The sequence below is a fragment of the Octadecabacter temperatus genome (assembly GCF_001187845.1).
Lineage (GTDB): Bacteria > Pseudomonadota > Alphaproteobacteria > Rhodobacterales > Rhodobacteraceae > Octadecabacter > Octadecabacter temperatus.
The window spans coordinates 2564359-2678814 of the sequence record NZ_CP012160.1 but is presented as its reverse complement, the minus strand read 5'-3'; the positions used below and the strand labels follow the sequence as shown (position 1 = coordinate 2678814).

General features: G+C 54.1%; 113 protein-coding genes and 1 pseudogene (2 of these 114 cut by a window edge). 70 read left to right on the top strand and 44 right to left on the bottom strand.

Features of this window, described 5'->3' with window-relative positions:
- The 4 genes from OSB_RS13415 to OSB_RS13400 all read right to left on the bottom strand — a co-directional run.
- Nucleotides 1–1245, bottom strand: the 5' portion of a protein-coding gene (locus tag OSB_RS13415; protein WP_049835472.1) for a vWA domain-containing protein. Its footprint begins 861 nt before the window's first position; only the first 1245 of its 2106 coding nucleotides appear in the window; its start codon is at nucleotides 1243–1245; its stop codon lies off the left edge, out of view.
- On the bottom strand, nucleotides 1242–1778 hold the full coding sequence (locus OSB_RS13410; protein WP_049836174.1) for an RNA polymerase sigma factor: 537 nt from the start codon (nucleotides 1776–1778) through the stop codon (nucleotides 1242–1244). The genes OSB_RS13415 and OSB_RS13410 overlap by 4 nt, the downstream gene beginning before the upstream one ends.
- Before the next feature lie 51 nt (nucleotides 1779–1829).
- Nucleotides 1830–2243: a CopD family protein gene (locus OSB_RS13405; RefSeq protein WP_049835471.1), complete on the bottom strand. Its 414-nt coding sequence runs from the start codon at nucleotides 2241–2243 to the stop codon at nucleotides 1830–1832.
- A 132-nt stretch (nucleotides 2244–2375) separates the two neighbouring features.
- Nucleotides 2376–2699 (bottom strand): ricin-type beta-trefoil lectin domain protein, encoded by a 324-nt coding sequence (locus OSB_RS13400; RefSeq protein WP_049835470.1) that lies wholly within the window; start codon nucleotides 2697–2699, stop codon nucleotides 2376–2378.
- Nucleotides 2700–2724: 25 nt separating this feature from the next.
- Between OSB_RS13400 and OSB_RS13395 the strand changes: the two genes are divergently transcribed.
- Entirely contained in the window at nucleotides 2725–3336 is a 612-nt protein-coding gene (locus OSB_RS13395; RefSeq protein WP_143831356.1) for a hypothetical protein, read from the top strand.
- A gap of 51 nt (nucleotides 3337–3387) precedes the next feature.
- On the opposite strand, the gene OSB_RS13390 is transcribed toward OSB_RS13395, so the two are convergent.
- Nucleotides 3388–4866: an NAD-dependent succinate-semialdehyde dehydrogenase gene (locus OSB_RS13390; RefSeq protein WP_049836173.1), complete on the bottom strand. Its 1479-nt coding sequence runs from the start codon at nucleotides 4864–4866 to the stop codon at nucleotides 3388–3390.
- Between the two features lie 67 nt (nucleotides 4867–4933).
- Between OSB_RS13390 and OSB_RS13385 the strand changes: the two genes are divergently transcribed.
- Complete coding sequence (locus OSB_RS13385; protein WP_049835468.1) at nucleotides 4934–5710, top strand: alpha/beta hydrolase; 777 nt, start codon at nucleotides 4934–4936, stop codon at nucleotides 5708–5710.
- Here OSB_RS13385 and OSB_RS13380 read toward each other — a convergent pair.
- Nucleotides 5703–6197: a hypothetical protein gene (locus OSB_RS13380; protein WP_049835467.1), complete on the bottom strand. Its 495-nt coding sequence runs from the start codon at nucleotides 6195–6197 to the stop codon at nucleotides 5703–5705. The two genes, OSB_RS13385 and OSB_RS13380, sit on opposite strands and share 8 nt — an antisense overlap.
- Nucleotides 6194–6556, bottom strand: coding sequence for a cupin domain-containing protein (locus OSB_RS13375; protein WP_049835466.1), 363 nt, complete (start codon nucleotides 6554–6556; stop codon nucleotides 6194–6196). The genes OSB_RS13380 and OSB_RS13375 overlap by 4 nt, the downstream gene beginning before the upstream one ends.
- Before the next feature lie 225 nt (nucleotides 6557–6781).
- Here OSB_RS13375 and OSB_RS13370 point away from each other — a divergent pair, with 225 nt between their 5' ends.
- A complete protein-coding gene (locus OSB_RS13370; protein WP_082166476.1) occupies nucleotides 6782–7615 on the top strand; it encodes a L,D-transpeptidase in 834 nt (277 codons plus the stop codon).
- Here the strand turns inward: OSB_RS13370 and OSB_RS13365 are convergent.
- Nucleotides 7612–8157, bottom strand: a complete 546-nt coding sequence (locus tag OSB_RS13365; protein ID WP_049835465.1) for a hypothetical protein — start codon at nucleotides 8155–8157, stop codon at nucleotides 7612–7614. The two genes, OSB_RS13370 and OSB_RS13365, sit on opposite strands and share 4 nt — an antisense overlap.
- Before the next feature lie 154 nt (nucleotides 8158–8311).
- Here OSB_RS13365 and OSB_RS13360 point away from each other — a divergent pair, with 154 nt between their 5' ends.
- From OSB_RS13360 to OSB_RS13315, 9 genes are all read left to right on the top strand, one after another.
- Nucleotides 8312–9388, top strand: a complete 1077-nt coding sequence (locus OSB_RS13360; protein ID WP_049835464.1) for a coiled-coil domain-containing protein — start codon at nucleotides 8312–8314, stop codon at nucleotides 9386–9388.
- A 319-nt stretch (nucleotides 9389–9707) separates the two neighbouring features.
- Nucleotides 9708–10826, top strand: a complete 1119-nt coding sequence (locus OSB_RS13350) for a hypothetical protein (protein WP_049835462.1) — start codon at nucleotides 9708–9710, stop codon at nucleotides 10824–10826.
- 16 nt (nucleotides 10827–10842) lie between these two features.
- Nucleotides 10843–12777, top strand: a complete 1935-nt coding sequence (locus OSB_RS13345; protein ID WP_049835461.1) for an ATP-binding protein — start codon at nucleotides 10843–10845, stop codon at nucleotides 12775–12777.
- Nucleotides 12777–13121: a hypothetical protein gene (locus OSB_RS13340; RefSeq protein WP_049835460.1), complete on the top strand. Its 345-nt coding sequence runs from the start codon at nucleotides 12777–12779 to the stop codon at nucleotides 13119–13121. The genes OSB_RS13345 and OSB_RS13340 overlap by 1 nt, the downstream gene beginning before the upstream one ends.
- A complete protein-coding gene (locus OSB_RS13335) occupies nucleotides 13114–13458 on the top strand; it encodes a hypothetical protein (RefSeq protein WP_143831358.1) in 345 nt (114 codons plus the stop codon). The genes OSB_RS13340 and OSB_RS13335 overlap by 8 nt, the downstream gene beginning before the upstream one ends.
- Nucleotide 13459: 1 nt before the next feature.
- Complete coding sequence (locus OSB_RS13330) at nucleotides 13460–13786, top strand: hypothetical protein (RefSeq protein ID WP_049835459.1); 327 nt, start codon at nucleotides 13460–13462, stop codon at nucleotides 13784–13786.
- Complete coding sequence (locus OSB_RS13325; protein WP_049835458.1) at nucleotides 13783–15126, top strand: DUF6638 family protein; 1344 nt, start codon at nucleotides 13783–13785, stop codon at nucleotides 15124–15126. Before OSB_RS13330 ends, OSB_RS13325 begins: the two co-directional genes overlap by 4 nt.
- 1 nt (nucleotide 15127) lies before the next feature.
- On the top strand, nucleotides 15128–15397 hold the full coding sequence (locus OSB_RS13320; protein WP_049835457.1) for a hypothetical protein: 270 nt from the start codon (nucleotides 15128–15130) through the stop codon (nucleotides 15395–15397).
- Nucleotides 15398–15408: 11 nt separating this feature from the next.
- Nucleotides 15409–16083, top strand: a complete 675-nt coding sequence (locus tag OSB_RS13315; RefSeq protein WP_049835456.1) for a DUF1523 family protein — start codon at nucleotides 15409–15411, stop codon at nucleotides 16081–16083.
- Between the two features lie 110 nt (nucleotides 16084–16193).
- Here OSB_RS13315 and OSB_RS13310 read toward each other — a convergent pair whose 3' ends face one another.
- From OSB_RS13310 to OSB_RS13300, 3 genes are all read right to left on the bottom strand, one after another.
- Nucleotides 16194–18512, bottom strand: a complete 2319-nt coding sequence (locus OSB_RS13310) for an aldehyde dehydrogenase family protein (protein ID WP_049835455.1) — start codon at nucleotides 18510–18512, stop codon at nucleotides 16194–16196.
- A 4-nt stretch (nucleotides 18513–18516) separates the two neighbouring features.
- Complete coding sequence (deoC, locus tag OSB_RS13305) at nucleotides 18517–19503, bottom strand: deoxyribose-phosphate aldolase (RefSeq protein ID WP_049836171.1); 987 nt, start codon at nucleotides 19501–19503, stop codon at nucleotides 18517–18519.
- Between the two features lie 81 nt (nucleotides 19504–19584).
- Nucleotides 19585–20451, bottom strand: a complete 867-nt coding sequence (locus tag OSB_RS13300; protein WP_049835454.1) for an AraC family transcriptional regulator — start codon at nucleotides 20449–20451, stop codon at nucleotides 19585–19587.
- Between the two features lie 133 nt (nucleotides 20452–20584).
- On the opposite strand from OSB_RS13300, the gene rpe reads away from it, so the two are divergent.
- From rpe to OSB_RS13285, 4 genes are all read left to right on the top strand, one after another.
- Nucleotides 20585–21274, top strand: a complete 690-nt coding sequence (rpe, locus tag OSB_RS13295) for a ribulose-phosphate 3-epimerase (protein WP_049835453.1) — start codon at nucleotides 20585–20587, stop codon at nucleotides 21272–21274.
- Between the two features lie 89 nt (nucleotides 21275–21363).
- Nucleotides 21364–21492, top strand: a complete 129-nt coding sequence (locus tag OSB_RS16930) for a hypothetical protein (protein WP_268794162.1) — start codon at nucleotides 21364–21366, stop codon at nucleotides 21490–21492.
- Nucleotides 21489–22184, top strand: coding sequence for a response regulator transcription factor (locus tag OSB_RS13290; protein WP_049835452.1), 696 nt, complete (start codon nucleotides 21489–21491; stop codon nucleotides 22182–22184). The genes OSB_RS16930 and OSB_RS13290 overlap by 4 nt, the downstream gene beginning before the upstream one ends.
- On the top strand, nucleotides 22181–23110 hold the full coding sequence (locus OSB_RS13285) for a sensor histidine kinase (protein ID WP_049835451.1): 930 nt from the start codon (nucleotides 22181–22183) through the stop codon (nucleotides 23108–23110). The genes OSB_RS13290 and OSB_RS13285 overlap by 4 nt, the downstream gene beginning before the upstream one ends.
- Here OSB_RS13285 and OSB_RS13280 read toward each other — a convergent pair.
- Entirely contained in the window at nucleotides 23107–24057 is a 951-nt protein-coding gene (locus OSB_RS13280) for an NAD-dependent epimerase/dehydratase family protein (protein ID WP_049835450.1), read from the bottom strand. The two genes, OSB_RS13285 and OSB_RS13280, sit on opposite strands and share 4 nt — an antisense overlap.
- Before the next feature lie 63 nt (nucleotides 24058–24120).
- Nucleotides 24121–25647, bottom strand: coding sequence for a trimethylamine methyltransferase family protein (locus tag OSB_RS13275; RefSeq protein WP_049835449.1), 1527 nt, complete (start codon nucleotides 25645–25647; stop codon nucleotides 24121–24123).
- Nucleotides 25648–25726: 79 nt separating this feature from the next.
- On the opposite strand from OSB_RS13275, the gene OSB_RS13270 reads away from it, so the two are divergent.
- The 5 genes from OSB_RS13270 (at nucleotide 25727) to OSB_RS13250 (ending at nucleotide 33468) form a co-directional block, all read left to right on the top strand.
- The gene (locus tag OSB_RS13270) at nucleotides 25727–26689 is read left to right on the top strand and encodes a LysR family transcriptional regulator (protein ID WP_159435587.1); all 963 of its coding nucleotides are present in this window, start codon (nucleotides 25727–25729) and stop codon (nucleotides 26687–26689) included.
- A 92-nt stretch (nucleotides 26690–26781) separates the two neighbouring features.
- Nucleotides 26782–29217 carry a GcvT family protein gene (locus tag OSB_RS13265; protein ID WP_049835447.1) on the top strand — a complete coding sequence of 812 codons (2436 nt, stop codon included), beginning with the start codon at nucleotides 26782–26784 and terminating at the stop codon, nucleotides 29215–29217.
- A 33-nt stretch (nucleotides 29218–29250) separates the two neighbouring features.
- The gene (gene kynU, locus OSB_RS13260) at nucleotides 29251–30438 is read left to right on the top strand and encodes a kynureninase (protein WP_049835446.1); all 1188 of its coding nucleotides are present in this window, start codon (nucleotides 29251–29253) and stop codon (nucleotides 30436–30438) included.
- Between the two features lie 203 nt (nucleotides 30439–30641).
- A complete protein-coding gene (xylB, locus tag OSB_RS13255) occupies nucleotides 30642–32075 on the top strand; it encodes a xylulokinase (RefSeq protein WP_049835445.1) in 1434 nt (477 codons plus the stop codon).
- Between the two features lie 13 nt (nucleotides 32076–32088).
- On the top strand, nucleotides 32089–33468 hold the full coding sequence (locus tag OSB_RS13250; protein ID WP_049835444.1) for a phosphomannomutase: 1380 nt from the start codon (nucleotides 32089–32091) through the stop codon (nucleotides 33466–33468).
- A gap of 2 nt (nucleotides 33469–33470) precedes the next feature.
- Here the strand turns inward: OSB_RS13250 and OSB_RS13245 are convergent, their stop codons facing one another.
- The 8 genes from OSB_RS13245 to OSB_RS13210 all read right to left on the bottom strand — a co-directional run bounded on the left by OSB_RS13245 (nucleotide 33471) and on the right by OSB_RS13210 (nucleotide 40194).
- Nucleotides 33471–35186, bottom strand: coding sequence for a SulP family inorganic anion transporter (locus tag OSB_RS13245; protein WP_049835443.1), 1716 nt, complete (start codon nucleotides 35184–35186; stop codon nucleotides 33471–33473).
- 54 nt (nucleotides 35187–35240) lie between these two features.
- A complete protein-coding gene (locus OSB_RS13240) occupies nucleotides 35241–36914 on the bottom strand; it encodes a bifunctional protein tyrosine phosphatase family protein/NAD(P)/FAD-dependent oxidoreductase (RefSeq protein ID WP_049835442.1) in 1674 nt (557 codons plus the stop codon).
- Nucleotides 36915–36936: 22 nt separating this feature from the next.
- On the bottom strand, nucleotides 36937–37428 hold the full coding sequence (locus OSB_RS13235; protein ID WP_049835441.1) for a bacterioferritin: 492 nt from the start codon (nucleotides 37426–37428) through the stop codon (nucleotides 36937–36939).
- 24 nt (nucleotides 37429–37452) lie between these two features.
- Entirely contained in the window at nucleotides 37453–38334 is an 882-nt protein-coding gene (locus OSB_RS13230) for an MBL fold metallo-hydrolase (protein WP_049835440.1), read from the bottom strand.
- A gap of 18 nt (nucleotides 38335–38352) precedes the next feature.
- Nucleotides 38353–38790 (bottom strand): DUF6691 family protein, encoded by a 438-nt coding sequence (locus OSB_RS13225; RefSeq protein ID WP_049835439.1) that lies wholly within the window; start codon nucleotides 38788–38790, stop codon nucleotides 38353–38355.
- 2 nt (nucleotides 38791–38792) lie between these two features.
- Nucleotides 38793–39227: a YeeE/YedE family protein gene (locus tag OSB_RS13220; protein ID WP_049835438.1), complete on the bottom strand. Its 435-nt coding sequence runs from the start codon at nucleotides 39225–39227 to the stop codon at nucleotides 38793–38795.
- Nucleotides 39224–39436: a YgaP family membrane protein gene (locus OSB_RS13215; RefSeq protein ID WP_049835437.1), complete on the bottom strand. Its 213-nt coding sequence runs from the start codon at nucleotides 39434–39436 to the stop codon at nucleotides 39224–39226. Before OSB_RS13215 ends, OSB_RS13220 begins: the two co-directional genes overlap by 4 nt.
- Nucleotides 39437–39522: 86 nt before the next feature.
- Entirely contained in the window at nucleotides 39523–40194 is a 672-nt protein-coding gene (locus tag OSB_RS13210; RefSeq protein WP_049835436.1) for a Crp/Fnr family transcriptional regulator, read from the bottom strand.
- A 334-nt stretch (nucleotides 40195–40528) separates the two neighbouring features.
- On the opposite strand from OSB_RS13210, the gene OSB_RS13205 reads away from it, so the two are divergent.
- From OSB_RS13205 to OSB_RS13185, 5 genes are all read left to right on the top strand, one after another.
- Nucleotides 40529–41854, top strand: a complete 1326-nt coding sequence (locus OSB_RS13205) for a 3-deoxy-D-manno-octulosonic acid transferase (protein WP_234967425.1) — start codon at nucleotides 40529–40531, stop codon at nucleotides 41852–41854.
- Complete coding sequence (locus tag OSB_RS13200) at nucleotides 41835–42521, top strand: D-lyxose/D-mannose family sugar isomerase (protein ID WP_049835435.1); 687 nt, start codon at nucleotides 41835–41837, stop codon at nucleotides 42519–42521. Before OSB_RS13205 ends, OSB_RS13200 begins: the two co-directional genes overlap by 20 nt.
- 12 nt (nucleotides 42522–42533) lie before the next feature.
- Nucleotides 42534–43799, top strand: coding sequence for a glycerate kinase type-2 family protein (locus OSB_RS13195; protein ID WP_082166533.1), 1266 nt, complete (start codon nucleotides 42534–42536; stop codon nucleotides 43797–43799).
- Between the two features lie 186 nt (nucleotides 43800–43985).
- Nucleotides 43986–45095: an LLM class flavin-dependent oxidoreductase gene (locus OSB_RS13190; protein ID WP_049835433.1), complete on the top strand. Its 1110-nt coding sequence runs from the start codon at nucleotides 43986–43988 to the stop codon at nucleotides 45093–45095.
- A gap of 101 nt (nucleotides 45096–45196) precedes the next feature.
- Nucleotides 45197–46141 (top strand): p-hydroxyphenylacetate 3-hydroxylase reductase component, encoded by a 945-nt coding sequence (locus OSB_RS13185; protein WP_049835432.1) that lies wholly within the window; start codon nucleotides 45197–45199, stop codon nucleotides 46139–46141.
- 63 nt (nucleotides 46142–46204) lie between these two features.
- On the opposite strand, the gene OSB_RS13180 is transcribed toward OSB_RS13185, so the two are convergent.
- Nucleotides 46205–46981, bottom strand: coding sequence for a beta-keto acid cleavage family enzyme (locus OSB_RS13180; RefSeq protein WP_074202298.1), 777 nt, complete (start codon nucleotides 46979–46981; stop codon nucleotides 46205–46207).
- A 170-nt stretch (nucleotides 46982–47151) separates the two neighbouring features.
- Between OSB_RS13180 and OSB_RS13175 the strand changes: the two genes are divergently transcribed.
- The 12 genes from OSB_RS13175 (at nucleotide 47152) to OSB_RS13120 (ending at nucleotide 58381) form a co-directional block, all read left to right on the top strand.
- Complete coding sequence (locus OSB_RS13175; RefSeq protein WP_049835430.1) at nucleotides 47152–48075, top strand: LysR family transcriptional regulator; 924 nt, start codon at nucleotides 47152–47154, stop codon at nucleotides 48073–48075.
- A gap of 151 nt (nucleotides 48076–48226) precedes the next feature.
- A complete protein-coding gene (locus tag OSB_RS13170) occupies nucleotides 48227–49009 on the top strand; it encodes an alpha/beta fold hydrolase (protein ID WP_049835429.1) in 783 nt (260 codons plus the stop codon).
- A 403-nt stretch (nucleotides 49010–49412) separates the two neighbouring features.
- Nucleotides 49413–49898: an OsmC family protein gene (locus tag OSB_RS13165; protein WP_049835428.1), complete on the top strand. Its 486-nt coding sequence runs from the start codon at nucleotides 49413–49415 to the stop codon at nucleotides 49896–49898.
- A gap of 45 nt (nucleotides 49899–49943) precedes the next feature.
- Nucleotides 49944–50906, top strand: coding sequence for an AEC family transporter (locus OSB_RS13160; protein WP_049835427.1), 963 nt, complete (start codon nucleotides 49944–49946; stop codon nucleotides 50904–50906).
- 40 nt (nucleotides 50907–50946) lie between these two features.
- Nucleotides 50947–51492: a tripartite tricarboxylate transporter TctB family protein gene (locus tag OSB_RS13155; RefSeq protein WP_049835426.1), complete on the top strand. Its 546-nt coding sequence runs from the start codon at nucleotides 50947–50949 to the stop codon at nucleotides 51490–51492.
- A gap of 33 nt (nucleotides 51493–51525) precedes the next feature.
- Nucleotides 51526–53010 carry a tripartite tricarboxylate transporter permease gene (locus OSB_RS13150; RefSeq protein ID WP_049835425.1) on the top strand — a complete coding sequence of 495 codons (1485 nt, stop codon included), beginning with the start codon at nucleotides 51526–51528 and terminating at the stop codon, nucleotides 53008–53010.
- A gap of 60 nt (nucleotides 53011–53070) precedes the next feature.
- Entirely contained in the window at nucleotides 53071–54042 is a 972-nt protein-coding gene (locus OSB_RS13145; protein ID WP_049835424.1) for a Bug family tripartite tricarboxylate transporter substrate binding protein, read from the top strand.
- 124 nt (nucleotides 54043–54166) lie between these two features.
- A complete protein-coding gene (locus OSB_RS13140) occupies nucleotides 54167–54607 on the top strand; it encodes a cupin domain-containing protein (protein ID WP_200802545.1) in 441 nt (146 codons plus the stop codon).
- A gap of 125 nt (nucleotides 54608–54732) precedes the next feature.
- Nucleotides 54733–55803 carry a Gfo/Idh/MocA family protein gene (locus OSB_RS13135; protein WP_049835422.1) on the top strand — a complete coding sequence of 357 codons (1071 nt, stop codon included), beginning with the start codon at nucleotides 54733–54735 and terminating at the stop codon, nucleotides 55801–55803.
- Between the two features lie 48 nt (nucleotides 55804–55851).
- Nucleotides 55852–56721: an NAD(P)-dependent oxidoreductase gene (locus tag OSB_RS13130; protein WP_049835421.1), complete on the top strand. Its 870-nt coding sequence runs from the start codon at nucleotides 55852–55854 to the stop codon at nucleotides 56719–56721.
- A gap of 229 nt (nucleotides 56722–56950) precedes the next feature.
- Nucleotides 56951–57685 carry a hypothetical protein gene (locus OSB_RS13125; protein ID WP_049835420.1) on the top strand — a complete coding sequence of 245 codons (735 nt, stop codon included), beginning with the start codon at nucleotides 56951–56953 and terminating at the stop codon, nucleotides 57683–57685.
- Nucleotides 57686–57724: 39 nt separating this feature from the next.
- Nucleotides 57725–58381: a carboxymuconolactone decarboxylase family protein gene (locus OSB_RS13120; RefSeq protein WP_049835419.1), complete on the top strand. Its 657-nt coding sequence runs from the start codon at nucleotides 57725–57727 to the stop codon at nucleotides 58379–58381.
- A gap of 69 nt (nucleotides 58382–58450) precedes the next feature.
- Here the strand turns inward: OSB_RS13120 and OSB_RS16900 are convergent.
- From OSB_RS16900 to OSB_RS16925, 3 genes and pseudogenes are all read right to left on the bottom strand, one after another.
- Nucleotides 58451–59079 (bottom strand): annotated as a pseudogene (locus tag OSB_RS16900) (Hint domain-containing protein).
- Between the two features lie 226 nt (nucleotides 59080–59305).
- A complete protein-coding gene (locus OSB_RS13105; protein WP_049835416.1) occupies nucleotides 59306–59911 on the bottom strand; it encodes a calcium-binding protein in 606 nt (201 codons plus the stop codon).
- A gap of 332 nt (nucleotides 59912–60243) precedes the next feature.
- Nucleotides 60244–61020 (bottom strand): IclR family transcriptional regulator, encoded by a 777-nt coding sequence (locus OSB_RS16925; RefSeq protein ID WP_049835415.1) that lies wholly within the window; start codon nucleotides 61018–61020, stop codon nucleotides 60244–60246.
- A 220-nt stretch (nucleotides 61021–61240) separates the two neighbouring features.
- On the opposite strand from OSB_RS16925, the gene OSB_RS13095 reads away from it, so the two are divergent.
- The 14 genes from OSB_RS13095 (at nucleotide 61241) to OSB_RS13030 (ending at nucleotide 72961) form a co-directional block, all read left to right on the top strand.
- Nucleotides 61241–62077, top strand: a complete 837-nt coding sequence (locus OSB_RS13095; protein ID WP_049835414.1) for a cyclase family protein — start codon at nucleotides 61241–61243, stop codon at nucleotides 62075–62077.
- 68 nt (nucleotides 62078–62145) lie between these two features.
- Nucleotides 62146–62490 (top strand): cupin domain-containing protein, encoded by a 345-nt coding sequence (locus OSB_RS13090; protein ID WP_049835413.1) that lies wholly within the window; start codon nucleotides 62146–62148, stop codon nucleotides 62488–62490.
- Between the two features lie 10 nt (nucleotides 62491–62500).
- Nucleotides 62501–63289: an SDR family NAD(P)-dependent oxidoreductase gene (locus tag OSB_RS13085; protein ID WP_082166531.1), complete on the top strand. Its 789-nt coding sequence runs from the start codon at nucleotides 62501–62503 to the stop codon at nucleotides 63287–63289.
- 3 nt (nucleotides 63290–63292) lie between these two features.
- Nucleotides 63293–64228: a 3-hydroxyacyl-CoA dehydrogenase family protein gene (locus tag OSB_RS13080; RefSeq protein WP_049835411.1), complete on the top strand. Its 936-nt coding sequence runs from the start codon at nucleotides 63293–63295 to the stop codon at nucleotides 64226–64228.
- A gap of 39 nt (nucleotides 64229–64267) precedes the next feature.
- Nucleotides 64268–65542 carry an ABC transporter substrate-binding protein gene (locus OSB_RS13075; RefSeq protein ID WP_049835410.1) on the top strand — a complete coding sequence of 425 codons (1275 nt, stop codon included), beginning with the start codon at nucleotides 64268–64270 and terminating at the stop codon, nucleotides 65540–65542.
- A gap of 61 nt (nucleotides 65543–65603) precedes the next feature.
- Nucleotides 65604–66332, top strand: a complete 729-nt coding sequence (locus tag OSB_RS13070; RefSeq protein WP_049835409.1) for an ABC transporter ATP-binding protein — start codon at nucleotides 65604–65606, stop codon at nucleotides 66330–66332.
- Nucleotides 66325–67032 (top strand): ABC transporter ATP-binding protein, encoded by a 708-nt coding sequence (locus OSB_RS13065; protein ID WP_049835408.1) that lies wholly within the window; start codon nucleotides 66325–66327, stop codon nucleotides 67030–67032. Before OSB_RS13070 ends, OSB_RS13065 begins: the two co-directional genes overlap by 8 nt.
- Nucleotide 67033: 1 nt before the next feature.
- Nucleotides 67034–67897, top strand: coding sequence for a branched-chain amino acid ABC transporter permease (locus OSB_RS13060; protein WP_049835407.1), 864 nt, complete (start codon nucleotides 67034–67036; stop codon nucleotides 67895–67897).
- The gene (locus OSB_RS13055) at nucleotides 67894–68922 is read left to right on the top strand and encodes a branched-chain amino acid ABC transporter permease (RefSeq protein ID WP_049835406.1); all 1029 of its coding nucleotides are present in this window, start codon (nucleotides 67894–67896) and stop codon (nucleotides 68920–68922) included. The genes OSB_RS13060 and OSB_RS13055 overlap by 4 nt, the downstream gene beginning before the upstream one ends.
- Before the next feature lie 2 nt (nucleotides 68923–68924).
- Nucleotides 68925–69863 carry a 3,5-dioxohexanoate:acetyl-CoA acetone transferase gene (kce, locus tag OSB_RS13050; RefSeq protein ID WP_049835405.1) on the top strand — a complete coding sequence of 313 codons (939 nt, stop codon included), beginning with the start codon at nucleotides 68925–68927 and terminating at the stop codon, nucleotides 69861–69863.
- A gap of 17 nt (nucleotides 69864–69880) precedes the next feature.
- Nucleotides 69881–70684: a glutathione S-transferase family protein gene (locus OSB_RS13045; RefSeq protein ID WP_049835404.1), complete on the top strand. Its 804-nt coding sequence runs from the start codon at nucleotides 69881–69883 to the stop codon at nucleotides 70682–70684.
- A gap of 172 nt (nucleotides 70685–70856) precedes the next feature.
- Nucleotides 70857–71243, top strand: a complete 387-nt coding sequence (locus OSB_RS13040) for a VOC family protein (RefSeq protein WP_049835403.1) — start codon at nucleotides 70857–70859, stop codon at nucleotides 71241–71243.
- Nucleotides 71244–71518: 275 nt separating this feature from the next.
- On the top strand, nucleotides 71519–71701 hold the full coding sequence (locus OSB_RS13035; RefSeq protein WP_049835402.1) for a hypothetical protein: 183 nt from the start codon (nucleotides 71519–71521) through the stop codon (nucleotides 71699–71701).
- Nucleotides 71702–71890: 189 nt separating this feature from the next.
- Entirely contained in the window at nucleotides 71891–72961 is a 1071-nt protein-coding gene (locus OSB_RS13030; protein WP_082166474.1) for a murein L,D-transpeptidase catalytic domain-containing protein, read from the top strand.
- 184 nt (nucleotides 72962–73145) lie between these two features.
- On the opposite strand, the gene iolG is transcribed toward OSB_RS13030, so the two are convergent.
- The 5 genes from iolG to iolD are packed head-to-tail and all read right to left on the bottom strand — an operon-like array spanning nucleotide 73146 to nucleotide 78689.
- A complete protein-coding gene (gene iolG / locus OSB_RS13025) occupies nucleotides 73146–74141 on the bottom strand; it encodes an inositol 2-dehydrogenase (protein ID WP_049835401.1) in 996 nt (331 codons plus the stop codon).
- A 4-nt stretch (nucleotides 74142–74145) separates the two neighbouring features.
- Entirely contained in the window at nucleotides 74146–74973 is an 828-nt protein-coding gene (locus OSB_RS13020) for a class II fructose-bisphosphate aldolase (RefSeq protein ID WP_049835400.1), read from the bottom strand.
- A 9-nt stretch (nucleotides 74974–74982) separates the two neighbouring features.
- Nucleotides 74983–75825 (bottom strand): 5-deoxy-glucuronate isomerase, encoded by an 843-nt coding sequence (locus OSB_RS13015; protein ID WP_049835399.1) that lies wholly within the window; start codon nucleotides 75823–75825, stop codon nucleotides 74983–74985.
- Nucleotides 75826–75835: 10 nt separating this feature from the next.
- Nucleotides 75836–76816, bottom strand: coding sequence for a 5-dehydro-2-deoxygluconokinase (gene iolC, locus OSB_RS13010; RefSeq protein ID WP_049835398.1), 981 nt, complete (start codon nucleotides 76814–76816; stop codon nucleotides 75836–75838).
- Nucleotide 76817: 1 nt separating this feature from the next.
- Nucleotides 76818–78689, bottom strand: a complete 1872-nt coding sequence (iolD, locus tag OSB_RS13005; RefSeq protein ID WP_049835397.1) for a 3D-(3,5/4)-trihydroxycyclohexane-1,2-dione acylhydrolase (decyclizing) — start codon at nucleotides 78687–78689, stop codon at nucleotides 76818–76820.
- A gap of 120 nt (nucleotides 78690–78809) precedes the next feature.
- On the opposite strand from iolD, the gene OSB_RS13000 reads away from it, so the two are divergent.
- The 3 genes from OSB_RS13000 to OSB_RS12990 are packed head-to-tail and all read left to right on the top strand — an operon-like array spanning nucleotide 78810 to nucleotide 81986.
- Nucleotides 78810–79913, top strand: coding sequence for a Gfo/Idh/MocA family protein (locus OSB_RS13000; RefSeq protein WP_049836168.1), 1104 nt, complete (start codon nucleotides 78810–78812; stop codon nucleotides 79911–79913).
- 17 nt (nucleotides 79914–79930) lie between these two features.
- Nucleotides 79931–80827 carry a TIM barrel protein gene (locus tag OSB_RS12995; protein WP_049835396.1) on the top strand — a complete coding sequence of 299 codons (897 nt, stop codon included), beginning with the start codon at nucleotides 79931–79933 and terminating at the stop codon, nucleotides 80825–80827.
- A 4-nt stretch (nucleotides 80828–80831) separates the two neighbouring features.
- Nucleotides 80832–81986 (top strand): Gfo/Idh/MocA family protein, encoded by a 1155-nt coding sequence (locus OSB_RS12990; RefSeq protein WP_049835395.1) that lies wholly within the window; start codon nucleotides 80832–80834, stop codon nucleotides 81984–81986.
- Nucleotides 81987–82015: 29 nt separating this feature from the next.
- Here OSB_RS12990 and OSB_RS12985 read toward each other — a convergent pair whose 3' ends face one another.
- From OSB_RS12985 to OSB_RS12955, 7 genes are all read right to left on the bottom strand, one after another.
- Complete coding sequence (locus OSB_RS12985) at nucleotides 82016–83011, bottom strand: LacI family DNA-binding transcriptional regulator (protein ID WP_049835394.1); 996 nt, start codon at nucleotides 83009–83011, stop codon at nucleotides 82016–82018.
- 6 nt (nucleotides 83012–83017) lie between these two features.
- Complete coding sequence (locus OSB_RS12980; RefSeq protein WP_049835393.1) at nucleotides 83018–83218, bottom strand: hypothetical protein; 201 nt, start codon at nucleotides 83216–83218, stop codon at nucleotides 83018–83020.
- Nucleotides 83215–83994: an ATP-binding cassette domain-containing protein gene (locus OSB_RS12975; protein ID WP_049835392.1), complete on the bottom strand. Its 780-nt coding sequence runs from the start codon at nucleotides 83992–83994 to the stop codon at nucleotides 83215–83217. The genes OSB_RS12980 and OSB_RS12975 overlap by 4 nt, the downstream gene beginning before the upstream one ends.
- Nucleotides 83995–84008: 14 nt before the next feature.
- Nucleotides 84009–85082 carry an ABC transporter permease gene (locus tag OSB_RS12970; protein ID WP_049835391.1) on the bottom strand — a complete coding sequence of 358 codons (1074 nt, stop codon included), beginning with the start codon at nucleotides 85080–85082 and terminating at the stop codon, nucleotides 84009–84011.
- Between the two features lie 91 nt (nucleotides 85083–85173).
- Nucleotides 85174–86112, bottom strand: a complete 939-nt coding sequence (locus OSB_RS12965) for a substrate-binding domain-containing protein (protein ID WP_049836167.1) — start codon at nucleotides 86110–86112, stop codon at nucleotides 85174–85176.
- Between the two features lie 80 nt (nucleotides 86113–86192).
- Nucleotides 86193–87011, bottom strand: a complete 819-nt coding sequence (locus OSB_RS12960; RefSeq protein WP_049835390.1) for a TIM barrel protein — start codon at nucleotides 87009–87011, stop codon at nucleotides 86193–86195.
- A gap of 357 nt (nucleotides 87012–87368) precedes the next feature.
- A complete protein-coding gene (locus OSB_RS12955; RefSeq protein WP_049835389.1) occupies nucleotides 87369–87986 on the bottom strand; it encodes a response regulator in 618 nt (205 codons plus the stop codon).
- A gap of 155 nt (nucleotides 87987–88141) precedes the next feature.
- Between OSB_RS12955 and OSB_RS12950 the strand changes: the two genes are divergently transcribed.
- The 5 genes from OSB_RS12950 (at nucleotide 88142) to OSB_RS12930 (ending at nucleotide 96065) form a co-directional block, all read left to right on the top strand.
- Nucleotides 88142–88636, top strand: a complete 495-nt coding sequence (locus OSB_RS12950) for a putative pterin-binding protein (protein ID WP_049835388.1) — start codon at nucleotides 88142–88144, stop codon at nucleotides 88634–88636.
- Between the two features lie 43 nt (nucleotides 88637–88679).
- Nucleotides 88680–91208, top strand: a complete 2529-nt coding sequence (locus tag OSB_RS12945) for a hybrid sensor histidine kinase/response regulator (RefSeq protein ID WP_049835387.1) — start codon at nucleotides 88680–88682, stop codon at nucleotides 91206–91208.
- A gap of 162 nt (nucleotides 91209–91370) precedes the next feature.
- Complete coding sequence (locus OSB_RS12940; RefSeq protein ID WP_049835386.1) at nucleotides 91371–92591, top strand: NAD-dependent epimerase/dehydratase family protein; 1221 nt, start codon at nucleotides 91371–91373, stop codon at nucleotides 92589–92591.
- Nucleotides 92592–92700: 109 nt separating this feature from the next.
- On the top strand, nucleotides 92701–94233 hold the full coding sequence (locus tag OSB_RS12935) for a hypothetical protein (RefSeq protein WP_049835385.1): 1533 nt from the start codon (nucleotides 92701–92703) through the stop codon (nucleotides 94231–94233).
- On the top strand, nucleotides 94230–96065 hold the full coding sequence (locus tag OSB_RS12930) for a glycosyltransferase family 2 protein (protein WP_049835384.1): 1836 nt from the start codon (nucleotides 94230–94232) through the stop codon (nucleotides 96063–96065). Before OSB_RS12935 ends, OSB_RS12930 begins: the two co-directional genes overlap by 4 nt.
- Nucleotides 96066–96416: 351 nt before the next feature.
- On the opposite strand, the gene OSB_RS12925 is transcribed toward OSB_RS12930, so the two are convergent.
- Both OSB_RS12925 and OSB_RS12920 read right to left on the bottom strand, forming a co-directional pair.
- Entirely contained in the window at nucleotides 96417–96770 is a 354-nt protein-coding gene (locus tag OSB_RS12925) for a sensor histidine kinase (RefSeq protein WP_049835383.1), read from the bottom strand.
- Between the two features lie 199 nt (nucleotides 96771–96969).
- Nucleotides 96970–97635 carry an HAD family hydrolase gene (locus OSB_RS12920; protein WP_049835382.1) on the bottom strand — a complete coding sequence of 222 codons (666 nt, stop codon included), beginning with the start codon at nucleotides 97633–97635 and terminating at the stop codon, nucleotides 96970–96972.
- Between the two features lie 316 nt (nucleotides 97636–97951).
- Between OSB_RS12920 and OSB_RS12915 the strand changes: the two genes are divergently transcribed.
- Genes OSB_RS12915 through OSB_RS12905 form a run of 3 tightly spaced genes read left to right on the top strand, consistent with a single transcriptional unit; the run spans nucleotide 97952 to nucleotide 101784 of the window.
- A complete protein-coding gene (locus OSB_RS12915; RefSeq protein ID WP_049835381.1) occupies nucleotides 97952–98977 on the top strand; it encodes an ABC transporter substrate-binding protein in 1026 nt (341 codons plus the stop codon).
- Between the two features lie 30 nt (nucleotides 98978–99007).
- Complete coding sequence (locus tag OSB_RS12910) at nucleotides 99008–100666, top strand: ABC transporter permease (RefSeq protein WP_049835380.1); 1659 nt, start codon at nucleotides 99008–99010, stop codon at nucleotides 100664–100666.
- Nucleotides 100667–100677: 11 nt separating this feature from the next.
- Entirely contained in the window at nucleotides 100678–101784 is a 1107-nt protein-coding gene (locus OSB_RS12905; RefSeq protein ID WP_049835379.1) for an ABC transporter ATP-binding protein, read from the top strand.
- A 46-nt stretch (nucleotides 101785–101830) separates the two neighbouring features.
- Here the strand turns inward: OSB_RS12905 and OSB_RS12900 are convergent, their stop codons facing one another.
- Together OSB_RS12900 and OSB_RS12895 are read right to left on the bottom strand one after the other, a co-directional pair.
- Nucleotides 101831–102793, bottom strand: a complete 963-nt coding sequence (locus OSB_RS12900; RefSeq protein WP_049835378.1) for a sugar-binding transcriptional regulator — start codon at nucleotides 102791–102793, stop codon at nucleotides 101831–101833.
- Between the two features lie 604 nt (nucleotides 102794–103397).
- Complete coding sequence (locus OSB_RS12895) at nucleotides 103398–104081, bottom strand: TetR/AcrR family transcriptional regulator (RefSeq protein ID WP_049835377.1); 684 nt, start codon at nucleotides 104079–104081, stop codon at nucleotides 103398–103400.
- 157 nt (nucleotides 104082–104238) lie between these two features.
- Here OSB_RS12895 and OSB_RS12890 point away from each other — a divergent pair, with 157 nt between their 5' ends.
- From OSB_RS12890 to OSB_RS12860, 7 genes are read left to right on the top strand one after another with little or no spacing between them, the layout of a single operon-like run.
- Entirely contained in the window at nucleotides 104239–104787 is a 549-nt protein-coding gene (locus OSB_RS12890; RefSeq protein ID WP_049835376.1) for a cupin domain-containing protein, read from the top strand.
- Nucleotides 104788–104809: 22 nt separating this feature from the next.
- Nucleotides 104810–106813 carry an acetoacetate--CoA ligase gene (locus OSB_RS12885; protein WP_049835375.1) on the top strand — a complete coding sequence of 668 codons (2004 nt, stop codon included), beginning with the start codon at nucleotides 104810–104812 and terminating at the stop codon, nucleotides 106811–106813.
- Nucleotides 106813–108054, top strand: a complete 1242-nt coding sequence (locus OSB_RS12880; protein WP_234967426.1) for an acetyl-CoA C-acetyltransferase — start codon at nucleotides 106813–106815, stop codon at nucleotides 108052–108054. The genes OSB_RS12885 and OSB_RS12880 overlap by 1 nt, the downstream gene beginning before the upstream one ends.
- 22 nt (nucleotides 108055–108076) lie before the next feature.
- Entirely contained in the window at nucleotides 108077–109135 is a 1059-nt protein-coding gene (locus tag OSB_RS12875) for a C4-dicarboxylate TRAP transporter substrate-binding protein (RefSeq protein WP_049835373.1), read from the top strand.
- Complete coding sequence (locus OSB_RS12870; protein WP_049835372.1) at nucleotides 109132–109656, top strand: TRAP transporter small permease subunit; 525 nt, start codon at nucleotides 109132–109134, stop codon at nucleotides 109654–109656. Before OSB_RS12875 ends, OSB_RS12870 begins: the two co-directional genes overlap by 4 nt.
- Nucleotides 109657–110958 (top strand): TRAP transporter large permease, encoded by a 1302-nt coding sequence (locus tag OSB_RS12865; protein WP_049835371.1) that lies wholly within the window; start codon nucleotides 109657–109659, stop codon nucleotides 110956–110958.
- A gap of 2 nt (nucleotides 110959–110960) precedes the next feature.
- Nucleotides 110961–111737, top strand: coding sequence for a glutathione S-transferase family protein (locus tag OSB_RS12860; protein ID WP_049835370.1), 777 nt, complete (start codon nucleotides 110961–110963; stop codon nucleotides 111735–111737).
- Nucleotides 111738–112141: 404 nt separating this feature from the next.
- On the opposite strand, the gene OSB_RS12855 is transcribed toward OSB_RS12860, so the two are convergent.
- The 3 genes in view from OSB_RS12855 to OSB_RS12845 are tightly spaced (at most 10 nt apart) and all read right to left on the bottom strand, a layout consistent with a single transcriptional unit that may run on beyond the window.
- Nucleotides 112142–113554, bottom strand: coding sequence for an MATE family efflux transporter (locus tag OSB_RS12855; RefSeq protein ID WP_049835369.1), 1413 nt, complete (start codon nucleotides 113552–113554; stop codon nucleotides 112142–112144).
- A complete protein-coding gene (locus OSB_RS12850; protein ID WP_049836166.1) occupies nucleotides 113551–114285 on the bottom strand; it encodes an amino acid ABC transporter permease in 735 nt (244 codons plus the stop codon). Before OSB_RS12850 ends, OSB_RS12855 begins: the two co-directional genes overlap by 4 nt.
- Nucleotides 114286–114295: 10 nt before the next feature.
- A protein-coding gene (locus OSB_RS12845) for an amino acid ABC transporter ATP-binding protein (RefSeq protein ID WP_049836165.1) crosses the window boundary here: on the bottom strand, nucleotides 114296–114456 show its final stretch. Its footprint extends 580 nt past the window's final position; the window shows 161 of its 741 coding nt (coding positions 581–741); its start codon lies beyond the right edge, outside the window; its stop codon occupies nucleotides 114296–114298.

The window sequence follows — 114456 nt, the reverse complement described above, 5'->3', positions numbered from 1 at the left end:
GTCACTTAGGGCTTTCAAGATTGCCGTACGGTCAGACGCTTGGGTCGGCTCCAGCGCGATTGAGGTTGAGCCCGCATAGGTAACGATTGCGACTTCATCTTCCGGGCGCAGGTTGTCGAGCATCAGGCGGAAGGACTGGCGCAGCAGGGGTAGTTTGTCGGCGGATTCCATTGATCCAGATGTGTCGATTAAGAACACGAGATTCAGCGGCGGGCGGTCTTCTACTGCGGGCATTTCGCCTTGGATGCCAATGTGGACCAATTGCGTGTCGGCGTTCCACGGCGTTTCGAAAACGTTGACAGTCGGTTGGAAGGGGTGCGGGCCTTCGGGTGCAGCGTAACCGTAAGGGAAATAGTTGATCAGTTCTTCGATGCGCACGGCGTCGGCAGGTGGAAGCTGGCCGCGTGTCAGGGAGGACCGGACGAGGGAATAGGCGGCGGTGTCCACGTCAATTGAGAATGTGGAAACTGGCTCGTGTGACGTGATTTTCAGCGGGTTCGGGACATCGTTAGCGAAAGCTTCGGTGGCGGCTTCGGGCTGGAGTTGGGCAGCCAAATCGTCAACCGTAAGACCACCAACGGAAAGGCCGGGCGTTCGGGGTGAAAGTTCGACACTGAGGTCAGAATAGAAGCCGTCTGCAGATTCCGGCATTACGGTATCATTGTAACCCAAAGTGGCTGTGCCAGAGAATGTTATGCCTGAAATGTCTGCATTCTCGACGGGTGAAGGGGAGGCGAGGGCGCTAGGATCGGCAGATTGCTGCTGAAGTGTTTCGGCGCGCACGCGGCTTTGAACCTCGTCGGCCATCACTGTTGGGACGACATCCAAAATCGGTTCCGCCATATTGGCAAGGCCGGCGTCATTGCTTTGCTCTTCAGTTTGGAGTGGCGTAGCCGGTCCGCCTTCGGTGCTACCTAACGCGACAGTATCCGGTGCGGCCACTTTCGCTGTTGTCGGGATGTTCAAAATATCGCGCCCTTGAGGGGTGCCGATCATGAAGCCGCAAGCGACGATGGCGGTGGTGACGGTCAATCCGCCACGAGATGTGAGATGTTTCAGCATGTCTTTTACTCCAGTCCATTTTGTTGGTCTGGTAGTGAGACGGGCGGCGTCGCGCGATCCTTGGAGATCGGCGAAGTTTTTTGTCGCGAGGGCGATATTTTCGGCCTTTCGCGCGGCATTTGGTGTGGGCATTGCGTCGTCCATTGCGGACTTGAGGTCGTCTAGATTGAATTCGTCACTCATGCTGCGCCCTCCTTTTCCTTAAGGGATTTCAAGTGTTTTCGAGCTTCTGAAAGACGCCAGCTAATGGTGCCTTCTGAAACGCCAAGAATTTCGCCAGCTTCGGAATGGGTCATATCATCTAGTACGAGGGCCAGTGTATCGCGCAGGTCTGGCGCGAGTTGGCGCATGGCTTGGGTCAGCCAATCAGCGCGTTCAGCGTTTTCCTCTATCACCGCCTGGCGGTTCAGTTCCCAATCGCCCCAGCCGTCTGCCGCTTTACCATGGGTGGCCTGTTTGCGGCGACGATCATGGGAGGCGTTAACGGCCACGCGGTACAGCCATGTGGTGACTTTCGATTGGCGTTTGTAGCTTGCGAGTTTGGCAGGCAGGGCGGCGCAAATGTCTTGGGTAAGGTCTTCAGCTTCGTGTTTTGAGCCCGTTAGCCGAAAACAAAGGCGAAACAGGCGGTCGTACTGGCGGGCGATCAGGCTAGAAAAAGCCTGTCCGTCGCCATTTGCCGCTGCTTGGGCCAAGTCTTCGTCGCTAACTGTCATACGCATCACTAGGGTATGACGGGGGTGAAACGTCAATCCTTGGAAGAAAAGTTAAAAAGGTTTGGTAACCACGACCCATAGGATCGCGATGACGCCCAGCACGCTGATTTCATTAAAGATACGCAGGTACATGTCGCTTTCGCGGAACTCACCCTTTTTAGCGCGCATGACCATGCCACCTGTCATCATGTAATGGATGAACAACAAAGCCACGAGGCCGAGTTTGACGATCACCCATGTATCGAACGCAAAAACGGCAGCACCGAGGTAGATGCCAGTTAGCAAGGCAATGACCATGAGGCCTGCGGAAAAACGGTACAGACGGAAGGTTAGGTCACCAAGGGGCCCGAACACGCCCGTTTTTGCAAAGTCGCGTTTCCAATAGATGAGCGCACGGGGGACGGCGAAAATGGATGTCATCCAACCCATAACGCTGAGAATATGTATGATCTTGATCCAATCCATAGACCTGTAATGGCGGATGGAGGGGGTACGTGCAAGCTGTGCGAAGCAGAAGCCAAGCTGTGAAAACGCAATAAGGCCGCCTTCGGTAAGAGCACCAAAAGCGGCCCATATTTTTCAATCGTCAGGCGTAAGTTATTCGACCGTGCGGTTGCCCCAAGTTTGGTTCGCAGCGCGATCTTCGCTGCAAGTTTCAAGCGAAAGGACTTTGATCTGGTTGGTGTCGCTGCGCCCCGTCCGTGTGTCATCGGCGAGTGTCAGGCACATGTCTGTAGCTGATGCAGGGGTGATTGTACCCTCGCCAGAAAAAACAATGCTTTGCATCGAGTCGTCGTTACACTCGGCCAAGTCGACTGTTGTGCCGGCTTCGGTAGATGATATTTCGGCGCAAACATCGAATTCCGGCATGTAAAGCTGGCCATCTGCGAAGCGATCCGTATCGAAGCCTTGATCAACCAAAACCTCGCCTAGCGGGCTATAACACGTGTGTCCCTGGAGCCCATCGGCTGGTTTGGGGCTGTCTAACGGGTATCAGGATGCACCGTTCGTTTACTCGGTTTATTATTTGGGCTTCACAATCATTGCGGTGCTTCTGTTCCAGCATCGTCTGCGCAGTTGGCATCCATCGGTTCACGGCGTTGTCCCGATCCTAACTGTGCTTGGCTTGATCGCCGGTTTTACTCTCGTTGTTCTGCCCGCTTTGCCTGAAATTGATCTGACGCTCGCACCCCTCGATCCGCCGGAGTTCATGTTCGCGGATGCGGTGTGTTACATTCCAAAATCGTTCGAAATTCTCTTTCAGCAAGTTTTGATCCTGACAATCGTTCTGATCTTCCATGCATTCAGGTGGCAAACGTTGCAGCTTGGTTTGTTGACGGCAGCCCGGTTTGGACTGTTTCACCTGACGTTGATTTTCAACAATGTCACGGTGTTATACGTCGCGCGGTATACAATCGCTGCGATTTGCTTTGGTGTCGTTGTACCGAACGTTATGCTGGCGATGCGTAACGGAGCGACACTTTCTTATGGGCTTCATTGCGGGTTTTATGTGGCGGACAATATCCTCACACATTTCATAATGGCTGTGCCGCCGTAACATTCATACATGACCTTGCTGCGCATGGTTTCATGCGCAGCAAGGCAGTTTTTAGACGCTCATGCAGATGTATTTCATTTCCATGTAGTCATCCATACCGTGGTGTGACCCTTCGCGGCCCAAGCCGGATTGTTTGACGCCGCCAAATGGGGCGACTTCGGTGGAGATGAGGCCGGAATTCACACCAACCATGCCGTATTCCAGGGCCTCGGCCACTTTGGTGACACGGCGCAGATCATTGGCGTAGAAATAAGCAGCGAGGCCGAAGATCGTGTCGTTGGCCAGTGCAATCACGTCATCTTCGTCCTCAAATTTGAACAGTGGAGCGAAGGGTCCGAAGGTTTCATCGGTACTGACCAGCATGTCTTTGGTGGCATTCGTGATGATGGTCGGCTCAAAGAACGTACCACCCAGATCGTGGGGCTTGCCGCCGGTGGTGATGGTGCCGCCTTTGGAGGTTGCATCATCAAGGTGCTCTTGAACTTTCTTCACCGCGTTGTCGCCGATAAGCGGGCCGAGTTCGGTTCCGCTTCCAAACCCATCCCCGACTTTAAGCGCCTCAACCGCAGTTTTCAGCTTTTCAGCGAATTCATCGTAGACACCCGCCTGAACGTAAATGCGGTTGGCGCAGACGCAGGTTTGCCCGTTGTTGCGGAACTTGGAGATCATCGCGCCTTGGATTGCGGCGTCTATGTCGGCGTCATCAAATACAATAAAGGGTGCGTTGCCACCCAGTTCCATTGAACATTTCATCACCTGATCTGCAGCTTGCCTGAGTAAGATACGCCCGACATTTGTGGATCCCGTGAAGGTCAATTTACGTACGGTGTGGTTCTCGCAAAACTCTTTGCCGATTCCGGATGCATCCGTCGACGTGACGACAGAGAACAAGCCATCAGGCAGGCCCGCTTCTTGGGCGAGTTTAGCCATCGCGAGCGCCGACAGCGGTGTGAGTTCGGATGGCCGCACCACGAAGCCGCAGCCAGCGGCCAATGCAGGCGCAACTTTGCGGGCGATCATGGCGTTGGGGAAATTCCAAGGTGTAATGCCCGCAGCAACGCCAATAGGTTGCTTGATAACGCTGATGCGCAGGTTGGGTTGGTGGGCGGGAATTGTCTCACCATAAACGCGTTTGGCTTCTTCCGCGAACCATTCAACGAAGGACGCGCCATAGGCGACTTCACCGCGTGCTTCGGCGAGTGGTTTCCCTTGTTCTGCGGTCATGATCGTGGCGAGGTCGTCTGCGTTTGCTAACAACAGATCGTTCCATTTGCGCAAGACGCTCCCGCGGTCTTTGGCGGTCCGTTTGGCCCAAGCGTGCCGGGCGTCGTCGGCGGCTTCGATTGCGTCTGCGACTTCTTCGCGGCTGAGGTCGGCAACTTGGGCAATCACATCGCCACGCGCGGGGTTGGTGACGTCAAATGATTTGCCTGACTTGGCTTTTACCCATTTGCCGCCAACAAAAGCTTCGGTGCAGACAAGGTCAGGACGGGTGAGCATCGATTTGAGGTCAGTTTTGGAATCAAGCATGGTTTTCTCCGGCATGGGTTCGGCGTACATTTACGCCAGACTGATACTTTGTCCATGATGAGGTTCCATGATACCTGACCAAGCCTATGCAAACTCGACCTTCATTCCAGATGGTGAGAACTATTATGGCATGTGGGAAGCTAAGGCGGCGGCGTTTCGTGCAGGGCATGAGGCGAAAGTTTTGGGCGTGTCTTATGGTGCGGGGGCACGAAACACGTTTGATATGTTCCACCCCGTATTTGAGCCGCGTGGAACGGTCATTGTGGTACATGGTGGCTACTGGATGGCCGGTTCGCCGACGATGTTTTCGCATCTAGCGGCTGGTGCGGTGGCGCAAGGGTTTTCCTGCGCGATGCCGTCTCACACGCTTGCGCCGAATGCGCGGCTTTCTGAGATCGTGAATGAAGTTGCCATGGCGATTGCTGCAATCGCTGCGCAGACGAGCGGGCGGTTATATTTGGTTGGACATTCGGCGGGTGGGCATTTGGTGGCGCGGATGGCGTGCGCAGACATGGCGGCTGATTGGTCGCCTCGTGTGCGGCGGGTGATGGCGATCTCGCCCCTCAGCGATCTGGCTCCTTTGATGGAAACCTCAATGAATAAGACGTTGCGAATTGATGCGGATGAAGCAAAACGCGAAAGCCCGATCCAGCACAGACCCCAAGGTATTCCCGTCACAGTCTGGGTAGGTGGAGGAGAGCGGCCCGCGTTTTTGGATCAAGCCAAGTGGTTGCGTGACGTATGGGACTGCGATCTGACTGTTGATAGTGATAAGCACCATTTTGATGTGATCGAAGGGCTAGAAGACCCAACAAGCGCAATGATGCGCGCGCTTTTTAAGTAGCTTCGAACGCCCCTGCGTAGCGCAATTTTGGTGTATCGTTCAGGGTATAGGGTAGCCCGTGAAACGCGGCTTCGGCAATCAGGATGAGCGTATTGCTGGTCCCAATTTGGCGAAACAACCCGTAGGGGTGCTGCGTGAGCATCGGAATCGCGGCACCGACCAGTTCGACCCCGAAAACGATTTCGACTTCGTTTGTGTCAATCGTTGCGTCTGGCAGATCTCGGGTCAGGGGTTCGGGTTTGTTGCGCCCCATTGGGGTGATGCAATAGTCGACGGCTTCCAGTTCACTCGCGAAATTGCCGTGAAAGACATGAAGGCGGTTGGCGTTGGCGCTGCTTGCATGCTGGGTTTGTTCCATTGCGCGAGTGTCGCGGCGGGGATTTACCACAGTGAGGTAGGGCAGGATTTTGCCCCACGGTATTAGGCTAAGGATCGGGAAATACATCAGTTTGATCGGATATAGAATGGAGCTGAGTACTTTTTTCATATGGACGGCTTTGCTGCTGGTGGGCGATCACTGTCGCCTGAGTTCGGCTCTCCGGCCGGTTCGATAAGGAGCACTTTGGCCTCGCCCGTCGCACGGGGGCGGTGGACCATGCCTTGCGGGACCACGCAAAGATCTCCGGGGCCGAGGGTCACCGCATCACCATCTTCGCCGTCCAACGTAACTTCGCCTTCAAGGATCAAAAAGAAATCATCCGTACTTTCGTGTTTGTGGAACGAAAATTCACCCGTGAACTTTACGACCATAACGTCATTGCCGTTATAGGTTGCGACGACGTGCGGGTCCCAATGGGTGCTGAACATTGCCAGCTTTTCCGCGAGATTGATCTTCTTGAGGGGCATTTGCCGGTCCTTCGTTACCACTACGCTTTTCGTCTAGCCGCGCATCCAATGACAGATTTGGCATTTTTTGATGCAATTCGCGTGGCCAACATGCTCGGAGTTGCTGCAAAGTTCTAGAAATTTGTGCGCCGGAGCAAAAACTGACGTTGAAGGGGCTAATAGGGGTGGTTTTGGGCCTGATGTGACTGCTAGTGTTTGCGAAAGAATTTTCAACCGAGGACTGAAATGCAGATTGCCAAACGTTATTTTCGCGAAACGCTAGGTGTATTGGGGCTATCGCTTCTCGCCGCTTGCTCCACTGAAGTTGAAATGATTGGCGATGTGCCGGTAACGGAGATCGTTGAAGGCTATGGGCTTCTTGAGGACGGTGAATACACGCTGCCGCCGATCCCACCTGAGTATTTGCAAAGTGTAAATCAACGCGCAATCGTTGAGTATAACGGACCAGAGCGAGCAGGCACGATCGTTATCGATCCGCATGCGAAGCTTTTGTATTTCGTTGAAGACGACGGCATGGCACGGCGTTACCCGATTGCGGTTGGCCGCCAAGGTGCCCGTATGAGCCGCCCGTCTACTATTCAGCTTAAGCGCGAATGGCCGGGTTGGACGCCGACAGCAAATATGTTGCGCAGTCAGCCAGAAGTTTATGGCCCCTTCGCCCAAGGCGTTGAGGGTGGTTTGGCCAGCCCACTGGGTGCGCGGGCGCTGTATTTATTCCAGAACGGGCGTGACACCCACTTCCGTATTCATGGCACCAACGATTTGCCATCTATCGGTAACTCTGGTTCCGCGGGCTGTATCCGTATGTTCAACCACGACATCATCGACCTGTACCCCCGCGTGCCGAACGGCACCCGCGTTGTCGTTCGCTCAAAGACGCAGTCGGTTGAGTTGGAGGGCGAGGAGCTTGCCAATCGTGGTGTAATTCTTGCGCCGAATATCGTTGATCCGGATTTGATTTACGGCACTGGCGAAAATGATGCAGTAGTTGAGTTGGATGAGATCGCGGAAGACGTCGCCGTTGATCCGCTGAGCGCGAGTACTATTTCGGGCGGCTAAAGGACTAGTGTGAACTTCATTACTCCGTTCACCAGCAGGTGGGCGGCGTAAGCAGACCAGAAGCTAAGGCAAAAAAGTCCAAAACGCATCCAGCGGCGGTGATACGTGTGGCGCAAGATCATCGCGGACAAAGGGTAGAGAACCAAAGTGCTACCCAAAATCAAGCCGATGCCCCATAGGGAATCTGCGTTGCCATTCACAACAACCATGAAAGTCAGCACGCCGAGGATCCAAGGAACCTCTGAAAAAACGACAACCGGCGTGACAAACATTAAGCTGAACGCCCCAATTATCCGCCCACGGGTCGGGCGAAAAGTCTCTTTGAATTGACCTTTGGTTTGGCGGATCAGCCACCACAGCATCGCCAGTCCATAACCCAAGACCAGCAAACAAGAGATGGCAACAAAAATCGGTAATGCTTTGCCGCTGGTCGCGTATTCCAAAAGCGCTGGGCGTCGCCCTAAATGGTAAAACACCAAGATCAACGTACCCAGGCAGAGGGCGAGGAAACGAGGTGGAGTGATTGTTTGAACGATGTTCATATGTGATGTATAACGGCTAGTGACGAAAATAGCAAAGGTCCGGAAAACCCGACCTGTTGCTACAAAAAACAACGATATTTCGCTACTCGCGCCATGAAATTGTCGTTAACAATACCTATATAACCCACAACTAATAATTGCAGTGAGGAACACGATGGCCGATTTTGACGCTCAGATCCGTAAATCCCAGACAGAGGTTGCGGAAGCTCAATCCAAGATTTCAGAACTTACCAGCCGGATTGAGACCGCGCGCCAGAAGATGGCCGAAGGTGCCGACATTGCCGTCGATATCGAGAATGCCTCGCTTGAGGACGTACATGCTCATACCGAATTGATGAACGCGAACATCGCGGAACTGATCATGGGCTTGGACGATGTGACGTCCGGCTTCCAACAAGACTTCGACGAGATGCGCTCCAAGACCGGTTGGGAAAGCTTTGTTGGCTTCTTTAGCGGCGCCAAGTCGGATTCCATGCGCGAAGAGCGGATGCGTAGTGCGTCTGTGGACGACAAACTGCAGGACCTGATTTCAAAGTCCGACGTGATTACCAAGCTGCTGGAAAACCAATTGGTGATTTTGGAGGAGCAAAAGACGAAGGTTGAAGGCAATCTTGGCGGAACCCTGACGGAACGTGAAACGGTTGTCGGTGAACTTGAGGCAATCCGCGCTGAGATCCTCGGCATGGACCCTGCGATCATCACGCTTGAGAACAAGATTTCCGTTGAACAGGACGCGGCTGCGCGCACCAAGCTTGAGACTGAACTGGCGAAGATGAACGGCGCTTATAACGAGGCGGTTCAGCAGGAGCAGGTGAAGCTTGCGAAATCCCAAACGTTGGAACGCTACATCGAGAAGGGGAAGACCTGGATCGACAGTCTGCAGAACCAAGCGGCGACGCAGATGGTGCTGATCAACAAGCTGCAAACAGACACCAAGCAGCGGGTCGTTCTGTATGACGCCCTGACGAAATCCTTGAAGACGGCGCAGCAGCAAGACGTTGCCCATCGCATCAACGAGATCGGCGTGAAGACGGACCAAGAAGCACAAACCGCGATGGCGGCGATTGGCTCCGCGACGAACGCACGTATGGCCGAAATGATGGAAGCCCACGAAGACCACATGGTGTTCGCCCGCGAAGTGCTGGAGCAAAAGGCCAAGGCCGATGAGCGTTTCATGCGGCGGTTCGCGAAGATCGTTGAGAAGCACGACAGCAATGAATATGGGGCTTGATCCGAAGGGATGGAGTCTGAAAGCAATATAGGGCAGCCCCCGTCCGCGGGTGGGGGTGAAGCCCCCGCCCAGGGGGGCGGTCGGGGGCTGCCCGCGACGCAAGCGTCACGGGCTCGACAGCCATTTTCCGAGCTGCTCGGGACCTTCGTTGTCTTTGTGTTGCTTTGTGGTTTTATTGTTGTTGCTTCGTCTATTACCGCAATCGCTGATAAATTCGGCCTCGCTTTTGGCTCTGAAACAATTGATGTCTTAGGCGCATTGGCTCTGTTCTACGTTCCAGTAAAATGGTGGTTGCAATGTCCACATGAAGGTCAACGATATGACTGACGCCGCCTACGATCATTTCCAGCTTGAAGACACCCGCGTCACGCGGCGGTATTTTGGCAAGTTTGAGAAGATAATCGGCCATCTTGGCCGTGTTGCGGCGACGCTTGAGGCGGAGAACCGTTTGTCCAAGCGCGATGTTGAGGTGATGACGCGCTATATTGTTGGGCTGAACTACACGTTTCAAGCACTGGCGCATAAGTACCATTTCAGCGGGCGGTTCGCCCATGCGGGTAAGCTGACGTTTGATCGGGTGGAGAGCGGTTTTCCCGTTCACAACGAACTTCTGAGCATGGCGAATGATGCAGCGCAGGCGGACAAGCATCTCGCGGGCATGCGCTCGGTTGAGCAGCTTAAGCAGGACATGGTGCGGGTAATCCTGAACGAACAGGAAATCCCCACGAAGCTGCAATACGCGCTGAGCCAGCGGTTGTATTACGAAGAGCTGCAAAAGGGTGAGCTATTCTGGGCGCGAAATGATCCGACGGCTGTTTGGCTTGGCAACAAGCAGAAAATGCGCCGTGAATTCATGGTCCATTGGGCCGTTTATGACAGCATGATCAATCTGCCGACGATCTACATGATGGAGGTCGAGGATACAGGGCGTATTGGCCTGCCTAAGGATGATCGCCGTTGGCCTGAAGTGCAGGCGCACCTGATGGCGCAATCACTGGGCGGCCTCAAGCTGTTGACCATCGCCAAAGGGTTCGATGAAGATTTTGACGACCTGCACCCCAAACGCCTACGCCGCTTCCACGTGGGGCCAATGTACTCCAACGCGTTCACGCGGCAGGCTGGACCGCTGCGGGAAGTGCTGGAATTGGCACGCGCACCCGTCGGCGAAGATTGGGCGTTGGTTTGGACGGAAGAAGAACTGGTAAGTTCGGAAACGCGCCGCGAAAAGTCCGGCTGGTTTGGCACGGTAGAACGCGAAACCTTTGCGTTGGACCCCTTCGCGGGACATGGCGCCGAGTCCGGTGCAACGAAAGTAGAACGCAGCATCATCTTGCCACAACGCCCGTATCAGGCCCTCGAGGAGCGCAAGCCTGCGGGGTTCAACGACGTGCGCAAATTCGTGGTTTCGCCGAACGGCAGCGTGTTGAGTTACAAATAGATTTGAGGACGTATTTATGAGCCAAACTAGTGACACGATGGAGCTGCGCGAGGAAGATATCGCAAAGCATTACGAAGCTGCGACTGCGATGGTCATGGGCTTTGATCACACGCCCCGTATTGCGGAAACCAAAGAGGTCGCTGCGCCTGAGAAATCCAGCGGGATCGGCACGCGGCGACGGTTTCGCACGACGACGCTCGGTCTGGTAACACGGTCTACGGCGCGCACTGAAGGGGTGCAACTGGCGGCGCGTATTGAGGCGGCTGATGATGGCGATGGACTGACGTCGCCTACGCAGGCCAGCGTACAGCATGGGCTGCGCCGCGCCTTGGCGATTGCACTGGCCGTGGGTGAGCAATTTAGCGACCGCACAGGGTTGGCGGATCTGAAACGCGCTAACCTTGAAGGGTCTTTGGCAGCGGGAAAGAAAACTGAGTTTTCCGAACTGCTCGCGGCAGAGGCCCTCGCGGTGCTGTATGTCTTTGGCAATGCCACGTCCTTCCTATTGGCGTCCCATGCAGGCGAGGAAACGGTTGAAGTTGGTGAAGTCGAAGAGGTGCTGAGCGACAATTCAACGCTCGCCCTGCACGGCGCGTTGTGGGAGCTGGACCAAGACATCGGGCTGTTTTCTGATAGTGACGAGCGGCTTGTACCTACGGTACTTGCTTACGCCGAACAGCTGATGGCGAAAGTCGCGGCGCGCGCGAGCACCGCTGGACGGCTGGCTGCGTTTTCTGATGCGTCTTGGAAGGTTGAATCCGATGATCTGACCATTCGCGGGTTCAGCCCTGCGAGTGCGGCGAAGTCGTCGACCCTTACAATGACGTTCAAGAAACCCAATGAGGTCGTCGGCAACCACATCGCCAAATATCAAGCGATGAAGCTGGCTAAGATGGTCATGGCCTATGATTTTGAACGCAAACTGAACCCGTTTGCTGAACTCGGCGGCTTTATCTTTACCTTCATGGGGGATGGTGCGCCTGGCACGGGTAAAACTACGCTGATCCAGATGATGGCAGGGCTGATCTCCGAGTACTGCAAGGTCGCGGATTATCCTTTCCGGTATCAGAATCTTTCGACGGACAATATCGACAGTTATCAGGGTAAATCAGGCCAGAACGCCAAGGCGTTTATCAACAACGTGATTGATCCGAACGTTATCGGCTTTGGCACGATTGACGATATTGACCAACTAGCGGGGAAGCGTGGCGATCGCCAATCTTCGGCGGGCCAGCTTGAGATTACAGCCGTGCTCATGGAAAGCTTTGCGGGTGCCAACACGGTCGTGCGCGGCAACTGCACGTTCGGGATGTTTTCGAACTATCCTGAAAACGTCGACGATGCGCTGCGCCAGCGGGCAGGGGCGCGGTTCCTTGTCGACGGCCCGCAGACGCGGGATGACTACATCGACATCCTGTATCTGTTGATGGGCAAGAACCACGATATTCCGGTCGGCGAACATGAAGTGTTCAGCGCGCAGGAAATCAAGAAGGCCGTCGCTGCCAGCTTTGAAGGGCATTCCAAACCGCATGAGCCTGGGTTGATGAACGTGTTTGATCGCGTGTCGAGCGACATTGGTGAACTGGACACGATTGCCAAGCTCGGGACCTATCTGAAAGGCATCCAAGAGGCTGACCCACGCTTTACGGGGCGTGCGATCAAGAACATCACGGACGCCGTTAAGGTGCGCGCGATGGACTTTGAATTACCGGACAAATGGATGGAAACGCCTGACCTGTTCATGGCGAAGGACTACGACACCAAGCTGGCGATGATCAACGATATGCGCAAGCCAATCACCGTTGAAATGGTCATTCAGGAAATCAACCGCTACGCGGATTCAGAGTTCCGCTATGCGGATAAATCCGACGAGGTGGCGATCGAAAACATGATGCGCGACTTTGAGCGTTCCGAGGAAGCCAAGCGGCGGTATTTGGAGAGTAAGGGGTAATGGGACACGCTGCTGGGGCAGGTATTTTTGTTGTTGTTCCGTTTCTGGCGGGACTCTATTTGATTGTGCTAGCCTTGATCGGCTGGCGACTAGGGCGCCAGTCTGCGATGAAAGAAATGACCTACCGCACCTGTGCCGTTTATCTGGGCATTGCCTGCATTGGTCCACTTCTATGGGCCTTAATGGGTGGAGCGCTTGGACTGGTTGACTTCGTTGCAGTGGTCGTTCGGGTCTTAGGTGTTGTCGGTGGGTTTGCTGCTGTTTCTTGGGCGATCAATCTGGACGACTATTGGACGCTGCAGCGGGGCATGCGGTTAGAGAAAACGGAGCGCAAGAGTGGGTGAGGTCTTCTCCACAGGGCTAATCCTGCCCGCAATGGCCCTCGCTATGCTGGGCTGGGCCGTGCCGCGCGTGTTGGCGCTGTGGTGGCCTGAGGGGGTGAAGTGGTTGTTGGGGTTGGCGCTGGTTTCTACAGTGGTGATGGCGGTCTGCGGCGCTGGGTTCTTTGCGTTTTTGTATTCCGCGGAGGGCGTGAGTTTGGATGATTTGTATGCGACGGGCGGGCTGTCCGTTCCTGTGCATTTCGCCAAACTGAGTTTGATTTCGGCGTTGCTGTGGGGGCCGTTGATGGTTTTGAGTCTGGCAGGTGTGCCGAAGAATTGGGTGAAGGAGGTATGGTGAGATGATTGCTTTGGCAATTTTTGCCGTTGGGTTTCTTGTCGCTTGGAAAATGTCGCTACAGGTAACTTTGTGGGGCGGCGGGCTCTTGATTATCATGCTTGTGTTGTACGGTCTTTTGATGTGGTCCACCACGATGTCGACACCAGAGGATATCTTTATGGCTAATTTCGTGCCGGAAAGTGAGCAGGACGCCGAATTTAGCGTAAACCTCGTAAACAGAGTCATATTGGGCGCTATCGTGGGGCGCACAGCGTTGGTTGTTTCGTCGTATACGCTCGGCGGATTATTGGGGCGGTTTGCCCTAAGATTTAAGAAAGAACGGGTATGAAGCGCCTCATCTCTCGCGGTCTAATGTTTGGCAACCTCATCCCTGTGATGAGCCCCATTTTGGTGGAGCGCTATAACCGTGCGCTTAAACGCCTGACTGGAAAACAAACCGAACTCAGCGATTTTCATATCGATATTTCGGGATATTCGCCGGAGATCGGGGATGAGTTGGGGGATGATTTGTACCTCAACCATGCGGGGGTGAACCGGCAGTTTATTTTGCTGACGACAGAGCAGAAGACGGCGCCGTTGCTCAATGCGAAGTTCTCAACCAGCCGTGGGATATTGCGCCAGTTTATTGAGACCAATGAGGCGCAGTTGTTTGCGTTGACTGCGCGGGATGGTGTCGCGGGGGAGCTGGTGAATTCGGTTTATGCGCTTGAGACACCCAAGCGGTTGTTTGATGTGCGCCATGTGGACATTGAGGCAGATACGACGGACGGGGCGGTGGCCTCTGCCAAGAAGCTTGGCGGGATGATTGACCGCTTTATGCGCGAGGACGATGCGTGGTGTGATGATGTGTTGATCGGCAATATGATCGGGCTGGCCAAGGACACGGGCGACATTACCCGCAACCCGCTGAAGCTGAACACGATGACGTTTGATCAGGACAATTTCTGGACGGCGCATTTCGGTGGGATCTACGTGTTCCGCGCGCTTGAAGCGCCTGCAGCGATTGTGATGAACGGTAACGATGATCTTGGAGAGCTGCCGATTGAGACGGTTGTTCAAGGGGATGAACGATCCGCGATTGCGCAATTCCTGAAGGTCAACGATCTGGCCGAACCGATCGTGGAAGCACGCGGCATTGATAGCGCGGCTATCCTACGCCAGAAGATGGATTTCATGGTTGCCGATGTGGCGGCTGGATTAGGTGAAGACCTGTCCGGTGCCACGCGACGGGACCTGCGCAATTTGGGACGGCGCTATCATGACAAGCTGCCAGCTGCGTGGCAGGGCCTCGCTGATTTGGTGCGCTGGGCGGAAGACGGTGGACCTTGGCCGCGCATTGATAGCGAGCATCCGGCGTATTTCTATACGCTACGTGCCAAAGACCATGCCGATGCGGACTTGGTGAACATGTTGTTGGCTGAACTGTCGCCAATGGACGTGCGTCAGCTGTTCATTTGCCACAAAGAAGCATTCTACCGCGCCTATATGGGCTGGCCGGATGAAAAGAAGGCTTATGTGGCGGATTTCTTGTCAACGGAGTATCAGGTGGATAAGGCCGGCACGCGGGATGCGTTGTTTGGGCACGAAGCGGCGATGGATGAGCCTGCGCCAAAGAAGGATGACCTGATTGATCGGGTTGGTCCTTGGGGTGCGGTGAGGAGGAGATGAGATGCAATTTGTAAGACTGGTCGTATTCGGCTTCCTGATCCTGTCAGTGCTGTACCTGTGCATCACGCTGTATTCACGTTCTATCCGGCGCGAAAAGCTGGAAGACGAGTGGGACGAGAATCCGCCCGAAGGTGCAACGCCAGACATGCGTGCGACCTTTGTCAAAGATGGCATGACCAAGTATGAGAGCGGTCTTCGCAAGAAGCTGATCCTGCTGGTCTACGTCATTCCGCCAATTGTTGTTGGCACCATCATTTATTTCATCAACTGAAAGCAATAATCATGCGCAACGCTCGTCGTATTCTTCGGATTGCCCTGTTCTTGATCATCGGATTGTGGCTGCACTATGTGATGCCGCACCGCGACGTCGCACGGGTGACCTCCACCGAGATTATTCGCACAGATTTCTCTAACTTTAACCGCATGTTCTATGCGCAGGCTGACAGTGGCACCGTCGAAAACCCGACACGTGATTTGCGGCTGATCAACACCGAGCGCAAGGCGACATACTTTTTCGGACTGATCCGTGGCGGCAACGAAACGATGGTGTATCGAAATGAAGATACAGGTTGGATTTACCCACCGTATTTCAAGTTCGATAGCTCTGACTTGCAGGCGGAATCTGCGGCGCTCATTTCAACGTCCGAGCCGCAGCAATGGGTCGTGATAACGCATTATGGCTGGCGCGTGCGCTGGGCGTCCATTTATCCGAATGCCGTGTCTATTCGCCCAGTCGAGAGCGAGGATTATCGCCCGTTCCCGTGGGTGAATTTGTTGATATTTGCATTGCTTCTTACAGGGTTCTTGTTTTTGCGTGCCATGTGGCGGCAGTTTAGAGAGCGCACGGTTGATCCGTTGGCGGATAAGGTCGGCGATCAGTATGACCATGTGAGTGCGGATCTGTCTGAACGCAAAGGGCGCGTTTCCCGTTGGCTTGGCACCTGGCGCAAAAAGTAAGCGTTTTGCGCGTGCCGCGGGCGTGGAGGGGGGCTAGCCCCCCGTCCTGACGGACTCCCCCCAGGATATTTGAGAAACAGTGACAAATGGGAAGTTCCACTTGTTTGGGTTTACTCGCCGTAAGGAATCCAGATCGTTTTGACTTCGGTGGACTGGGCGCGCCATGTGCTAGAGGGCCATGCACGTTGCGTCGCGTTGTTGACCCAAGTGCGTTTGAGGTTAGCGGCAGATTTTGCTTCGATGACCTTTGAGACATCGGAGGTCGAGAAGGACCAGACGGCGTCGATGTTGGCGTGGGCCGCCATATGGGGCGCGAGGTCTGTGTGACGGCCTGTAAGGATGTTGGCGACACCAGCGGGCACGTCCGAGGTTTCGAGCACTTGGTAGAAATCTGTCGCGGCCAGTGGGAAAGCCTGCGAGGCGACGGCGGTGACGCGGTTTCCCATTGCCAATGCGGGCGCCAGCGGTTCGATCAGGCCCATAAGCGGGCGCGTGTCGTCTGTTAGAACGGCGATGTTTCCGACAGGTTCGTTCATCGCCAAGGCGACACCACGGATCGGTACACCCTTAGCTGCGCCGTCGTATTTGTCGGCCCATGCAGCCCATGTGAACAGATGCTGGATGGCGTCATCGACTTCTTTTGTACCGGACTTGCCGCCCGTCAGTTGGTTGATGCGGGTTGCGAACTCATCCGCGCGGGCGGACAGGTTCTCACCGATGTAATACAGGATCTGCGCGCGCAGGTGGCCTGTGGATTTAGACCAACCTGTTGCAGCGGCATTGGCTTCAACCGCGTTACGTAGGTCTTTGCGGTTCGCAAGGCTTGCGTGGCCCAACAGCTTGCCGGATTTGTTGAAAACGGGCTCAGAGTAGCCACTATCTGGGCGGGCTTGTTTGCCGCCGATGTAGAGTTTTGCGGTGCGATCCAGCGGATCGGCAGGCGTGCCGTCTGTGGTGGTGAAAGCTGTTGGGGCGGTCACCTTTGAGGTCTTGCCTTTGGGTTTGGTGTAGCCTTGCAAGCCTTCCCACCCGCCTTCACGCCCGAAGCCAGACTCGCGCACGCCGCCGAAACCGGCAGCAGCATCCATGAGGTTTGTGGCGTTTAACCAGACGATGCCGCTGACCAACTTGGGCGCGATATCCAGCGCGAGGTTCACGTTTTCCGTCCACACGGATGCTGCCAGCCCGTAGCGGGTGTTGTTAGCGATTTCCACGGCCTCGGCAGGGGTTCGGAAGGTGCAGGCGACCAGAACGGGGCCAAAGATTTCTTCCTGCATCAGCGTGTCGGCGGGCGACATTCCTGTGATCAACGTTGGTGGGTAGAAGCAGCCCTCAGGGGCCGCGCATTGGTACATCTCGCCGGATGTGTTCGCGGCGACGATGGCTTTGATTTGCTCAAGCTGCACAACGTCAGCAATCGCACCCATATCCATGCACTTGTCCATCGGATCGCCAATGCGAAGCCCGTCCATTCGGGCGCGTAGTTTGGCGTAGAAACGATCAGCGATACCTTCTTGGACCAGTAGGCGCGATCCCGCACAGCAAACTTGGCCTTGGTTGAACCAGATGGCGTCGACCAAACCTTCTACGGCGGAATCGATGTCAGCGTCGTCAAACACTATGTAGGGGGACTTGCCGCCCAATTCCAAGGAAAGCGCTTTTCCCGAACCCGCAGTTTGTTCGCGGATAATGCGGCCGACGGCAGTTGAGCCAGTGAAAGCGATTTTGTCGACGTCTGCGTCGACCAGCGCGGCACCTGTTTCGCCGTCACCAGTGACAATGTTGATAACGCCAGGCGGAACACCTGCGGCTGTACAGATTTCACAGAACACCATTGCGGACAGGGAGGTGTATTCGGCGGGTTTAAGAACAACAGTGTTGCCCATCGCCAGTGCGGGCGCGATTTTCCAAGCGAGCATCAGCAGCGGGAAGTTCCACGGAATAATTTGCCCACACACGCCGAGGGGTTCGGCGTTTGGCATTTCCTCGTCCATCAGCTGGGCAAAGCCCGCGTGGTGATAGAAATGGCGGATGGCGAGTGGCACGTCGATGTCGCGGCTTTCGCGGATCGGCTTGCCGTTGTCGAGGGTTTCCATCACGGCCAACAGGCGCGAATTCTTCTGCATCAAGCGGGCAATTGCATAGAGGACACGCGCACGCGCTGCACCGTCTTTCGCCCACTTGGGTTGGGCTTTGCGTGCGGCTGCGACAGCCTTGGCGACTTCATCCGCGGTGCCTTTGGTGACACCTGCGAGCTTCGCGCCTGTCGCGGGGTTGGTGGATGCAAAGTCATCGCGTAGTGGGCCCCATTGCCCGTTGATGTAGTGGCCTGCAATGCCGCCACGATCCGCTAACCATTCGAGCGTTTCCGATGCGCTTTCAGGGGCAGGGCCGTAGTCCATGGATTCGAAGATGTCTTTTACTGTCATGGTCTTATCCAATCGCGTGACGCCAACCAGCGGAGTATCCGCCAGTGACGTGATGTTCGAGTTGCCGTTCGATGTCGCCGAGCAGGGATGACGCGCCGAAACGGAACAGGTCAGGTTGCAACCAGCGGTCGCCAAGTTCGTCTTTGATCATGGATAGATAGACCAATGCGTCTTTGGCTTTGCTGATCCCACCTGCGGGTTTGTAGCCGACCTTAATGCCTGTGCGGTCATGGTAGTCACGGATCGCGCGGATCATCGTGAGGGTCACGGGCAGGGTTGCGTTGATGGGTTCCTTGCCGGTCGAGGTCTTGATGAAGTCAGCGCCAGCCATCATGCAAACCACCGACGCACGCGCGACGTTGCGCAACGAGCCGAGTTCGCCCGTTGCAAGGATCGCTTTGACATGGGCATTGCCGCAGGCAGCGCGCATCTCGGCCATTTCATCGTAAAGGGCCTGCCAGTTGCCTTGAAGGACGTGGCGGCGGGTGATGACGATGTCGATTTCTTCGGCGCCGTGGCTGACGCTTTCGCCGATCTCGGCGATGCGCAGATGGAACGGGGATAGACCTGCGGGGAAACCAGTAGATACAGCGGCCACGGGAATGCCTGACCCTTGCAGCGCGTCGACTGCGGTTTTGACCATATCATGATACACACAGATCGCGCCTGTGGTCAGGCCTTCCATGTCGAGGGCCTTAAGGAGGTCTGCCCGAACAGGTTGGCGGGCCTTAGCGCAAAGACGACGTACGCGGCCTTCCGAGTCGTCACCTGACAATGTCGTAAGGTCCATCAGGCTGATTGCCTTGCACAGCCAAGCGGCTTGATAGTCCTTCTTCACGGAACGACGCCCAGGAAGGGTAGCTGCGCGGCGTTCTATTGCGGACGTATTCGCCTGGACAGCCTTAACCCATGACAAATCCAAGGGGATTCCGTCATTGCGGGGCTCTTGAACCTGCGGCAAGTGGGTTTTGATGGGGTCTGTCGTTTGCATTTTCAGCACCGTGTTGTGAAGCGAAATCCTGTCATGGGTGTGGCGCATTGGCAAGCCATCCTAAGGGTTCGCTACGCGAGGTTACGGGCGGGGCTGAACAAGCTCGCGTTGGCGTGCGCGGCGGTAGCGTTGTGGTGTTTCACCGTGCGAGGCGAGGAACAGTTTGTGAAAGTGCGACAGGTTTGGAAGCCCGCAGTCTGCCGCTATTTCTGCAAGCGGATCGGATGTGCCGGTAAGCCTGCGTGCGGCGTACTCCATGCGTTGCGTATTGATGTAATCGGATGGGGTGATTCCAAGGAAACGGCGCATGGTTCGCGACACATGTGGATGCGCGCGCCCTGTTGCAGCAACGAAACCCGCAGCACCATTCCTAAAGACATCAGGGTTTTGCGCGGCGGTGCAGGCAGAAATAAGCCAATCGGGCGCGTCAGGCGAAAGCCCTTCAGGGGGGCGATCAAGCGCGATGAGTAGAGGCAATATGAACGCTTCAAGGAACAGTTTGCGGCGCGGGCTGCGTTCTAATTGGAGCGCAGCTTGGTTCAATGCGGCGAGCTGGCGAATATCCCGGTGGGCGATTTCAATGCCACGGCCCCAAAACGCGACACCAGATAGGTCGTCGTGACGGTTGCCAATGGCCTTGATAACGCCGGGGCGAATGGCGAGGGACACGACCATAGATGCTTCATCGTTCTTGTGCGCGCCTTTGGCGCGACGCCCTTGAAGTCCATGAGGTTGGTCGGGTGAAATGAATAGCAAATCGCCTTCGTTAAGATCACGTTTTCCGGTTTGGGTATGTAGCCGCACGGTGCCGTTTTGCACCCAAAGCATTTCATGGAAGTCTTGTACGTGCAGTTGTGGTGGGCGGCGTATGTCCAGTTCGGCGCGGCTGAAAACGAAGGCTTCATCAGAGCCGAATATGTCGCTGGCGGAGAGGCTAATTTGTTCCATAAAATCAAATTACCATGCTCAAGGTATGATTGCACGCGGCGCAAAGCCGCGCATTGAGGCGCGTGACATCTGTTGATCTGCGCGGTAGGCAGACGATGAAAAACCACAGCTGCTAAACACACAGGGGATTCCCATGTCATTTGATCGCTCTATCAAAATTGCACCGTCCATTTTGTCCGCTGACTTCGCCAACCTAGGCGCTGAAATTCAAGCGGTTGAGGCGCAAGGCGCTGACTGGATCCATGTGGACCCTATGGATGGGCATTTTGTGCCGAACCTTACGATTGGGCCAAATGTCGTGGCGGCCATTCGCCCGCACGTAAAAACCTTCATGGATGTGCATCTGATGATCTCGCCCGCCGACCCTTACATTGGCGATTTTGCCAAGGCGGGCAGTGACATGATTACCGTTCACGCCGAGGCTGGCCCGCATTTGCACCGCTCATTGCAGTCCGTGCGCGCGGAAGGAAAACTTGCTGGCGTTGCGGTGAATATGACGACGCCGTTGGACGGGTTGGTCGACATTCTCGACGACATCGACATGATCCTGATAATGACGATCAATCCGGGATTTGGTGGCCAGAAATTTACGCATTCAATGGTTGATAAAGTCGCGCGTTGCCGTGCGATGATTGGTGATCGTCCGATTCATATTCAGGTGGATGGCGGCATCGACCCGACGACGGCACCTTTGGTGGCCAGAGCCGGTGCCGACGTTCTGGTTGCGGGGTCTGCGGTGTTTCGTGGCGGCTCCGTTGCGACGCCGGACGTTTACGGAGACAACATCCGCGCGATCCGTGAGGCGGCTGAAGCCGCGCTTTAGGGTCTGCACGGAAACTGCACAAACGCGATAATGTGTCTGCACAAACGTTTTTCATAAGGGGCAAGCCCGAATGAAAAGGATGCAGACCTATGACGACGTTGACCCAAGCCGTGCCTTCAAAATTACAACTGGACGGCTGGTGGCTGGACCATGCTACTCGCCCGTTTCCCAAGCGCATTGTTACCGCTAAGGTGCTTTCCAAGGAGACCGCGCAATGAGCCAGACGATCCTGATTGTTGATGATGACGGCGACATCCGCGACGTGGTGCGTATTGCGCTTGGCCAGGCGGGGTTTCAGACAAAAGAGGCCGCTGATGGGCGTGCGGGGCTTGATGCAATTGCACGACTAAAGCCTGATCTGGTGGTTCTGGATATTGGATTGCCAGAAATGGACGGATTGGAAGTCTGTCGCACGGTAAGGGTGAACTCCGATGTGCCGATCTTGTTTCTGACGGCTCAAGGGGACGAGATTGACCGTATCGTTGGCCTTGAAATGGGGGCGGATGACTATCTGCCCAAACCGTTCAGTCCGCGTGAATTGGTTGCCCGTGTGAAAGCAATTTTGCGGCGCGGTGGAACCGCTGCAGAAGATCAACCGCTGCGCCATGGTGTGCTGGAGGTCGATCCAAGTCGCCACCTTTGCCGTGTGCGCGGGGACATTGTGACATTGACGGCGCGGGAAATGGATCTGCTGGTGAAGCTGATGACACGGCCTGACCAAGTCCATTCGCGCCCTGCGTTGGTGGATGCCATCTACGGTGTGAATGTCCATGTAAGCGACCGGACAATGGACAGCCACTTGCGTAACCTTCGCGCCAAATTGAATGCGGCGGGTTGCGGTGATTCCGTTGAGACGATGCATGGAATTGGCATTCGTATGGGGCCTTGTTCAGATGTGAAAAGCGCGTGAAAAGGATCGTCGTAAAATGGCGCCCGCCGCTTTGGTTAGTGGTTGCAGTGACACTGTGTGTTGTGCTGTCGCTGCCGATTATCGGTATCTTTTTTGTGCGATATATGTGGCCTGTTTTGGGCTACCAAGAAGCAGTGTACCTCGCCGCGATTGGCGTGCTGGTTGCCACATTTGTTACCGGTTGGGCCCTTTGGCGGTTGTTGCTACGGCCGGTCCTCGCGATGCGCGACCGCGTTTCTGGTTTGCGCCAGAACGCAACTGATGCGCTTGACCCGTTGGCGCATTATGGGACATCGGACATGCAAGCGCTTGGGCAATCGTTCCTTGATATGGGCCGCGCTTTGCAAAACCGTGAGGTGGTTCTGCGCAGCTACGCAGATCACGTCACGCATGAGCTGAAATCGCCCTTAACTGTTGTGCGTGGGGCTGCCGAACTTTTGGCCATGCCCGATTTGCCTAAAGATGAACATGAACGTTTGTTGGAACGGATCGAGGCATCTGTTGAACGGATGACCGCGCTCTTGGATGCGCAGCGCACGCTTGCACAGGCACAAGAACCTGCCGCCCGCGGGCAAGTTTTACTGTCTGATGTTGCGCAGGGGGGTGAGGTGATCGAGGACGGCCTTGTACCGCTCTCTGAAGACGCGCTGCGCTTGGTTTTGGATCATCTCATTGGCAACGCAACCGCACACGGCGCGACTGACGTGTCCGTTTCCTACGACGGAACGTTGGTTGTGCAAGACAATGGCTCAGGTATCTCAGACGGGAACGCGAAGCGCATTTTTGAGCCGTTCTTCACCACAAGGCGGGAAGCAGGAGGGACGGGAATGGGGCTGTCCATCGTGCGGCGCACGCTGGATGCGCACGACGCGCAAATCACGCTGGTTCCTAGCGATCTAGGTGCGCGTTTTGAGATAAGTTTTTAAGGGTTCATACCCTTTTTGGTCAGGAACGAGGGCAGTTTCTTTGCGTCATCCGGATTGGGTGCCTCAACCTCAACCGTAGCCTCAACCTCGACTTCGGGTTCCGGAACTGGATCTGACATCGCTTGAATTGCTGCTACGCCGCTTTCCCCCAAAGGAATGGTCGCGAAGGGGCCGCCGAGGCACAGCTGTGCACGGTCAGACGGGTCAGCCGGTGGCGCGCCAGCAAACAGGCTTTCAGCCCAGTTTTCAGCGTTATCTTTTGGTCTGTAACCCAAGAAAGCGGCTTTTGCGTTCGAGACGGGCGCACGGTCATTGTTGGAAATTCCATAGACGACGGAAAAGCCAGTTGTGGTTGCGGTGACCGATCTCTCAACAAGGTGGCGCAAGTCATCAAAGCTAAGCCACGTTCGCAAGGCGCGCAGGTTTTGCGGGACTTTGGTACAGGAAAAGATGCGCAGGTGCACGGATTCCATGCCGCGTTTGGCCCAGTAAAGTTTGCCGAGGTCTTCGGCGAAGCATTTGGCGAGTCCGTAGAACGTATCTGGTGCATGATCAGCGTCGGTGTCGATGCCGGCTGCGTTTTCGTGCATGCCAACCGCGTGGACGGAGGATGCGTAAATGACGCGCTGTACACCGTGACGGTGGCCCGCTTCCCAAACGTTGTAGGACGACAGAAAGTTCGGGCCGAGGAGGGTCTCAAACGGGCGTTCGTCTGGGATGGATGCGAAATGCACTGCCATATTGGCACCTTCCATCAGAGGCAGGACCTCCTCGAAAATCGCGCAGTCTGCTTTCACGAATGTCTCGTTCTCAAGCAGCGTTTCAGGCGCATCCGCAATGTCCACAGAAACCAACTCGTCGGCCAAGGCCGCCAATGTCACACGAATTTCCATTCCAAGGCTGCCGCAGGCCCCTGTGAGGACGATTTTCTTGTGGAGCTTGCCCATGTTCCGACCTTTCTTTTTGTTGCCGCCACGCTTCACGCTTGGACTGCAAAGGTCAAGGGCGTGTTAGTCGATGATGTTGAATGTCGCGCGGATTTCCGCGTCTTGCTTGGCGGATAAATGCGCAGGATTATGGGTGCTTAGGATGTCATCTACCCGCTGTTTCGCGCGGTCCGCCGCGGTTTGCGCGCCTGCGTCTGCCCATGTCTTGGGTTGTGCACGATCGGCTAAGGATGGGTAGTGATAATCGCGCTCCATTGCGGCGTAGGTGTGATCGGACCCAAGGAAATGGCCGTCGCCCAGAATGGCTGCGCAGATCGCGTCAAAGCCAAGGTTTTCGTCGCTTACTTCTATGCCGCGTAGTGTGCGGTAGGTCATGGCGTGCATTTCATCATCAAGCACGAAGGCTTCAAACGACGCGCCCAGCAGTGCCGCCGTCATACCCGATGATTCATAGATAAGTTTCCCACCTGCGAGGGCTGCGGCCACGGATGTCATGCCCTTTTCAACACCATATTGCGTGTCCAGCGCCCTGGCGTCAGTCATGGACGCCGCCACACCGGACGGTAGACCCAACCAGTTGGACAGTTGCGCAGAGGCCGCGTTGAGAACGGTAGTTTCGCCACCACCACCGGCAAACGCGCCGGAACGCAGGTCAATCACCAGAGGCCAGTTGGAGAATATCATCGGAAAGCCAGGGGAAATGACGTTGACCATGACAAGGCTCGCCAGCGTTTCGGCCAATGACTGGGCGAGGAAACCTGCGAGGGTCGCTGGGGCCGTCGCGCCAGCCTGTGCCGCCGTGATGCACGACATCGGAATGTTATGCTCAATGCATTTATAAACTACATCAACGGCGTCTTCGCCAAAGCGCATCGGCGAGATCACGGGGCTGATGTGGGTTTTCACGAACGGGCGTTTTGCGAACGCGCCTTCGCCGCCCGCTGCAATGTCGAATAGGTGGACGATCGGATCAACGTGCTCGGCGATGGTGAACGCAGTCGCGACAGGTTTCGTTGTGCCGCGCATCAACGCGTAGGCTGTGTTCACGTCAAGATCGAGCATGTCGGGAACGTCGGTGGCGATGCAACAACGGGTGAACCAAGCGACATTATCAAGCGCGTCTTGCAGGCGGGTGAAATCATGCAAGTCTTGCAAGGTTGACGGGCGATAGAGACCCGTGTCGCGGTCCAACGTGTTTACCGCTGCTCCGCCCGTGCCGAAATAAACTTTGTCCCCGCCAACTTCGATGGTGCGGCTTGGATCACGGCCATGCAGGGGAAATATCTTGGCGGCCTTGTCGATAATGTCTTCAACCAATGCGCGCGGCATCCCGATGCGATCCGACCCAAGGTCATTGCACCCTGATTCAATTAGGTCGTCCCACAAACGTTTTGGGACTTCACCCATTCCAAGCTCAGACAGCAAGCGCAACGCCGTGTCATAGATCGCCTGGCATTCGGCTTCAGACAGTGGGCGGTACTGGCCGCCAATTTGCCCGGGTGCGGCGGGGTTCACAGCAACTGGAACCGCGCGTTTGGCGTGGCGGGCCGCGCGGCCACCTGCGCGGCGGGATGATTTGGGTTCTGTCATAGGAGAAGCGTCAACGTTGAAGGGCTTTCATGCAAGTATCGTGGACAAGATGCGGAAAATCAGAAACGTTGATTCCTATATGGAGAATCAAGCGCCCCCTTTCACATTCCGCGCCGCACAGACATTTGTGGCGGCCGTTGAAGCACAATCCGTCACCAAAGCCGCGCATCGTCTTGGCATTAGTCCGTCATCCGTTTCCCAACAGCTCGCTGGGCTTGAGGCGGCGCTTGGTGCGAAATTAATTGAGCGCTCGGCACGTCAATTCAGGCTGACTAAGGCGGGCGCGATGTTCCTTGATCCGGCCAAACAGCTTTTGGATGATGTAAGTGCGGCTAAGGCGCGGTTGGTCACAGCGGACCAAATGCCGCCAATGTCCGTTCGGATTGCTTCGATTGAAGAGTTGGATGCCACGGTAATTGCCCCGTGGCTGGTTAAGCAAACAAAGGCGTTTCCGAATATTGCGTTTACGCTGAGCAGCGGCGCAAGCCATGAGAACAACGAAGCACTCAGCACACGCGCTGTGGATTTGATGCTGGCTGTGGATACGGTTGCAGAAGCTGATTGGGTGGAACAACACCCGATCTTGCGCGATCCGTTTATCTTGGTTGCAGCACCTGAACTCGGCGACGCGCCGGACGTTGAGCAGCTGAAAGCCAGTCCTTTCGTGCGCTATGCATCTGAACTGCAGATTGGACGGCAGATTGAAGCGCAGTTGCGCAGGTCCAACCTACAACCAGCACGAAGTTTTGAGTTTTCGACCAATCAGGCCTTGTTTGCGATGACCGCTGAGCTGGGTGGATGGGCGATCACGTCCGCGCTTACATACTTTGGAACACCGCTGGCGGGTGATCTTGTGCGGGCGCTCCCATTGCCCGTTCCTGCGTTCTCTCGCCGTATGGCGCTTCATGCCCGACGCGGGGCGTTGGGGGAACTGCCGCACCAAATGGCCGAGGATATCCGCTTCTTTATAAAAGAGCGCATTTTCGCGACTGCTGAGCAGCGGTTGCCATTTCTGAATGGTGGGCTTCAGATACTTCGGTAAATCGAAATCATTGATTTGCTGGTGTTTGACTGGATTGCGCGACTCTCTTCGATCTGGTCAGATTTGAGGTGTAGATACCAAAGGATGCCTCCATGAAAACTCGAACCAAAGCTGTAGTCATCGGCGGCGGCATTGCCGGCTGCTCAACCCTGTATCATCTGACCCAAGAGGGTTGGACGGACGTTGTTTTGGTGGAACGTGATGAGCTCACGAGTGGCACAACATGGCATTCCGCCGCGCAGGTTACGAATTTCGGCGGCAATCAAACGATGGTCGGGCTGAAGACCCATTCGATCAATCTGTATAAAGAGCTGCGCGATGATGCGGACTACCCCGTGCAGTACAACCATGGCGACGGCGGCATTCGTTTGGCCAACACCGAAGAGCAGATGGATGGCTATCGACACTTTTCATCAATGGCGCGGGGCATGGGCGTGGATTTCGAGGTGCTCGACGCCGAAGAATGCGCGCGTCGCCATCCACTGATTTCAACGGACAACCTGTTGGGCGGTCTATGGGACCCAAGCGACGGTGACATTGATCCGGCTTCCTTGTGTCAGGCGTTGGCGCGACGTGCGCGCAAGGCGGGTGCAGAAGTGTATCGCCAAACCAACGTGACTGGCCTGACCCAGCACAAGGATGACACGTGGACGGTTCACACCAGCAAAGGCGATATCGATTGTGACGTCGTGGTGAATGCTTGTGGTTACCGCGTGAATGAAGTGGGCGCGATGATGGGTGTTCATCATCCAGTCGCTTCTATGGAGCATCAGTATTTTGTAACCGATGAAATTCCCGCAATCGTTGAAGCAGGTCACCGAATGCCGCTGCTGCGTTGTCCGATTTCAGATTACTATTGCCGCCAAGAAAAAGATGGTCTGCTTCTCGGGTTTTATGAGCAGGATTGTAAGACATGGGGCATGGATGGCATCTCGCCTGACTTCTCCAACGATCTCTGCCCAGACGATTTGGATCGCGTAACGGACGTGCTTGAAGGCGCGTTTGAGCGGATGCCAGCGTTGATGGAAGTGGGCATCAAGAACATCGTCAACGGCCCGATTACCTATACGATTGATGGTGCACCACTGGTTGGCCCGATCCCGAACAAGCGCAATGCGTTCTGTATCATCGGACTGCGGGCTGGTCTGGGCGAGGGCGGTGGCCACGGTTGGTTGTTGGCGCAACAAATCGTTCACGGCGAGGCTTGCTATGACACATGGTGCCTCGACCCGCGTCGTTTCACGGGCCACACCAACGTGGAACTGACTGCGCTGAAGGCGATTGAGGACTACCAAAACGAGTTCCGCTTCCATTTCCCGAACGAGCATCGCCCCGTTGGCCGCAACGCGAAGACAACGCCGATTACGCCTGTGCTTGAGGCGGAAGGCGCTGAGTTTACCATCGTGAATGGTTGGGAACGGGTCGAGTTCATGAAGCCGACCCCTGATTTCCATGTCACGCATACATTCAAGTTCGACGAGAGCTTTGACATTGTCGGCGAAGAAGTTGCCGCCGTGCAAAACGCTGTTGGCATCTGCGAGGTCAACGGTTTCAACCGGTTTGAAATCACCGGTGAAGATCGCCACAAATTCATCGACCGTATGTTCTGCGGCAACATCACCAAGAAAGACGGGCGTGTCGGCCTTGGTTACATGTTGAACGACCACGGCATGGTCAAAGGCGAAGCAACGATTGCGAACCTTCCCGCAACGGATCGCGGCCCTGCGCGCGCTTGGTTTGGGTCAGCGGCGGCGGCTGAATACCATGACATGGACTGGCTGCAGATGCACATGTCTGATGACGAAGACGTGCAGATCAAATCACTGACCAACGACCAAACCATCCTGGTTGTTGCTGGCCCAAAGGCGCGTGATGTGCTGTCGGCTGTGTCGCGTCTGGACTGGTCCAAGGCGGCCTTCCCGTGGCTGTCTGCGCGCGAATGTTTCATCGGGTTTGCGCCTGCGACAGTGCTGGGCGTCAGCTTCTCAGGTGAGTTGGCCTATGAAATCCATATTCCGAACGCGCATCTCTACAATGCCTATAAAACCCTTCGCAAAGCAGGCGAGGCGTTTGGCATGAAGATGTTCGGTGCCAAGGCCGTAGATTCCATGCGGATGGAAAAAGGGTTCTTGCACTGGAAGGCCGATATTTTGACGGAATTTGACCCTTTTGAGACTGGGTTGGATCGTTTTGTCAAAATGGACAAAGGTGATTTCATCGGTAAAGCCGCATTGGAGAAACGGGTGGCTGCGGGCAAGACGGTTGAATTTGTTACGATGGAATTGGACACCGTCGAGGCTGCTGCACATGGTGGGTCGTCCGTGATGGTTGGCGACGACGTCGTGGGTACCGTAACGTCGGGCGATTGGGGTTACCGAACGGGCAAGAACCTTGCTTATGCGTTTGTTAAGCCCGAGCATTCCGCAGAGGGCACCACGTTTGAAGTGGATGTTCTGGGCAAGCGCGTTCCAGCCACAATCATCCCGATGGGCCCGTACGATCCGGACTATTCGTTGATGCGCAGCTAAGGTACTCATGGGCGTAACACAGGAGTTTCGCCCATGACCGTCACCCGAAAAGACCTATTCGAATTGCCTGAAGGTATGATCTACCTTGATGGTAACTCATTGGGACCATTGCCGAAAAACGTGAACTCTGCGTTGGGTTCAATGGTTACGGATCAATGGGGCGCACATCTTATCAAGGGCTGGAATGTCGATGACTGGATGGGCCAACCCATGCGGGTGGGCAACATGGTCGGCAAACTGGTTGGCGCTTCTGAGGGCAGTGTCACGATGGGTGATACGCTTTCGGTGAAGGTTTATCAGGCACTTTCGGCAGCGGTGCAAATGCGCCCTGACCGCAAAGTCATCCTGTCTGATAGTGGCAATTTTCCGTCCGATTTGTACATGGCTCAAGGGCTAATTGCACAACTCGGGCAAGGGCATGAGCTTCGGATTGTTGATCCGCTTGATGTGATGGATTCCATTACGGACGAGGTTGCCGCGGTGATGATCACGCAGGTTGATTACCGTTCTGGCCGGATGCACGACATGGCTAAAATGACCAAGAAAGCCCACGACGCGGGTGCTGTGATGATCTGGGATCTGGCGCATTCGGCGGGTGCTTTGCCTGTCGACCTCGCTGGTTGCGGGTGTGAGTTTGCGGTTGGGTGTACGTACAAATACCTCAACGGCGGGCCGGGCGCGCCGGCGTTTATTTATGCCCGCCCTGATGTGGTTGAGGGCATCAAACCTGCGTTGTCAGGGTGGCTTGGCCATGATGCGCCATTCGCATTTGAACAAGACTATCGCCCCGCGATGGGGATTGAGCGGATGCGGGTTGGCACGCCACCCGTGCTGCAGCTAACGGCACTAGAAGCAGCATTGGGTGTATGGGATGGCGTCGAGATGGCGGACGTTCGCGCCGCGTCCGTCGCCTTGACGGACTTGTTCATCAACGAGGTTGAAAAACGCTGCCCCGACCTGACGTTGTTTTCACCGCGTGATGCAGCAGAGCGCGGAAGCCAAGTATCCTTCGCCCATGACAATGCCTTTGCGGTGATGCAGGCATTGATTGCGCGGAACGTGATCGGGGACTTCCGAGCACCGAACTTAATCCGCTTTGGCTTCACGCCGCTATACATCGATGAAAGCGACGTGTTGGGCGCGGTCGAGATTCTCGCGGATGTCTTGGACAATCGCATTTGGGATGATCCGAAATACAAGACCAAGGGTCGCGTGACCTGAGAACACCGAATCTGAACAACCAGTGATCATGAACTTGTTCGCCATTGCTTCCCAAAAAAAATGCGGGCGGACAAATATTTAGAAACTATGTGGTCTTTGATACCGGATGAACAAAGACCACACTTGGTTTTGGCAAAGGATTGGTTTCGCGTAAACGCACCTGTAAACGTTCATCTGGGAAAACATCCAAGAGAGGCTGCTTCATGTTCATCGGGCTAGATCTAGGGACATCGTCTCTTAAGGCAATTTTGGTAGATGACGCCCAAACGGTTTTGGCCGAACATTCGGTGCCGTTATCAGTGCAACGCCTGCATGACGGGTGGTCCGAGCAAGACCCTAAGTCGTGGTGTGATGCGGTCGTGGAGGCATTTCGAGCACTTAGTACCAAGGCAGATTGCAGCCGGCTTAAAGGCATAGGGTTGGCAGGGCATATGCACGGCGCGACGCTTATCGGCGCTGATGACAAAGTGCTGCGGCCTTGCATGCTGTGGAATGACACACGCAGCCAAGTTGAGGCGGCGCAAATGGATGGTGACCAGCAGTTTCGCGAGACTACAGGAAATATCGTGTTCCCCGGATTTACTGCGCCCAAGGTCGAATGGGTTCGTAAGAACGAGCCTGAAGTGTTCGGAAAGATTGCAAAGATTCTGCTGCCCAAGGACTATTTGCGGTTGTTTCTAACCGGTGAGCACGTGTCAGAAATGTCGGATGCGGCTGGCACAGCATGGCTCGATACAGGTGCGCGGGATTGGTCCGATGATTTACTCGCGACGTGCCAATTGGAACGCGTCCAGATGCCCACGCTTGTTGAAGGATCGGCTGCGTCTGGCCGTCTGCGGGCAGATCTTGCTGCTGAACTTGGATTGCCACAGGTCGTGGTCGCAGGTGGCGCTGGCGATAATGCGGCAGCTGCGATCGGCGCGGGTGTTGTGGAAGACGGGACAGGTTTCTTATCCCTTGGAACGTCCGGCGTTTTGTTTGCCGCGAACGCAGGATACCGCCCAGATCCAAAGACGGCCGTGCACACGTTTTGTCACGCTGTGCCAGACACTTGGCACCAGATGGGTGTGGTCCTTGCTGCGACCGATGCGCTGAACTGGCTGGCCAAGCTAACAGGACAAACTGCAAGCGACCTGACGCGCGATTTGGGCGACGTTACGGCCCCAAGTAGAACGATGTTCCTGCCGTATCTCGGTGGGGAACGAACGCCCCATAACGATTCCAACGTGCGCGGGCAGTTTTTGCATCTTGATCATGCAACGGATGCGACGGAGGCGGCGCGTGCGGTGTTGCAAGGGGTCAGTTATGCCTTTGCGGATTGCAAAGATGCGCTTGGCGCGACGGGTACGACATTGGATCGTGCGTTGGCGATGGGGGGCGGTTCGAAATCCGAGCACTGGATATCGATGCTGGCCAGTACATTAAATATTTCGCTAGACCTTCCCAAGGATGGCGATTTTGGCGCGGCACTGGGCGCGGCACGGCTGAGCTTGATGGCTGCTGTGGGGGCAGGGTTAGACGTGGCAACCCAACCACCTTTGGCTAAAACGATTGAACCTGATCCGGCGTTAAGCGATGCGATGGCTGAGGGGCATGCGCGCTTCAAGCATGCGTATTGTGTCTTGAAAGATATTTGAGGGAACGAACAGAATGGCTCCGAAATTCGGCACTAGTGGATTACGCGGGCTCGTCGTTGAGCTGACCCCAGAATTGGTAACGTCGTATACACACGCGTTTTTAGAAGCCTGTGACACAGGCAGTGCCGTTCGCATCGGATGGGACTTACGCCCGTCTTCACCCGAGATCGCCAAGGCGGTGATTGATGCGATTGCCGCGGCAGGCGGAACGGCGATTGAGGACGGGGCATTGCCGACACCTGCGCTTGCGCTTGCCGCGCTTAGCGAAGGGCAAAGCGCGATTATGGTGACGGGCAGCCACATTCCAGCGGATCGAAATGGGCTAAAGTTTTACACGCCAAACGGTGAGATTTCTAAAGACGACGAAGTCGCGATCCTCGCGACGCTTGGGGTGGTAGCTAACGGGATCGGCAAAAAGATGAATTCGCAAGGCGAAGCAATCGCTGCATATATTGCGCGTTACGTTGACGGTTTCGGCACGGATGCTTTGCGCGGTCTTCGGATCGGCATTTACCAACACAGTTCTGTTGCGCGGGAAACTATGGTGAAGGTAGTGCAGGCGTTAGGTGGCGAAGCGGTTCCGCTTGCGTGGTCGGATACGTTCATTCCGGTTGATACCGAAGCTGTTGACCCCGAAACACGTGCACAGCTTGCAGGATGGTGCAAAGAAAACAACCTTGATGCGTTGATCTCGACCGATGGCGATGCGGACCGCCCGATGGTGGCGGATGCCACGGGCGAGATTGTTGCAGGCGATGTGCTTGGACCATTGACGGCGCGGCTTCTTGGGGCTGAACAAATTTGTACGCCTGTTTCATCGAATACGATGGTTGATGCGATACCGGAGTTTAGCGACATCGTGCGCACGCGCATTGGCTCTCCTTACGTGATTGCAGCGATGGAGACGGGTAACGTAACGAAAGTCGTTGGGTATGAAGCGAATGGCGGTTTCCTGCTAGGATATACGGCTGATGGTCCCGCTGGATCGTTGGCCCCCCTTATGACGCGCGACTGTTTGTTGCCGATACTTGCGCCGCTGTACATGGCACGAAAAGCAGGATGCGGGTTGGCTGAACTGGTCGCTGGGTTACCTTCGCGATTTACTGCAACGGACCGATTGACCGGAATTGCGACTGACGTTTCTGGCCCCTTTCTTGAGAGCTTGTGTGCCGACGCGGTGGCGCGAACAGCGTTTTTTACGGGTATGCCTGCTGAGAAAGATGTTGATCTAACCGACGGTTTGCGTGTGACGTTTGCGGGAGGAGATATCGTGCATCTAAGACCGTCCGGAAACGCGCCTGAATTTCGGTGCTATGCAGAATCCAGCAGCACCGAGCGAGCAGGCAAACTGCTGGCTATGTTCCTAGAAAAAACCAAAACACTATTGGCGTAAGCTTACTTGGATTCCAATTCTTTGACGGCTTCGAACTGGGTCAAGAAAACCTGACCTGATAGTTCAGACAAGAAATGTTCGCGCTGAAGGCGGTCCATAACTGGCCCTTTGACCTCAGACAGGTGAAGGCAGACGTCCATTTCTTGCAAGCGCTCGTTGATAGCCTCAAGAGATTCCAACGCGCTAAGGTCGATTTCGTTGATGGCAGAGCATTGCAAAATCACGTGGCGGATATCTTTGTCGCCAGCAACGCGATTGTGGATTTTGTCTTCAAGGTAGCGTGCGTTCGCAAAGTACAGGCTCTCATCGACCCGTAGGGTCACAATGCTCGGGTCAGTAAGAACATCGTGGCGTAGGATATTGCGGAAGTGTTCGGTGTTCGGCACTTGGCCGACTTCGGCGATGTGCGGTTTGGACGACTTGTAGAGATGCAGCAGGATCGACAGGCCGACACCAGCAGAAACGCCGATCTCAACGCCAAGGGCGAGCGTTAGAAGGATCGTCGCGAGAACTGCAAAGAAGTCAGCCTTTGAATATGCCCAGCTGCGCTTTAGGATCGAAAAGTCCACGAGGCTGAGAACGGCGACGATGATAGTCGCTGCCAAGGTTGCCTTGGGGAGGAAGTATATCAGTGGCGTGAGGGCCAGAGCGGCGATCGCCAGGCCAATAGCGGTGAACGCACCCGCGGCTGGGGTTTCAGCACCCGCATCAAAGTTCACGACAGAACGGGAAAATCCGCCCGTAACTGGAAAACCACCTGTCAGTGATGCGCCGATATTGGCCGCGCCAAGCCCGATGAGCTCTTGGTCGGGGTCAATGCGTTGGCGTTTCTTGGCCGCGAGTGTTTGCGCCACTGAGATCGATTCAACGAAGCCGATGATCGAGATCAGGAAAGCGGGCAGGAGGAGCTGTCCGAGGAGGTCGGGTGAGAAAGATGGCAATGTCAGTGGTGGCAGGCTTTGTGGGACTTCGCCAACAATCTTGACGCCTTTGTCCGCCAAACCAAACAACCAAACTGCGAGCGTTGTAAGGACAACAACGGCAACAGGGCCGGTTTTGACCAAGACACCTGTCAGGCCGCTGGAGAGGCCAAGGTTTCGTAGCAGTGGCTTCAATCCCTTTCGGACCCAGAACAGAAACCCGGTCGCAAGGATGCCGATGATGGCGGTGATCCAGTTGATCTCGCCCAAGTGCGTGACCAACGAAATGACCAGTTCGAGCAGGTTGTGGCCGTGTGCATCAATCCCGAAGATGTGCTTGAGCTGGCTGGCTGCGATGATGATACCGGACGCGGTGATGAAGCCTGCAATCACTGGGTGGGACAGGAAGTTGGCGATAAATCCAAGACGGAACAACCCCATCGCCAATAGAATAACGCCTGACAATCCTGCCAAAGAAAGCGCCGCGACAGCATACCCCATCGTGCCTTGTTCAACGATATTGCTCAGTGCGGCGGCCGTCATCAATGACACAACTGCAACGGGCCCAACAGCCAGTGCGCGGCTGGTTCCGAATACTGCATAAAGCATGATTGGAACGATAGACGCGTAAAGACCCGCTTCTGCCGGCAACCCTGCTAAAAGCGCATAGGCCAATGACTGCGGGATCAGCATGATCGTCACGATCAGTGCAGCCACGAGGTCATTCGTTAGCGCAGAACGGTTGTAGGTCCGCCCCCATGCTAAGATGGGCAGGTAACGCGTTAGGTCAGTTTTCATCGGGTTCTCAAGGAATTAGGGGCCCTTGCTCTGTCGCAAGGGCCATTAGAGCTGTTACTTCGCAATGATTTTTTCGGGTTTCGCCATCCATTCACGGCCCTTCAGCATGCCTTTCCAGTAGATAGGTGGCAGCATCTTTTCTTTCAGGAACCACGCAGCGCGTGACGGTTTTGTGCCATCGACAATGAACTTCGGGAAGCTTGGTAGCATTGCGCCGCCGTACCCGAATTCCGCCAGAACGATCTTGCCGCGTTCCACAGTCAACGGGCAGGAGCCGTAGCCGTTGTATTGCGCAGCCGCTGAACCACCACGAATGTCTGCGATGATGTTGTCCGCGACAACAGGCGCTTGAATACGTGCTGCGGCGGCAGTTTTTGCATTCGGAGCGTTCATCACGTCACCCAAAGACCAAACGTTGTCGAAAGTTTTGTGGCGCAGCGTGGCTTGGTCAACGTCGACCCATCCAGCAGCATCAGCCAAGGGCGAAACGCGAATGAAGTCGGGCGCGGTCTGTGGTGGGCAGACGTGCATCATGTCAAATTCCATCTCGATCCGCTCAACCGGTGCGTCCGGCTTTGCGACATCAAACCACGCCTTCTTCGCAGGGCCATCGACGGCCACGAGGTTGTGGAAGAAGTTGAGGTTGGCGTCGTATTTCTTGACGTATTCCATTAGCGCAGGGACGTAGTCCTTAACACCGAACAAAACACCGCCTGCGTTGTTGAACTGGATGTCGATGTTGTTAAGGACGCCGCGGCGATGCCACGCATCACCTGACAGATACATCGCCTTTTGCGGCGCGCCTGCGCATTTGATCGGCATTGGCGGCTGCGTGAAAATCGTGCGGCCTTCCATCATACCGTTGACTAGTTTCCAGGTATAAGGGGCCAAATCATAGCGGTAGTTTGACGTCACACCATTCTGGCCGAGGGTTTCGACGAGGCCCTCAACTTTGTTCCAATCCAGCTTGATACCTGGGCAGACAATAAGGCGGTCGTATTTCACAACGCGACACCCATCGAGGATCACGGCGTTGTTTTCGGGCTCAAACGCGGCGACCGCGGATTGTATCCAGTGGACACCTTTGGGGATCAGCGACCCCATGGTGCGCGATGTTTGCTCGGGCGCAAAGATGCCGCCGCCAACCATAGTCCAACCGGGTTGGTAGTAGTGAATATCTGCAGGGTCGATGACTGCGATTTCCAAGTCAGGCTGGCGGGACTTGAGGCTTGCAGCAGCGGCGATGCCACCTGCGCCTGCGCCAACGATCACGACGTTGAAGCTCGCATCACCTGTGTCGGTCGGGGTCTTGCCGCCGTTTACGATACGGCGAACAACGCCGCCCATTTCATAGCCTGCAGCTTTTGTCGCGGCGAGAATATCAGCAAGGCTGCGCTTCTCAGCTTGGCCGAGTGACCAGAGCGTCGCGGAGCGCGTCCCCGTGCGGCAATAGGCCAGAACCGGACCGGGCATCGATGTCAGCGCTTGGTTAAAGTCGCTCGCATCTTTGTCGGACACTTTACCCGCCACGATCGGCAGGTACATGGCCTCAAGACCCTGCTTTTTTGCAGCCGTGGCTATCTCGTTAAAGGTTGGCTGATCAGCGCCTTCACCATCCGGCCGATTGCATATGATCGCCCGAAAGCCCGCGTCTTTGATCGCCTTTAAATCAGACGTCTGAATTTGCGCGCTGACGGACAGATTAGCTGTTAAAGGTTTGAGGTCCATGCTCTCAACTTTCTTATGTGGTTTAGGCAGTTTCCCCGCCAATGACTGGCGAAGAAACAAGGGTTGCGCTGTAGGCTTGTTCACCCAATCGCGTGAGAAGTTCGAGTTGCAGCTCAAGCCAAGCTTTGTGGCCCTCCTCACCCAACGCGATGGTCTCGAATAAGGTGCGCGAACCGACGTCGTTTTCGTCGTAAGCCTGTCTTGCAGCCTTCAAGTAAAATTCGACGGCTTCTTCCTCGTCGGCCAGATCTGCCTTGAACATTTCTTTCAAATTGCTCGCCCGTTTTGGGGCGTTCGCAAAAGCAATTTCAGGGTCGCCCTTCAGAAACAAAATGCGTTCTATGAACATATCGGAATGACCGATCTCTTCGGCCTGTTCTTCGCGCATTTTAGCGGCCAGTTTATCAAGGCCCCAGTCATCAAGCACGTGGGCATGAAGTTGGTATTGATGGGAGGCTGTCATCTCCATCTGAAGGGCTTTGTTTAGATTGTCGATTGTTGTGTGATTAGACATTGGAATCTCCTTCGTCTCAGCTGGTTACAGACCGTTGACGGGTACTTTCAGGACGGGGTTTCCGTCTTTGTCTTTCGGGATTTCACCTGCACGCATGTTGACCTGCAGGGACGGGATGATCAGTTTTGGCATCGCCAGTTGGGCGTCCCGTTCCGTGCGGAACTTGATGAAATCCTCGCGGGTTTTGTCACCGCCAACGTGGATGTTCTCGGCCTTTTGCTCGGCGACCGTGGTTTCCCATTCGATCGCACGACCGTTCGGACCGTAGTCGTGGCACATGAAAAGGCGTGTCTCATCAGGCAGGGACAGCACCTTCATGATGCTGTCGTAAAGCTCAGCTGCGTCACCACCTGGGAAGTCAGCGCGTGCAGAGCCGCCATCAGGCATGAACAAGGTGTCACCAGCGAAAGCGGCGTTGCCTACTACATGCACCATACAAGCTGGTGTGTGGCCCGGCGTGTACATTGCAAATGCCTGCATGCCACCGATCATATACGTGTCGCCATCCTTAAACAGTGCGTCAAACTGCGACCCGTCACGTTCGAATTCAGTGCCTTCGTTGAAAACCTTACCGAAGGTTTCCTGAACAACCATAATCTTCTCACCAACGCCGATCTTGCCGCCAAGTTTATCTTGGATGTAAGGCGCAGCGCTAAGGTGGTCAGCGTGGACGTGGGTCTCGATGATCCAATCCAGCGTAAGGCCACGTTCTTTGATCTCAGCGATGAGACGGTCGGCGGCCTCATATGTGATGCGACCCGCGGCGTAGTCGATGTCCATCACGCTATCGATGACTGCGCAATGGTCGCTGTTCGGGTCTTTCACGATGTACGTGATCGTGTTCGTCATCTCATCAAAATGAGCGGAAACATAGGGTTTTACAGTCAGGTCGATTGGGTAGGCCATTTGGAAAACTCCCATTCTTTATGCTTGTGCGGATGCCCGTTTAGCGAGGGCGGATTGAAGAAATTTAGCCGTGAAGATGCCAGCGAGTAATGCGCCAACAAAGATGAATACTTCCGAGCGGCCAGTGCCGAGCGCAGGTAGCGCACCACCAGGGCAGAACCCTGCAATCCCCCAGCCCACGCCAAACGCAGCGGAGCCAGCAATGAGTGGTAGGTCAAGATCACGGCGTGTTGGTAGATAAAACTTCACGTCCATTATTGGAGCTGGGCGTTTAAGAACAAAGCGGTAGCCGATGAAGGTCACGACAACAGCGCCGGCCATCACAAAGATCAGGCTTGGGTCCCATGTTCCTGCGAAATCAAAGAAGTTAACGACTTTGGCGGGGTTCGCCATGCCGCCGATTGAAATGCCAACACCGAACACGAGGCCGATTAGGAAAAGTAAAATAAGGCGCATGTTTAAACTCCGAAGATGTGGCGGACCACGTAAACTGTAATGATTGTGGCAATCATAAAGGTGATGGTGGCGACAATTGAGCGGGGCGAGATCCGCGCCATGCCACAAACACCGTGGCCAGACGTACAACCGCCACCAAACGTGACGCCGACACCGACGATGAAACCGCCAATAATCAGCATGGTCGTCGAGACAGGCACCTGAACAGCAGGCATTTCACCGGTGAACAACATCACAACAAGTGGGCCAGCGATCATGCCCGCCACGACGACAGCGCGCCATGACCAGTCCGAAAAACTGGACGGTTGAAAGAGGCCAGCGAGAATGCCGGTCGCGCCCATGATGCGGCCAGCAACGGCCATCAATGCCACAGATGCAAGACCAATCAAGATCCCGCCACCGAGTGACGCATAAGGAGTGAAAGCTGTCTCAATCATAGCTTGCACGTCCGAATGCCGAAGATGCGGTAAAGCGGGCAAAAGCGCATGGAGGACGTTGCCAACATTACGATACCGGCGATCACGGAAATTACGGTCGCGGTTGTGGAATCAAACAATGCCATCCCGCTAAGGAAGGGCGCGGCCAGCAGCACAATGCCTAGAATGATTCGAACCGTGCGATCAATTGAGCCAATATTTGCAGTCATTTCGTCGTCTCCTATGAGTGATTAAGTCAAACATAGCGTAACGGGCAGAAAACGACGGTGATATTGTCACCAAGTTGAAAACTCATTCAGGTATTGTGATTGGCCAGCGTCTTAAGTTGGGTCATATCGAGCAAGCTTACGCGACCGCGGGCTTGTTCGATCCAGCCGCGACGTTGAAATTCCTGCAGCTGACGGGAAACGACTTCACGCGCTGTTCCCAATTCGACGGAAAGCTTCTGGTGGGTTGTTTTAACGACGTTGTCACTGTTAGCAAGGTTAACAAGTTTATCTGCGAGGCGTACATCCAAACGCTGAAATGCAACCTCATCAATCATGCGAAACAGGTCGGTGATACGTTTGGCAAAAGCGGCAAATACAAAGTCGCGGAATGACTTAGATTGCGCCACAAGGTCATCGAATACCTCGCGCGGTACGGCGGCTGCCTGAACCGTGGTTTCCGCGATACCGTCCGCTGCATAGTCTTCATAGGCAAGCAAACATGCCGTCGTCAAAACGCAGCTTTGCCCTGCATGGATGCGGTACAGCACGATTTCATGTCCGGTGTCTGACACCTGTTGGACACGCACAGTTCCATCCAAAAGGAACAGCATGTTTTCGGGGGAATTCCCTGGCCCAAACAATGTTGTCCCGCTTGGGACGTCAACGATCACGCTTCTGCTAAGCAGCAGTTCTTTAATCGGCGGTTCCAGACGAGATAGCCCCGGAAAACGCTCGACCCAGTCGGTTTGAATGTTCATTTTATTTCCTATGCAAAGGACGGCAAGGGTTCAGTTAATTATTAGGGCAAATGTAGGAACGGTACATCCGTTTCAAGATAAATAGCCTAGTGCTTGAGTGAATGCGAAATTGTTGTAGCGAAAAAAGGATTTCGATTTTCTACCCACTGGAGTTTGAGAATTTTCAGCAAAAGTCGTGGGTTGGAGAAACCCGTTTCGACATTTTCTAACATGGCAGTAAACAGCATTTAGCTGAAGCAACTTAGCGGCTGGCAAACACTCCGAGGTCATGCGAAAATAGAAGTATGATTAGTTTGCTCGCACATGATTTTGAAGGTTTGCAAAGGTCGGTGCTGTGATACTCAATTTGTTTCTTGTTTTCTATCGCTTGCTATGGATTCCACTGCTTCCACTCGTCTTGATTTACCTCTGGCGACGGGGGAGGCGCGATCCTGATTACGCAGGAAAGATCGCTGAACGTTTTGGCTTTTACCGCACACCCCTCCCGCAAGACGCAATATGGTTCCATGCAGTAAGTTTGGGGGAAACAAGATCGGCTTTGGCGTTGATAAAGCTCGCGCTTGCACGCGGTGACAAGGTCGTGCTGACCCATTTTACACCGGCAGGGCGGCGTGAGGCCGAGCATCAGTTCAGCGCTGAAATTTCCACTGGCCAGCTTGCGGCAATTTGGGTGCCTTTTGATATGCGATGGTGCTACCGGCGCTTTTTCAATGCGTGTCGCCCTAAGATTGGCTTGACGTTGGAAGTGGAGATTTGGCCCGCAATGATTTTCGCGGCCAAAAGGGTGGGCATTCCGCTTTACATGTGCAACTCGATTTATGGAACGCTTCCATTGGCGCGTGACAGCAAGGGATTGCGACTTCGGCAGCGTATTATCAAGGGGTTTGCAGGGGGCTTTGTGAAGTCGTCGATCCAAGCAGAACGCTTCGCCTCTGTGGGCCTTGAAAACGTCACCGCGACAGGAGAATTGCGTTTCGATCAACCCGTTCCACCTGCGCTTCTTGAAGCAGCTCAACGATCGCGCCCATCCTTAGCTTCAGGACGTGAGGTCGTGACGATTGCAAGCGGTGTGGAAGGTGAAGAGCAGCTTTTCATTGATGTTGTGACGAAGTTAGTCGAACAAGCGCGTGCGTTAGATAAGCCGTCTCCGCTCATCGTCTATGTGCCGCGCGCACCTGAGCGTTTCGATGCGGTCGCAGACGGGTTAAAGCAAGCTGACCTCACCGTTCGTCGGCGTAGCGATTTATTTGATTCGAAGTTGGAGCAGGTCGCAGAACTCGAGGGCACTGACGTTCTTGTTGGCGACAGTCTTGGAGAGATGTATTTCTATCTCGCTTTGGCAGATCGCGTTGTCGTTGGCGGCGGTTTTACGAAAAATGGATCGCATAACATCATTGAACCACTAATGCTCATGAAACCCGTGTTGACTGGCCCCTACGTCTGGACAATCGAGTACCCGTTTTGCGAGGCCGAGGCTGCAGGTGTTGCGGTCAGCTTGCCCGATCAACAAGCGCTGTTGGCGGCACTTTCCAAGCCAACGACAGTCAACGTTGCGCGGATCGAAGCGTTCCTTGCAGAACACGGTGGCGCGAGTGTTCGAACGCTTGCTGCAATTGATAAAGCCCTAGGAGAAGTGACAGATGAAACGCTCACGCATTAACGACATCATTGCTGAATCCGATGAAATGATGCGGAAGTACGGTTTCGCATTGCCACCGTTCGCCTATTGGACGCTTGACGAATTCAAGTCCCGCAAAGATATCGCCAAAAACGTTATCGACGCGCGTTGTGGTTGGGACATCACTGACTATGGCGATGGTGATTTCGACAAAATGGGGCTGTTCTTGTTCACGCTGCGCAATGGCCGTTTGGCGGACCTGCAGCGTGGCGGAGGCATGTGTTACGCTGAGAAATTGTTGATCTCAAAGAAGGATCAACTTAGCCCGATGCATACCCATGTTATCAAAGCTGAAGACATCATTAACCGTGGTGGAGCGACCCTAATCGTTGAGCTTTATGGTTCAGATGCGCAGGGGGATTTCGACGAAACTGAGGGCGGCAGTGTTCTACGCGATGGAATACAGCGTAACTTTACCGCGGGTGAGAAATTGCGCCTCGCGCCTGGTGAAAGCGTTACCTTGATGCCCGGTGACTGGCACGCTTTTTGGGGCGACGGGGGTGACGTGTTGATTGGCGAGGTTTCGACGGTAAATGACGATGAAACTGACAATATTTTTCGCGACCCAATCGGGCGCTTTTCTTCGATCGATGAAGATGTTGATCCATCCCATTTGTTGGTCAGCGACTACCAGACTTGGCTGGCCTGAAGCGTGACTGATATCCAAACCTATCCAAAAGAATTCCTGACAACTTTATTTTCCGAAGCGGTTGCCGTAGCCGACCCGATACGTGTCGTTAAGACGCATTTGCCGAAACGCCCCAACGGCCGCTTCATCGTCATATGTGCTGGGAAAGCTAGCGCACGAATGGCCGAAGCGGTCGAAGCGCACTACGGTCCGTGTGAGGGATTGGTCATCACGCGATATGGCTATGACCGCCCGACGCAAGGGATCGAGATCGTGCAGGCGGCCCACCCGGTTCCTGATGCTGCAGGGGAGACAGCGACGGTTCGAATGTTGAAAATGGTGTCCAATTTAGATGCAGACGATGTCGTGATCGCGCTCATTTCTGGTGGTGGTTCGGCTTTGCTGTGTGCCCCAGGCGAAGGACTTACGCTGGAGGACAAGATCGCTGTTAATCGTGCTCTGCTAGCATCCGGTGCGCCGATTTCCGAGGTGAACATCGTGCGAAAACATCTTAGCCGCGTAAAGGGCGGGCAGTTGGCCGCTGCTTGCTACCCAGCGAAGCTGCTGACGTTGTTGATTTCCGATGTGCCAGGTGATGACCCAAGTGAGATCGCTTCTGGGCCAACCGTGGGCGAGAACAGCGCTGCGCAAGATGCCTTGGACATTATTGAGCAGCATAACATTACAATGCCGCCGCATGTTGGTGCTGTGATTGCAGCGGGGTCTGGGGTTGTCGCACCGGATGACACGCGGTTGGCGTATGCCGAAACCAGAATAATTGCAGCGCCCTCTCATTCGCTTTCGGCCGCTGCGTCACTGGCCGAAATGGCGGGTCTAGACGTTCGACAACTGGGTGATGCGCTTGAGGGTGAGGCGCGTGACCTAGGGGTCGAGCAAGCGCAGTATGCGGTGAAACTGCAATCGGAAATGACGAAAACGGCTAAGCCGATCTTGCTGCTTTCGGGTGGCGAATGCACCGTCACGCGCAGGGGCAATGGAATCGGCGGGCCGAACGCAGAGTTCGCACTGGCTGCCGCTATCGCGTTAAACGGGCAAGAAGGTATACATATTCTTGCTTGTGACACTGACGGAGTGGACGGAGCGGCTGAGGTTGCTGGGGCTTTTTCTGGCCCGCAAACGCTTCGCGCCGCGCAAGATGTTGGAATTTCCCCAAGCGCCGCGCTTGCCGACAATGATGCCCATAACTTCTTCGATGTAGTCGCTGGGCAGATTGTGACTGGCCCCACTCTGACAAATGTTAATGATTTTAGGGCGATACTGATTTTTGCGGTGAATTGAAGTGGCGGAGAGCCGGTTTTCTTGCATCACGTGACTAAGTTTCAATGTCGAGAGCACCACACGGAATGCGGGTGCCGCGCTGTGGTTTTGATTGCTATCAATTAACAAGATAGGAAACATCAGAAAGTTTCAGTTTTTTGGCTGGCTCCATTGCTTCACAATGTTGATGAAGCCAAGGAGACCCCAATGAAGCTGTCATTCTTTACGATGCCGATCCACCCGCTCGGTAAGCCATTTAGCAAAAGCCTTGCCGAGGATCGCGAAGCGTTCATCCTCGCGGACAAGCTGGGGTTCGCAGAAGCCTATTGCGGGGAACACACCACCGATCAGGCCGAGATCATCACATCGACCGTCGCATTCTTGGCCAGCCTTGCGTACGAGACGAAGAACATCCGTTTGGGTACAGGTACGGTTAACATGCCTAACTCACATCCAGCCCGTGTCGCAGCCGAAATTGCGATGCTGGACCACATGTTGGAAGGCCGTCTGAATTTCGGGATTTCCCCAGGTGGTCTGATGTCGGATGCCGAAGTTTTCGGGAACCTAAAAAGGGACCGCAACGCGATGTTCCTAGAATGCATCAACATGGTGTTGGATATTTGGGCTGGTGAAGCGCCGTACAACTTGAAGGGCGAATTCTGGGAGGTTTCCACGGAAAACACGATGATGCGCGAGATTGGTCAAGGCGACATTATGAAGCCTTACCAAGATCCACATCCTCCGATTATCGGCACCGCTGTGGCGCCTTTCTCGAAGGGCGTAACGGCCATGGCTGAACGTGGTTGGCAGCCGATTTCCGCCAACTTCTTGCTGCCGAAATGGGCTAAGACCCATTGGCCGAAGTACGTGGAAGGTTGCGAAAACGCGGGCATCACACCGGATTATTCTGACTGGCGCGTCGCCAAGAATATCTGCGTCGCCGACGATATGGAAACCGCGCGTGCCTATGCACGTGATCCGGGAAGTCCTTATGTTCTTTACTATTCGCAGCTTCTTACCAAGTTGCGCTCTGGCGGACGTCTGAACCTATTTAAAGAGGATCAGAACATGCCTGATGACGATGTTACGTTGGACTACGTGCTTGATCGTTTGGTTATCCATGGCGATCCAAGCTCTGTCGCGGATCAGGTTTTGGAACTGCGTGAGGAAACAGGACCCTTCCAGCACCTTGTTTATGCCGGCCATGACTGGGCTGACTACGACTTGGGCCGCAAGGGAATGATCCTGATGGCTGAGAAAGTCATGCCGATCCTGAACGAGGCGACAAAATCCGAACCGGCCTACGCTGCGTCTTAAACGCGACGGACAATACATACTGAACATCAAGCAAAGTCGGATTTGCGGCTTTGCTTTTGGCGGCCACAAACGGCGCCGCGCCACCAAACGGGAGATAGCCTGTGACAACTGCTGCCAATGCCACCGAAATTGACCCGAAAGCCTTTCGCCGCGCACTCGGGAACTTTGCTACTGGGGTAACGATCATTACGGCCCGCGGGCCAGATGGGACCAACGTTGGCGTTACGGCCAGCAGTTTTAATTCTCTGTCAATGGACCCGCCTCTGATCTTGTGGAGCAGTATAAAGGGCACGCCCAGCTGCGCGATCTTCGAACAGACGACCCATTTCGCCGTGAATATTCTCGCCTCAGACCAAATGGAAATGTCGAACCATTTCGCTCGCCAACAAGAGGACAAATTCGCAGGTGTTGAGTGGGAAGAAGGCATCGGTGGATCGTCAATTTTTCCAAACTGCGCAGGTCGGTTTCAATGTGAAGCCTATGACAAGCTGGACGGTGGCGATCACTGGATCTTCGTGGGCCGCGTGGTGGCCTTTGATGACTTCGGCCGCTCGCCGCTGTGTTTCCATCAAGGTTCTTATGCGATGGTCCTGAACCATCCGGCAACCTTCCCGAAGGCTGATCCTGAAAAACCCGACGCAGATGAAGGTCTAGGCAGGATGCGTGATCATGGATTTTTCATGATGTTACGGGCGGTTCGGGCCTATCAGGACCGTTACCAGCCAAAGCTTGAGTCGGTGGATCTAAGCCTCATTGAGTCGCGTATATTGCTGGTATTGAATGATCTTTCTGGTGTGAGCGCAGATGAACTTGTTCTTCATCTGCATGCACCGATCAATGAAACACGGGTGGCGCTCGACACTTTGATCGATAACGGATTGGCGGAAGCTACAGGTGCTGGCTATGCCTTGACCGACGCTGGTCGGTCGAAGGCTGATGCGTGTTGGAACATTGCCGAAGCGCACGCCAAAGAAACATTTGAGAACTTCAGCGAAGCACAGGTTGAGACCTTCAACGAAGTGCTACGACAAATTATCGCCCGCTAAGGTCAGGTTTGGCAGAAGGTCAAAACCTGACCTTAGCGAAGTTAATCTAAGAACGTCTAACGGTTACGTAATATTGCGTGTAGCTTCATCGACTTCGCGCACCCGCTCAGCGTTGTCCGTGGCCAAGCTTCCATCCTTGTTCCAAAGCGAGTTTTCAAAACCCACGCGCGCCTTGCCACCCAATTGCGCGGCGCGCACCAAACTGTCGGTCTCAGCGGTGCCGAATGCGCAAACCATCCAATCGAATGTCATGCCGTCCGCCTGCGTAAGCGGCTCTAGGTAGGCTTCAAGTTCAACGGCATTCTCAGATCCGTTGGCGTAGCTACCTTGAACGAAGATGATCATATGCGCCTTGCCAGGGATCAGCCCGGAATTGCAGGCGCTAACAAAGGCCTGCACTTCTTCAGGCGCATAAAGGATGTGTTGAATTTCCACCCCATTGTCCGCCGCCCAATGGTAAAAGTCCCGCGCTTCGGGCCAATCTTCAGGAAGGCGCACCAATTCACGCAAGCCTATTGAAACATACTGAGGGCGTAGCGTTTTCATCATCTCTCGTTGTTCGTGGGCCTCGTATCGACCTGCCGACTCGGATGTAACCTGCAGATACATGTCAGGAAACGCGTCCTCCATCCGGTCTAGCAATGCACGGTATCGCCCCGCGTCGAGAAGGTGCTGGCCTTGTTTGTCGCGAATGTGCATGTGGACGCCGTCTGCGCCAGCTTCGCGGCAAAGACGGGTTGTCTCAATTAATTCGTCATCAGTGAGGGGTAGTTCTGGATGGTCGGCCTTGGTGCGCCGCGCACCGTTCGGGGCCACCAACAGGCGGGGCAGGGGCCTCAACGACCTGTACCGGGTGTTGCATTAAGCGAACAAAGCCACTTCTGCTCTAGAATTCGTTTCATCAATAATTGTCCCTTACATCTTCACTATTTTTGCAAATTATCAGAGCTAGACCCTTCACAAACACAAATAATATTGGATACTGTCCACAACAAAATCGGATACCCAATATGAAACTACAGCAACTTCGATATTTCGCTGCGGTCTATGAGCAAGGCTCGTTTTCGGCTGCGGCTGACAAAGTGAATGCCACCCAATCCGGGCTGTCAATGCATGTTAGTCAAATCGAGAAACGATATGGGGTGACGTTGTTTCTTCGCAGTTCGGTCGGGGTGACACCGACTGAGGCTGGGCGGTCGTTTTATCTTGAAGCGGTCAAAGTTCTGGCTGCGGCCATTCATGCCGAAGACCGCTTGCAGACCCTGTCGAAGTCAGTTGTTGGGCATATTCATGTCGGGCTTATGCCCACCTTCACACGTTCTGTATTAACCCCTGTATTACTTCGGTTTGCTAAGGAATATCCAGAAGTCCGCCTATCCATTTCTGAAGCCTATTCGGGTGAATTGGCGGCGGAAGTGTCTGAAGGACGGTTAGATTTTGCAGTTGTTCCGGCATCATTTGAACTTCAAGAGTCCTTGGTTTCCAAACGGATGGGGGATGATCGCGAATGTCTTGTGTGTGGTACCGGCCTTAAAGTTCCGATGAACAGCAACGGTGCGCTTCTCAAGCAAATGTCGCCGTTGCGATTGGTGCTGCCGGGTAAGGCAAATGCACGGCGGCGACTGATTGAAAACTACTTGATGGTGAATCAGATTGAGGTTTCCGACATTATGGAGCTGGACACGATGCACGGAACGCTAGGGCTTGTCGCCAATTCGGAATGGGTCACGATCCTGCCGGGTATCATGTGTCAGCCTGACCTCGACGGGACCCGCCGCAAGGTCGCTCCTCTCGCTGATCCGCCACTTATGGTGGACTACATGCGCATCGAGTCGAGTAAACGCCCGTTGAGTATCGCAGCGCAACCGTTTGCGGACATCCTCCAAGAAGAGTTGAACTCTGCACTGGAAATCGCACCGTTTAGTCGCAACTGACCACGTCGCATCGCACGGTGCCCTTCCCTTTGCGTGGAGTCTTAGTGCTGAAATTTTGACATCAGGTTTCCTGATGCCTGTTGCGATCATATATAATTTCCACTGTAGGCTCGCCTTCCGTTAGATTTTGGGTCAAAGGGGGCTAGCTCAGGTGACAACTCAAACTCTTCATTCTACCGTTTCGGGGCGCGAAGAAGCGCCTGCGTTGCTTTTGCTCAACAGTTTGGGTGCAACGCAAGGCATGTGGGATCAACAGCTCCCGCTGCTTGAGCAGTACTATCGTGTGATCCGATGCGACGCGCGTGGTCATGGGCAAAGTCCGACACCTGCATCACCCTTTTCTTTTGATGATTTTGTCGCGGATGCGATAGGGGTCTTGGATCAGCATAGCGTCGAAACAGCCGCAGTCATGGGTTTGTCCCTTGGTGGCATGACAGCGCTTGGTCTTGGGTTAACGGCACCGGAACGAGTCAATCGCGTGATATGTTGTGCCGCGCGTGCCGATGCGCCACTTGCATTCGTTCAGAACTGGCGCAATCGTTTGGCTATATTGGAAAGCGGTGGAATCGAAGACGTATGGGAGAGTACCGTCGGTTTTTGGTTTGGGGATGAAACCCGCCGCAGCCACCCTGAACGGGAAGTGACCTTGCGCAATAGCTTTCTCAAAACAACTGAAGAAGGCTATCGAGGGTGTGCTAATGCACTGATCGATTTGGATTATTTACGTCATTTGGGCGGCATGACCGTGCCAACGCTTTTCCTAGCAGGGGCCAATGACACTGTGGCGCCGCCCGACACGATGCGCGTTATGGCGAATGCCTGTCCTGGATCCGCGTTTTCAGTAGTGCCTGAAGCCAAACACATCATGAACCTCGATCGACCTAACAATTTTGTCGTCGCCCTCCTTGGTTTCTTGGGTCTGGATCCCAACTGACTTCACGCAACGCTTTGTCAATATCGGCGATTCAACGTGAGGTTGATCGATCATCGAGGGACTACCTATTCATACATTTAGCAGTGCTTGGTGGTGGCGCGTATTTCATTACACATGGCAAACGACTTTCCGTCGTTCAAATGTGGTTATCTGATGCTAACCCTCAGAAAAATTGAAAGAAATACGTGCCACGGACCTATCAACATTCCTGAAGGCAGCTAGGAGAAAAGAGCATTTCCATTGAAGGCTCATAGATTGCATTCTTTTTAGATCAAAGCCGTACTCCTGGGGAGGTGAGCGCGCTTTAGTGGGGGATTTCAGAGGCTTGCATGCGCAATTCACTCTCGCCCGTCGCTATTCATCTTTCCCATACAAAGCGAACAAACGCGTTTAGGAAGCAAATATGTCGACCGTCAAAGAGAAGCCGATTTGGAAATTCACCGTCACTGGGCGTCAAACTTCTAACACGCAATCCGTCGCGGAGGCCCGTGGCAAGAGCGCGATTATCGATGAGCCGATCCAGCGAGGCGGCACCGATGAAGGTCCTATGCCGGTTGAGTATGTGTTCATGGGGCTCGTGGGATGTACCCATGTGATTTCTAATAAACTTGCCGCTGCAAATGGCATTACGTTCACGTCGATGGATATCGATATCTCCGTTACAATGGACAGCCACGGCACCCGTTTGATCAACCCGATCGATGTTCCGTTCCCGTCTGTTACGTTGAATATCAATGCAGAATTTGATGGTCCTCGCGAAGGCGCTGTAAAGGTTTCTGAGGTCCTGCGTGAGTACTGTGCTGTTTCGAAAATGTTGCAAGAGTCCGGTACCGTTGTGTTCGAAAACTGGACGCTGAACGGCGAAACCGTTCCGCAGGTTCAAGGGTGAAGTGAATGCTCCGACCCAGCCTAACTCTCATAAGGACTGCCCGTCATGCTGATGCAGATGGTAGAAATCCTAGGTCCGATCAGCATCATCACGCTGATCGGGTTTTTGATGGGGCGTTCGTCGGTCGGGCTGGAAACGCGCACACTCAGTACTGTGGTCATCTTGGTCGCAACGCCAGCGTTGATCTTTCATACGTTAATCTCGATGCAGGTGACGCCGGACACGATCAGGACCATGGGCGGGGCTGCGCTTGTGTGCATTTCGGTGTCCGGGCTTTTGGGGCTCGCTGCACTTCTTTGGCTGGGTGGTCCGATACGCAGCTTCCTTCCAGCTTTGATGATGCCGAATTCGGGAAATATGGGCCTACCGCTGGTGGTCTTGGCCTTCGGTCCCGACGGGCTGCGCTTGGGGATCGCGTATTTCTTCGTCGTCGCACTGATGCAGCATACGCTGGGCATGTGGATCTATTCGGGAAGCATCAACCCAAAAACGTTGCTACGCCAACCGCTCATCTATTCAGTACTAGCCGTATTGGTCGTGACATTTACGGGCGTTCCGGTTCCTTCCGTCATTTTGGTGGCAACAGATTTGCTGGGCGGCATGATGATACCCGCAATGTTGATGCTGCTTGGCGCATCGCTTGCGACGCTCGAGGTCGCCGATCTGCGCCCTGCGCTGTTGGTTGCCCTGGGCAGATTGCTTTTCGGCCTCGCGTCCGCGTTCATGGCGATTACGATCCTCGGATTGCAAGGACCGGTCGCAGGTATCGTGTTCTTGTTGTCGACTATGCCGACGGCGATCGTGATTTACGTTTTCGCCGAGAGGTTTCAACAGAACGCCAAACAAGTGGCAGGGTCTGTCGTGGTCTCGACCGCTCTAACGTTCATTTGTCTGCCCTTGCTCGTCTGGGCAGCGCTGACAATTTCAAGCGAAACTGGAGCTGCCGCGAGGGGGGCTCCGCACTCACAAACCGAAACATTCACCGACAGCACAAGGTTCGGGCACTAATGAAAAACACCGTACGTTCAACTTTCGAAGGAGGCATCTTGTGAGCAACAAAAACCTCTTCAAGTCGCCCGAAGTTAAGATGCTCGTCGTCTTATTCCTCGGTGCAGTATTGTCGCTAGTCTTCTTGTCGTTTCTGGTTGCTGAACCCAAAGCGCTGTTTGGACGGTCGCTTTCGGCGATTGCACCGACGCTCTTTCCTGGCATCGTTTTGTTCTTGATGGCCGTCATGTGTGGAATCGAGTTCTTTATGATCCGCGCTGGCACTGTGGCTGAACCCGAAGAGGGCATGAGCCGTCCAGAATGGGTACGTGCAGCGATGCTCTTTGGGACATTGACGCTTTTTGCTCTCACGATGCAGCCTTTCGGTTTCTTGATTTCAACCGCAATCGCAACGACGCTGATCTCGCTTCAAATGGGTGCGCGATCACCGATCCAGATCGCGCTTGTGGCGATAGTTGGACCTGTGGCGCTCTATTTGGCTGCCACACAGTTGCTGGCGGTTTCGTTACCTGAACTCAACTCAATCGAACTGTTTTATTCCCGCGTTCTATCGCTGCTTTCCGGCGGCACTGGAGCGGGCGAATGATCATCAATAACACCAAGACCAAGGGCACTAATAATGTTTGAAATGTTCGCTGAAGGCTTTGCGATGGCAATGCGCCTCGACACGATGGCGCTGATGAGCATCGGCCTTTTCGCCGGAATGCTCGTTGGTTCTTTGCCTGGGTTTACGACCTTGATGGCAATGGCGATCCTGTTGCCCATCTCCTTTTTCCTTGAGCCAATCGTTGGCATTCCATTCCTATTGGGCATCTACAAAGGCGGCATTTTTGGAGGCAGTGTTCCCGCGATCTTGATCTCAATGCCGGGCACAGGTGCTGCGGTGGCGACATCGCGTGATGGCTATAAGCTCACCCAACAGGGCAAATCGCGCAAAGCGCTTGATATGGCGCTGTTCGCGTCAGTCTGGGGCGATACGTCGAGTGATATGTTCACCATTATCATGATGTTCCCGATCGCCGTTTTGGTTATGCAATTCGGGCCGCCCGAACTGTTTGCCGTGCTGTTGATGAGCCTCGTGATTATTGCCGCTACTTCAGGTTCTAACCCGCTTAAAAGCTTGATCATGATGATGTTCGGCCTGTGGCTGTCCTTTATCGGGACTGACCCACTTGGTGGTGTCGAACGCTTTACCTTTGGCCTGTTTGAGCTGAAGTCAGGCATTCCATTGCTGCCAATGTTGATCGGTGTGTTTGCTTTGCCAGAAGTGGCGTCTGTCATCATCCGCAATGAAAAGAGCCGCAAGTTGGCAGCGCTTGTCGGCGAGCGTCTGACATTCGCTGAATTCCGCCGCTGCCTTAAGACCATCTGCCGTTCAACGGCAATTGGTACAGGTGTCGGAATTGTACCTGGCTTGGGGCAGATCGTTGCCGCCATGATGGGGTACTCCGCAGCGAAGAACGCCTCTGATCATCCAGAAACATTTGGCGAAGGCGAGCTGGAAGGCGTCGCTGCAGCGGAGGCCGCAAACAACGCGGTAAATGGCCCGACAATGGTGCCACTGCTGACACTTGGCATTCCGGGCGACAACGTGACGGCGATCTTACTGGGGGCATTTGTGGCACAAGGCCTGCGCCCCGGACCTCAATTGTTTGAAGAGCAGGGCGCGACCGTATTCGCGATCCTCGTTGCGATGGTCATTGCTAACCTGCTTTTCCTCGTCATCGGATACCTATCCATTCCGATGTTCTCGCGACTGGTGACGATCAAGACATCGATCCTCATCCCGCTGGTGATCATGTTTGCCTTTGCAGGAACCTATGTGTTCCGTTCCGACGCAAACGACCTGCTGATCCTCGTTGCTTTTGGGGTGTTCGGGATCATCGCTAAGTCGGCAAGGTTTGATGTGATGCCCATGGTGATGGGCTTCATCTTAGGGCCATCGATGGAGTACGCCTTCGGCCAGACCGCGGCCATGTCGGGCGGTAATCCGGTCGGGTTCTTCGTTACGGAACGAATTGGCGCGCTGGCTGTTCTGCTCGCCACCCCCGTTATTGGCTACCTGCTGTGGAAACGTCTCTACGGCTCACCCAAGACGACATAAACGAATTGTCGCGGCGCAGGGAGGCGCCGCGGCAAATGCTACCAACTAAGGGAGAAGACTATGTTTACGACTTTTGCTAAGAAATCGCTGGCTGTGCTGGCTGTCACAGGGACCGCGATTGCGGCGTCCATGTCACCCGCACTTGCGGAATACCCTGAAAAGCCGATCACGATGGTGATCCCGCTTGGTGCGGGTGGTTCGCATGACCTAAACGCGCGTGTTATCACGTCCATCATTCCAACCTACCTTGAGCAGGCGATGATCGTCCGTTTGACGCCAGGTGCGGGTGGGCAGAAAGGCACACAAGAAGTCGCGAATGCGCCTGCTGACGGCTACACGCTTTTGTTCACGCACAACTACATCGACATGCTGCAACAGCACGTAGAAACGCTGCCATATGATCCGGCAGAAGATTTCGTAACTGTTGCACGTGTGAACTTTGCACCGATCGCTGTGGCCGTGCTTGCTGACAGCCCTTACCAGACCATGGACGATTTGATTGAGGCGTCCAAGGCGGATCCAGGTGGCATTCAGATGGCGCATTCGGGGAACTGGGGCGCGCTGTTTGTGCCGGCCGCACAGATGATGAAATCGCTTGGTATGGAATGGAACCTTGTACCGTACCAAGGTGGCGGGCCAGCTCTTCAGGCACTGCTTAGCGGCGACGCTGATGTAACGATGGGTTTCCCTTCCTCGCTGTCCAGCCACATCGATGCTGGCACGGTTCGCATTCTTGCAACGGCAGGCCCTGAACGCATCTACGACGACATCCCAACGTTCACCGAAGTTGGCGTAGAAGGCGACATTGGCTTCATGCACCGCGTGGTTCTTGCACCTGCTGATACACCGGAAGATGTTCTTGCGACGTTGAGCGAAGCATTTGTTGCGCTGGGCGAAGACCGGACGTTCACACGCATGATGGGCCGTCTTGGTGAAAACATCGAGATTATCACTGGTGCTGAATACGACGCGATGCGTGCTGAACAAAGCGTTGCATACGAAGCGTTGGTTGCAGACCTGACTTCGCAATAAGGGTCGATCTGAAGTCCTTGAAAACGCCGGGCTTCGTGTCCGGCGTTTTTGCGTCTTCGACCATTGGATCGGCATGAATTATCGTGCCAGAATGAGTACGCTTTAAAACAGATGAGAGGACTAGATGATGACGTCTCAAACACCTGAAAGCACACAGAAAGATGCGACCGGAACGATCGTTCTCTACGAAGAGATCACCCCGTTCGCACGTGGTGACAAAGTCGAAACGCGCCTGATGGTGGGCCGCAGAACCGACCCACAGGCCCCGTTCACAACCGGTACGACCGTTTTTCCCGCAGGCAGCGCAGCCCCATTGCATACGCACAATTGCGCTGAACAGGTTACGATACTGTCAGGTGAGGCCGAGGCAATGGTTGGTGGCGAGGTCATGACGCTAGGCGCACTAGACACCAGCTTTGTTCCAGCCAACGTCCCGCATTACTTTCGCAACATTGGCGACGGGCCGCTGTCGATCTTGTGGATCTATGGCGCACGCGAGGTAACGCGAACGTTTACCGAAACCGGAGAAACCGTCGCCCATATGTCGCCACGTGATCAAGTTTGAATGTTAGGTTTCTCGTTCACACAAAGGGATCAGGAGATCACATAGCAAGTATCAGCAAAGCTTGTTTGCTCGGATAACGACGTATTTATACAAATCATCAATACCTTAGACAGGATGGAATAAAAATGAGACAGGTTGAAGTCGCCGTGATCGGCACAGGTTGGTGCGGTGGAATGCGAGCGGAGTCGCTGGCAAAGTCGGCACTCGTCGACAAGCTTCATATCTGTGAGATTAACCCTGAAAGAATGGCTGAGGTCAAAGAACTGACCAATCCCGCGTCCGCGACGGCCGACTATCAGGACATCATCCGCAATCCCGCGATCGAGATTGTCTACATCTCGACAACGCCGGAACCGACCCATTACCCGATTGCACGTGACTGCCTGAAGGCGGGCAAACACGTGCTGCTGGAAAAGCCCATCGCGATGGAACTGTCCGAGGCTGATGACTTGATCAACATCGCAGAGGCGAACGGCGTGAAGTTCACCATCGGCTATTCGCAGCGCTTCAACCCCAAGATCGCTTGGGCCAAGAAGGCGATTTCTGAGGGTAAGCTGGGCAAAATCGTAAATGTCATGGTCAGCCGCCACCTGTCACGCACCCTTGGTGAACGTATCGCGGGACGTGTAAAGCTGTCCCCCGCGGCGATGGAATCCACCCACGATTTGGATTTCGTTTACTGGTTGCTCGGCGCGAAACCGACGAAAGTTTATTCGCAAGGCGCCTACGGCTTCATGGAAGAACTTAACGGGTCTTATGACTGCATGTGGAACACCGTGAACATGGATAACGGTTCGCTTGTCATTGTTGGTGGCGGTTGGAACTTGCCACCCAGCTACCCGAACTATTGCGCCACTTGGATTGAGATTACAGGCACCGAAGGGTCCCTCGTTCTTGACGACACCTCGCGTGATAACTGGTTGAACCTTGCAGACGGCGGAACACAGTTTCCAATGTCGACCATGCCTGGTGAGCACGTGGATCACATGTATGCGGGACAGATGGGGCCAGAGACACTGCACTTCCTTGAATCTGTTTTGTTGGATCGCGAACCGCTTGTTTCCGCTGAACACGCACGCATGGTAATGGAAAGCTACCTTGCGGCCGACATCTCCGCCGAGATTGGCGAGCCCGTTAGCCTGCCGCTTTCCAATAGCTCATTGGCCAAGCTGGCCGATATGAAAGCGGCGCAGTAACATTCAATGGTGGGCATCGCTTTGATGCCCATCCACAATCGGTGACCCATGACGGACACGCTTCAAACAATCGGGATATTCGGGCTCGGGCTGATCGGCAGCGCGGTTGCCCGCCGATTGATTGGGGCAGGGCACATCGTTCACGGATTTGATCCCGACCCTGCACGCAGCGTTGCGCTGGAAAATCTTGGTGGAAAGCCCTGTTCTGCCACGCAGGTCTGGGACGCTGACGTGATATTCTCGTGCGTTTTCGATACCGACCAACTGGCCGCTGTTATTGAAATGGCCCCCAATGCTGAAAAAGTTCTGGTATCGGTAAGTACCTGTGATCCTGACCAGATGCGGGGCTTGGCCGATGCCGCTGCCAAACGTGGCGTCGTTTTGATAGAAGCGCCGATTTCTGGAACAAGCCGCGCGTTGAGCAACGGGGATGTTTTATTGCTGGTCGCTGGCGATGAAGGCACCGTTGAACAAATCGCCCCGATCCTGGCTGCTATGTCGCGCCAGTACATGCATGTCGGCGCAATCGGTAACGGCAATCGCGCGAAACTGGCGATTAACCTTGTTCTTGGGTTGAACCGTGCGGCACTCGCCGAAGGGTTGGTCTACGCAGAAGCGCTGGGACTGGCCCCGAACGATTTTTTAGACATCGCGAAAGCATCCGCAGCCCAATCGGCCGTGATGAACACCAAAGGCCAGATGATGGCGCAGCGTGAGTTCGCAGCCCAAGGGCGGATCGCGCAATCTGCCAAGGACTTTACCCTAATACGTGATGGGGCCGCTGCCATCGGGCAAGGTTTGCCGTTCACAGAAACCTATCTGGCGATGATGCATGACGCGATTGAGAAGGGCGAAGGAGACTTGGACAATTCCGCGGTCTTATTGCCGATCGCAAGAACGCGCCCGAAAGGCGACTGACGTCTACATTTAGACCTAGCGTTGCGATCAGTTCCGCCATCATAGATATTGATATTCGCCAGTAGGAACATTGCTTTCAAGCTGCCGAGAACGCCTGATACGCTATTTTCAATGACCGAAAGCCCGCCAGTGGTGCGTCTGTTGCAGCGTGGCGAATGGCTACAGAAATGTCATTCGCGGTTCAAGAAGTAGCCTAAACTAGGCGTATTCAACAAAGTGGAGATCCGAATTGGGAGAAGTCTTAAAGGCGGAGTGGTTCGATCTGAACGAAAGCTCACGCGACGGATTTTGCGCGTGGCTGCACAATGAATACCTCCCCGCTGTTCAGGCGACTCAAGGCGTTGGATGGGTTGGCCACTACGAGATCGTCCCTATTCCACATAAACCTTACATCGAAGGCGCGCCGTGGCGAAAAGAGACCACGGATCCATCCATTCCAACGGGCTGGGAAAACGTAATTCTAACCGCTGGCATGTCGCCAGAAGTCTTCTTTGGCCTTGATAATGGTCTTGATGAACTGACTGCAGACAACGCTGAAAAACTGTCCACCCGCGAAAATTACCGGAGCGCGGTTTTCATTGAAGAGCAAGTGATCAATGCGCCGGACCAACGCAAGTCGCCCTATGGCATGGGTCCGCCACCGGCGATGCAGCTTGGCAACTACAACACCAACGCACCCGAAGATGAAGAAGAGCTCGCGCGGTGGTATCGCGCCGAACGATTTGCACGGGTGTCAGTAACCGAGGGCATGATCCGTGGCCGTAAGATGATTTCGATGTCGGGATGGCCGAAGCATGGTGTCCTTTGGGAGTTCACTGACTTGCCCGAGGGTGACAGCAGTTTTGAACATCGTTTCGTCGCTGCTGATCGCGACGAAAACTGGGAGGGACGGCACGTCCTTGAATACGTAACGCACGCCGTAGGCAGTCCGCATGCCGGACGTCGCGTTTGGCCGAAAGTCTAACTTTGCAAAGATCGCAATGAATTTTATGGGAGGAATACAATGTCACAACGCCTAACTGGACTAAGCCACGAAGAAGCGACCGGAACCACCAAAATGGTCTATGAAGGCTCGGATCGCTTTCTAGGTCGTACCGCTAATCTTCAACGCATCTTGGGGACGCATAGCCCTTATATTGCCCGTTGGTTTGGCGGCTTCGTCGCTGCTGTGCGCCAACCTGATCTTGGTGCCACGACAGACCCGCGGTTGCGCGGTCTTGCCAGCATCAAAACATCGATGGTCAATGCCTGTGAATACTGCACGGCGCACACTTCGGTCTTTGGGCAGGGGCTTGGCATTTCAGACGAAGAGCTCGAAGCGATGATGACCGACGCTTACAAGACAAGCCCGCTGTTTGATGAACGCGATCGCGCAGCTATCGCTTGGGCTGAAGCTATGACAAACAACACCGCGCAACGTGACAAGAACGTCTGGGAAGTTATGAAGGCGAATTTTACGGAAGCGGAAATTGTCGAGATTTCACTGGCGGCTGGGATGTTCAACATGATCAACCGCTTGAACGACAGTTTTTGGACAACGCTTGAGTCTCCTGAGCACAACAAAAGGCAATGGAATGCTGTTGAAGGCCTGTCTGTCGATGAAATCGAAGCCTTTGCTGGCAAGTTTGCTGAAGTGGGCGCAGCTGAACGCAAAGTGTAACACTCCACGCGCTCACGCATTTTCCAACGAGGCGGCCGTTTCGGGCCGCCTTTATTGTTTAGATATGGGTCAGACAAAAAGCGCTTCTTCGACCAAACGACCATCGAGGCTAGCGAGCCCTCCAACTTTCGCAATTTCGCGCATTTCCTTACGCGACAAAACCGGTTCAGCGCGCGAACCGTATGCTTGTTCGACGGGGCAATCGAGTAGGTCCGGGATCACAGCATACAGTTTTAAACGATTTAGAATGGGGAGCATCTGCAACGCCACCGGACCGGGGTAAAAACTCTCGCTTGGGATGTCGTTCGAGATCAGGGTCGCATGTTGATCCAGTAAAACATGGACGTAGGTTATCCGTCGAAGGCCGCGTGCAAATAAGGCCAAGCGTGTCTCTAGCGGAAGGTGCTTTGCCCACACATAGATATTCGCACCGGTCTGACTGTTCCGCATAAGAAAGTAGTGTTGTGGAGAGACTATCAGGGGCGGGCATTGCCTATGGTGCCCGATTTGATGCGCACAGGCGCTGTGTTTTCGGGCAAGGCAGCACTGCCACCCAAGTCCGAGGAGGCAATCCAGCGAACGGGTTCCGAACCTAATTCAAGTGTTGTGACCAGATCGCCAGGGCGAAGGGTTTCGACAGGACGATCACCATCTGGCGTTCGAATGAGGGTGCCAAGCTTGAAGCAAGGCACTCCCATCGAAACCAGCGTTGCGGGGGGAATGCTTGCAGGCGCGACACCGCCTAATGTGATGCTTTCACCGTTTGGAAACGTCAGAACTGCGTTGCCTGACCCATCGTCGCTGACTGTGACATCGGACGAGGTGACCGGATCTCCAACACCGTTTGTCGACGCTGAGACATCCAGCTGATCGTTGGTGAACCCTTCGGAGTCGCTGTCACCTAAATCGAAGCCGATAACAGTGTCATGCCCGGAACCGTCGCCATAGATAAACACGTCGTCGCCCGCGCGCACCGCTCAACCAATCGTTGCCGGTGCCGCCATAAATCGAGTCGTTCCGTGAAACGCCGATGATTGAGTCATTGCCACCATCACCAAAAAGCGTGTTCGTGCCACTCCCCGTGGTCCAAGAACCAATTAGGTCGCCGCCATTGCCAGCGTAAGCCGTATCGTTGCCGTCGCCGAACTGAATGGTGTCGTCATCGCCGTCCCAGCCATTCACAGCGTCCCCATTGGCATCGATGTAACCTGCGCCGATATCATCGCTACCAGATGTCCCGTCAACGATGCCGTTTGGAGCGGAAAACGGCGGGGGCGAAATCGTTGAGGCTGAGGAAAGGGTATTAACAACACCGAGATCTGGAACGAAATAGACATTGTCATCATCCCCGAGCCAGTACTGACCTGCTTCAACCGTATTGGTGTAGGGGGTCCCGCCTGCGGTGCCAGACCAGCTCCATTGGCCGGCACCTATCGCCAAAACGCTAGTAAACGTGATGGGGCCACCGCTGATCGCGTCGCCTGCGTTCAGATTGCTGTCACCCAGCGTGACAAAATATCCAGTTGGCATCTCAGGTTCTCCACTGTCGCCTCGATGGGCGATTTTTGTTCGTGGGTTTTCCATCGATTCGAATGATTTACGCTAAACTCGCTTATCGAAGTAACCTTAAGTTGCTTCAAATCAGTTGATTTGCTTCGCCGGCTAACGCAAATCTGTTTCGTATTTTAACGGTTTAGCTTTTAACGTCTGCGCTCTGTCTGTCGTCTGGGACTTGCGTGTTTCTGATTTGGACGGGGTAAATCGGCAGATCGCGACTTTGTCGTCACAGAGCCTCAGCTTAGGTCTGATGGTTGCTCCTACGGTTCGAGCCCGTTGGCGACTGCGGTGTCCTTGTCTAGGACCTAGCCAATTTTAGGTTTGCCACGCGCCATCATGTCTCTGACGTTCATTTGCGTCGCTCGAATTGCTTGCTCGATCTGGACGATTTCACGAGAGAAGCGCGAAGTCGGTACGGGCACGGATATCGCATGCAAACTGCCAATCCAATCTTCGAAGGCGAACCCGATCGCGCTGATACCTTCCGAATGTTCGTCATCATCATGTGCGATACCGTTTTCGGCAATTTCATCTAATATCTTGTTCAGTTTGGCGACGTCGGGCTCGATGTTTTGGCGGGCCCACTCTTGACCGGCAAGTTTCAACGCATTCTTGCGAGGAAGCATCGCGAGACATGCTCGGCCATTTGCCGTGGTCGTGACCGGGAAGACTTCCCCAACGGAGGAAATCGCACGAAGACGATGGGTGCCTGGCACTTGGTCGAGGAATATCATCTTGTCATCCCTCAAAACCGACAAGTCAGCGGTTTCACCGGTTGCCTGTGACAATTCCGACAGCAGAATTCGGCAGTGCTCAACGATGTTGTAGCGGGTGGATTCCGCCAGTGCGCCGAGTTCCGGCCCAAGTCTAAGCCCACGACCAGATGCATCGGCAATCACAAAACGTTCATTCTGGAGTGCCGCCACGATTCGTTGAACTGTGGATCGGGGTAAATCGACCGATGTCGCGATCTGGCCGAGGCTCATGCCGTCAGGCTGGTCTTTCAGTGCACGGAGAATCGCTGCCGCTCGGGCAATCACTTGAATTCCGGACTTATTATTTTCGTTTTTATCCAGCGGCATGGAAAATCCCCGTAAATCTCTGGGTTCTGTAACACTCTGAAACTACTGCCTTGTCAAGACACGAGCCCACATAGCGATACAGAAGTACCGTATCGTGAATTTATTATTGACGTAAAGCGCGACAATATGTTCTAGTTTTGGGGACGGGATCGGGAGGAACCATCCTGACAATCTAATTTCAATAACGTTGCTGCGGCAGCGAACGGAGGAGTTTTATCTAATGGTCGAGATCCGCGGCATCGAGTTTCAAGCAAACACCGACAACGACATGGGACTGGAGTTTGTAAACCTGAGTCACCGGTTTGGGTATCAGTGCCCGAACTGGCCCTACTTCGATGATGTTCATATCGAACGTAAACACTACATGGCCAAATCCGGCGTTCTGTCTCAGACGATGACACATACGATGCACGTCACCACACACATCGACGCGCCTGCGCATGTGGTTCAAGGCACACCGTTCATCGATGAAGTTCCGCTGCCACACTTCTTTGGTTCGGGCCTTGTCGTATCTATCCCCAAGAAAAAGTGGGAAAAAATTACGGGCGACGATCTTGAAAAGGCCTGTGGTCATGCGATCCGCAAGGGCGATGTTTTGATCATCAATACCGGTTGGCATAAGCAATACGAAGACGGTGACTACTTCGCATATTGCCCTGGTCTCGTGCAGTCCGCTGCTGATTGGATGGTCGAAAAAGGCGTTAAGGTTGTTGGGCACGATACGCAGGCCAATGATCACCCGCTTGCCACTGCTATCGGACCTCAGCGCAATGGCCCAATCATGCCACACCTCGAAGCTGAGTATCTTGAGTGGTCCGGTGGCGTTCCTTGGGAGGTTGATTTCCCTGAGTGGGAACCGGTTCACAACACGCTTTTCAAGGCAGGTATCCTTGGCATCGAGAATGTCGGCGGTGATCTGGATTCCGTTACCGGTCGACGTGTGACCTTTGCGTTCTTCCCATGGAATTGGGACCGTGGAGACGGCTGTATCATTCGTTTGGTTGCGATGGCCGACAAAGGGCAGGACTACCGCATCGAAGCTGGCGAAAAATTCTAGAACCAAGATTGCTGCCCCTTAAGCGGAGGGGCGGCACGCCATTCGCATTAACTGCTGGGATGAGAAAAATGCACCTCAAACGTTTCCAAGACGCGCAGCCTTATGTTGCGCCCAATCATTTCGAATGCCACGGGCTACGCTTGCAAGGTTTCGAAGAAGGTGGACCAACCAATCAATGGATCGGGTTTAGCCAGTTTCTGCCTGGTGGCGGAGCTGGTCCAGATTCCACGCCGTTCGAAAAGGTCTACGTCATGCTTGAGGGCGAGATGACTGTGATCGTCGATGATGTTGAGACGGTCATGGGTAAGTACGACAGTTGCACCATCCCCGCCGGAGAGGTTCGCAAGATAGAGAACCGCAGCAACGAAACGGCCAAAATGCTGGTCGTCATTCCTTACCCACCGGAGACTTAAGATGAACGTGATGCAAAATCCCCTTTCGATGTTCGACGTGAAAGACAACGTCGCCCTGATAACCGGCGCTTCTGGTGCGTTCGGTATGGTCGCAGCGCGCATTCTGGCGGGCGCCGGAGCCAAGCTGGTTCTGGTTGCGGGCAATCAAGCAGCACTGGATGAAATTTCAGAAGAGTGTCGTGGCATGGGCGCTGATGTGACTGCGATCAACACCCGCCCGACCGATGAAGCGATCTGCGCCGATTTGGTCGCGCAAGCTGTCAAAGCTTATGGTCAGCTCGACATCCTTGTTGTCGCATCCGGCATGAACAAAGTGGCGCTGATCAATGACATGCCACCTGAAGATTTCAACGCAGTGATGGATGCGAACGTCACGCAGACATGGTTGTTGTCACGTGCGGCGGCTGGGCAAATGAAAGAACAAGGTAAGGGCGGTAAAATCGTTCTGGTGTCTTCTGCGCGCGGCCTTTTGGGGCATCCAGCGGGTTACACTGCTTATTGCACGTCTAAGTCTGCAACCGACGGTTTGACCAAAGCACTCGGTTGTGAGTTGGGCCCAACGGGTATCACCGTAAATGCGATTGCCCCGACCGTTTTCCGTTCGCCGCTTACCGCGTGGATGTTTGAGGACACGCCGGAAGCAACCAAAGTCCGCGATGGATTTCTATCGCGTGTTCCCAAGGGGCGGTTGGGTGAGCCCGAAGACCTTGCAGGGCCACTTCTGTTCCTCGCGTCTAAAGCATCTGACTTTTACACAGGGCATATTCTCTATGCCGACGGCGGATACACGGCGGGCTAATTGATGAAAAAGAACCGTCAAATAGCAGTTATTGGCGCTGGCCTCATGGGGCACGGCATCGCGCTTACGCTGGCGCGTAGCGGACAATACGTCAGGATCACGGATCCCGTCGTCGAGGCGCGCTCGACCGTGTCACAGCGGATCATGGATAGTTTGAAGGGGCTTGGGGAATCTGATGAACGGATCGCCAAAATCTTGAAAAAGATCGAGATTTCAGGCTCAACCGGTGCGGCAGTGAAAGACGCGGAAGTGGTGTTTGAAGCGGCTCCGGAAAAACTGGACTTGAAGCGTAAGATCTTCGCTGAAATCGAAGAACATGCGCCAGAGAACTGCACGCTGGCTTCCAATACATCGGTAATGCCGATCACCGAAATCATGAGCGAACTGCGGCTTAAGAAACGCGCGCTGGGAACTCATTGGTGGAACCCGCCGCATTTAATTCCACTGGTCGAGGTTGTCAGTACCGAGTGGACAGATGACGCAGTTGCAGACGATATGATGGATTTGCTGGCAGATGCGGGAAAAACACCTGTGCGCGTCCGGAAAGACGTACCTGGTTTCATCGGTAATCGCCTGCAACACGCGCTGTGGCGCGAAGCGATAAGCCTCGTTGAAAACGGCATTTGCGATGCTGAATCCGTGGATACAGTGATCAAAGCCAGCTTCGGACGGCGGCTTGCAGTGCTTGGTCCGCTAGAAAATGCGGATTTGGTTGGCACTGATCTGACGCTCGATATTCATGAGAACGTGCTTTTCGATTTGGAAAGCCGGAAGGGCCCATCGCCCTACCTTGAACAGCTCGTCGAGGAGGGACGGTTGGGCATGAAATCTGGTGAGGGTTTCCGCAATTGGACGCCTCAGACAGCTGATGATGTACGCAACCGTGTGGCGCGGCATCTCAATCGACTTGAGGATATTTTGCCGAAGAAGGGCGACTGAAGAAGCGGCCATACCGGCCGATTTAGGGAGGAAGATCAAATGAAAAGAACACCTTGGACACGCCGTGGTTTTATTGCCGGTGCCACCACAACGTTGGCTGCACCTGCGATCTTGTCATCAACACGGGCCTACGCCCAAACTCGCACCTTGCGAGTCGGTCACGTGAGCCCACAGACAGGGCCTTTGGCCGCGTTTGCGGAGGCCGATGAGTTCATTCTGCAAGGCGTCGTGGATGCTTTTGCAGGTGGGATCGAAAACAACGGCACCGCGTGGAACATCGAGATTATTTCAAAGGACAGCCAATCGAACCCGAACCGCGCAGCAGAAGTTGCGGCGGACCTTATCCTAGATGACGAGGTTGATATCATCGTTGCGGCATCCACGCCCGACACAGTTAACCCTGTCGCGGATCAGGCTGAGATTAACGAGGTTCCCTGCATTAGCACCGATTGTCCTTGGCAGCCCTACTTCTTTGGCCGCAATGGCGTTCCAGGCGAAGGTTTCCAAAGCACGTACCACTTCTTCTTCGGGATCGAAGACTGGATCGGCGCGACGCTTGGCATGTGGAGCCAAGTCGACGTTGGCACACAAGTCGCTGGAATGTTCCCGAATGACGCGGATGGAAACGCATTTGGTGATGCCCAGAACGGTCTACCACCAGCAATGACCGCCGCCGGATACAACATTACCGATCCTGGTCGTTACCAACCCCTATCGGATGATTTCTCGAACCAGATTGCAGCCTTCAAAGAGGCTGGTTGCACGATCGTAACAGGCAACATGATCCCTCCTGACTTTGCGACGTTCTGGGGCCAATGTGCGCAACAAGGGTTTAACCCAAAGATCGTGACAATCGGGAAAGCATTGCTGTTCCCGTCCGTCATCGAAAGCCTTGGCGACCGTGGCGATGGTTTGACAACCGAGGTTTGGTGGTCACCAGATCATCCGTACTCGTCGTCTCTGACTGGGGTTAGCGCACGCGAACTGACAGACGGGTTCACAGCGTCGACAGGGCGCCCTTGGACACAACCGATTGGGTTCAAACATGCGTTGTTCGAAGTCGTCGCCGATGTGGTGCGCCGTGCCGAGGATCTTGAAGATCCAGCAGCAATCGTTTCGGCGATCGCGTCCACGAACCTCGATACAATGGTTGGTAACGTGAACTGGGACAACGGCCCGATCAACAACGTCACCAAAACGCCACTTGTTGCAGGTCAGTGGCAGAAGGAAGGCGACGGTTTTGATTTGAAGATCGTAGGCAATGCTGGCCAACCCGATATCGCCCTGACAGGTGAATTGAAGCTTCTTTCCTAAAAGAAGAACATCCAACCGCGCCCAAACGAGGCGCGGTTGGAAACATAACGACGAGGGAACGATGACGGCAATTCTTCAACTAGACCGAGTGTCTAAATCTTTCGGGGCGGTTACCGTTGCCGATGACCTGAGTTTTGGTGTCGAAGCCGGAGAAGCGCTTGGTGTTATTGGCCCGAATGGGGCCGGTAAGACGTCTATGTTCAATCTGATCACTGGAACGCTGAAACCCAACTCCGGCACTGTGCACTTCGACGGGCAGAATGTTACACCGATGAGCGCGGCAAAACGTTGCCGTTCTGGGATGGCCCGCAGCTTTCAGGTACCACAACCTTTTTCGGGGATGACCGTCTTTGAAAACGCGATGATCGCTGCGACTCAAGCGGCTGGCTTGTCTGGTCATGTTGCGGAAGAATTTTGCCTTGAGGTCTTGGAACAAACCGAACTGCTCGATCGCGCGAATACGTTGGCAGGTGGTCTTACGCTACTGGGCCGCAAGCGATTGGAACTAACACGTGCGCTCTGCGCCAAACCCAAGTTGCTGATGCTGGACGAGATCGCCGGTGGCCTAACGGAGGCGGAATGCACCTCGCTGGTGCAAACAATCAAAGACATCCACGCAAGCGGCGTGACGATCATTTGGATCGAGCACGTCGTTCACGCGTTACTCGCCGTCGTGGACCGTCTGATCGTCATCGATTTTGGCAAGAAAATCGCCGAGGGCGAACCGCACGCTATCATGCAAAGCCCTGAAGTTCAGGAGATTTATCTTGGGATTGAAGCCGATGTCTGAACCCAGTTTGCAAATCAACGGCCTTGAGGCCCATTATGGGGACTTTCAAGCTCTATTCGGGATCGATCTCGAAGTCGCCGAGGGCGAGGTTCTCGCGATTATTGGGGCGAACGGCGCGGGCAAGACGACCCTTTTACGCTCGATTTCTGGACTAAACAGCAATGAAGCTGAAATGGTTAAATACCGAAGCGAGCCTGTTGGCGCGTTGCGGGCAGACCAGATTGCGGAGAGGGGCATCGCGTTGGTGCCAGAAGGTCGACAGTTATTTCCCTCGTTGTCAGTCGAGGAGAACCTGATCATCGGTGGTCAAATTGGCCGCAAGGGCCCGTGGTCTTTGCAGGCAATCTACAAACTGTTCCCGATCTTGAAAGAGCGCCGTGCGCAGCAGTCAACGTCGCTGTCAGGTGGCCAACAACAGATGGTCGCGATTGGCCGGGCTTTGATGTCGAACCCTGATTTGATCCTGTTCGACGAGATCAGCCTCGGCCTTGCTCCAATCATCATCAAAGACATCTACGACGCGCTTCCCGGTATCATCGGCGAAGGTATGAGTGCGCTGATCGTGGAGCAAGACATCTCGAAGGCGCTGGCTGTTTCAAGTCGATTTTACTGTCTTCAGGAAGGCCACGTCTCGTTGAGCGGGCCTTCGGCAACAGTCGCCCGTGAAGACATTTCGCGCGCCTATTTCGGAGTAGAATAACATGGATTGGGTAAATGCAGTTGTTCAAGGGATTTTGCTGGGTGGGCTCTATGCGCTTTTCGCGGCAGGACTGTCGTTGATTTTTGGTGTGATGCGTTTGGTCAACATCGCGCATGGCGACATGATCGTGCTTGGGGCCTATCTCGGGTTGAGCGTTACAGCCGTCTTGGGCATTCATCCTTTGCTGGCACTCTTTATTGTTGTGCCTTGCATGGCGATCATCGGCTACGTTTTGCAACGTGGGATATTGAACCAAACGCTGGGCGGGGACCTTCTTCCACCTTTGCTGGTTACCTTTGGATTGTCGGTTATCTTGCAGAACGCATTACTCGAGATTTACACAGCAGACCCTCAAAAGATGAACGCTGGCGCGCTTGAAACGGCCAGTGTTCCGATTGGCGGGTTGTCTTTGGGCCTTTTGCCTCTCCTGACGTTCGCGATGGCGGTCGTTGTGATCGCTTCGCTCCAGTGGACATTTTACCGGACCGCGCTTGGTCGAGCGTTCCGCGCGACTTCAGACAACCAGGAAATCGCTCAGCTCATGGGGTTGAACAAGCGGCACATCTTTGGGTTGGCGATGGCGTTAGCCTTAGGCGTGACGGCGATTGCTGGCATCATGCTCGGCATACGCACAAGTTTTGATCCGTCCGTCGGCGGTGGGCGGCTCATCTTTGGCTTTGAAGCTGTCATCATCGGTGGATTGGGTAACCTTTGGGGGACGCTTGCTGGGGGTGTAATCTTGGGAGTGGCGCAAACGATCGGTGCGAAGATTGATCCGGGCTGGCAACTGCTCGCGGGTCACCTTGTGTTCCTTGCAATTTTAGCTGTGCGGCCCAACGGCCTTTTCCCGAGGATAAGCGGATGAACCTTTCGGACTATCATGTAACCCGTACTTCGCGCGCGACCAAGATCGCTGCTGTTCTCGGCCTGCTAATTTTGGTTGTTTTGATCGCAGCACCTCTGTGGGCAGGCCGCGCTGATATGCGACTTTTGGGGGAATTGTTCCTTTATCTCGCACTGGCTAGTTTATGGAATTTGATGGCAGGTTATGCTGGCCTCGTATCCGTTGGGCAACAAGCCTATGTCGGGTTTGGTGGCTACATGCTTTTCGCACTTACGATCTTTGGTGGGCTGCATCCGATCGGAGCCATTCTTGTTGCTGGCGTTCTAGGCGCTTTAATTGCAGTGCCTGTCGCGCTGCTTATTTTCCGGCTACGCGGCGCCTATTTCGCGATTGGCACATGGGTCATCGCCGAAGTTTTCCGGCTTTCGTTTGCGCAGATCAGTTCGCTCGGCGGTGGGTCAGGCTCGTCCCTTCCTGCGGGAATTGTGAAATCCTTGTCCGAGTCCCGTTCCGGTCGCGAACATCTTAGCTACTGGCTTGCGCTTGGGGCGGCAGTTATTGTGATTGTTGCCGTGTACCTGTTCCTGCGCTCGCGCAATGGGCTGGCGTTAACGGCTATTCGCGACAATGAACTGGCGGCGGGATCGCTCGGGATCGACATCTGGCGCACAAAGTTCATCGTATACGTTGTGACCGCAGCCCTCACAGCAATGGTTGGCGCGCTCATTTTTCTGCAAAAGTTGCGTATCTCGCCCGATGCTGCGTTTTCGGTGAATGATTGGACGGCCTTTGTCATTTTCATCGTTGTGATCGGCGGGATTGGCACGATCGAAGGGCCGATCATCGGCACGCTAATTTTCTTTGCACTTCGTGAATCACTGGCTGATCTTGGAACGATTTATCTCATGGTGCTGGGGGTCGTGGCGATTTTAATCATGCTCAAGGCCCCGAATGGGATTTGGGGCCTCGTGCGGGGCCGTTTCGATCTCGAACTGTTCCCGCTTAGCTTTCGTGTCAAGAAATCAAATTCGTCAAAAGGAGCCTAACCATGGCCAAGAAGCAAAAGACAATCATCACTTGCGCGGTCACGGGGGCAATTCATACGCCAACGATGTCAGACGCACTGCCTTATACCTATGACGATATTGCACAGCAGGCCTTGGAAGCTGCCGAAGCGGGCGCATCTATCTTGCACCTTCACGCGCGTGACAACGAAACCGGTGCACCCTCGGTCGCGATTGACGATTTCGCGCCGTTCTTGCCGCGCATTAAGCAGGCGACAGATGCAGTTGTGAATATTTCGACTGGCGGGTCACTAACGTTGTCGATTCAGGACCGGATCAATCCCGCCAAGACGTTCTCGCCAGAGATGTGTTCGATGAACATGGGCTCAATGAACTTTTCGTTCCACCCGCTCGCTGGGCGCTATAAAGACGATGATTGGAAGTTTGACTGGGAAAAGGATTACGTCGAGAATTCTGACGGCAATATCTTCCGCAACACGTTCAGGGATATCAAAGAGGCCGCCGAAACCCTCGCCCCGCACGACGTCAAGTTCGAACATGAGTGCTATGACGTCGGCCACCTTTATAACCTGAAATTCTGTATGGATATCGGATTGTTCAAAGCGCCGGTTTTCATCCAGTTTATCTTTGGCATCCTGGGTGGTATCGGGCCGGAGATCGACAATCTGGTGTTCATGAAACGCACTGCCGACCGTCTTTTTGGCGATGACTACCGTTGGTCGGTCCTTGGGGCAGGCGGGTCTCAGATGACACTGGGAACGACAGCCAGCCAGATGGGTGGCAACGTACGTGTGGGTCTCGAAGACAGCCTGTTCATCTCACGCGGCAAGCTCGCTGAAAGCAATGCGCAACAAGTCGCCAAGATCCGTCGCATCGTTGAAGATTTGGGGTGTGAGGTAGCTACGCCAGATGAGGCGCGGGAAATTCTTGACCTCAAGGGTGGCGATCGGGTCGCGTTCTAGGCAAAACGGGTGAGAAAATGCCACAGATACAAACACTCAACAGCACGCTCACGGGTCTAACGGAACTGCATTTATGGCACGCACCGCTATCGAGTTGCTCGCAGCGGGTTCGCTTGGTCTTGGCTGAACTTGGCCGCACCTACGAGAGCCATTTGGTTAACCTAGAGGCAGGCGAGCACGCGACAGAGGAGTATCAGGCGATCCATCCCAAAGGGGTCGTTCCTGCGCTTGTTGATGATGGCAAACTTTATATCGAGTCCGTTGATATCATTCAGCATCTGGGTGGAAAAAATGATGATTTGATGGCCGCTGACGCTGATCTGCTTGCCCTTGCGGATGGCGTACAACTGGATCTGAAGCTGCTCACATTCGAGTTTCTATTTCGCGGCGCACCGCCCGCGGACCTGGATCGCGGGCGCGCTTTTCAGGAGAACCACAAGAATGCTTGGCTGCGTCAGTTTTATCTCGATTTTCAGGCTGGTTTCGAACGCGATCGGGTCGACTTCGCAGTGCGTCGAACTGATGCCGCATTGAAGGTGCTTGAGGCCCGGCTAGCTGACGGACGTCCTTATCTTTCGGGCGACGTTTTCTCGCTGTCGGATATCGCATGGGTTCCTATTATCCATCGTTATGGATTGATGGGTTGGCCCTATGAGGCAGTTCCAAATCTGACCTCGTGGTTTGCGCGGGTGAAAGCGCGGCCAAGCTATGACGAAGCCTTGCTTTCATGGCAGCCGAAAGAAGTTCAAAACGCGTTTGACGACTACACCATGAAGCGTTGCGAAGAGGGCACCGGCATTCGCGCCTTTGGAGGTTTGTAAGAATGATTGGGAACCGATTGGTCTTGCGCGCCCCAATTTTGGGTGGATCATGCTCGATTGGTTGGGCCTTCGTGTGCACGAAAATGAGTGGAGTTATTCCTGAATTTCGCACGTTAGCCTCTGATTTCAGCGGGCAAACCAACCGGTACCTAACAAGAATGAGAAGCGCTAAATGAAAATGCTCGGTCTCGATCATGTAAATGTCCGAACTGCCAAGTTGGCCGAAATGGTCCGTTTTTACGAAAACGTTCTTGGACTAAGGTCTGGAGCGCGGCCAGATTTCCCGTTTGCGGGAGCTTGGATCTACATCGCGGAGAATCCTGTCATTCATCTTGTCGAAGTGGCTGAGGAATGCGCTTCAATCGAGCCTAAGATCGAACACTTCGCGCTTCGGGCCACTGGTTTGACCGAATTGACTGAACGTTTAACACAGGCTGATATTCGTCATTCAGTTGACCGTGTTCCTGGCGTGCCCATTGTGCAGGTTAACTTAGAAGATGTGGACGGAAACCACATTCACATAGATTTCCACTCAGATGAGATGGCCGGACGCGAGTAAGATATGTGAAAAACTGCACAATCTGATCGTGGGTCCGGCTCACAACCAAGCGATGGAGAAATTGTTGAAGTTGAGGGTGGCCCGCAAACCCCGAGAGAATTCCAACGCGACGTTGGTGCGCCCGGCGGTGACGGCGAAGGCGGAGGAGCAAATGGCCTACCCTCTTTCGAGGGCGGAGCACTTGGTTCACCACCCGTTGGCTTTGAAACTAACGCCAATTTCGGCGCAACGCGGGCAATGGTCCTGCTTGGGTCACACAGACGCTTCAGTGAATAATGATCCCCAATTTTGTATTGTACATCAAGAAAGCGTCGATGAAGATGCGGGCATCCCTAATGCGCGCGGAAAGCCGCGGCAGCCACTTCAGATTGGATTACCCCGATACAGATGATGTGAACAGGCGCGCTTGGATCAAACTTTACCAAGGCACAGACGGGTCAATGCGGCTTGAACAGTAGCTGTTTGACACGCGGCCAACTTAACGAAGTCCTTTTTAGACTTCAGTGACCCAGCGGGTTGAAAGCTGAACTAAAGCGCTATGTCGGTACAGCGAGGTCCGGTTATTCCAAGTGAACGCCCTCTAAAGGCTATCCAGCGCTGACCTGCTTTTGTTAAGGTCATAGACAATGCGTAGGTAGGAGGTGCTCATGATTGGTTGGAACGTGGCTGGGAAGGTTCGCGCTAAACCGGCGTGTGGTAACGAAACAAGCGTTGGCACAGTAAGCGCAGGTTCAGAAGTTAAGCGGCTGTTCCACGGTACTTGGCTTGCGCTGATGTTGGTGGGTTTGATTGCGGTTCAATCGCCCGCTTCGGCGCAATCGTTGTCACGCGAAACTCCTTCATGGCTGCAACAGCATGTCGGGACCGGTGAAGGGCAGATTGCGCCTGTGGTCCTTGAACGCGCGCGTGATCTTTATCGTCAACAGGTACGGCGCGCCGGTGTTCGAAATCCGTGCTATATGGCTATGGACGCGACACGGCCGAGTACGTCCTCTCGAGGGACGCCAACCCAGCGATATTACATTATTTGTGAAGAGCAGGGGTCGTTTACGGCAGTGTCGTCTGGATACGGGAACGGGCGCAGCATACCTGGGGCGGATTTCTCGAATGGACGGGAATGCGCGCGCCACTTTAGCAATGCGCTCGGGTCGAACTTGACGATGGGGGGCGCGTACCTCACAGCTGAGGCGCGCACGTCTCATAAAGGTTACATTAGACAGGGCGGTCAAACTGTCCCGTTCAACCGGACGTTCCTCGTGTTTGACGGGATGAGAGAGACGTCGAATGCACGGGATCGCGCGATTGGCGGGCATATGGCGGCGTTTGTGCGGTCACAATGTCGGATGTCAGTGCCCAGCAGTCCCCACGCGGACGAGGATGGATTTGTGCGGCTCGGTCGGCTGATTGATTATACGAGTGGGCGAAGCAACGGGTGCACGACGTGGTCGGAAGACGTGTCACAGCAAATTATCTCGCTGGTCGATGGGAACCGGACGTCGCTGTACATTTACCCAGAGTCGCGAGACATCAATGCGATTGCAACTTCGGTAAACAATGGGCGTTCACCTTCTGTAGACGGGCATTATTGGAACAGCTCGTGCCTTAACCAAATTGGCGCACCACGGTTCTGGCCTAAACGCCAACTTGAGCCGATAATTCGAGAATGGCGCGCCTCATTGCCCGCACCGAACTACAGCCCCCTACCGATCTGTCAGTAAAGACCTCGATGGTTTTGCAACGAAGCTCAAGTGCTCCCAAGCGGCTAGCGGAAAACTCTTCGCAATGCCTTGTAACAGATTGCTTTTTCCAAGAAAGAAATCGCCGCAATGTCACTTTTAGACAAGGCCATGATGGCGCCGCTACAGTTACAAACTGCGCTGGAAAAACCGTCGATCCGCGAACTTAGGTTTGCGAAAGTGAGCGACGCAAACCGTCTCGTGCTGCGGCATCTGCAGCATCAGCGAGGATCTGGGCTTTCAGCCCGTCCTCACCAGTTGGAGCTATCGGCACGCCGGCTGCAATGCAGGAGACGAAATGTTCCATTTCCGCACGATAGGCAGCTGCATAGCGTTCCAGAAAGAAGGGTTGGGTCGCGGCAGTTTGGTGGCCTGCGCCTGTCGCCAGCTGAACCGAATTTTCGAGCATATTGTCCGCACGCAGCATACCCTTTGAGCCATGCACTTCGATCCGTTGATCATAACCATAGGTTGCGCGGCGCGAATTGCTAATCTGGCATATCTTGCCATTCGCGGTCTTCAGGGTCACCACAGCAGTGTCGAAATCCCCCGCCTCGCCAATCGCGGGGTCCACTAAACAAGAGGCTTCAGCGGTCAATTCCACGGGCTCTTCGCCAAGCAAGAACCGGGCCATATCAAGATCGTGGATCATCATATCTCGGAAAATCCCGCCTGAGGTTTTGATGTATCCGATGGGCGGTGGCGCTGGATCTCGCGACAGGATCGTGACGAGCTCAACGTCGCCGATGACTTGATCGGATATCTGTTTTTGAAGGTGCGCAAAGCTGGGGTCAAAACGGCGGTTGAAGGCCACCATGAAAGGCACGCCAGCCACCTCAACGGCGGAGAGGCACTCTCGGATACGATCGACGGAGAGGTCGACGGGCTTCTCGCAGAAGATTGCTTTTCCGTGCGCGGCGGCCTTGTGGATCAGGTCGTAATGGGTGGTTGTTGGCGTGCCGATGACGACGGCGTCGATGCCAGGATCTTCGAGCATCTGATCGCTGGTCATGACCTTCGCATTCAATTGGCTGGCCAGTGCGTTCGCTGCTTCGGGCAGAAAGTCAGACACAGCTACAGTGCGCGCTGTTTTCATTCCTGAAAGGGTCGCACCGTGAACTTGGCCGATCCGTCCACATCCCAAAAGTCCGACGTTGAGCATTCTGTTATCCTTTGAGCGGAGCCAGCACGCGGCGTGCGGCGGCAATCATGGGGGTTTCGGTGTCTTTAAGGATCGACACACGGTCGAACCTTTTGGAGTCGGCGGAGACGGCATCACGCAGAGCGGCGCCGAACGCCATGCGCAATTCGGTCCCGATGTTGAATTTGCAGATGTTTGTGTTGCGCGCCAGACGAGCACGCTGTTCCACAGGTACACCAGAGCCGCCATGGATCACCAACGGCACGTTTGTCACGGCCTGAATTTCGGCGATGCGCCCTTCGTCTAGCCCGCCTTCTTTTTCTTCTTGCAGGTGCACGTTACCAACCGAAATTGCCATCGCGTCAACGCCCGTTTCTAGAGCAAATTTGGCGGCCTCAGCAGGGTCTGTGCCTGCGGAAGCCTCACCCTCGGCATAACCCACAAACCCGATCTCGCCCTCACAGGAAATGCCTGCAGCATGGGCCATATCGGCGATGCGTTTAGTTTCGGCTACGTTGTCGTCGAAGGGTTTGCGCGACCCGTCGAACATCAGCGAGGTAAAGCCAGAATCCAGGGCTTCGGCGCACTCATCGTAAGTGTAGCCGTGATCGAGATGGGCGACGACGGGCACAGAGGCGTTTTCGGCCAGATGGCGGAACATTTTGCCAAGGACGGGCAGGGGCGTATGGGCGCGGCAGCCGGGGCCAGCCTGCAGAATGACGGGGCAGTTTTCCGCTTCTGCGGCCCGCACAAAGGCGCGCATATCTTCCCAGCCCAGTGTCACTAGTCCAGCAACTGCGGTGCCATTTTTCAACGCCGGTTGCAGAACATCTGCGAGAGTTACCAATGGCATGTGTTGCCCCTATTTGAACTTTGCGATCATATCTTTGATGCCTGGGATCGTTTCGATCTGATAGGCATGGGTCGGCTGGAAGTATTGAACGAGGCTGCGTTGTGACAGCCCGCCGAGGATCGTGAAATAATACATCTGATAACCGGGCAGTACCGCACAGGGGTGGTATCCGCTGTCGAGACAAATCGTTGAGCCATCTACGATGTGATAGGCGTCACCCGCCTTACCATCTTCGCGCTGCAACATCTGTACGCCTGAACCGTGGTTGGGTTTAAAACGGAAGTTGTATGTTTCGTCGTGTCGCGTTTCTTGCGGCAGGCGGTCGGTGTCGTGTTTGTGGCTTGGAAAGCCTGACCAGCCACCTTCACCGACGGTGAACAACTCAGAGACCAGCAGACGGCCAACCTTGTCGTGATATTTGGTGCCAAGAATATGTTTGATCTTGCGGTGGGTTTTGGTGTCGTCCGACCCGTATTGTACAAGGTCGAGTTCGTCGTTGCGCACCGCGAAAGCATCCAGAACCTTGTCGTAACGCGCGCCTGCGATGAAAATTTCGACTTCATCTGATGTGCAGACCATTTCGGCTTTGGCGGCGGTCGGCACATAGACGCCCTCAGGTTCGCCGTCCCAAACATCTTCGCCGCGCCCGCCGATGCCGTTCGCTTTGAAGCCTTCGATATTCACATCAATACTGCCTGTGGCGGGCACGATGCAGGTTTCGTAGCCGGGTACTTCGTATTCGAACGCTTCACCCTTTTTGAGTTTGACGATGTTGAAATAGTTCAGCGGAACGGTGCTATCGTCGATATCAACGATGGGTTTGTTCTGATTATCAAACGGAGCAATATGCATGATCGTTCCTTTAGCGTTGGGTTGGGCCGGGGTGGGTGGCCAGAAAAGTTTCGAGAGTTTCCGTGTCTGCCATCGCGGGCGCACAGCCGGGCCGCGATACTGTGACTGAGGCGCAGGCAGAGCCGCGTAGAATGGATGTTTTTAGGTCATGGCCATCGGCCAAAGACGTCAACATACCCGCCATAAAACTGTCTCCCGCGCCCGTTGGTTTCAAGGCTTCAACAGGATAGATGCCGGTGTGGATCTCCTGCCCATCGGCAAAAGTGATCGCGCCCTCTGGCCCCATTTTGTAAACGACGAGCGCGGCGCTGGTCTGTGAAAGATCGCGCGCCTTATCGAGACCCTTGTCGATGGACCCCGCCATAAAGCCGAATTCCTCGTCGTTGCCGACGATCATGTCTGACGCTGCTGCAGCGCGACTGAGCACGTCGGCAGCGACCTCGGGGGAAGGCCATGAGTAGGGGCGGTAATCGACGTCGAAGATAACCGGAAGGCCCGCTGCTTTGGCCAGTTCAAAAGCGCGGAAGGTGGCAGAACGGGATGGTTCTGCGGCGAAGACGGTGCCAGCTGTGATCAGGGCGCCAAAACGGGCATAGTCCACGGCCTCGACGTCTGCCTCGTTCATCTCGAAATCAGCGGCGCCATTTCGGTAAATTACCGATTGGTGTCCCTCAAGGCGGCTTTCATAGACGGCGAGGGAGTTGCGAAATTCGCCGCCCACGGGGGTCACGTAATCCGCACTCACGCCATAGCGCTTTAATTGGTTCACGCAGTAACGCCCGATACTGTCGTCGGACACGCGCGTAACAAGCGCCGCTTGCCCGCCTAGTTTGCAGATGCCCGCTGCCGTATTGGCCGACGATCCGCCAAGTCCGGCGTGAAAGACTTCGGCGTCCTCTGTTGCGGTGCCCGCAGGCGTGAAGAAGTCCATCCCCGCGCGGCCGACGATGACGAAATTGTTGGCTTTGATCCCTGACAGCAGCGCGTCCATCTTATACGCCCTTACGCTGTTTGGATCGGCTGCTTTCCCAGTCTTCGTGGGCAGCTTTGACCTTGGGGTTGTCGGTAATGTGAGGCGTTCCAACTTCCCACCATGTGTGGCCCTCTGTCGTCCATCCTTCATAGGGATCGACTTTCATGACGATGACGTAGGTCTGGTCAGCCGCCTTTGCCCGGGCAAAGGCATCGGCAAGGCCAGACGGGTCTGCAACCGTTTCCGCCAACGCCCCCATGGAGCGTGCGTGTGCCTCGAAATCAACACCGACCTGATTGGTCGCTGTTGGTGTATCCGCGATTAGGTTGTTGAAGCTCTCGTTGCCGGTATTGTTTTGCAGTTTGTTGATGACAGCAAAGCCGCCGTTGTCCAGCACCATGATGATCATCTTCTTCTGGGTCAGAACCGAGGAATAGACATCCGAGTTCATCAGCAAGTATGACCCGTCACCCGTAAACACGATCGTATCTTGATCTGGTTCTTTTTCGGCCTGCGCAATCCGCGCGCCCCAACCGCCTGCAATTTCATAACCCATGCAGGAAAAGCCGAATTCAACATCGACGGTTCCGATGTCCAGCGTTCGCCAATTCGCGGTGACTTCGGCAGGTAGTCCGCCAGCAGCGGCGACGATCCGATCACGTGGATCGCAAGCTGCGTTTACCACTCCGATTGCCTGCGCATAAGACGCAGGGCCATTCCCGAGACGAGTATTGTTTGCGACATAGTCGTCCCACTTGGCCCGTTCGGCTTTGGCGGTTGCGACCCAATCGTCTGGGGTTACGTAATCACCCAAAGCATCTTGCAACGTGCCCAGTGCCAGTTTGGCATCGCCGACAACGGTTGCGGACATGTGCTTTGCCGCATCATGGCGCGCCGCGTTTAATCCGATGATCTGTGCGTCTTGGGCAAATGCGGTCCATGAACCGGTCGTGAAGTCTTGCAAGCGTGTGCCAACCGCGAGAATGACATCAGCCTGTTCAGCAATTGCATTTGCACTGTCTGATCCAGTTACCCCAAGTGGCCCGATGTTAAGGGCGTGGGTCGCTTTCAGGTTCGCACGTCCGGCGATGGTTTCGACAACTGGGATAGAATGCGTTTCAGCGAAAAGCGTCAGTTCTTCGACAGCGCCTGAATACTGTACCCCGCCACCCGCGATTATCATCGGGCGTTTGGCGGTTTTCAACAGGGCTGCGGCCTCGGTGATTTCGGCGGTATCTGCGGCCTGACGGCGGATGCGGTGCACACGTTTATCAAAGAAGGACAGAGGGTATTCATATGTCCAACCCTGTACGTCTTGCGGCAGGCCAAGGAAGGCGGGCCCGCAATCGGCGGGATCAAGCATTGTATTCAACGCGGCCGGCAAGGATTGGATGATTTGCGCTGGATGCGTGATCCGATCCCAATAGCGGCTCACGGCTTTGAACGCGTCGTTCACGCCGAAGGTCGGGTTTCCGTAGTGCTCGAGCTGTTGCAACACAGGATCGGGAAGGCGGGTGATGAAGGCATCACCACAAAGCAGCAGCATAGGCAGGCGGTTCGCATGGGCTAGCGCAGCGCTGGTCAGCAGGTTCGCCGTGCCGGGGCCTGCACTTGCTGTGCAAAACATGAAGCGGCGACGCAGATGCGCCTTGGCATAGGCCGCCGCAGCGAATCCCATACCCTGTTCGTTCTGACCGCGATAAAGAGGCAGCACATCTTTGTGGTCGCGCAGCGCTTCGCCAAGGCAGGTGACATTGCCGTGGCCAAAAATGCCGAACCCGCCTCCGCAAAGGTGCGTTTCCGCGCCATCAATCTCAATGTATTGAGCCGCAAGGAACCGCACAATTGCCTGTGCAGTTGTCAGCGTAACTGTTTGGTTTAAGGTCTCCACCGTGGCGCCCCCTTTGAGATTACGTTTGGCGTGCGACAAATCGCTATTGACCTGCGCCCCCAATCAAAGATAGCCGTTTTGCAACCGGTTGCAATGAGATTCTTGTGGGAGAAAGAAAAAGTGTCTGAGATTGGGATAGGGCTGATCGGCGGCGGCTATATGGGTAAGGCCCATTCGGTTGCTTATGCGGCGGTGGCAGGGGTCTTTGATACGGCACTACGCCCCGTCCTTGAGGTGATTTGTGCGTCATCCACTGCATCCGCAGAACGTTACCGAGCTGCCTATGGGTTCAAGCGCGGAACCGATGACTGGCGCAGTGTGATAGCTGACGAATCTGTCGGCGCGATTGTGATCGCTTCGCCCCAATCGACCCACCGTGAGATCGCCGAAGCCGCCTTTGCGCTGGGCAAACCTGTGTTTTGTGAAAAGCCGCTGGGTGCCTCGCTTGAAGACAGCCGCGCAATGCTGGCGGCAGCTGAGGCTGCAGGTGCGATTCACATGACTGGATTTAACTATATCCGCACGCCTGCTTCGCAGTTTGCGCGGCAACTGATCGCTGAAGGACGGATCGGGGCTGTCACATGGTTTCGCGGTGAACATACCGAGGACTTTCTGGCAGACGAGACGTTGCCTGCCACGTGGCGCACTACAGGCGCGGCCAACGGCACCATGGGTGATCTTGCGCCCCATATGATCAACGCTGCCCGTGCCCTTATCGGGCCGATTGTAAGCCTGAACGCCACAGCAGAGACCGTCCACGCGAACCGCCCAGGTGGCACCGTTGATAACGACGATCAGGCGCAAATGATGTGCCGTTTTGAAAACGGGGCGCAGGGGCATCTGTTCTTCAGCCGCATCGCGACTGGGCGGAAGATGGGCTACGCCTATGAAATTCACGGCACCAAAGGCGCGATCCGTTTCGATCAAGAGGATCAGAACGCGCTGCATCTGTATACGATGGATGGCCCAGAGGCCGAGCGCGGGTTTCGCAAAATCCTGACCGGCCCAGCGCACCCAGACTACCTGCCGTTCTGTCAGGGGCCGGGCCACGGGACGGGCTATCAGGATCAAATTATCATCGAGGCCCATGACTTTTTGCGGGCTATTCATGAACAACGCAACATCTGGCCGACTTTCGCCGAAGGGATGGAAGTGAACCGCGTTGTCGCTGCAGCACTGGCCTCAAGTCGCACAGGCGCTTGGGTCGATATCAAAAATTTCTAATCAAAAAGGGCTTGAACATGATCAAGATTGGCAACGCACCTTGTTCTTGGGGTGTCGAATTCGCGGATGATCCGCGGAACCCGAACTGGCGCAAAGTTTTACAAGAAAACGCGGATGCGGGATACACGGGGATCGAACTTGGGCCTGTCGGGTACATGCCCGAGGACCCAACTGCGCTGTCTGATGCGCTGGAAGAATTCGGGCAGACTTTGGTGGGGGGCGTTGTCTTCCGCCCGTTCCATGACCCTGACGCTTGGGATGATGTGATGGATGGCGCAGTGCGCACCTGTAAGGCGCTGAAAGCGCATGGGGCGGAACACCTTGTGCTTATCGACAGCATTTCGCCGCGTCGCGCGCCTACCGCGGGCCGCGTGGGTGAGGCCGAGCAGATGGATAAGGCTGAATGGACAGCGTACCGCGACAAAATCGCGACCGTCGCCAAGATGGGCACCGAGGAATACGGCCTGACCGTAGGTATTCACGCCCATGCAGGCGGATTCATGGATTTTGAACCCGAGCTGGATCGCCTGCTGGCGGAAGTCGACGAAGCGATCCTCAAGATCTGTTTCGACACAGGTCACCATTCTTACGCAGGCTTTGATCCAGTGGCTTTTATGCGCCGCAATATCGATCGGATCAGTTACATGCATTTCAAGGACATTGATCCGAAGGTGAAAGCGCAAGTCGTAAAAAATCGCACCGACTTCTATGACGCGTGCGGTCAGGGGATATTCTGCAACCTTGGCGACGGGGATGTTGACTTCCCGGCCGTGCGGCAGGTTTTGATGGAGAACGGGTTCTCTGGTTGGTGTACGGTAGAGCAGGATTGCGATCCAGAGGGCGATACCTCGCCCATCGATGACGCGAAGCTGAACCGTGCGTATCTGAAATCCATTGGTTTTGAAGGAGCATAAAGCCATGGCGAAGTTGAAATGGGGAATGATTGGCGGCGGCGAAGGCAGCCAGATCGGGCCAGCGCACCGCCTCGGTGCTGGACTTGATGGTTTGTTTGAGTTCAGCGCGGGTGCGTTGGATCACAGACCTGATGAAGGCATTGATTATGGGCAACGGCTCGGCCTTGGGGATCGCGCCTATGGGTCGTGGCAGGACATGCTGGAAGGCGAGAAAAAGCGCGAGGATCGCGTTGATCTGGTTACGGTCGCTACGCCAAATTCCACCCACTTTGAAATCACCAAGGCCTATCTAGAGGCCGGATTTCACGTGCTGTGTGAAAAGCCAATGACGATGACGGTCGATGAAGGGCAGGAGATTGTCGAGATCGCTAGCAAGACGGGCAATATCTGTGCGGTGAATTATGGCTACTCAGGCTATTCATTGGTCCGGCATATGAAGGCGATGATTGCGCGTGGGGATATCGGGAAAGTCCGCCTTGTGAACGCAGAATTTGCCCACGGGCATCACGCGGACGCAACAGATGCAGACAACCCTCGCGTGCGGTGGCGCTATGATCCTGCACAGGCGGGTGTATCGGCTCAGTTTGCCGATTGCGGCATCCACGCGCTGCATATGGCCAGCTTTGTGACAGGTCAGGAAGTCACTAAACTCTCTGCCGATTGTGTGTCCTGCATTGATGTGCGCACCCTTGAAGACGACGCCATGGTCAATTTCCGTATGGATGGTGGAGCGGTTGGCCGCCTTTGGACGTCCTCCATCGCAATCGGTCGGCAGCACGGGCTGGGCATCCAGGTGTTCGGCGAAACCGGTGGCCTGCGTTGGAGCCAAGAGCACCCCAACCAGCTCTACTACATGCCATTAAACGAGCGCATGCAGATCATTGAACGTGGTGAGGCAAACCTCTCACCAGAGGCGGATCGAACGACGCGGGTGACCATCGGCCATGCCGAGGGCATGCCGCTGGCCTTTGCCAACATCTACACTGACTTGGCCGAGGCTATCGGTGCCCGCAAAGAAAGCCGCAAGATGGACGCTGCGGCGAACCTATTCCCACGCGCTGAGGATGGGTTACGCTCGATGTCGGCCGTTGTGGCTGTCGCTGAATCCGGCAAGCAAGACGGTGCGTGGCTTGATGCGCGCCCTCCGATGTTTCGGTAACAAAACGGGCGCCCGATGAGTTCGGGCGCCTAGGCTAACTGTAGTGTTCCGCGTTCAATAACCGATCCATTAAACAACCGCGCTTGCGGCTGCAGTGTCGGGTCGGCAACCAGTTGCACGACGCGCGCGATTGAGGCGGCGATAATCTCGGTTACGGGGTTATGGATCGTCGTCAGGTTAATGTTTTCCCAACCCGCCATTTCCATATCATTCAACCCGATAATGCCGATGTCATCGGGCACATTCAGGCCCGCTGATTGCAGTGCCGACATGGCCCCGATGGACAGCACATCATCACCGCAGAAATATGCTTGCGCGGGTTTTGACGCCAACAGGCGGGCCATCTCGGCGCGGCCAGCCTCGAAGGAATAGGCGTTTGCGAAACTTGTCGTCGCGGTGACCTTTGGGTGCTTTGCCACTTCGGCTAGAAATCCGGTTTGGCGGTCGATGGTCGATGTCGCATCGACAGGGCCGCCCAAAAAACCAACCTCGGTGTAACCACGTTCAATTAAGGTTAGCGCGGCCAGTTTGCCCGCCGCGATGTTGTCGATTCCCAAAACATCGACCGCTGGGGTCGCCGTCTGGCGACCAAAGGAATGCACAACCGGAACGCCTGCATCGCGAAACGCACGGGCGAAATCATGGGGAAGGGTGGAGGAAGCGACGATGACACCGTCCACCGAATACTGGCGTAACATCCTTACGGAGGCCTCCGGGTCGGTTTCATCTGTCAGGTTCACCAGTAGGGGCCTCAGGTCGCGTTCGTGCAGGCCGCGAGTGAATAGGTCAAAGACCTCTAGGAAGATCGGATTGTGAAAATTGTTGGACACAAGGCCGATCATCTTAGTGCGGCCTGTGGTCAGAGACGAGGCGAGAGCATTGGGGCTGTATCCCAATTCTTTCGCCGCCTTCATTACTTTTGCACGCGTCTTGGCGGAGACTGACGCGCCCTCGGTAAAGGTGCGTGAAACCGCAGAACGGGACACGCCCGCCATTTCTGCTACGTCTTTTAAGGTGACAGCCATGACGTCCTAATCATCGGAAAAGGCATTGTAGTCAATCGTGGCGAACCGCCACGCACATATAGCGCCTATCCCGATGAAAATTATCGCCCAGAGGACGGCCCCTGTGCTGAGTTCAAACAGACCCCATGCGACCAGCACCACGACGACAACTATGCGGATCCAAACGGGCGCAAAGAACGGGTGGTAAAGGTCGATGAGTTTCCTCATGCGACCCCTTCGTATTCCGCACCCGTTTTGGCACCTGTAATGTAGCTCACGACGTCCTCGCCTGTGTAATCACTATTCTTGATGTCGAGGTTCGCACAAATGCGCCCGCGGCGGAAGACAATGATCCGATCAACGAGATCGAACACTTGCCGCATGTTGTGCGACACAAGGATCAGGCTTTCTCCCTGTTCTTTTAGGGTTCTGATAATGTTTTCGACCTGTGCTGTTTCTTGCACACCAAGGGCGGCTGTTGGTTCGTCCATGATCGTCAGTTTAGAGGCAAACGTCGCTGTGCGAGCGATGGCCACACATTGGCGCTGGCCACCGGACATATTGGCGATGCTGTTCTTGATGTTCGGGATTTTGACGCCCGTCTTTTCCAGCCCTGCCATCGTGTCACCACGCATGCCTTTGTAGTCGAGCATTCGAAATGGACCGAGCCAGTTGAACTTGGTTTTTTCACGTCCAAGGAACAAGTTGTCAGGCACGTTGAGGTCATCGGCCAGCGCCAGCGTTTGGAACACCGTTTCGATGCCAGCTTCGCGCGCATCCAGTGGCCCTGCAAAGTGGACTTCGTCGCCATCAAAGGTGACGGTACCACGCGTGCGTTGTTCGACCCCCGTGATCTGGCGAACGAAGGTGGATTTACCTGCCCCGTTGTCCCCCATGATCGCGACGTGTTCGCCGCGCTCCAGAGTGAAGTCTGCCTCCTCTAAGGCATGGACCCCACCGTAGTGCTTGGTCAGGCCTTTGGTTTCCAGAATGATATCTGACATTGCTATGCCCTCCCTTATGCCCGCGCCGCGGCGCGTTTTTGTTGCCATTGATCAAGCGCGACTGCGCCGACGATGATGATGCCAAGCACCATTTCCTGATAGTAAGCGCCAAGACGCAGGAACGTGAAGCCAGAGGTGATGACGCCGATGATGAGCGCCCCGATCACCGTACCGATGATTGATCCGCGCCCGCCAAACAGCGATACGCCGCCGATAACGGCCATCGCAATCGCTTCTAATTCATAGGACAGGCCCATTCCTGACTGCGCTGTCAGGTTCTTGGAGGTCAGGATTACAGCTGCGAGGCCAGCCAGACCGCCCGCGATCAAATAGACCAGCACGAGGTGACGGGGCACGTTAATGCCCGACATCCGTGCAGCGGCCTCATTTGAGCCAATCGCATAGGTGTGTTTGCCGTAGACGGTATAATTCATGATGAAGTGGAACAGTACGGCCAGCGACAAGAAGATGATAACCGGCATCATACCCGCGCCGATTTTTGCATAGCTTTCTGTTGGAAAGGATACTGGGTTGCCCAGAGACCACCATTGCGCCACGCCGCGCGCGAACAGCATCATGCCGAGTGTCGCGATGAAGGGCGGGATGCGCGAATAGGCAACCAATAGCCCATTGATGATGCCAGCGATCATCCCGACTGAAAGGCCAACAAGGATTGGAATAACGACCGGAAGATCCAATGCCCATTCGCCAAAAATCGCCTTTGGGTTCGGACCGCCGTTAACTTCGGCGACTTGAGCAAAGCTCATCGCGATCATTGCCGTCGCGCCGACGACAGACCCTGACGACAGATCGATCCCAGCTGTGATGATAACTTGGGTCACCCCTAGGGCGATAATGCCGATGATGGCGACCTGAATGATGATGATCCGCAACCGCGCTTCGTTAAAGATGCTGTCAAAACGGTCGCGCGTATCAAAAAGCAAACTTTGCTGCATGAAGATCGCGCCGAGGATCTCGAAGATGATCACAATCAACACAAGGGCTGCGAAGACGTTCAGCTCATTTGGCCAATGCCGTTTCGATTTGTCGTACGTCAGGCCACCAGTGCCTTCGCTTGCGTCGGACATCGTTCCGTTCTCCTAAATAGTCGGGGCGAGATTATTGAAAGTGCGGGGCCGCTTGTGCCGCCCCGCACGTCTTTAAGTCTGTCAAAGCAGATTACTCGATGAAGTCGCCGATGTTGTCTGGTGTGACCAGCTTGAACGGGATGAAGACCGTTTGGTCGACTTCGTCGCCGTTGATCAACGCGATCGCTGTTTCGATAGAGCCAGCGCCCTGACCTGCAAGGTCTTGGAACACTGTGACGTCCATTTCGCCAGCCTGCATGGAAAGCAGAGCATCGGAAGTCGCGTCAACACCGCCAACGACAACGTCGTCCATGGAAATGCCTGCAGCTTTCATCGCCTGGATCGCGCCTAGTGCCATTTCATCGTTGTTGCCGAAAACAGCGTCGAATGGCTCACCGGAGGAAATCCAGTTTGTCATCAGATCGTTCGCTTCATCGCGTGACCAATTCGCTGTCTGCTCGTCGATCAGCGTGATGAAGTTACACATGTCCATGCCGATAACGTCATGGAAATCCTTGGAGCGCTGAACAGCCGCTTGGTTAGAAAGCTGACCCATCAACATGTACGCAGTCGCACCACCGGATTTGCCTTCAGCACGCAGCTGACGACACATCTGGAACGCAGCCAATGTACCGGATTCAATCTCGTTGGATGCAACGAACGCCTGACCTTCTGGCAGTGTGTCCATGTTGACTGGCTGACGGTTCACGTAAACCAGTGGAACGCCAGCAGCTGCTGCCGCGTTGGACATCGCTTCGGTTGCGTTGGTGTCAACTGCGTTCACAATGATTGCATCAACGCCAGACGCGATGAAGTTGTTGATCTGGTCGAGCTGCTTAGCAACGTCGTCAGTCGCATCTTCGATCTGTAAAGACACATCGTCGTTTGCTTCGTCGAACGCTGTCATGCCGTTGCGCATCACGGTCAGACCGTTGTCGTCGAAACGTGCAACGGATACACCGATCTGCTGCGCCATTGCAGATGTTCCCATCAGCGCTGTCAGGCCTGCGGCCAAGAATAGTTTGTTCATTTGGTTTCCTCCCAAAATCGTGCCCGGCACACGGTTCATTTTCCGGGGCCCTGTTTAAAGGGCTTTTACTTCATTCCTCCTCAGGCCTCCCTTTCGGCGATTTGAGAAGTTATGAATTTCGTTGAGACGGCGATATGCGAGATTGGATTTTTCAACGCATGAACCTCGTCTGAGAAGGCTTCAAAAGAGAACGGGCCGTCGTATCCCTGCGCCCTTAGGCTGGCGATCTGTTCGATATTTCCGAGGCGGTCATGATCATCGACAAGTCCGCGGTGCGCGTCTGTCATTTCGGTGAATGCCACAGTCGGGTTGGTCACGCCCGATATATGGACGATCTTCGTGTCTTTGGCGAAAACCTCTGTCTCACCCGCGAGCGCATGGTGAAATGTGTCGTGGATTAGAGCAAAACAAGCAGGGTTTTGCATGTCGTTCAACACGGCGCGGACATCGGATTTGAACCTCAAACTGCTGTTGGCAAAGCCAAGCGGTTCGATCAGCCCTGTGATACCTGATCGTTCGAACATCGGCTGCAGGGCTACGAGTGAAGCGTTCAGTAGACCCCGTTGAACATCGCGCTGGACCGGGGTGTCATTGATGCGGGGGATTAAGGCAATCGCCTCGGCTCCGCAGCCTATAGCCTGATAGATTAGGCTCTGAACTTGCGCGCGGGTCGCTTTGGTGTTGTCGTTGAAACCGTAAACCTCAGCCAATGCCAAAATGCGCAGGCCTTTGCTTGTGGCGGCATCACGGATGGCAGTAGGCGGTTGCCCATCGAAAAGGGTCCCTGTCAAATCATTGCGCAGCTCAACGCCAACACAACCCATATCACACGCTGCGTCCAAGACCGAAATGGTCGAGGCGCGAGGCATAGTTTTATGGTTCAGACCGATAGCAAACATTCGGAGGTAGCCCTTTGATTCGCTGGTCAGTCTAATCTGGATGGAGATTTTTGCAACCGGTTGCATTTTTGGGCAAAGCATGAATTTTTGGTTTGCTCAAGCACCAAAGGAGCGCCATATGCTTCGCGTTCAATGTGCAGAGCTGCATTTCATAGGTAGCGGCTCTATCGCGAAATAGGCATCGGATGTTTCGATTATGCCTGCGAGTTGGGTAATGAAAACAAACAGTCCAACTCTTCGCCGAAGCGGAAGGCGAACATTCGCTGCGGATATTTGTGCGGTCAAAATGGGCCCTGTATGGGTCGCTAACCTAATACGGCTTCGTAGTTAAATTTGACCAAAAGAAATTACGTCTTGCTAAAACAGGTGACGCTCTTTCGCGAATAGAGCAGCTTGAGTTCGGTTTGAAACGCCAAGTTTTGACAACAGGTTTTTGACATGCAGCTTTACTGTGACTTCTTGGATGTCGAGATCCCGTGCAATTTCTTTGTTCGACAGTCCAAGACACAATTTTTCCAAGGTCTGCATTTCACGCGCCGACAAATTCGCAAACTCACCACTTGTCTTCTCTCTGGGGTCGTTCGATCCGAAGTCGAAAGGGATATAACGCTCGCCCGCCAGAATGAATTTAATGGCGTTAACCAAAGTGTCTGCTGTCAGTGACTTTGGAATGAAACCATGGGCCCCACGGTCCATGGCGGCGTTCGCCACGTCACGATTGGCGACACCTGACATGATGGCGACCTTCGCGACTGGGTGGGCCTCGCGTGCTTGAACGAGTCCATCTAGCCCGTTCATTCCAGGCATATTGTAATCCAGTATCAACAGGTCGATAGAATCGATCCCCGCCATCAGCTCCAAAGCGCCGCCCAAGTCTGGTGCCGTCAGAACATTGAATTCTTCGACGGTTCTTAGATATGCCGCGATTGTATCGCGAACGAGATCATGATCGTCGGCCAAAAGAATATTAGGCATAGGTCTATCGTCCTTTATTTCTACCTAAACTTGCACAACAAATATGATCTAAACGTGGCAAACCTATACCAAAGTATAGATCGCTATGCCGATGCCCTAAACTATTTTTTCGAATTTCTTTTATTTTCAGTTGATCTGATCAAAGGAAACGGAAAATGGCCGCACTAATCCACTCACGGAAATCGATCCTCTTTCTTGTTTTCACTACGTTTTTTGCGTCATCGGCGGCTTCTCAAGATGTACTGGCGCTTCAGGTTACGCCAAGTGAGACGTCTTCGGACATTATCGAGTTTAGCCTCGAAGAGCTGGACGCGTTTGAGCAAGTCGAGTTCACAACAACAACAATTTGGACTGACGGCGAAACCCAGTTCTCAGGTGTTTCGCTAAGGGCGTTGCTGGAAAACATTGATGCAAGCGGCACAACAATCGAGATGGTCGCACTTAACGATTATTCAGTGACCATGCCGATCTCTGACTTAGAAGATAGCGCGCCCATCATCGCCACGAGAATGGACGGAAGCATCATGTCCGTGCGCGACAAAGGACCGTTCTGGGTGGTTTTTCCCTATGACAGCGATCCAAAGTACAGCACCGAAGTCACCTTTGCGCGCAGCATTTGGCAACTGAACCGATTAAACGTCATAGATTGATAAAGGATCGCACCCTAGGGTGGCTTCAGCGTAGGGGGTTGAAGTGAAATTGAATTCAGAAAAGTACAGACTCGTGATACTGGCAGGCCTAGGTCTGCTGTCCTTGTTGTTGGTCTTAATGGTGACCAACCTTTTGTCGCAACTACGAGACCTTTCGACCGCTCAGGGTGACAGCACGCAATGGAGCATTTCTCAGCTAGATACTGAATTCGCCAATCTAAACGCAGATCTTTCCGATCAGTTAGCAACGGGACGGTTTTCAGATGAAGAGCTGAAGTTGCGGATAGATATTACGCTAAGCCGCCTCGACATTGTAAACTCGGGTCGCGCCGCACTGCTTATCGGTGAAAACGCCGAGCTGAGCTCTTTGATCCGTGCACTCGGTCAATTTGAGGCACAGGCGATATCCATTTCGGACAGTTCGACCCCGCTCACCAACGATCATATTTCTGAGCTGCTGGTTAGCGTTACGGATCTGCGTCCAAATGTTCGTAAAATTGCGTTGCTGGGCCTAAGCCTTTCAGCTGAGAAATCCCAACAACGCCGCGCCTTGTTTGCCGAACAGCTGAAACGCACAGGAAGCATCGCAATTGTATTGCTTGTATTGATGGGCGCGCTTTTGATGTTGCTGGACCGCATGTTCCGTCAAGCGGCCGTGAATGACGCGGCGCTGCAATCATCGGCAAAGCTGCTTAGCTCTACAGTCACAGCGTCGCTTGACGGGATTGTTACGGCGAATAGCGAAGGGGAAATCATTGATTTCAACCTGTCGGCTGAGAAAGTTTTTGGTTGGAGCCGAAGTGAGATGATCGGCAAAACGATGGAGGAAACCTTCATCCCTCACCATATGCGCGATGCCCACCACAATGGCATGCGGCGTTATCTTGAAACGGGCAAACCACGGGTGGTGGATGCGGGTCGGGTCGAGCTGTCGGCGTTGCGCAAAAGCGGCGAAGAATTTCCTGTCGAGCTAAATATCACAGCTACCGAAGATGAGGACGGCACTAAATTTATCGCTTACATTCGCGATATCAGCGAAAGGAAAATCGCCGAACAAGAATTGGTCGACGCACGAGATCGTGCGGAAAAGACTGACAAAGCCAAGTCGCAGTTCCTAACCTTAATGAGCCACGAAATGCGCACACCGTTGAATGGCATCATGGGCGTGTTGGATTTACTTAAGACGACCAAACTATCACCTGCCCAAGAGCGTTATGCCGACATCGCCCTCGCATCGAGTGAGATACTGTTGGAACACACAAACGAGGCGCTGGACATTACACGGATTGAAACGGGTAATCTGAAACTTGCGCCACAACAGTTTGACCTGCCGGAAATGGTCAACGGTTTAGTGGATGTCTTAGAACCGTTGGCGCGTGAAAAGAATCTAGACCTAAACGTTGAGTTGGACGATCTCATTTGTATCGATTTCTATGGGGACAGTAATCGCATCCGTCAGATATTGACGAACTTGATCGGCAACGCGATTAAGTTTTCAGGCAGTGGAGAGATCACCGTTCAGGTGGGTGGTATTCACGGACCAGAGCATTCGTCTGTAAAGTTCAAGGTTTCTGACACTGGACCGGGAATTGCGCCGGAACACCAAGAGCAGGTGTTCGACGACTTTGTAGCACTTGCCCCTAGCGAAGGACGGCAATCACGCGGCGATGGCCTTGGGCTCGCAATTTCGCGCAAAATTGCGCGTCGAATGGACGGTGATATCAGCTTGAATAGTGAAGTCGGAATTGGCTCAACATTTACCTTAACGGTTCCTTTGCAACGGAGAGAAGAGGTACCGAATAGCGGCCCCGCCGAGCAAGAACCTGTCGTGTCTTTCACAAGTTCCTGCAAGGTGTTGGTGGTCGAAGACAACAGCATTAACCGCAAAGTGCTTAGCGATATGCTTGAGGGGATGGGGCACCACGTGACCCAAGCTATCAATGGTGCTGATTGCATTGAGAAAGCAGCACTGGAAGAATTCGACGCCATTATAATGGATATCAGCATGCCGATCATGAATGGAATCGAAGCTACGCGTAGACTTCGTCATGATAACGGCCCCAACGCGGCGACGCGGATCGTGGGGCTAACGGCACATGGCCGGGAAGAGTACCGTGAAGAGGCGGAACAAGCTGGGATGAACCGTTTCCATACAAAACCCATTCGCCTTGATGCTCTGCGTACTATCATCGCTGAGTTATCTTCGACCGATAATGTGTTGCTAGGCTCTTCGACGCACCCAGATGCATTGGGTGAAATGCGCAATACACTTGGCGCCGAGAAAGCGAGCGCTGTTGGGAAACAGTTTTTCGATGAGCTGAAAGAGTTTGACGCGCAAGCCCGAGATGGCGCGTTCGACGCTGAGCCCTTAACGCTTGCAGAGGTTGCGCACAAAATGAAGGGCGCTGCGTCTCTTTTTGGTTTCGAAAAGCTGGAGATAATGTTGCAAGAGATTGAGCACGACGCGCGCCTAGGGTCGATTCCTGACCTCAGCGCGCAGTTAGAATCAGTTGAAAACCTTGCCCGTAAAGCAGAAGCAGATTTCGACAAGCGGATGTCAGCGCCACTTTAAGATATCCGTTCGAAGGGCGGACTATCCGAACGAGTAGCCGATCTATTCTTACGTTTCGCAACCTACACCCTCGGTCCGGCGTTCTCGGGGCGTTCTATCATTATTTCTTTGTTCATCAACAACGCGGCCCGCTTGGAGGGTCGATTTGAAAGGACATAGAAAATGACAAACTCAAAGAATATCATTGTAGTTGGCGGCGACGGATTTTGTGGATGGCCTACAGCTCTGCACTTGTCAGGGCAAGGGCACAACATCACGATCGTTGACAACATGTCACGTCGCGCAATCGATGCGAAGATGGGTGCCGACAGCCTAACCCCACTTTCCTCAATGGAAGATCGCCTTCTCGCTTGGAAAGAGAAGACTGGCCTTACGATCAAGTTCGAGAAGATTGATGTCGCCCGTGAATTTGACCGTCTTCGTGACCTTATGGCGACGGTTAAGCCCGATACGATCATCCATTTTGGTGAACAACGTGCCGCACCGTATTCGATGAAGGGTGTCTGCGAGAAACGCTACACCGTCGACAACAACATTTCAGGTACCCACAATCTTCTTGCTGCATCTGTTGAGCTTGGCTTGGACGCCCACTTCGTCCACCTCGGCACAATGGGGGTCTACGGATACGACGACGATGGCATCGAGATTCCTGAGGGGTATCTTCCGGTCTACATCCCAGGTGACAACAAGAAGATTTTCCAGCGTCACATTCTGTACCCAACCAACCCAGGCAGCGTGTACCACATGACCAAGTCCATGGATCAGTTGCTGTTCCAATTCTACGCAAAGAACGACCACATGCGGATTACTGACCTGCACCAAGGAATCGTTTGGGGCACGCAGACGAATGAAACGCGTTTGGATGAGCGGCTCATCAATCGCTTTGATTATGACGGTGACTACGGAACGGTGCTTAACCGCTTCTTGATGCAAGCTGTCGTTGGCCACCCATTGACGGTACACGGCACCGGCGGACAGACCCGCGCATTCATTCACATTCAGGATACGGTAAAATGTCTTGCATTGGCTGTTGCAAACCCACCCGCACGGGATGGAAAAGTCGCAATTTTGAACCAGATGACGGAAACGCACACGGTGCGGGCGCTTGCCAATCTTGTGGCTGAAACGTCTGGTGCGAAGATTGCGAATGTCGACAATCCACGCAACGAAGCCGCAGAAAACGACCTGCGTGTCTCGAACAAAACGTTCATCTCATTAGGTCTAAAGCCCGTTACATTGGCTGAAGGTCTTATGGATGAAACGCAGCAAATCGCAGCAAAGTATGCGGGACGTTGCATCCGGAAAATGATCCCGTGCGTGTCCACATGGACTGACAATCAACGCCCCGGTGTGATTGATCCGGACAACTCACGAGCAGCTTAACCGACTGGCTCGGTCGCAGCATTCCGCTTGGAGGTGGGGCGCTGCGATCTTGTCGATTCAGCTTCAAAACATATCGGTGAAAATTATGCGAATGATAGGCATTGGGCTTATGGGATTTCTCCTTGCAGGCGTAGCTCTCCTGCTATCGACGACTGGATTTTTGGATAGAGGGCAACACTATTTTGGCGCGCTTACGCAGGATCAAAACCTCGTATTTGAAGATCGTAGGGCCGTTGAAACGAGTGGCGAGGACATCGGATTGGTCTATCGGTCCAATCCAGACCATCCGGTCATTTTGTCTGGGCTTCCGGCCTATCAAAGCGTTCAATTCAATCTTCCATTGGATGCGCGACCTACATCTGGACACCTCCAAGTTGATGCAACACTTCAGGTTCTTGACGGCGTTGAAGGGGTTCTTCGGATCTCCATTGATGGCGCCAAAAGAGGCGAATTGTTGCTGCGTCCAGGCGTGGTCGAGCGTACCTTACAAATTCCGCTTTCACCGACGGATTTTGTAAGGGACCAGTTGGTCGTCTCTTTCTCATTGCAAGGCGAGGGCCCCGGTTCTTCCTGTTCTAGGAACGAAGGTTTGGAAGCCGTCGTTGAGATCGAGACGACCAGCCTTTTGGTTCTCACCTTAGACCGCACATTAGAAACACCGCGTGACAGGGTTCATGCGTGGGGTAATTTAACACGCGTTGCATGGCCAGATTGGTTGCAACGCGAAGAACGCATTAGACGTCTAATTCTTGCTGCTCAGTTCGAACGGTATGGCATTCAATCGGTGATGGTTGATGGGCATTCCAACGATGCTCTGACAACCGACGAGATGCGCAATGCACTCCCGTTTTTTGCGGCGCTGGGCAGTGACCTTGGAGAGGCTGAATGGCCCAAGGCACTCGCACAAAGTGGAACAAACGCAGGCATTCGCCACTTTTACCGCCGCACGACATGGCGTGAACGATACGATGTGCGGGACGATCCGGCCATGAAAATTCCAGAAACCTTTGACCTTCATCTCGCACTTGGGCGGCAAATGAATGCTCAAGGCTGGACCGTGACGGTCGTGCTTAACAACCGTCTTGTGCATCAAGAAATCGTTGCGCCTGATCACCTTCAATTCGAGGCTTCGGTTTCCCTACCTGAAGAGATGCAAACCACCGTAAACGTCCTCGAGGTTAGTGTGGCGTCTCCTCACCTCTCAACCGGTGAGTGCGATATCGGACCTGAGCTTTTTGCTGAATTGTTGCCGACATCCAGACTGCACCATGGCGATACGACGTTTATCGATCCTATCGGCGATGTGCGCGCGACACTTGCGGATCTTGGTCGGTTGAAAGTCGGGATGGTAACGGATTTCTCGGCATCTGACGCCCAAGCGATGAGTGAAATGTTGGGGGCTTTGCTGCCAGATGCTGTTGCTGTTGGACCGAACAGTGAGTCAGCCAACATTATTTTGACGTCCTCTGAAAATGTTATCTCCAGCCTTCAAAACGTCGGACCTGTTTGGTTGGTTACACGCGATCCAGCAACGCTAAAACTGGGGGCAGAATTCATTCAAGAAGGCTCCGAATTACCGCGTCATAGTCTGGGGGTCTTAGTGGTTCCGAATGGCGTCAACCTAATGGATTTAGCGGGATGAGCGATACAGATGACAAGCGCGAACAGATCAACTTCATCTCTGTAGATAGCGCACCGAAACGATTTGCGGGTGCCGTGAACGATTGGCAGGCTCCGAAAATGTTGTTGGTCTTTGTGGCGCTTGCGACGCTGCAGCTTTGGCTCGTCAACCTTGAGGGCGCGGCACGGATTTTCCCTAACCATGACTATGTGTTTTCGCTTCATGAGGGGCGCCATGCGATCGCAATCCGGATATTCCTAATATCGTTCTTTGTTTCCTTCGCCGCGTTTAGCAACGGCGGGACGCGCGGCCGCGTTATGTTCGGGCTCGATATGATTCTCACGTTTTTGGCTGGGTGTGCTGTTTTTGATTTGGCCAATGCAGCCGCGCATAGTGTTATTGGCCAATCCTTGTCGTTACATTTCAGCGCAATCCTTTCGGGGCTGTTTGGTTTCGCGATCTATTCGTTCAAGTTGCTTGAGCGTGGGCTGATGCCAGCCCGCATTCGGATTGAGCATATTCCAGTCAGTCAGGGTCGCGCTTTCTGGCGCATAGGGATTACGACGCTTATCGCAATGTTCGTCTCGATCTGGGTGGGCGGAATGGATATTAACCTCGTTGAGGTTTTGCGGCAGTGGACATTGCTTGGCGGGATCGGGCCGGGTGTTTTTCTCTTTCTGCCAACGTTGTTCGGACAACTTTATCTGCTTGCGGTCTACGACGTTTGGACCGCCAAAACGCCGGACTTTAGGCCACCTGTTTCCGTGATCGTACCGGCGCACAATGAGTCCTACATCATCAAAGACACCATTAATGCAATGGACGCCGCAGCCCTGCATTACGGTGGTGACGTCCACATCCTAATCATGAACAACAATTCAACGGATGATACCGAAGACATCGCACGCGAGACTCTCGACGCATGCAAGGCCGCAAAGGGAAGGGTGATCAATGTCCCCAAGCCCGGAAAGTCGAACGCGTTGAACGCGGGCTTAGACGCCTGTGAGACCGAATTTCTAGTTCGGGTAGATGCCGATACCTTGGTTGGCAAAGATAATTTTTCGCGTGCGATGCCTTACTTTGCCAACCCGCAAGTTGGGGTTGTCGGTGGGGTTCCCGTGCCGCCTGGTGGGGCGCTATTTGATCGTGCGCGCCTTCTCGAGGTTTTGGTGAAACATGGTTTCTACTCGGTTGCTATGGGTGCGGTGAATGGTGTTGTGGGCATCCCTGGAATGTTCGTTGTCTATCGGACCCATCATCCACGTTATCTTGGCGGATTTGTTGAGGGTATGAATGGCGAAGACACTGACATTTCTTTGCGCATTGGCGAACTTGGATTCCACTCGGTCGTTGATCCGAGGATCCGCTATATTTCTGAGGTTCCATCGTCGTACAGCCATATGCGTGAGCAACGTATGCGATGGTTCCGCTCGATTTATCATATCTCTTCGAGATGCCGAGATTTGATTTACGGGCCAAACAAGACGCTCCGCGGTAAGATCATCCTGCCATATATGCTGATCAATTCCGCGCGCCGCGCAATGTTGGTTCCACTGATCCTCTATGGTGCGCTTGAATGGGGTCTTCGACTTAACCCTGACAGTCCGATCATTTGGCAATCCATTGTCGCCGTCACAACCGGCGCACCGGCGATCATGGCTGTGTTGGCGTCGCTCTTGAATGGGGTGCCCAAAGGTATTCTCGCGCTGCCCGAATACCTAATATTCCGCGTGCTTCGCGCCTACTTCACCCTCGAGTCCATGCTGAGCATATTGGTGGACGAAAAGGGTGAAGACTTAGAACACGTTATTCGGCGCGATATCGTTTCGGATAGGCCAATTCGCGTCGCTTGAAGGAAGTTACTTAGGCAAAAAAGTAAGGTTTTTGATGAGCACTGAATTCTTGCAGCTTGAAAAGGTACGAGTGGCCCCAAAACAGACGCATAACATTAGATTAATCACTGTACCGCAGCTTCCTCTACGAAGGCCTTATCTGTTTTGTAGCGACGATGTGCCATGGGTTGCTGCTATGCCGACTTTGTTGGGTTGAGCTGTAATTTCAAAGATCAAAGGTCAATTGCCGGACATTCGATACAGTTAAATTGCTCGGCACGTTACGGTTGGCCTCGACAGTTACGACGGCAGAACGCAAGAACTTCCATTGGGCTTCGGGGTGTGTTGTATATCTAGACATCGTGTCGTTTCTCATGATCTCTGAATAGCCAATCGCGCAGTCACACCCGTTGCAGAGTCTTCAAATGTCAGCCGGCCTCCATGCAATTTTGCAATTGTCGCTACAATTGTAAGGCCAAGCCCGTGGCCATCTATCGTTGCCGTGTTCTCTCCACGCTGAAATGGGGCCAAGAGCTTTTCAATTTCAGCGGCAGAACTTTCAGAGCCCTCATCTTCGATGATGATCGTCGCGGATTGCGCGTTTGCCTCCAGTGATACAGTCGCGCGTCGACCGTATTTCAGAGCGTTTTCGATCAAGTTAGTAATTGGCCGTTCAAGCGAAACGGGGCGGCCATAAACTGCTGTGTCACGGTCGTTGGATACCACACCGTAGCCTACAGGGCGCGAAACCTGTGTTTATAAGGTTGGTCAAGAGTTTTTGCGGTGGAAACCCGACGATTGTGGTGTTGGCACGTCTGGCTGCACCGTTAGGAGTTGCGCCTAATCAGTTGCTTGAGGAAAACTAGAAATAGAGCCACGCCAACGACCGGTATGCGGGACAAAGTGACCGTTTTACCTATAGCCTTCAAATGTCCGATGTTTGAATTAGGTCTACTTTCAAAGCGCCCTCTAACAAGCTAGGCGCGATAACATGACCGAATTCTAACATGTCCGCCGAAGGTGGTATCAGATCAGGTATCTGGATAGTTTTGGCACCTGAAGCGACCGCTGCTCTCGTGCCTGTTTCACTGTCTTCGAAAGCAATGCAATCAGCCGCGCTCACTCCCAAATGTTCCGCAATTTTATGATACACTTCGGGATTCGGCTTCCCTTGTTGAACGAGGTCTCCGCCGACAACCCCTGCCAGAAATGGAAGCAGGCCGGTTTTTTCAAGATGAGATCGTGCCACTTCCGTCTCGGTAGAAGTTGCGACGCCCATCAAATACCCTTTTGAAGAAAGGACTTGAAAAAGCTGAAGGGCTCCCGCTTTTAGGGGGATCTCGCGCTGAAGCGTCGCAGAAATTTTTTCACGCCACACTTCGTTGAAGTCTTGGAATTCGACTTGGTCGGGCAAGCTTTCCAGGATGACCCGATCACACTCCGGACGCCGAAGTCCAACACACCTCAGAAAAACTTCAGGACTATCTGAAAGGGAAAAGTGACGTCGAGTCTCGACAAAATTATCAAAGCAAACCTTTTCTGTATCCAGAAGGAGGCCGTCCATATCAAAGAGAATTGCGTGTGCGGTCATGGTGTCCTCAGCTAATTATGTGTTTGTTGGAGCGCGCATAGGCATTGAGTGCATCTGTCATAACAATCCTATTTTTATCCTTGCTTTCAGACTGCAACGCATGACGCGGACCAACTCCTCGGTGTGTGTTCATCGGGGCGCCTTTGCGTCCCACATCAACATTTATTTCTTGACTGCCCAAAAAACTTACGCATAAATGTGCAGTATGTGCATATAAGTGCACTTTTGAGAAATTCGTCAAGTGGAAAATCGGGAGGATTTTTTTCTTGAAAGCAATCAACGGAATTCTTGAATGTCATCAACGGAGGAGAGTCCCATGAGAAATATGTTACGTCGCAACGTTCTATCCACTATGGCGTGCCTTGCCATTACTGTGAGTGGCACCGCAGTGACCGCACAAGAAGCAACCGGCCAACTGACTGTTTACGGCAGCACACTTGAAGATGTTGTGCGTGATGTCGCTCAAGCCTTTGAGGCTAAAACCGGTATCGAGACCGTGTATGTGCGGGCATCGACTGGAGAGACGTTAAACCGAATCCGCGCCGAGCAAGCGCGCCCGCAAGCCAGTGTTTGGTTCGGCGGCCCCGGCGATTCCTACCGGGTGGCACAGGAAGAAGGACTGTTAGAGCCTTACATTTCACCATCCGCAGAGAACATCGCCGACCAGTTTAAGGATCCGGACGGTTACTGGACGGGCCTTTACACCTCAAATCTCGGCTTCGCCAGCAACCGTGGACTGCTTGCTGAAAGAGGCATTGAGGTTCCCACATCATGGGAAGATCTTCTTGCACCAGAATTGGAAGGCTTGGTCGCTGTTGCGAATCCGGCCACCTCGGGAACTGCGTATGCATACATCAGCACAATCGCGCAGCTGATGGGCGAAGAAGAAGGGTTTGAGTACCTGGATCAAGCCAGCGAAAATATCGCTCAGTATACAAAGAGCGGTAGCGCACCGGGCCGTATGGCTGGATCAGGCGAAATTCTAGTTGGCATCTTGATGCTTCAGGACGCGTACCTGATCCAACAACAAGGTTTCGATCTGGAACTGTCAACACCGTCAGAGGGTACAGGTTTTGCTCTTGAACCAGCGGCGATGCTGAAAGACGGGCCTGACCAACTCGAAGCACAAATGTTCATCGACTATATCTTAAGTGCTGAAGGTCAGTCGGTCATGCAGGAACACTTCCACCTGCTTAGCTTCACCAATCCGGAATTGTCGCCACGCGCCGAGGCTTCTGCCTTAGAAGATATGGTGCTTATCGACTATGATTTCGATTGGGCGGGTGCAAACAAGACTCGTTTGATTGAAAGATTTCAGAACGAAATCCTGATCGCTGAATAAACTATAACTCTGACTTTAAGCGTTGGTCGCATGAAAAAAAGTAAACAAAAACAAGGCGGCACTCGCGAAGAGAAAAGCACCTATGCAGTCTTCGGACTTGCATGGGTGTGGCTCCTCGTTTTAATAGCCTATCCCTTGGTTCAGGTTTTGATTGCTGCGTTCTTTGTGAACGGTAGCTTCTCTCTGAGCGAGTTCGTCTCCCTCTTCGAAACGGCATACTATCGCCGTGTTATCGCAAATTCGTTTCGCCTAGCGGCGATCGTTGCTACCTTTGGGACAGTTATTGCATTGATATTTGCTCTGGCCGTCACCAAAGTTAATATACCCGGAAAGAAATTTTTCCACATCGTCGCACTGGTTCCGACAATCTCACCGCCTTTTGCATTTGGGCTTGCGGTGATTATGCTCTTCGGGCGCCAAGGTCTTATAACCCATGAAATATTGGGTTTGAACACAGGTGCAATCTACGGGCTAAAAGGCATGGCTGTGGCCCAGATCTTTGGGTTTTTCCCATTCGCTTATTTGCTTTTACGTGGCGTACTGCTTGGCCTTAATCCTGCGCTAGAGGAGGCTGCATCGACGTTAGGGGCCAATCGCTTCAAGACGCTCTTCAGTGTAACATTGCCGCTTATGGTCACCGGAATCGCGAGCGCCTTCCTTCTGCTGTTTATCTATTCCATGGCAGATCTTGGAAACGCTCTGCTTATCGGCGGTAACTATACGGTCGTGTCATCACAGATTTATCTCGCAATTGTCGGCCAATTTGACTTCGCTCGTGGGGCCGCTCTGTCGGTTACGGTTCTTTTCCCTGCGGTCGTGCTCTTTATTTGGCAGAAAAGACTGGAACAACGCACAACCTACGCCATGGTATCCGGTCGTCCTTCAGGCTCATCAACCTCTATCGGTGAACGCGGTATCGTCTGGTCGGCGTGGGCTTTCTGCGCCTTCATCGCACTCATCATTGCGGCCGTTTATTTGACCATCCTAGCCGGGGCATCGACACGGCTTTGGGGTGTTAATTACACGCCAACCTTAGACCATTTCCGAGCTGTTTTCGGGGCGGGAAACTTGGGCCTAAGGGCGCTGCAAGATACCTTCTTCCTTGCTTCAATCGCTGCGGTCTTTGGCGGTGTGCTTAGTCTTGCGATCGGGTACATGGTGCAACGTGTGCCGGTTAAAGGGCGGGGCATGATCGACTTTCTAAGCATGATACCAATGGCTGTGCCCGGCGTTGTTATTGGTATTGCCTTTGCCATTGCCTTCAACAAGCCCCCGCTGATCATTTCGGGGACGGCGCTTATCATCATACTTTTGTTTATTGTGCGCACGATGCCTTTCGGTTTGCGAATGTCTGTCGCCGCCATTGGACAAATTGATGTAGCAATTGATGAGGCATCGCTGACCCTTGGTGCGAACAGGTTCCAAACCTTTGCCCGCATCACTGCACCTTTGATCCGGACCAGCTTCGTCGCAAGTATCATTTATATGTTCACTCGAAACATAACGTCTCTCAGCGCGGTGATTTTTGTCGTGTCCGCAAATTGGACACTGGTCACGGCGGCAATGCTGTCAGAGATCGAAACGGGGAGAATTAGCGTGGCGTCAGCATTCGCAGTGGTCCTCGTCGTGATCGTCGTTGCAATAAACATAATCTTGTTCCGCTTCATTGAGCGGCAAAAAACATCATAGGGGCTATGAGCATGGAAACCTCAACAACACAGGGTAACGACCTTCGACTCGTAGACTTGGAAAAGGAATTCCAAGCGCCAGATGGTGGAATGGTAACGGCTGTAAACAAGATATCCTTGGATGTAGCACCGGGCGAATTCGTTTCGCTACTTGGCCCATCTGGATGCGGCAAGACCACCATCTTGAGGATGGTCGCAGGCCTAGAGCAGCCAACGCGCGGTGAGATTTCGATTGGGGGGGAGCGTGTAAATGAACTTCCGCCATACAAGCGCAACATCGGCCTTGTCTTTCAAAGCTATGCCCTTTTCCCGCATAAAACGGTCTTCGACAATGTCGCCTACAGTCAAACGCTTAGGAAAAGACCTAAGGCTGAAACAAAAGCGAGTGTCGAGGAGATGCTCTCTCTCGTTGGTCTAGGCCATCTTGCGGATCGCTCCCCAGCTCAGCTCAGCGGCGGCCAGCAGCAACGTGTCGCTTTGGCGCGGGCATTGGTGTCCGATCCAAGAGTTCTTTTGTTCGATGAGCCGCTGTCAAACTTGGATGCGCGCCTGCGCGTTCAGGTCCGCGCTGAGATCAGACGGGTGCACCAGCGTCTGCGACCCACGGTAATCTATGTTACCCACGATCAAAGTGAAGCGATGAGCTTGTCGGATCGCATTGCAGTCATGTCCTCTGGGCAGGTTATGCAAGTCGGAACGCCGCAAGATATCTACCAACGGCCGGACAATAGATTTGTCGCAGACTTCGTTGGCAGCGCGAACTTCTTCCCAGCACGCGTGCTTGAGCGAAAGTCAGATGGGCTCGTCGTTGAGTTCAGCGGCGGCACATTCAATATCGGCTCATGGGCTCCCGGCAGCGAACAGAGTGACAATGTTTTGCTTGTGATCCGGCAAGAGCATTTGGAGATTGTGCCGGAAAGCGAAAGTTCCGTTCACGGCATCGTTCGCGGCTCTGAATTTTTGGGAACGCACACGGAATGCTTGATCGAAGTCGGTGGACAAACTGCATTGGCAACATTGGATTCGAGCGGGGGCATAGAACTGCCAACCGAAGGCTCTAAAGTCGGCATCCGGTTCCAAGAAAGCCGGGCCCACGTTATCCCCAACTCGCCGGAATAAACTTTTCCGGACTGAGTTGAGGCTCCCTTGTTGCAGGCGGATGTGCCTATTTCGCCTGCAGCAAAACCCGCGCGGTATCTTCGTCTGTAATTAGGCCGTTAATCAATCCGCCTCGCAATGCGGCTGCAATGGCCCCGTGCTTGGCGCGACCTCCGGCAACGGCAATGGTCAGGCGATTGGGCGGAACTTCAAGTGGAATGCTGGCGACACGAGCATTTGTGCCCTTGGGACAGATTGCGCCCTCCTCATCGAAGGACCAGCCAATCATTTCTCCGACCGTGCCGGTGCTGATCAACTCATCGAGCTCGTCGCGATTAACAAAACGATCCTTGTATATGGGTGCCTGTGATTCAACCTCTCCCAGACCTAAGAAAGACACTTTCGATTCCCGAACAAGATCATGGACCATTTGAAACGCCCGTTGCGAACGAAGAAGATCGCGCTCCTCGAGGCTGTTGGCGAGCACCGGAGTGAGGAGTGGATAACATTGCGCTCCGATCCGATCGGCGAGACGCATTGCTACATCAAAGCCACTGGCGCGCCCGTCCCGTGTGACGTTCCCAACCATGGAGACAATCTTGTGGTCAGGGCGTTCCAAGCTGCTTACCTCATCGACCGCGGCCCGCAGTGTGCGTCCCGTTCCAATGGAAATGGTCACCGGTTTTTTCGGCGTCAGAAGGTCTTCGATCTTCGCGGCCGCTAAGCCGGCAATGGCGATCTCGGTGTCTGCGAGACTGGGATAATGCGGCGCCACGTCGGTGAAGGTGAGAGAAAACTTTTCGCGCAGTCTCTCGGCAAGTTCGATGCAATCGACCGAGTTATGTTCAACGCGAAATTTTATGAGTTTCTCGCGGACCGCTGTCGCTACGAGACGTTGCACCGAATGGCGAGATATCTGAAGCTTGTCCGCAATCTCGCTCTGGTCGTTGCCTGCAATATAATAAAGCCAAGCTGCCCGTGCAGCCAGCTCCAGTTTGCGTTCCTTTGTCGGCCTTGTGGTTTTCGACACAGATTTGCTTTCCAGTTGTTAGCCCGTCGCAGCAGCCTTTGAGTTGCTCCTCAATCGCAGCAAGGGGAGCTATCCAGCTTCCGAGAGTATGTATGAGTTACCTTCCCCTGCAAGTAATTTGTTAAGATGTACCTTTGACCCTGCCTTTATGAATTCGGACTAATGGTGGGACAGTCCAATTGGCCCCTGAGCAAGATGGGAAGTCGCGCGACCTGTGTCCTGTTAGCTCAACGAAAGCAGACCTCTGTTCAACTCTCAGAAACGGTCGAATTGGGCTCAAAGCCGCCATTCGCTGCGGTTGAAAGTGCCACGTGCTGCCGAACGTCTGCTTGCTCATACGCTGAGCCTATACTTTGCACCCGCAGCGAAGGGCCGCTTTCCGCCCGTATTACCGGAACCGCTTCGGGCCCAAAGCCGACCATGGCGTTGAAGCTTGATGCTGCGCTGCAACTCCCCCAAAGCAGACATTGGCGGTCACATGTAGCATCTTGGATGGTTGGGCTGCCGCAGCGTGGTCGTTTCTGACTTTGACAGACCTCAAGGCAGCGACTGCCCGCTGTAATTGTCAAGAACACACACCTGGCAAACGCCTTACATAGAAACGCTAATTGCCAAGCTCTGATTTCACAGCGGCTTCGAACCCAGCTGACACAAAGTCTAGAAACTGTGGGTATCCATGGTTGAGGTCGTCTGCGCGAAATCTACCTCCAGACATAACGTCAATTCGTTTCGTTTCTGAAAAGAAAAAGAAACTTGTACCCAGCGTCAATGTCAGGGCACGCATGATTTGTTCGTCATTTGCTTCAGGGTGCGCGAGGCGAAGTGCGTTGATTTGGGTGTGTTCCCAAACTCCGGCAAGGTCTCCAATGATTTCTGTGATGCGGGGTGTCGTCATCATTCCAGCGATCAATTTGGAATAGTGACGCCATCCCGGATCTTCGCTGAGGCTGTATTCAAGCCAGGGTCTGAACATTGCATCAAGCACGTCCCGCGCCGAAGGTTTGTTCTTTGTCCGAGCGAGCGCGTCGTTCAGTGCTGACATACGCCGGCCGCGTAGCATTTCGTATCTACGTGCAATCGCGGCGGCCAACACATCTTCCTTGCTGCCGTAGTGATATGTAATCGACGCAGGATCCACGCCGGCTTCTCGTGCTACTTGACGCAGCGAAACTTCTAACAACCCTTCGGTCGCGAAAACACGTTCTGCGGTGTTTAGAATTGCCGTTTTGGTCGCCCCTACCGAAGTCGAGGTTTTGCTTCGTTGCCGTTTGGCAGTGCTTTTGTCCATTGGTTCACTCAATACCTATCTCGGCATGCTTATGGCGGTCATGCATCGTTGTAAAGATTTTAGGCATTGTTGACAAATTCTTAAACATTGTTTAAATACGAGTCGAACTGCCGCACGGGAGATGCGGTTGAGCATTGGATTTTTTGGGAGGAATATTATGTCTGCATTGGAAATCGCCGAGGGCCTACGCCGAGTCATCACTGGAAATAACACGAGCGGTAAATCTATCATCGCAATCGATGACGGCCCGGCCGAGGTGCTCGAAAATGGCACCATCGGATTGTACGAGGCGTGGAACGATGAAGGCGCGACGATCGTGCGCACAAATCACGAAGACGTTGCAAAGGGCGATGTTGTCCTTGCGCCCCCTGCAAATGGTGTTCGGGTTCGGTGGTTTTCGATCGCACCGTTCGGCAAAGATGTCTCGGCTGAAGATCAACTTGAATCGCTCAATGAAGCCTTTGATGCGATGGGTGGTCACGGTTCACGTGTGAATGTTGACAGCCATCCAGGCATGCACTTGACGAAAACGATGGATGTTGTCGCCGTATTCAAGGGGCGCATCAAATTGATCATGGAAGATGGTGAGGTTGAACTGAAACCCGGTGATGTGGTGATTCAGCGCGGCACGAACCATGCCTGGGAGGCTGTTGGTGACGAAACAGCGATCTGTTTGGGCGTGCTGGTTGACCGCGAACTCGCGTAATTTTCTGTACCGGAGATTGCGCATGTCATTGCCAGACCCATCCCCTCAGCGCGGCGCCTGTATTTGGCAGCCTGATCCTTCTGAACCAAAATCCCAGATGACGCAGTTCAGGGAATGGGTCGCGGATCGGCGCAACATTCCCTTGCCTGACTATGCCTCTTTGCAGGCGTGGTCGATCAGCAATCTTTCGGATTTTTGGGCCGATTTTTACGACTACTTTGAGATCGAGAGTGCCGTACCCTATTCACGTGTCTTGAGCGAAGGTGTTATGCCGGATGTTTCATGGTTTGACAGTGCCGAAGTCAATTTCGCGGCGCATATGCTTCGCGACAAAGGTTTTGATCCCAATTCTGTCGCCATTCATGCGTCTAATGAAGCAGGCGTTACCCGAAAGATCACTCGGGCGGAGCTGTCTAATCAAGTCCGAGACTTTGCGGCCTATTTAGCGTCCCAAGGCGTTGGCAAAGACAGCCGAGTTGCCGCCTACCTCACCAATACGCCTGAAGCCGTTGTGGCATTCCTTGCCTGCGCGGCGCTTGGAGCAACATGGACCAGTGTTTCGCCAGATTTCGGGGTCGACGCGACGCTCAGTCGCTTTGGAGCATTTAAGCCCAATGTGTTGATCACAGTGGATAGCTATAACTACGGCGGTAAATTCTTCGATCGCCAGGACGTAGTAAATGCCATTTTGTCGGATTTGCCGTCCATTGGCACTGTTGTGCATGTTCCGTCAGCGAAAGCGACCGCTAACCCATTCGACCGCCATTCAATTTCTTGGGACGATGCCATTAACGCGGGCGGCGACGCGCCATTTGAATACGCATCGGTTCCCTTTGCCCATCCTCTGCTTGCGGCATTTTCATCAGGTACGACCGGCAAGCCAAAGGGCATTCTGCATGGCCATGGTGGATTGACGCTAGAAGCGTTCAAAATGAACGCGCTGCATGGCGATATGGGGCCAGGCGACGTTTATACATTTTTCACCACCACAGGTTGGATGGTTTGGTTTATGGTGATTGGCGCCCTTGGAACTGGGGCCGGGATCGGGCTTTACGATGGAAATCCGCTAATGGATGAAGCGGCTCCATTCTGGAAGTTCACCGAAACCAGCGGCACCACCGTTTTAGGAGTGAGCTCGGCCTTTGTTGCGAACCGCATCCAAGTCGGCGATGCCCCAAATGACCGCTTTGATCTGACTGCTCTGAAAATGGTGATCTTTGGTGCATCCCCCGCCGCTCCTGAGAGCATGGAATGGGCCGCCCAAAATATTGGACGTGGCGCACAAATGGTCACGGCTTCGGGCGGAACAGACATCTTTACCTGTTTCGTTGGTTTCTGCCCTGATGTTCCAAGTTATGCTGGAGAGTTTCAGTGTATTTGGCTGGGCACCGATGCGGTTTCGATGTCCGATCAGGGCGAGGTACTGAATTGTGAAGTGGGTGAGCTGATTATTCGCCAACCGATGCCGTCAATGCCCGTCGGTTTTCTGGACGACCCAGATAAATCCCGACTACGCGCTGCCTATTTTGACGACTTCCCTGGGATGTGGCGTCAAGGTGATCTGTTTTTAACCCATGGCGACGGCACGTCGCGCATCTTGGGCCGATCCGACGCGACGCTTAACCGTGGCGGGGTTCGGATTGGCACGGCCGAAATTTATGATGTGGTTGAAGCCAACCCTGATGTCGAAGATTGCCTTGTCGTGAACGTAGAAGATGGCGATCGTTCAACGATGCTCTTGTTTCTGCAAATCGCCGATGGCTGCGCGTTGACGGAAGAATTGCAGACAAATCTGGTCAAGCGCCTGCGCAGTGAGGCCTCGCCGCGCCATGTTCCAGATCAAATGTTGGCAGTCTCCTCCATTCCTTACACGATCAGCGGTAAAAAACTGGAAGTTCCGGTAAAGCGTATCTTGATGGGGGCCGATGCTGAAACTGCAGCCAATCGGGGTGCCATGCGCGATCCGGCGGCACTCGACGCAATCATCGATGTCGCAAGAGCCCAAATGCAAAGGGAGGCAACCTGATGGACGCTTTCATAATTGATGCCGTCCGTACGCCGCGCGCGATTGGCAAGGCACCAAAAGGTGCCCTGTCGCATCTGCATCCGCATAGGTTGGGGTCTACAGTTCTTCGCGCATTAGCCGAACGAAATGACATCGATACCAGTCATGTAGATGACGTGATTTGGGGCACCTCGGTGCAGCGTGGATTGCAGGGCCACAATTTAGGCCGGATGGCGGCATTAGAAGCGGGTTTTGATGAACGTTCCAGCGGCATGACCCTAGACCGTTTCTGCGGCACCGGCATTACAACCGTCAGCCTTGGTGCGGCGCAGGTCATGTCTGGCATGGAAGATTTGGTCGTCTGTGGCGGCAGCGAAATGATGAGCCATACGCGTATTCACCCCGAACTTGTCGGGAACACGCAACTGGATAGTGAAAACCTTGTTCTGCGTGCGCAGCACCCGCAATCGCAACAAGGCGTTTCTGCCGATGCAATCGCGACATTGGAAAGGATTGACCGGACTGCCGTAGATGCACTCGCGGTTACGTCGCAAGTGCGTGCGGATATGGCAATCAAGGAAGGGCGCTTTCACAACGCTATAGTGCCCGTGCTTAACGATGATGGGTCTGTCGCGTTGGACCGCGATGAATTTCCACGCCCCGGCACAACGGCAGACACACTTGCGTCTTTACCCGCGATTTTCAAAAGGGTTGCGCGAGCCGAGATTGGGCCTGATGGCGCTACATTTGGCGATATGATCTATCAGAAATACCCGGACCTACGCGATAAGATGACATGGGTGCACCATGCCGGAAATGCCTCTGGTATTGTTGATGGAGCGGGCGCAGTCCTTCTTGCATCTGAGCGTTATTCAGAACGCAATCGTTTAAAACCACGGGCACGCGTTGTGGCGACAGCAAACATCGGCGACTGCCCGACTCTCATGCTCAACGCTCCAGTACCGGCCATCCGCAAGGTGCTGGACAAAGCGGGGCTTTCAATAGCGGATATCGACGTTTTCGAGATAAACGAGGCTTTTGCTGTCGTTCCCGAAAAAGCGATCCGTGATCTGAACTTGGACCGTTCTAAAGTTAACATCAACGGCGGCGCCATTGCCCTTGGGCACCCAATCGGAGCCACTGGCGCGATTCTGATTGGTACGGCGCTTGACGAATTGGAACGATCCGGTGGCCGCTATGCATTGATTACCATGTGCGCAGCGGGGGGGATGGCGCCAGCAATTATCATAGAACGACTCTAAAACTAAAAACCGGGAGGAACTAATGTTTAAATCAACTTTGACCGCAGCAATCACCACAATGGCGATACTGCCAACCGCAAGTTTTGCGGAAGATTACAACCTGACTGTCGTAACAGGGCATCCGTCCGTTTTTCGATGGGTCCGTATGATCGACGAAGCCTTTATTCCTGTCGCCACTGAGGCGCTGGAGGCTCAAGGTCATAGCGTAGCGTTCCAGACACAATATGGCGGCGCAATCGCCGGTGTCGGGGAAGAGCTTGAGACCGTTGAAAGTGGCTTAGCCGAGATTGGGGTTTGCCTCAGCGTCTTTGACCCTGCCAAGTTGGCCGAGCCAAATGTCACTTATTATACACCGTTTGTATCCACAGACTCGCGCGTGATCGCCAATGTTATGGCGGATTTGCATGAAAACGAACCTGCAATGACGGCTGGCTATACCGAAAACGGCGTCACTTATATTGGTGCACCGGTCATTCTTGATGACTATTTCATCATGTCGAATTTCCCGATCAACACGCCGCAGGATCTAGACGGACGTCGGATCTCTGGCGCCGGACCGAACCTGAACTGGTTGGCTGGTACGGGTGCCGTGGGTGTCGCCGGTAACCTGACGACCTTCTACAACGAAATCCAGAATGGCGTTTACGAAGGGGCTTTCCTATTTGCTTCTGCCGCAATCCCAAGTCGTCTGTATGAAGTTGCACCCCACGTCACCCGTGCACGTTTTGGTGCACAGTTCGCTGGTGGTCTTTGCGTAAATTCCGACTGGATCGAAGACCAACCTGCAGAAGTGGTTGAGGCTCTTAGTGCTGGCGCAGATGCTGCTGGAGCTTGGTACCTTGACGACCTCGAGGCTGCGGTTGAAGCTGCCTATGCGCAGTTCGATGAACTTGGCGTGACGGTGGTCGAAATTTCTCCGGCAGACAACCAAGCTTGGGCCGATGGGATGGACGATGCAGCGCAGACGTGGGCCGCTGAACTGGACGAACGTGGACGTTCCGGCACCGCAGTTCTGAACGCCTATATGGACGCAATGCGCGCCGCAGGTGCAGAACCACTGCGCACTTGGGATGCACAATGACACTCGACGAAAAACCAAAGCAGCGCGAGGGTCTCGCGCTGCAACTTCTTAACACGCTGACCCAAACGCTAAATGTTATCGGGTCTTCGTTGATCGTGGTGGTTGCCTCGATCGTTTGTGTTGATGTCATCAGTCGAAACGCCGCTAACGCACCGTTATCAGGCGTGCCTGAGATCGTGACACTTTGTATCGTTGGAATTGTATTCCTGCAGGCACCGCAAGCCCTGCGCGAAGGTCGTATCCCGCAAAGTACGGCGATTTCTGATGCATTGGCGAAAGCCTCTCCAACCGCCGCACGTGTGTTGGGAACTATCTTAGATTTTTTAGGAATGGTGATCACGGGAATCGTGTTTTACGCAACCTTGCCAATCTTTCTTAAAGCGTGGGAGCGCAACGAATTCATCGGCTCTATTGGTGATTTCACGGCTCCGGTCTGGCCAATCAAGCTGGCCGTCCTGATTGGCAGCGCAATGCTCATCTTACAATTGTTGGCGGGATTGATCCGTCGCTGGGAGAAATAAATGTCCCCTATTGAAATCGGCATGTTGGCACTGGCTGGAATGGGGCTACTTGTCATGTTGGGGATGGCAGTGCCATTCGCGCTTATGTTGGCATCCTTCGCGGGTGTCTGGGCTATCCGAGGGAACCCGGAATTGGCCGCAAAGATGGTTGGTCTGGCGGCAAATGACGCCGTCGCCAGTTACTTTTTCGGCGTAATACCTGTCTTTGTTTTAATGGGTTTTCTTGTTTCCCAGGCAGGGTTCGGGCGCGATGCGTTCGATGTTGCCAATAGTCTGTTCAATCGGATTAAAGGCGGGCTTGGCATTGGAACCGTAGGGGCCAACGCAATTTTTGCCGCGATTACTGGCGTTTCGATCGCTTCGGCGGCCGTATTCACCAAGATCGCCGTCCCTCAAATGCGTCGCCACGGCTATTCAGCGCGCTTCGCGACGGGCATTGTCGCAGGGTCCTCGGTTTTAGGAATGTTGATCCCGCCATCTCTGTTGTTGATCCTGTTCGGGATCTTGACAGAATCCAGCATCGGAGACCTGTTTATTGCAGGCATCGGACCTGGTATTTTACTGGCGCTGGTATTTGCCACAGGCATTTACATCATGGCAAAATGGTACCCCGGATTTGTCGGTGAAATCGACGATACACATACGCCAATGACCTCTCTCACGCTTTTGAAGAAAGCCGGTCCAATCGCTGGACTGATCCTGTTGGTTCTCGGCGGTATTTATACAGGCTTCTTCACACCAGTAGAGGCTGGAGCCGTAGGCGCACTCGGCGCGTTCCTGTTAGGTTTGTGTATGCGTAGGTTCACCCTTTCTTCATTGCGCACAGTTCTTGTGGAAACGGGTCTTGTCACGGCGGCCGTCTGCCTATTAATCATCGCCGCGCAAATGTATTCGCGCATGCTGGCGTTCACGGGCCTACCGCGCGGCTTGGGCGAACTGGCGACAAGCGGAAATTTCAGCGTCCTAATGATCTTGCTGGCCTATGTCGTGGTCGTGATTTTTCTAGGTATGATCCTTGATTCATCGTCCATCATGCTGATCGTGGTGCCGTTGATGTTGCCCGTTATCGAAGCACAGGCGATCGACCTGATTTGGTTTGGTATCGTGACACTGATCGCAATTGAAATCGGTCTTCTGACCCCGCCCTTTGGGTTATCGGTGTTTGTCATTAAGGCCGCGCTCGACGACGACGACGTGTCTCTTTTCGATATCTTTATGGGAGCTGCGCCGTTCGTCCTTATGATGTTGATTGTTTTGGGCCTCGTCATGGCGTTCCCTTGGATCGCAATCGGACTGCTTTAAAAATGCTACATCTCTATCACAGCGCATATTCGACCTGTTCTCAAAAAGTACGGTTGGCTTTGTTTGAAAAGGGGCTGACCTTTGACACCACCGAAATGGAGTTCTGGAGGGGCGATCATCTCACCCCTGAATATCTGGCGATCAATCCGAACGGCGTGGTGCCGACATTGGTGCATGATGGTCACCCCATTCTCGACAGTTCGGTGATTGTTGAATACCTCGACGATGTTTTTCCCAATAACAAGCTGAGCCCAACCGCCCCCGTTGCGCGCGCAAACATGCGCAGTTGGATGCGGTATTTAGAAGAAGTACCGACAACGGCAATCCGCGTGCCATCCTTCAACAAGGTGTTTCGTCAGCTACGGATCGATCTTAGCGACCAAGAGCTAGAGGACGAAGCAAACCGCCGTCCCCTGCGAAAAGGCTTTTATCAGGAAATGGGGCGAGAGGGGTTCAACGACGCGCGATATGAGGCCTCTCTGGGGCAATTGCAGCAGACCATCACGCGCATGGAGCAGGCGTTGACGACAAACCGCTTTCTGTGTGGTGACGACTTAACGCTTGCCGATATTTGCGTGATCCCAACAATAGACCGAATGCGAGATATTGGATTGGGCGACATGGTGACCGTGTCCAAATGTGTGCAACGCTGGTGGACTGACGTTGAACAACGCGAAAGCTTTGCCAACACGTTTTACCCCGGAACGCGTGTCAGCGAACGCTATAAGGTTCTGCCCAACGGCACCCGAAGCAAAGCTTTCGCACACATCAGCACCTGAGCCCATCCACCCAAAGATGGAAGCTACGTATCAGTCTCGTGTGTATGATCTTATTTCTGGACTGAGCAAAACGGGAGAGATGCAAGAAGCGCAGGAGTGTAAAAACTCAAGCCTTTGCAAAAACTTACGAATTAGTGTTGGTTGCGGGAGGGCGCAATCGCCGGAACCTACCAATGCTAATGTGTGTCGTCTAAGCTGACACCAAGGGCGGGAAGCGGACCTTCGCTGCGGGTGCAATAATGTATCAGACATCCAACAAATACAGACATTCCGGTGGAGTTGGGGCATTCCTTTTCAAGAGCCGACTATGATGACCCCAAAGCCTAACCGAGACGGTCTTCTTTGATGGATTTTGGACTGACAACAAACCCTGAGCCTCATTGCCAAGATGCTTGGCGATGTTATCAGGGTGGTAATGTTGAGTGAGTGTCTGAGCGCCTAACATTGGCGGTTGCCAACGATTTTGCAATCTCTTGGTTTGCAACACGGCGAGCAACGAGCAGCGCTACAATCCAGCCTGTACTAACAGCCGTCCCGATCCCAAACCAAACGCCCCACACGTCCAAGCCAAACACGCCGACATAGAGCCAAATGAATAAGGCTACGCCGACACCTTGTCGGTAGACACTGATCCAAAGTGTCCAGATCGGACGTTTGAGACCTTGTAGAAAGGAATTAATTGCAAAGAGCATCATGTAGATGGGAAAAAGAAAACCATCGACCAAAAGATAGCTGGCACCAATATCGATCACGGCTGGGTTTTCGGTAAAAAGCCCCATCGCGTATCGTCCGCCAAACCATAAAAGAGGCATTGCAAACACCGACATTGCAGAGCCGATTTTCCAACACAAAAACAGCGCATCCTTGACCCGTTGGTGATCCGAGGCTCCAAAGCTCTGACCGATGATGGGAAGCAACGCACCCGTCATCCCCAAGACCGGAAGCAGCAGAATTTGTTCGATGCGCAGGGCCACGCCGTAGGCTGCGATTGCGTCTTCACCAAACCCCTTCAACGCGTATTGAACCACAAAACCCGAGATAAACATCACCATCATAGCGGTGCTTGCCGGCAATAGCTGGGCGGTGATCTGTCGGAATTTCGTGGCGTTGGGGCGCAGTTCGGCGAGCCTTGCATCGCGCAACACATCAAGGGCGAAAACACCGCGCAACACCCATAGCATCACCCCCGTTTGGCTGATCACGGTGGACAGCGCGATGCCGTTAAAGCCCATACCGTCCCAGATGCCGGGCACACCGAACATAAGCAACGGATTGAGAACGACGTTCGCGAAAAACGCAACGATCAAACCGCGTTGCAACGTTACCGTGTCGCCATGCGCTTGTAGGATGCCGTTTGCACCGTAAGCCAAGAAAAAACCGGGCAGTGACAAGACGAGCCAATTGAAATAACCCGTTGCGGCATCGCGGTATCCGCCAGGTTCAGACACGAGGGCAATCAGGTAAGGGCCGACGATCCATCCGAGAACCATCAAGATAAGCGTCGCGATGACCCCGAAGGCGATGCCTTGTAAAGCGAAAGCTCGCACACTGCTGGTGTCACGCGATCCTTTGGCGTTGCTAACAAGCGCAGACATTGCAGCACCCAGCCCGAAACCGATAGCCATCATGATAAAGAACGCTTGGAACCCGATTGCGAGGCCAGCTTGCGCCTCGGTTGACAGGCGCCCCGCCCAATAAACATCGACTAAGTTATACAGCGTCGAAAACAACATCCCGAACGCCGCAGGTACAGCAAGAGCGCGAAAATGAGGTAGCAGCGGGCCTTGGGTCAGGTCTAGATCGCGTGTAATACTCACGCTTCTGCTACTTGCATCCGCCGTTCCAAGCGCCGGACAAAGGCCGATACAACAAGGATCAACACAAGATATTCTAGCACAAGCACCGTGTATATTTCCAAAGGTCGGTATTCTGAAACCGACAGTTCATTTGCTTTGCGGGTTAATTCCTGCATTCCAATGACTGACACAAGCGACGACATCTTCAGCATGTAGACCAGCTGATTGCCTAATGCGGGCAAGATACGCCGGATCGCTTGAGGCAGGATCACAAAACGCATTGTATCGCTATAATTTAACGACACAGATTTCGCCGCTTCATATTGCCCGCGGGCGATCGATTGAATGCCTCCGCGGAAAATCTCGGCTTGAAATGCACTGTCTGATAAAGCCAAGGCCAAAACACCGGCCCAAAACACGTTTAATGTGATGCCCGACAGCGCAGGTAGACCGTAGTAGACCCATAAGATCAGCACAAGGATCGGTACGGCGCGCACAATTTCCACGTAGGTGCGATTGAACCTGCGCCAGCCTTTCTTTTCGGACAATCCGGGTAACGCCACGAGCAGCCCGACAATCACAGAAATCGAGATTGCCGTGACAGACAACAAGATCGTGTAATACATCCCTGAGAGCATGAACTTGAGGTTGATCAAGCCCTTAGGCGTGGTTGGATCAACCACATACCAGCCCCAGTTTCCAGAGCATCCTGTGAGCAGTAACAAGGTGGCGAATAACGCGATACATTTCATGCGGGACATCTCAGTGTTGCAAGATTTGTTTGAGGAACGTCGCAAAACGTTGCGACTTTGGCGCGGTGAAGACCTGATCAGGCGGGCCGATCTCGACGATTTCACCTTGATCCATAAACACCATTGTATCCGCCACTTTGCGCGCAAAGCCCATCTCGTGGGTCACAACAA

What these genes read in the sequence shown, in the direction of transcription:
- OSB_RS13020 (WP_049835400.1), bottom strand. Translation starts at nt 74,973, where the DNA reads ATGCCATTGGTAACTCTCGCAGATGTTCTGCAACCGGCGTTGAAAAAT.
- OSB_RS12940 (WP_049835386.1), top strand. Translation starts at nt 91,371, where the DNA reads ATGACAAACTCAAAGAATATCATTGTAGTTGGCGGCGACGGATTTTGT.
- OSB_RS13410 (WP_049836174.1), bottom strand. Translation starts at nt 1,778, where the DNA reads ATGACAGTTAGCGACGAAGACTTGGCCCAAGCAGCGGCAAATGGCGAC.
- OSB_RS13245 (WP_049835443.1), bottom strand. Translation starts at nt 35,186, where the DNA reads ATGAAAACTGACCTAACGCGTTACCTGCCCATCTTAGCATGGGGGCGG.
- OSB_RS13230 (WP_049835440.1), bottom strand. Translation starts at nt 38,334, where the DNA reads ATGGCCTACCCAATCGACCTGACTGTAAAACCCTATGTTTCCGCTCAT.
- OSB_RS12885 (WP_049835375.1), top strand. Translation starts at nt 104,810, where the DNA reads ATGTCATTGCCAGACCCATCCCCTCAGCGCGGCGCCTGTATTTGGCAG.
- OSB_RS13045 (WP_049835404.1), top strand. Translation starts at nt 69,881, where the DNA reads ATGCCACAGATACAAACACTCAACAGCACGCTCACGGGTCTAACGGAA.
- OSB_RS12890 (WP_049835376.1), top strand. Translation starts at nt 104,239, where the DNA reads ATGTCTGCATTGGAAATCGCCGAGGGCCTACGCCGAGTCATCACTGGA.
- OSB_RS12965 (WP_049836167.1), bottom strand. Translation starts at nt 86,112, where the DNA reads ATGAACAAACTATTCTTGGCCGCAGGCCTGACAGCGCTGATGGGAACA.
- OSB_RS13325 (WP_049835458.1), top strand. Translation starts at nt 13,783, where the DNA reads ATGAAGCGCCTCATCTCTCGCGGTCTAATGTTTGGCAACCTCATCCCT.
- OSB_RS12970 (WP_049835391.1), bottom strand. Translation starts at nt 85,082, where the DNA reads ATGTCCGACGCAAGCGAAGGCACTGGTGGCCTGACGTACGACAAATCG.
- OSB_RS13200 (WP_049835435.1), top strand. Translation starts at nt 41,835, where the DNA reads ATGAAACGCTCACGCATTAACGACATCATTGCTGAATCCGATGAAATG.
- iolG (WP_049835401.1), bottom strand. Translation starts at nt 74,141, where the DNA reads ATGCTCAACGTCGGACTTTTGGGATGTGGACGGATCGGCCAAGTTCAC.
- OSB_RS12980 (WP_049835393.1), bottom strand. Translation starts at nt 83,218, where the DNA reads ATGAGGAAACTCATCGACCTTTACCACCCGTTCTTTGCGCCCGTTTGG.
- OSB_RS12990 (WP_049835395.1), top strand. Translation starts at nt 80,832, where the DNA reads ATGGCGAAGTTGAAATGGGGAATGATTGGCGGCGGCGAAGGCAGCCAG.
- OSB_RS12860 (WP_049835370.1), top strand. Translation starts at nt 110,961, where the DNA reads ATGCTACATCTCTATCACAGCGCATATTCGACCTGTTCTCAAAAAGTA.
- OSB_RS13065 (WP_049835408.1), top strand. Translation starts at nt 66,325, where the DNA reads ATGTCTGAACCCAGTTTGCAAATCAACGGCCTTGAGGCCCATTATGGG.
- OSB_RS13060 (WP_049835407.1), top strand. Translation starts at nt 67,034, where the DNA reads ATGGATTGGGTAAATGCAGTTGTTCAAGGGATTTTGCTGGGTGGGCTC.
- OSB_RS13055 (WP_049835406.1), top strand. Translation starts at nt 67,894, where the DNA reads ATGAACCTTTCGGACTATCATGTAACCCGTACTTCGCGCGCGACCAAG.
- OSB_RS13265 (WP_049835447.1), top strand. Translation starts at nt 26,782, where the DNA reads ATGAAAACTCGAACCAAAGCTGTAGTCATCGGCGGCGGCATTGCCGGC.
- OSB_RS12895 (WP_049835377.1), bottom strand. Translation starts at nt 104,081, where the DNA reads ATGGACAAAAGCACTGCCAAACGGCAACGAAGCAAAACCTCGACTTCG.
- OSB_RS13280 (WP_049835450.1), bottom strand. Translation starts at nt 24,057, where the DNA reads ATGGGCAAGCTCCACAAGAAAATCGTCCTCACAGGGGCCTGCGGCAGC.
- OSB_RS12995 (WP_049835396.1), top strand. Translation starts at nt 79,931, where the DNA reads ATGATCAAGATTGGCAACGCACCTTGTTCTTGGGGTGTCGAATTCGCG.
- OSB_RS13085 (WP_082166531.1), top strand. Translation starts at nt 62,501, where the DNA reads ATGCAAAATCCCCTTTCGATGTTCGACGTGAAAGACAACGTCGCCCTG.
- OSB_RS13150 (WP_049835425.1), top strand. Translation starts at nt 51,526, where the DNA reads ATGTTTGAAATGTTCGCTGAAGGCTTTGCGATGGCAATGCGCCTCGAC.
- OSB_RS13330 (WP_049835459.1), top strand. Translation starts at nt 13,460, where the DNA reads ATGATTGCTTTGGCAATTTTTGCCGTTGGGTTTCTTGTCGCTTGGAAA.
- OSB_RS13380 (WP_049835467.1), bottom strand. Translation starts at nt 6,197, where the DNA reads ATGAAAAAAGTACTCAGCTCCATTCTATATCCGATCAAACTGATGTAT.
- OSB_RS13095 (WP_049835414.1), top strand. Translation starts at nt 61,241, where the DNA reads ATGGTCGAGATCCGCGGCATCGAGTTTCAAGCAAACACCGACAACGAC.
- OSB_RS13040 (WP_049835403.1), top strand. Translation starts at nt 70,857, where the DNA reads ATGAAAATGCTCGGTCTCGATCATGTAAATGTCCGAACTGCCAAGTTG.
- OSB_RS13350 (WP_049835462.1), top strand. Translation starts at nt 9,708, where the DNA reads ATGACTGACGCCGCCTACGATCATTTCCAGCTTGAAGACACCCGCGTC.
- kce (WP_049835405.1), top strand. Translation starts at nt 68,925, where the DNA reads ATGGCCAAGAAGCAAAAGACAATCATCACTTGCGCGGTCACGGGGGCA.
- deoC (WP_049836171.1), bottom strand. Translation starts at nt 19,503, where the DNA reads ATGCAAACGACAGACCCCATCAAAACCCACTTGCCGCAGGTTCAAGAG.
- OSB_RS13140 (WP_200802545.1), top strand. Translation starts at nt 54,167, where the DNA reads ATGATGACGTCTCAAACACCTGAAAGCACACAGAAAGATGCGACCGGA.
- OSB_RS13315 (WP_049835456.1), top strand. Translation starts at nt 15,409, where the DNA reads ATGCGCAACGCTCGTCGTATTCTTCGGATTGCCCTGTTCTTGATCATC.
- OSB_RS12915 (WP_049835381.1), top strand. Translation starts at nt 97,952, where the DNA reads ATGAGAAATATGTTACGTCGCAACGTTCTATCCACTATGGCGTGCCTT.
- OSB_RS13215 (WP_049835437.1), bottom strand. Translation starts at nt 39,436, where the DNA reads ATGACTGCAAATATTGGCTCAATTGATCGCACGGTTCGAATCATTCTA.
- OSB_RS13070 (WP_049835409.1), top strand. Translation starts at nt 65,604, where the DNA reads ATGACGGCAATTCTTCAACTAGACCGAGTGTCTAAATCTTTCGGGGCG.
- OSB_RS13290 (WP_049835452.1), top strand. Translation starts at nt 21,489, where the DNA reads ATGAGCCAGACGATCCTGATTGTTGATGATGACGGCGACATCCGCGAC.
- OSB_RS13190 (WP_049835433.1), top strand. Translation starts at nt 43,986, where the DNA reads ATGAAGCTGTCATTCTTTACGATGCCGATCCACCCGCTCGGTAAGCCA.
- OSB_RS13365 (WP_049835465.1), bottom strand. Translation starts at nt 8,157, where the DNA reads ATGAACATCGTTCAAACAATCACTCCACCTCGTTTCCTCGCCCTCTGC.
- OSB_RS13300 (WP_049835454.1), bottom strand. Translation starts at nt 20,451, where the DNA reads ATGGAACAAATTAGCCTCTCCGCCAGCGACATATTCGGCTCTGATGAA.
- OSB_RS13360 (WP_049835464.1), top strand. Translation starts at nt 8,312, where the DNA reads ATGGCCGATTTTGACGCTCAGATCCGTAAATCCCAGACAGAGGTTGCG.
- OSB_RS12905 (WP_049835379.1), top strand. Translation starts at nt 100,678, where the DNA reads ATGGAAACCTCAACAACACAGGGTAACGACCTTCGACTCGTAGACTTG.
- OSB_RS13135 (WP_049835422.1), top strand. Translation starts at nt 54,733, where the DNA reads ATGAGACAGGTTGAAGTCGCCGTGATCGGCACAGGTTGGTGCGGTGGA.
- OSB_RS13030 (WP_082166474.1), top strand. Translation starts at nt 71,891, where the DNA reads ATGATTGGTTGGAACGTGGCTGGGAAGGTTCGCGCTAAACCGGCGTGT.
- OSB_RS12935 (WP_049835385.1), top strand. Translation starts at nt 92,701, where the DNA reads ATGGGATTTCTCCTTGCAGGCGTAGCTCTCCTGCTATCGACGACTGGA.
- OSB_RS13220 (WP_049835438.1), bottom strand. Translation starts at nt 39,227, where the DNA reads ATGATTGAGACAGCTTTCACTCCTTATGCGTCACTCGGTGGCGGGATC.
- OSB_RS13120 (WP_049835419.1), top strand. Translation starts at nt 57,725, where the DNA reads ATGTCACAACGCCTAACTGGACTAAGCCACGAAGAAGCGACCGGAACC.
- OSB_RS13310 (WP_049835455.1), bottom strand. Translation starts at nt 18,512, where the DNA reads ATGACAGTAAAAGACATCTTCGAATCCATGGACTACGGCCCTGCCCCT.
- OSB_RS13080 (WP_049835411.1), top strand. Translation starts at nt 63,293, where the DNA reads ATGAAAAAGAACCGTCAAATAGCAGTTATTGGCGCTGGCCTCATGGGG.
- OSB_RS13090 (WP_049835413.1), top strand. Translation starts at nt 62,146, where the DNA reads ATGCACCTCAAACGTTTCCAAGACGCGCAGCCTTATGTTGCGCCCAAT.
- kynU (WP_049835446.1), top strand. Translation starts at nt 29,251, where the DNA reads ATGACCGTCACCCGAAAAGACCTATTCGAATTGCCTGAAGGTATGATC.
- OSB_RS12955 (WP_049835389.1), bottom strand. Translation starts at nt 87,986, where the DNA reads ATGCCTAATATTCTTTTGGCCGACGATCATGATCTCGTTCGCGATACA.
- OSB_RS13160 (WP_049835427.1), top strand. Translation starts at nt 49,944, where the DNA reads ATGCTGATGCAGATGGTAGAAATCCTAGGTCCGATCAGCATCATCACG.
- OSB_RS12950 (WP_049835388.1), top strand. Translation starts at nt 88,142, where the DNA reads ATGGCCGCACTAATCCACTCACGGAAATCGATCCTCTTTCTTGTTTTC.
- OSB_RS13320 (WP_049835457.1), top strand. Translation starts at nt 15,128, where the DNA reads ATGCAATTTGTAAGACTGGTCGTATTCGGCTTCCTGATCCTGTCAGTG.
- OSB_RS13145 (WP_049835424.1), top strand. Translation starts at nt 53,071, where the DNA reads ATGTTTACGACTTTTGCTAAGAAATCGCTGGCTGTGCTGGCTGTCACA.
- OSB_RS13165 (WP_049835428.1), top strand. Translation starts at nt 49,413, where the DNA reads ATGTCGACCGTCAAAGAGAAGCCGATTTGGAAATTCACCGTCACTGGG.
- OSB_RS12920 (WP_049835382.1), bottom strand. Translation starts at nt 97,635, where the DNA reads ATGACCGCACACGCAATTCTCTTTGATATGGACGGCCTCCTTCTGGAT.
- OSB_RS13385 (WP_049835468.1), top strand. Translation starts at nt 4,934, where the DNA reads ATGATACCTGACCAAGCCTATGCAAACTCGACCTTCATTCCAGATGGT.
- OSB_RS13225 (WP_049835439.1), bottom strand. Translation starts at nt 38,790, where the DNA reads ATGCGCCTTATTTTACTTTTCCTAATCGGCCTCGTGTTCGGTGTTGGC.
- OSB_RS12930 (WP_049835384.1), top strand. Translation starts at nt 94,230, where the DNA reads ATGAGCGATACAGATGACAAGCGCGAACAGATCAACTTCATCTCTGTA.
- OSB_RS13235 (WP_049835441.1), bottom strand. Translation starts at nt 37,428, where the DNA reads ATGTCTAATCACACAACAATCGACAATCTAAACAAAGCCCTTCAGATG.
- OSB_RS12865 (WP_049835371.1), top strand. Translation starts at nt 109,657, where the DNA reads ATGTCCCCTATTGAAATCGGCATGTTGGCACTGGCTGGAATGGGGCTA.
- OSB_RS12910 (WP_049835380.1), top strand. Translation starts at nt 99,008, where the DNA reads ATGAAAAAAAGTAAACAAAAACAAGGCGGCACTCGCGAAGAGAAAAGC.
- OSB_RS13015 (WP_049835399.1), bottom strand. Translation starts at nt 75,825, where the DNA reads ATGCATATTGCTCCGTTTGATAATCAGAACAAACCCATCGTTGATATC.
- OSB_RS13405 (WP_049835471.1), bottom strand. Translation starts at nt 2,243, where the DNA reads ATGGATTGGATCAAGATCATACATATTCTCAGCGTTATGGGTTGGATG.
- OSB_RS12880 (WP_234967426.1), top strand. Translation starts at nt 106,813, where the DNA reads ATGGACGCTTTCATAATTGATGCCGTCCGTACGCCGCGCGCGATTGGC.
- OSB_RS13210 (WP_049835436.1), bottom strand. Translation starts at nt 40,194, where the DNA reads ATGAACATTCAAACCGACTGGGTCGAGCGTTTTCCGGGGCTATCTCGT.
- OSB_RS13130 (WP_049835421.1), top strand. Translation starts at nt 55,852, where the DNA reads ATGACGGACACGCTTCAAACAATCGGGATATTCGGGCTCGGGCTGATC.
- OSB_RS16925 (WP_049835415.1), bottom strand. Translation starts at nt 61,020, where the DNA reads ATGCCGCTGGATAAAAACGAAAATAATAAGTCCGGAATTCAAGTGATT.
- OSB_RS12975 (WP_049835392.1), bottom strand. Translation starts at nt 83,994, where the DNA reads ATGTCAGATATCATTCTGGAAACCAAAGGCCTGACCAAGCACTACGGT.
- OSB_RS13175 (WP_049835430.1), top strand. Translation starts at nt 47,152, where the DNA reads ATGAAACTACAGCAACTTCGATATTTCGCTGCGGTCTATGAGCAAGGC.
- OSB_RS13035 (WP_049835402.1), top strand. Translation starts at nt 71,519, where the DNA reads ATGATCCCCAATTTTGTATTGTACATCAAGAAAGCGTCGATGAAGATG.
- xylB (WP_049835445.1), top strand. Translation starts at nt 30,642, where the DNA reads ATGTTCATCGGGCTAGATCTAGGGACATCGTCTCTTAAGGCAATTTTG.
- OSB_RS12875 (WP_049835373.1), top strand. Translation starts at nt 108,077, where the DNA reads ATGTTTAAATCAACTTTGACCGCAGCAATCACCACAATGGCGATACTG.
- OSB_RS12985 (WP_049835394.1), bottom strand. Translation starts at nt 83,011, where the DNA reads ATGGCTGTCACCTTAAAAGACGTAGCAGAAATGGCGGGCGTGTCCCGT.
- OSB_RS13345 (WP_049835461.1), top strand. Translation starts at nt 10,843, where the DNA reads ATGAGCCAAACTAGTGACACGATGGAGCTGCGCGAGGAAGATATCGCA.
- OSB_RS12960 (WP_049835390.1), bottom strand. Translation starts at nt 87,011, where the DNA reads ATGTTTGCTATCGGTCTGAACCATAAAACTATGCCTCGCGCCTCGACC.
- OSB_RS16930 (WP_268794162.1), top strand. Translation starts at nt 21,364, where the DNA reads ATGACGACGTTGACCCAAGCCGTGCCTTCAAAATTACAACTGGACGGC.
- rpe (WP_049835453.1), top strand. Translation starts at nt 20,585, where the DNA reads ATGTCATTTGATCGCTCTATCAAAATTGCACCGTCCATTTTGTCCGCT.
- OSB_RS13250 (WP_049835444.1), top strand. Translation starts at nt 32,089, where the DNA reads ATGGCTCCGAAATTCGGCACTAGTGGATTACGCGGGCTCGTCGTTGAG.
- iolC (WP_049835398.1), bottom strand. Translation starts at nt 76,816, where the DNA reads ATGGACGCGCTGCTGTCAGGGATCAAAGCCAACAATTTCGTCATCGTC.
- OSB_RS13275 (WP_049835449.1), bottom strand. Translation starts at nt 25,647, where the DNA reads ATGACAGAACCCAAATCATCCCGCCGCGCAGGTGGCCGCGCGGCCCGC.
- OSB_RS13105 (WP_049835416.1), bottom strand. Translation starts at nt 59,911, where the DNA reads ATGCCAACTGGATATTTTGTCACGCTGGGTGACAGCAATCTGAACGCA.
- OSB_RS13240 (WP_049835442.1), bottom strand. Translation starts at nt 36,914, where the DNA reads ATGGACCTCAAACCTTTAACAGCTAATCTGTCCGTCAGCGCGCAAATT.
- OSB_RS13375 (WP_049835466.1), bottom strand. Translation starts at nt 6,556, where the DNA reads ATGCCCCTCAAGAAGATCAATCTCGCGGAAAAGCTGGCAATGTTCAGC.
- OSB_RS13270 (WP_159435587.1), top strand. Translation starts at nt 25,727, where the DNA reads ATGGAGAATCAAGCGCCCCCTTTCACATTCCGCGCCGCACAGACATTT.
- OSB_RS13370 (WP_082166476.1), top strand. Translation starts at nt 6,782, where the DNA reads ATGCAGATTGCCAAACGTTATTTTCGCGAAACGCTAGGTGTATTGGGG.
- OSB_RS12850 (WP_049836166.1), bottom strand. Translation starts at nt 114,285, where the DNA reads ATGAAATGTATCGCGTTATTCGCCACCTTGTTACTGCTCACAGGATGC.
- OSB_RS12870 (WP_049835372.1), top strand. Translation starts at nt 109,132, where the DNA reads ATGACACTCGACGAAAAACCAAAGCAGCGCGAGGGTCTCGCGCTGCAA.
- OSB_RS13075 (WP_049835410.1), top strand. Translation starts at nt 64,268, where the DNA reads ATGAAAAGAACACCTTGGACACGCCGTGGTTTTATTGCCGGTGCCACC.
- OSB_RS13390 (WP_049836173.1), bottom strand. Translation starts at nt 4,866, where the DNA reads ATGCTTGATTCCAAAACTGACCTCAAATCGATGCTCACCCGTCCTGAC.
- OSB_RS13340 (WP_049835460.1), top strand. Translation starts at nt 12,777, where the DNA reads ATGGGACACGCTGCTGGGGCAGGTATTTTTGTTGTTGTTCCGTTTCTG.